This window comes from Bradyrhizobium sp. 157 (assembly GCF_023073815.1).
GTDB lineage: Bacteria > Pseudomonadota > Alphaproteobacteria > Rhizobiales > Xanthobacteraceae > Bradyrhizobium.
In genome coordinates this window covers 385987-487938 of sequence record NZ_JADPKF010000073.1, presented here as the reverse complement: position 1 = coordinate 487938, position 101952 = coordinate 385987, and the positions used below count along the sequence as shown (strand labels likewise).

The window sequence follows — 101952 nt, the reverse complement described above, 5'->3', positions numbered from 1 at the left end:
TCCGGCATAGTAGTACATGGTCGTCCCTCGATGATGCTTGGAGCGGGCTTGCCCGACTCCGGTTTTTGACACCATCAGTTTGAGGGACGACCGCCTCCCAGCAAAGCCGCACGCGAGCGCGCTCTCAAATCGCGCCGTAGCGAGCGTGCGGCTCGATCGGCCGGCCCGTTACCCCATCTACGGAACCGTCTCCTGATATTGCCGAAGCCCGTCATCGAGGCGCACCCATGCCATTTTCTCCGAGACCCAGATGTGCTCGGTCGGCACAAAGGCGTTGCGGTCGTCGAAGCCAGCCAATGCAACCCCGACTACGGTACCGTTGACGCGCCGGGAAAACAGCCTCGTCCCGCAAACCTTGCAGAATACCCGGTCGAGCGCCTCCGACGACGGATAGTGCGCCGTTTCGCCCTCGACCGAAAGTGCCCGCTGGTCAAACAGCGCGCGGGCAAAGAATGGCGAGCCCATCGCCTTCTGGCAGTTGCGGCAGTGGCATATGCGGACGTTGAGCGGCTCGCCCTCGGTCTTGAACCGGACTGCGCCGCACAGACAACCGCCTTCTCTGGTCATGACCGCTCCTAGTAAGTCGCCCGGCCGCCGGAAACGTCGAACACTGCGCCGGTCGAGAACGCGCAATCTTCCGACGCCAGCCACGCCACCATCGCCGCGAGTTCTTCCACCAGCACAAAGCGCCCCTTCGGAATCTTCGACAGCATGAAATCGATGTGCTGCTGCGTCAGTTGGTCGAAAATCGCGGTTTTCGCCGCCGCCGGCGTCACCGCGTTGACGAGGATGTCGTGCTGCGCGAGTTCCTTGCCGAGCGACTTGGTCAGCGCGATCAGGCCGGCCTTCGAGGCCGAATAATGCGCGGCGTTGGGATTGCCTTCCTTGCCGGCGATCGAAGCGATGTTGACGATGCGGCCGTATTTTTGCTGCAGCATCGCAGGCACCACCGCCTTGCAGCAGATGAAGGGGCCGTCGAGATTGATGCGCAGCACCTTGCGCCATTCCTCAAGGTCGGTCTCCCAGACTGTCTTGTTGACGCCGGCGATGCCGGCATTGTTGACGAGGATGTCGATCTTGCCGAGCGCCTTCAGTGTCTCGTCACGCGTCCTCTCGACCGCGGCGAGATCGGATACGTCGACCTTGAACGCCGAGACGGCAGAACCGATTTCCTTCGCGGTTCTTTCCGCGAGCGGCAGGTCAAAATCCCAGATCGCGACCTTCGCACCCGATGCGACAAAGCGTTCGGTAATCGCGCGCCCAAAACCCTGCGCCCCGCCGGTGACGACGGCGCAACGGCCGTCCAGGTCGATCTTGTTCATGAGCACATCCTTTCAATTCGGTCTTCGGCGCCGCATCGGCGGTTCACTCCCTCGCCCCGCCCTTCGCGGGGAGAGGGTTGGGGTGAGGGGCTGCTTCCGCAAATTCGGTACACAATGTTCGCGCGAAGATATCGTGCCTTGCCCCTCACCCGGAAGCTTCGCTTCCGACCTCTCCCCGCCAAGCGCGGGGAGAGGTTAGAACTACAGCGTCCAGCCGCCGTCGATGACGTGGGCGACGCCGGTGGTGAACGCGCTTTCGTCGCTGGCGAGATAGACGGCGAGGTACGCGATCTCCTCGGCGGTGCCGAGCCGCCCCATCGGCTGCCGGGCGATGAACATCTCGCGCCCGTTGGGGCCTGCCGCCGCCGCGCGCTCCAGCATCGAAGGCGTCTCGATCGTGCCAGGGCAGATGCAATTGCACCGGATACCTTTGGCGATGAAGTCAGTGGCGACCGAGCGCGTCAGCGCCGCAACGGCAGCCTTGGTCGCACCATAGACGTAGCGGTTCGGTGCCGCCTTGAACACGCCGGCGGCGGAAGAGATGTTGACGATCGCGCCGCGGCCGTTGTCCAGCATGCCCGGCAGGAAGGCGCGGATCGTGCGGTGCATCGACTTGACGTTAAGGTCGAACGAAAAATCGAAGTCTTCGTCGGAACAATCCAGCACAGTGCCGTGATGCACGAAGCCAGCGGCGTTGAGCAGGATGTCGGTCTTGCCGGCGCGCTTGGCCATGGCGGCGACGGCTGCGCTGTCGCGGACGTCGAGCCTTGCCACTTCGGCGATGCCCTCGCTCTTCAGCGCGGCGAGCTTGGCCTCGTCGATATCGGTGGCGAACACCGTTGCCCCTTCACGCGCAAAGGCCATGGCGCAGGCGCGGCCGATTCCGACGGCGGCGGCGGTAACGAATGCGCGCTTGCCCTTCAGGCGGTCTGACATGCTTATCTTCCCTTGAACGATCGAGGATTATTTCTCGGTGTCATACGCGGGCTTGACCCGCGTATCCATCTTCTTTCGAAGCGTGATGGATTGCCGGGTCAAGCCCGGCAATGACGGTCTTGCTACCTAATGATTATCCCGCGCCACGCCAACCGTGCCGGCGATATTCTGATAACGCGTGGCGAGCTCCATGCAGGCGCCGGTGGCCTGCTGTCCGACGGTCGAGCGGTAGAGCTCCTGCCACGGCGTCTGGTGGGCCGGATAGGGGAAGCCGCCCTTGTCCTTCAACTCGGCGCGGCGCTTCTTCAATTCATCGCTCGAGATCAGGATATTGGCGTCGCCCGTGTTGAGGTCGATGCGAACCTTGTCGCCGGTCCGCAAGATCGCCAGCCCGCCGTCGGCGGCGGCCTCGGGCGAGGCGTTGAGGATCGAGGGCGAACCCGAGGTGCCGGACTGCCTTCCGTCGCCGATGCAGGGCAGGGAAAGAATGCCGCGTTTGATCAGCGCCGCCGGCGGCTGCATGTTGACGACCTCGGCGCCGCCGGGATAGCCGATCGGCCCGGCGCCGCGAATGAACAGGACGCAGTGCTCGTCGATATTGAGCGAGGGGTCATCGATCCGGTCGTGATAATCCTCAGGCCCCTCGAACACGATGGCCCGGCCCTCGAATGCGTTCGGGTCCTTGGGGTTGTTGAGATAGCGTTCGCGGAACTCCTTCGAGATCACGCTGGTCTTCATGATCGCGGAATCGAACAGGTTGCCGCGCAGCACCAGGAAGCCGGCGTCCTTTACCAGCGGCTTGTCGTAGCTCCAGATCACGTCGCCATCGGGCTTTGGTGCCTCGCGGCAGTTCTCGCCGATGCTGCGGCCGTTGACCGTGACGGCGTCTTCATGGATGCGCTTGTGCGCCATCAATTCGCGCACCACCGCCGGCACGCCGCCGGCACGGTGATATTCCTCGCCGAGATAGAAGCCGGCCGGCTGCATGTTCACCAACAGCGGGATGTCCTGGCCATGCTTCTGCCAGTCGTCGATCGAGAGCTCGACGCCGATATGCCGCGCCAGCGCGTTGATGTGGATCGGTGCGTTGGTCGAGCCGCCGATTGCCGAATTCACCACAATGCAGTTTTCGAATGCCTTGCGGGTCAGGATGTCCGAGGGCTTAAGGTCCTCCCACACCATTTCAACGATCCGTTTTCCCGTCTCGTAGGCGATCTGACCGCGCTCGCGATGCGGCGCCGGGATCGCCGCGCAGCCCGGCAGCGACATGCCGAGTGCTTCCGCTAGCGAGTTCATGGTCGAGGCGGTGCCCATGGTGTTGCAATGGCCGACCGAGGGGGTCGAGGAAGCCACGAGCTCGATGAACCCGTTGTAGTCGATCTCGCCGGCGGCAAGCATCTCGCGCGCTTTCCAGACGATGGTGCCCGAACCGGTGCGCTCGCCGTTGTGCCAGCCGTTCAGCATCGGGCCGCCCGAGAGCACGATCGCGGGCAGATTGACGGTCGCCGCCGCCATCAGGCAGGCCGGCGTGGTCTTGTCGCAGCCGGTGGTCAGCACCACGCCGTCAAGCGGATAGCCGAACAGGATTTCGACCAGGCCGAGATAGGCGAGGTTGCGATCGAGCGCCGCGGTCGGCCGCTTGCCGGTTTCCTGGATCGGATGCGTTGGGAATTCCATAGCGATGCCGCCGGCGGCCCGAATGCCCTCGCGTACGCGATGTGCCAGTTCGAGATGGTGGCGATTGCATGGGGAGAGGTCATTGCCGGTCTGGGCGATGCCGATGATCGGCTTGCCGGATTGCAATTCCTCCCGCGTCAGGCCGTAATTGAGATAGCGCTCAAGATAGAGCGCGGTCATTCCCGGATTATGCGGGTTGTCGAACCACTCGAGGGAACGTAGCCTTCGGCCCTTGCCATTGGTGGCAGTCTTGTTGTCGTTCTTTTTCATTGGTTCCTCCCGCACTGCAAACTCGTGACCGGCTAAATCACGGCAACGATGACGATGCCGAAAATTCATCCACTGCAACGCGCTTGCCCGTCTCTATTTGAGCAGAACGATCTTAGTTCGGCCGAAAAGATAGCGCTACCATTTTCTCTCAGGCGCACATCGATGCTGCGTGTCGAGATCAAACGCTTTGCGGCGTGGAACTCTCACGGACCATCAACTGAAAACCGAGGTCGAGAACCGGCTTCTGCGGGCGACGCCCTTCGATCGCGTCGATCACCATCGTGACGGCGTGCCGGCCCATTTCATAGCGATTGGTTCGCACGCTGGTGAGCGAGGGAACTGCGGCGGCGGTGAATTCCAGGTCGTTGAAGCCGACAATGGCCAAGTCGCGGGGAATCGATATCTGCCGACGCTGGCATTCGAAGAGAACGCCGAGCGCGAGGTCGTCATTGACGCAGAAGACCGCGTCGATATCGGGCGTCTGGGCAAGGAGGTCGGCGAAAAGCGTTCCGCCAAGCGTGACGGTCGTGGGTACGGAAGTGGTAACGATGAGGTTCGGGTCGAACAGCGAGGCCGCTTTCATGGCATCACGATACCCTTCGAACCGCCGTTGCACGCGGGGGTCCATTCGCGCACCGAGAAATCCGATGCGGCGGCGTCCCTGATCGAGGATGTGCGAAATCGCCGCAGAAGCTGCGTCATAGTGCGAAAAGCCGACCATCATGTCGACAGGACTGTCGCCGATCTCCATGATCTGCGTGACCGGGCAATTCATGGATTCCAGGATGGCGCGCGATTCCGCGGTCTGGTTGATGCCGGTGACGATCAATCCCGCAGGCTTCTGCGCCCGAAACAGGCGCAGAAGCTTTTCCTCCTGCAGGATGCTGTAGCGCGTATTGGCAAGTTGAATGGTGTAGCGGCTACCTTCGGAAGAATCGTAGATGCCGCGCAACACGTCGGCGAACACGTTGTTGGTGAGAGAAGGAATGACGACGCCGATGACTTCGGTGCGGTGCGAGGCGAGGGCGCGCGCGGCCAGATTGGGTACATAACCCAGTTCCTTGACAGCGCTATCGACGCGTTCCCGCTTGCTAAGCGACAGCGCTTCGGGGTTCCTGAAAAAACGCGATGCCGTAATTGGACTGACGCCAGCGAGCTTGGCGACCTCGGTGAGGCGGATTTTGCCAGACTTTGTCTGTTTTCGTCCCATCTTGCGCTCATATCATAACAAATTAGACGTTTGAACAATTATTGACAGCGCTACCATCGGATTGCTAAAAGCCGCCAAACTGCGGATGATAATGACCGTTGAATTCGACTTCCGGCATTAGAGTCGAAAAGACAGCATGGCGTCGTCGCCCGTCTGTGGCGCCACAAAGCAGAAATTGAGGGGAGAGAGTTCGATGTCGTCGGTACAGATTCGCGACGTGCGCAAGTCGTTCGGAAACTTTGAAGTTTTGCACGGCGTGTCGATTCCGATCGAGGATGGCGAGTTCGTCGTGCTCGTCGGCCCCTCCGGCTGCGGCAAGTCGACGTTGCTGCGGATGCTCGCAGGCCTCGAAAACATCACCTCCGGTACGATTTCGATCGGCGATCGCGTGGTCAACAATGTCCAGCCCAAAGAGCGCGACATTGCCATGGTGTTCCAGAACTATGCGCTTTATCCCCACATGACGGTGGCCGACAATATGGGCTTCTCGCTCAAGCTGCGCGGCGCCAAGCCCGAGGAAATCTCGAGCGGGGTGAAGCGCGCCGCGGAAATCCTCGCGCTGACCCCGCTGCTCGATCGTTATCCCCGGCAGTTATCGGGCGGCCAGCGCCAGCGCGTCGCCATGGGCCGCGCCATCGTGCGCGATCCCCAGGTGTTCTTGTTCGACGAGCCCCTGTCCAACCTCGACGCCAAGCTGCGCGTTGCGATGCGAACCGAGATCAAGGAACTGCACCAGCGGCTCAAGACCACGACGGTCTACGTTACCCACGACCAGATCGAGGCCATGACCATGGCCGACAAAATTGTCGTCATGCATGACGGCATCGTCGAGCAGATGGGCACGCCGCTCGAGCTCTACGATACCCCGGCCAACCAGTTCGTCGCAGGCTTCATCGGTTCGCCGGCGATGAATTTCCTCAAAGGCAAGGTTAAGTCGAACGGCAGCGCCGGTTTCGAAGGCCCGAACGGCGTCAAGCTGCCGCTGAAGACGGCGCCCGCCAATTCGGAAGGCCAGCCGGCGGTTTACGGCGTGCGCCCCGAGCATTTCACCATCGCCGATGACGGCGCCGAAGCCGAGATCGTCGTGGTCGAGCCGACCGGTTCGGAAACCCAGGTCTTCGCCAAGCTCGGCGGAGAGCAGGTGGTTGCCGTGTTCCGCGAGCGGCATCAATTCAGTCCAGGCGACAAGGTCCGGCTCAAGCCGGATCCGTCGCTCGTGCATCTGTTCGACGAAACGACTGGCAAGCGACTGAATGGCTGAGCAATAACCAAATGGGCTGAGCAATAACCAAAAATATTAAAGGGAGGATGGACTATGCATGACTTTACTCGCCGCTCTCTGCTGCAGGGTGGCACCGCGCTGGCGGCGGCCGGCGCGCTGACCGGACCGGCACTGCTCGATTTCGCCAAGGCCTGGGCGCAAGCTTCGCCCTGGAAGGCGGAGCAGGGCGCCAAGCTCACCGTGATGCGCTGGAAGCGCTTCGTGCCCGCGGAGGACGATGCGTTCAATGCGATGGTCGCCGCGTTCAAGGCCGCGACCGGCACCGAAATGAACGTGTTCTCGGAGTCGTTCGAGGACGTGCAGCCGAAGGCGTCCGTTGCCGCCAACACCGGCTCGGGTCTCGACCTCGCCTGGGGCCTGCATACGCTGCCGCAACTGTTCCCGGCGCAGGTGTTGCAGATGAACGATGTCGCCGACTATCTCGGCAAGAAATATGGTGGCTGGACCGAGGCCGCGGCGGTGACCTGCAAGCAGGGCAACAACTGGCTCGGCATCCCGGTTGCGACCGTCGGCGGCTACATGACCTACCGCAAGTCGTCGCTGGACAAGGCCGGCTACAAGGAATTCCCGAAGGATTTTCCGGGCTTCCTCGAAATGTGCAAGAAGCTCAAGGCCAACAACACCCCGGCCGGCTTCCCGCTCGGCCACGCCTCGGGCGACGCCAACGCCTGGCTGCACTGGATTCTCTGGGGTCACGGCGCCTACACCGTGGACAAGGACAACAAGGTCATCATCAATTCGCCAGAGACGGTGAAGGCGCTCGAATACTGCAAGGCGCTGTCGGAGACCTTCATTCCCGGCGTGGCGTCCTGGAACGACTCCTCGAACAACAAGGCGTTCCTCGCCGGCGAACTGCATTGCACCGCCAACGGCATCTCGATCTATGTCGCGGCAAAGGACGATCCGACCAAGAAAGAGCTCGCGGAAGATACCTATCACGCGCTCTGGCCGGTCGGGCCGGTCGGCAAGCCGACCGAACTGCAGCTCGTCGTTCCGATCCTGGCGTTCAAGTTCACCAAATATCCGAACGCTGCGAAGGCCTTCATCGCCTTCATGCTGGAGAAGGAAAACTACGACAAGTGGCTGTCGGGTGCGCGCGGCTATCTCACCCACACGCTCAATGCCTATGATAACTCGCCGGTCTGGACGGCCGACCCGAAGAACCAGGTGTTCAGTCAGGCCAGCAAGCGCGCGCTTCCCGCTTCCGGCATCGGCACGCCGGGCGAGAAGGCGGCGACTGCGATCGCCGACTTCCTGGTGGTCGACATGTTTGCCAATTACGCGACCGGCGCCAAGGATGCAAAGACCGCGATCGCGGAAGCCGAGCGGCAATTGAAGCGCATCTATCGCTGACGAAACCGGAGCGGACGGCGGATGCCGCCGTCCGCTCCGTCAATACAGGCGTGATCCGGAAAAGCGGGGGGACGACTTTCCGGCAAGTCACGCGCAGCAAGAAGCAGTAATCGGGACATCAGGCATGGCTGACATCGCAATCGCGCCAAGACGCGCCAAGACGGAGATCCGCGAGGCCAGCGCATGGGACCAGCTCAAGCACAACCGTAACTGGCTGGGCTTCTGGTTCATGGTGCCCGCGCTGGCGTTCCTGATCTTCTTCCTGGCCTATCCGCTCGGCCTTGGTATCTGGCTCTCATTCACGGATACCCGTATCGGCCGGGTAGGGCAGTACGTCGGAACCGAGAACTACGAATGGCTGTGGGATGACGCGATCTTCTGGCTCTCGGTGTTCAACACGCTGCTGTACACGTTCGTCGCCAGCGCGATCAAATTCGGCATAGGGCTGTATCTCGCGCTGCTGTTGAACGAGAACATGCCGTTCAAGGCGATGCTGCGCGCGCTGGTGCTGATCCCCTTCATCGTGCCGACGGTGCTGTCGGCGCTGGCATTCTGGTGGATCTTCGATTCGCAATTCTCGATCATCTCGTGGTCGTTGAAGCAGATGGGCCTGATCACCCAGAACATCAATTTCCTCGGCGACACGACCTGGGCCCGGATTTGCGTCATCTTCGCCAATATCTGGCGCGGCGTGCCGTTCGTCGCGATCACGCTGCTCGCCGGCCTGCAGACCGTGCAGCCGTCGCTCTATGAGGCCGCGACGCTCGATGGCGCGTCGCGCTGGCAGATGTTCCGCTTCATCACCTATCCGCTGTTGACGCCGATCATCGCCGTCGTGATGACGTTCTCGGTTTTGTTCACCTTCACCGACTTCCAGTTGATCTGGGCGATGACGCGGGGCGGTCCGGTCAACGCCACCCATCTGATGGCGACCCTGTCGTACCAGCGCGCGATCATCGCGGGTCAGCTGGGCGAGGGAGCGGCGATCTCGAGCGCGATGATCCCGTTCCTGCTCGCCGCCATCATGGTGTCCTGGTTCGGCCTGCAGCGCCGCAAGTGGCAGCAAGGGGAAAACAATGACTGATCTCCCCACCTCACGGATCGATCTCAAGGCCGTACTGCATGGCTCGGCGCCAACGATCGCGAAGGACGATCACAGCGAAGGCATGAGCTATCTGCAGTCGGTGCCGCGCCGGCTGGTGACGCTCTATCTGCCGTTGTCGATCATCGTCATCGTGCTGCTGTTCCCGTTCTACTGGATGGGCCTGACGGCGATCAAACCGGACGAGCAGTTGCTCGATCTCGACAAGTACAACCCGTTCTGGACCTGGAATCCGACCTTCAAGCACTTTTACAAGCTCCTGTTCGAAAGCCACTATCCGATGTGGCTCTGGAACACGATGTATGTCGCGGTCTGCGCCACCATCCTGTCGATCATCGCGAGCGTGCTCGCGGCCTATGCGATCGTCCGGTTACGCTACAAAGGCGCCAATATGGTCGGCGGCCTGATCTTCCTGGCGTATCTGGTGCCGCCGTCGATCCTGTTCATTCCGCTGGCGACCGTTGTGTTCCAGTACGGCCTGTTCGACTCGCCGATGGCGTTGATCCTGACCTATCCGACCATCCTGATCCCGTTCTCGACCTGGCTGCTGATGGGCTACTTCAAGACCATCCCGTTCGAGTTGGAGGAATGCGCGCTGATCGATGGCGCCAGCCGTTGGCAGATCCTGATCAAGATCGTGCTGCCGCTGGCGATTCCCGGACTGATCTCCGCATTCATCTTCTGTTTCACGCTGTGCTGGAACGAGTTCATCTATGCGCTGACGTTCCTGCAATCGACCTCCAACAAGACGGTGCCGGTCGCAATCGTCAACGAATTCGTCGACGGTGATATTTATCGCTGGGGCTCGCTGATGGCGGGCGCGCTGGCGGGCTCGCTGCCGCTGGTCATCCTTTACGCCTTCTTCGTCGAGCATTATGTGTCGGCCATGACGGGAGCCGTGAAAGAGTGATCGCTTTAAGGCCCGGGTCGGATAACAGGGTTCAAAAAGGAGACGGGTCTTGCACATTCTGATTCTCGGCGCCGCCGGCATGGTGGGCCGCAAGCTGACGGAACGGCTGTTGCGCGACGGTCGCCTCGGCAAGCACGACATCACCCGAATGACCTTGCAGGACGTGGTGGCGCCCACCAAGCCCAACGCGTCGATCCCGATCAGCGTCGTGGCCTCCGACTTTGCCGATCCCGGCGCGGCGGAACCGCTTATCGCGCACCGACCGGACGTGATCTTTCATCTCGCCGCGATCGTTTCCGGCGAGGCCGAGGCCGAATTCGACAAGGGCTACCGGATCAATCTCGACGGCACGCGATACCTGATCGATGCCATACGCCACGCTGGCGGCGGCTACAAGCCGCGGCTGGTGTTCACGTCCTCGATCGCCGTGTTCGGCGCGCCTTTCCCGGAAAAGATCGGCGACGAATTCTTTCATACCCCGCTGACGAGCTATGGCACGCAGAAGTCGATCTGCGAACTCCTGATCAACGATTATACCCGCAAGGGCCTGCTCGACGGCATCTCGATCCGCCTGCCGACGATCTGCGTGCGCCCGGGCAAGCCGAACAAGGCGGCCTCCGGCTTCTTCTCCAACATCATTCGCGAGCCGCTCGCCGGTGAGGAGGCCGTCTTGCCGGTCTCCGAAGACGTGCGGCACTGGCACGCCTCGCCGAGATCGGCGGTGGGCTTTCTGCTCCACGCCGGCACCATGGACCTCGACGCGATGGGGCCACGGCGCAATCTCAGCATGCCCGGCATGTCGGTGACGGTCGGCGAACAGATCGCGGCGCTCGACCGCGTTGCCGGCAAGAACGTCACCGGGCGCATCAAGCGCGTGCCCGATCCGACTATCATCGGTATTGTCAGCGGCTGGCCGCGCGACTTCGTCACCGACCGTGCGCTGAAGCTCGGCTTCACCACGGCGGAAAAGACGTTCGACGACATCATCCGGATCCATATCGAGGATGAGCTCGGCGGCAAGTTCGCGGCCTGAGTTGATTTCACGCCAGTTCACGCGGATGCGGTCATGAGCAAAGTAGCCTGCATCGGCGAATGCATGATCGAGCTGAAGCAGGCCCAAGGGACTCAGCAAGAAACTGAGGCTGGCCTGTATTCGCGCGGCTATGGCGGCGATACGCTCAATACCGCCGTCTATCTCGCGCGCCTCGGCGTCGACGCCGACTACATCACCGCGCTTGGCGACGATACGCTGAGCGACGAGATGATCGCCGGCTGGGCCGCGGAGGGAGTCGGGACGGCGCGCGTGGCGCGGCTGCCCGGCAAACTGCCGGGTCTCTACATGATCGAGACCGACGACAAAGGCGAACGCCGGTTTTTTCATTGGCGCGACAGCGCCGCCGCCCGAAGCCTGATGGATTTGCCACAGACGCCGGAGATCCTTGATGCGCTCGCAGGCTATGACGTGATCTATCTCTCGGCGATCACGCTGTCGCTATATGGTGCGGAGGGGCGGACGCGGCTGTTTGCGGCTCTCAACCGCGCGCGCGACAATGGGGCGCGTTTCGCTTTCGATACCAATTTCCGCGCCCGCGGCTGGCCCGATCTCGACGTCGCCCGCGCCGTTTTTCAAGAGGCCTTCACGGCTGCCGATATCGTGCTGGCTTCCACGGAGGATTTGCTGCCGCTCTATCCGGGCGTGACCAACGAAGCCTTGCTGGCTCGGATTCCCGGCGCCGAGGTGGTGTTGAAGCTCTCGGAGCCGGCAAGCATCGTGCGTCTGGAAGGTGTTCCTTATCCGATCAAGGCCAAGCCGGTGGAGGCGCCCGTCGTCGATACCACAGCAGCCGGCGACAGCTTCGCTGCGGCCTATGTGGCCGCGCGCCTCGTGGGCGCGGATCCGCTTGAAGCTGCGCGGGCCGGGCATCGTCTGGCCGGCGTTGTGGTATGTCATCCCGGCGCGATCATTCCGCGTGCGGAGATGCCGTCCGGCCTCATCCCGAACCACGTTCATTCTCGCAAGGCATCGCCATGACTGCAGCCGCACGGCAGGAACAACTCGCCGCCATCTTCAAGTCCGCGATCGTGATCCCCGTGCTCACCATCGAGCGATTGGAGGATGCGGTGCCGCTGGCGCGCGCGCTGGTTGCGGGCGGGGTGCGCGTGCTGGAAGTCACCCTGCGAACACCGGTGGCCGTCGAGGCCGCCAGGGCCATGATCGCCGAGGTGCCGGAAGCCGTCGTCGGCATCGGTACGATTCTGAACGCCGACGACTTGGCGCGAGCGCGCGCGTTCGGGGCCAAATTCGGCATCAGCCCGGGCGCGACGCCGGAGCTGTTGAAAGCCGCCGCCGCAAGCGACCTGCCATTTGCCCCAGGTATCGCGACGGCTTCCGAGCTGATGCAGGCACTGGCGGCAGGCTTCGACATCGTTAAATTCTTCCCAGCGGAACAGTCCGGCGGTATCAAGGCACTTCGGGCGCTGGCCGGGCCGTTTCCGAATATCAGGGTCTGCCCGACCGGCGGCATCGGAGAGGTCAATGCCGCAACCTGGCTGGCGGAGCCGAACGTGGTGGCGGTGGGCGGTTCCTGGCTTTGTCCGGCGGCGGACATCCGGTCCGGGAACTGGGCCGACATAACCGCCATGTGCGCGCGGACCATGAAATCGCTGAAACCGGAGTGAAGTCTTTTTCCCGATAGGGTACAAAGGCTTCAGAACCGGAACAGGGAGAACGACCATGACAGCCAGCATCGTCGGATGGGCGCACACGCCATTCGGCAAGTTCGACGCGGAAACCGTCGAGAGCCTCGTGGTCAAGGTTGCAACCGATGCGCTTGCCGACGCCGGCATTACCGCTGAAGACGTCGACGAGATCGTGCTCGGGCATTTCAATGCCGGCTTCTCGCCGCAGGATTTTACCGCCTCGCTGGTGCTGCAGGCCGACCCGAAACTGCGCTTCAAGCCGGCCACGCGTGTCGAAAATGCCTGTGCCACCGGCTCGGCGGCGGTGCACCAGGGTATCCGGGCGATCGCCTCGGGCGCCGCCAGGATCGTGCTGGTGGTCGGCGTCGAGCAAATGACGCGGACACCGTCGGCCGATATCGGGCGGTACCTCCTGAAGGCGTCCTATCTGCCTGAGGATGGCGATATCGTCGGCGGTTTTGCCGGCGTGTTCGGCAAGATCGCGCAAAGCTATTTCCAGAAATACGGCGACCAGTCGGACGCGCTGGCGATGATCGCAGCCAAGAACCACAAGAACGGTGTCGCCAACCCTTATGCGCAGATGCGCAAGGATTTTGGCTTCGAGTTCTGCCGCGCCGAGAGCGAGAAGAACCCGTTCGTCGCCGGCCCCCTGAAGCGCACCGATTGCTCGCTGGTGTCGGACGGCGCGGCGGCGCTGGTGCTGACGGATTCGGAAACCGCCAAGACGATGGGCAAGGCGGTGAATTTCCGTGCCACCGCGCATGCGCAGGATTTCCTGCCGATGTCCAAGCGCGACATCCTGCAGTTCGAAGGTTGCACCGTGGCCTGGCAGCGCGCGCTGGCGCAGGCCGGTGTGCAGCTCTCCGATCTCTCCTTTGTCGAGACTCATGACTGCTTCACCGTCGCCGAACTGATCGAATATGAAGCGATGGGCCTGACGCCGCGCGGCCAGGGCGCCCGTGCCATCAAGGAAGGCTGGACCCAAAAGGACGGCAAGCTGCCGGTCAATCCGTCCGGCGGCCTGAAGGCAAAGGGCCACCCGATCGGCGCCACCGGTGTGTCCATGCATGTGATGAGCGCAATGCAGCTCGTGGGACAGGCGCCCGAGGGCATGCAACTCAACAACGCAAAACTCGCCGGCATCTTCAACATGGGCGGCGCGGCGGTAGCGAACTACGTCTCCGTGCTGGAGCCCGCGAAGTAGGCGTTGCATCATGCCGGACACGGATTGGGCATCGGCAGCATTCTGTAGGGTGGGCAAAAGCGCGCTTGCGCGTTGCCCATCATGACTAGCGCGATATGAGACTGGTGGGCACGCTTCGCTTTGCCCACCCCACAAAGTCGTCTGGAGCGTGCATCATGAGCAACGAAAGTTCGATGTCAGAGGCGGAACTGAACAACCGGATCAGGATCGTGGAAGACAACATCCGCCAGTTGATCGAACAGGCTGCCGCGGCCTCCGGCGAACGGAACGAAGCGCGCATCGCCGACCGGCTCAGTCAGCAGAATGAAGAGCTGGAACGGCTGACCCGGGAACGCGACGCCAGATCGAAGAAAGAACCATCGAAGAAATAGCCGCCATCGCGCATACGCCCATACGCTGGGCGCGCCTTGATCTTCGTAAGCGCCTGCCGTTACTTGGTTCCGAGACAATAATGCGGACCGGAGGTGGCCCGCTATCGGGAGCAGGGCCGATTCATGGGACCATTGGCGGGCATTAAGGTTATCGATATGACGACCGTGCTGATGGGGCCCTATGCAACCCAAATGCTCGGCGATTACGGCGCCGGCGTCATCAAGGTGGAATCGCTCGATGGCGACGTGACGCGGCAGATCGGGCCGACCCGCCATCCCGGCATGGGGCCGGTGTTCCTCAATACCAACCGCAGCAAGCGCTCCATCTGCCTCGATTTGAAGAAGCCCGCCGGGCGTGACGCGGTGCTGCGGCTGATCAGATCCGCCGACGTGCTCGTCTACAATGTGCGGCCGCAGGCGATGGCGCGGCTGAATCTCGGTTACGACGTGGTCGCGAAAATCAATCCGCGCCTGATCTATGCCGGCGTGTTCGGCTTCGGCCAGGACGGCCCCTACGCGGCAAAGCCCGCCTACGACGATCTGATCCAGGGCGCGACTGCACTGCCGGCGCTGATGGCGCAGACCGCAGACGGTGTGCCGCGCTACGTGCCCAATGCGCTGGTTGACCGTATCGTCGGGCTCACCGCGGTGGGCGCGATCTGCGCCAGTCTCGTCGATCGTAATTCGACCGGGCGCGGCCAGCGCGTCGATATTCCGATGTTCGAGACCATGGCCGGTTTCGTGATGGGCGACCACATGGGCGGGCTCACCTATGAGCCGCCGCTCGACAAGGGCGGCTATGCCCGTCACCTGTCGCCGGACCGGCGGCCTTACAAGACCTCCGACGGCTATATCTGCGTCATCGTCTACAACGACAAGCAGTGGCAGAATTTTTTCGATGCCACCGGGCGCGACGACCTTCGCGTCCATCCGAAATTTTCGACCTTCGCCGGCCGCGCCGCCAACATCGATGCCGTCTATGCCGAGCTGGCGCGCATCCTCGAGACCAAAACCACCGCCGAATGGTCGGCTATCCTGGAGAAGGCCGACGTGCCGGTCATGCCGATGCATGATCTCGAGAGCCTGCTCGGCGATCCCCACATCGTCGCGACCGATTTCTTTCCGGTCGTCGATCATCCGACCGAGGGCCGCATTCGCAACATGAGGCCATCGGCGAAATTTTCTGAAACGCCGGTTGAAACCAAGCGGCTGGCGCCGCGCCTTAGCGAGCACAGCGCTGAAATCCTCAGCGAAGCGGGGTTCTCGGCGGAAGAAATTGCCGCTTTGGTGCGCGATGGTGTCACCAAGGCCGTGCCAAACACATAGGACGGACACATGGATTTCGCGCTATCCGCCAACCAGGAATCGATCCGCGACGCAGTCGGGAAGATTTGTTCGCGCTTTGATGATGCCTACTGGCTGAAGAAGGACAAGGAGGGCGGCTACCCCGCCGACTTCCACCGTGCGCTGGCGGACGCCGGCTGGCTCGGCATCTGCATTCCCGAGGAATATGGCGGGTCCGGGCTCGGCATTACTGACGCCGCGATCATGATGCGGACGATTTCGGAATCGGGCGCCGGCATGTCGGGTGCGTCCGCCGTGCACATGAACGTGTTCGGGCTCAATCCCGTGGTCGTATTCGGCACCAAGGAGCAATGCACGCGCATGCTGCCGCCGATCATCGACGGCCGCGACAAGTCCTGCTTCGCGGTGACAGAGCCCAACACCGGACTGAACACCACGCAGTTGAAAACCCGGGCGGTGCGCAAGGGCGACAAATATGTCGTCAACGGGCAAAAAGTCTGGATTTCCACCGCGCAGGTCGCCAACAAGATCTTGCTGTTGGCGCGCACCACGCCGCTGGAAGAGGTGAAGAACCCGACCCACGGCCTCAGCCTGTTCTACACGGATTTCGACAAGCAGCGCGTCACCGTGCACGAGATCGAGAAGATGGGCCGCAAGCCCGTCGATTCCAACGAGCTGTTCTTCGAGAATTTCGAGATCCCAGTGGAAGATCGCTTGGGCGAGGAAGGCCGCGGCTTCGAATATATCCTGCACGGCATGAATCCGGAGCGCATCTTGATCGCAGCGGAGGCGGTGGGCCTCGGCCAAGTCGCGCTGTCGCGGGCTGCGGCCTATGCGAAGAACCGTATCGTGTTCAACCGTCCGATCGGCATGAACCAGGGCATCCAGCACCCCCTGGCGAAGAACTGGATGGAGCTGGAGGCCGCGTGGCTGATGGTGCTCTCGGCCGGCTGGCAGTATGACCAGGGCATGCAGTGCGGGCCGGCCGCCAATGCCGCGAAATATCTTGCCGCTGAGGCCGGCTTCCATGCCTGCGAGCAGGCGGTGATGACGCACGGCGGTTTCGGTTACGCCAAGGAATACCACGTCGAGCGCTATTTGCGGGAATCCCTGATCCCGCGCATCGCGCCGATCAGTCCGCAGCTCGTTCTCAGTTTTATCGCCGAGAAGGTGCTGGGGCTGCCGAAGTCGTATTGATCATGGATTGGCATACACAGATCGTCATTGCGAGCGAAGCGAAGCAATCCACCTCTCCGTGCGGGGCTAGATGGATTGCTTCGTCACTGACGCTCCTCGCAATGACGGCATGCCAAGCGCTTTGCGTTCGAGTGGGGCGATAGGATGAGCTTCATCACCGGCGTCGGGCTGACATCCTATGGCAAGCACGAAGGCTCGTCGTCGCTCGATCTCATGAGCAAGGCGGCCGAGCTTGCCATCACCGACGCCGGGCTGAAGCGATCCGAGATCGACGGCATTCTGTGCGGCTATTCGACAGTCTCGCCGCACATCATGCTCGCAACCGTGTTCGCTGAGCATTTTGGAATTCAGCCATCCTACGCACATGCCGTGCAAGTCGGCGGCGCCACCGGCCTTGCCATGGCCATGCTGGCGCATCATCTGGTCGATGCGGGCGTCGCAAAGCATGTGCTTGTGGTCGGTGGCGAGAACCGTCTCACCGGTCAGAGCCGCGACGCCTCGATCCAGGCTTTGGCGCAGGTCGGGCACCCCGATTACGAGGTGCCGCTGGGGCCGACGATCCCGGCCTATTACGGCCTCGTCACCTCGCGCTACATGCATGAATATGGCGTTACCCAGGAAGATCTCGCCGAATTCGCGGTTCTGATGCGTGCCCACGCCCTGACTCATCCCGGCGCGCAGTTCCACGAACCGATCACGGTCGATGACGTGATGGCCTCAAAGCCGGTCGCGATGCCGCTGAAGCTGCTGGATTGCTGCCCGGTGTCCGACGGCGGCGCAGCCTTCGTGGTCAGCCGCGAACCGACCGGCTCGACCGGCATTCGCGTGCGCGGCTGCGCGCAGGCGCATACCCATCAGCACGTCACGGCAGCTCCCGCTTTAAGCGAACTCGGCGCCGAGATCGCGATCGCCAAGGCCAAGGCGGCGTCCGGCGTTGCGATATCCGATGTACGCTATGCCGCGGTCTATGACAGCTTCACCATCACGTTGGCGATGCTGCTGGAAGATCTCGGCCTTGCCGGGCGCGGCGAAGCGGCCGCGCGGGTGCGGGCAGGGCATTTCGGCCGCGACGGCGCCGTGCCGCTCAACACCCATGGCGGTCTCTTGAGCTATGGCCATTGCGGCGTCGGCGGTGCGATGGCGCATCTCGTCGAGACGCATCTGCAGATGACGGAACGCGCCGGCCCCCGGCAGGTTCGCGATGCCTCGATCGCGCTGTTGCATGGCGATGGCGGCGTGCTGTCGTCACACGTCAGCATGTTCCTGGAGCGGGTAAGATGACCGACAAGCTCGCCGACTGGACCAAGGGTGCCGAGGCCATCGTCTATCAATCCTGCGGTGCCTGCGGGAAGGCGCAGTATTTCCAGCGCAGCTTCTGCGCCGCCTGCGGTGCACCGGATCCGGTAGAGAAGCGGGCCAGCGGGGCAGGGACGGTCTATGCGACCTCACTCGTCTGCCGCGCTGCAACGCCAGAAACCCGCGCGCACGTTCCTTACAATATCGTGCTGGTCGATGCGGCCGAGGGCTTTCGCATGATGGCCCACGGCGCCGACGATCTCGCCATTGGTGATAAGGTCACCGCAAGCTACAGGCCGTTTGCGGGAAGGTTGGTCCCTTATTTCGAGAAGATAAGGTGAGGGGTGCAGGGCATCAAATGCTCACGCAGCGAAGCAATCCAGATTACGCGGAACGGTGAAAAATCCGAATTGCTTCGACGCGTCAACATTCAGTGCCAGTAGAACACAACGCTGGCGATGACGAGCATCGCTGTTACCGCCAGCATCTGCGCAAGCGCTTCCGAGGCCGCCTTCCTGGTGGCTTCCTTCATGCCTAACTCCCTAGACTTGGGCATGAGTCATCCTTGCCCGTGAAGGCCTGATGAGCTCAGTTTGGTTTTACTCGGAACACCCCGCGACGAGTATTCGCTCCTTTGAGTCCCCACTCAGCGAATATCGACAGTCCTGAGAATCGACCAGCATTGGGGCGGCAATTTGGCTCGCTCGCAGCCGGTTTGTGCACGAGACGGGGAGTTTTTTGGCGCGGGTCGAATGGCTTGGCACCGGCTAGAAGGCGCGGCCGCGTCGTCTCGACAGTTGATCGGCTCCCTGCTGCAGTGCATGATCTCTCTGTCAGCAAATCAGAAAATCCAAAGCCCAAGGTGACGAATGGCCCGCATCGAATACAGCGATCCTGCCAAGCACAATGATCGCACCCGCGAACTGCTCGGCAAAAACCGCAATGCGAACATCTTCCGGATGATGGCGCACTCGCCGAGCTACCTCGAACAATACTGCCGGCTCGGCGGGGCGATCAGGCACAAGGGCGAACTGGACCCGATTGTGCGCGAGCTCGCCATCACCCGCACCGGCATCCTGTGCGAGGCGCCCTACGAGATCGTCGCCCATAAGCGAATTGGGAAGAACGTCGGCGTGACCGACGAGCAGAATGAGGCGCTGGAGAATTGGGAGGCGGCGACCTGCTTCAACGATGTGCAGCGCGCCGCGCTCGCCTTCACCGATGAAATCATCAGGCGTCACAAACCCACGGACGCGACCTTCAACGCCATTGCCGCCAAGCTGACCCCGGCCGCATTGGTCGAACTGCAGCTTTCGGTCGGCTTCTACATCATGACATCGAAGTTTCTGGAAACCTTTGCCATCGATATGCAGCCGGTGACGGAAGTGGTTGGCTGAGCGGCGGCTGATCGATCAGCCGCTGATCTCATTCGCAGGGCCGTATCGCCGCACCGCCTCCAGCGTCAGTCCCTTGCCGACGGCGCCGAAGATGTCGCCTTCGACAATGCGGGCTGAGGGCACGGCTTGGGTGATTGCCTTGTGGACGTGGGCGAGTTTTACCGACCCGCCGGTCAGGAACACGGAGTCGATATTTTCAGCGGCCAGTCCCGCCTGAACGAGGCAGTTCCTGATGCGCGCCGCGATGCGATCGGCAAACTGCCTGGTATGGCTGACGAGGTCAGGACGGCCGATGTCCGCGCTGAGACCGGGGGCAACCCACTCCAGCGGAATGTCCGCCCGGCGCTTCTCGGACAGGGCGATCTTGGCGTCTTCGACTTCCATGGCCAGCGTATGGCCGCGCTGCTCGTGGATCACGCGAATGAGCCGGTCGAGAAGTTCCGGCTCGGCCGCCTGCTGCCGGACCTGACGGATATCCGCCATCACGCGCGGCTCATACATGCGGTTGATGTTCGACCAGGTGGCGAGGTCGTGGAAATAGCTCGACGGCACGTCAAGCCCGGCGCGCTTCATGGCGCTGCGGAATCCGAACAGCGGCATGACCACGCCGAGGCTGAGCTGACGGTCGAAATCGGTGCCACCGATGCGGACGCCGTCGTTGGCGAGAATATCGGCTGTGCGATCGGCCTTGCCGTGGCGTTCGGGACCCAGCCGCACGATCGAAAAGTCGGATGTGCCGCCGCCGATGTCGGCGATCAATGCCAGTTCCTCGGAAGTGATTTGCCGTTCATACTCCAGTGCTGCGGCAATCGGTTCGAACTGAAACGTGACCTCGTCGAAACCGATCCCATGCGCAATCGATCGCAGGGTTTCCTCCGCCTTGCGGTCCGCGTCCGGCGCATTGTCTACGAAATGCACGGGACGGCCATGGACAACACTCCGCAGTTGGCGGCCCGTGGCCTGTTCCGCGCGACGTTTGATCGCGCCGAGATAATAGGCAATCACATCGCGAAAGCTGATCCGCGCACGTCCGAGCCGGGTGGTTTCCTCGATCAGCGAGGTGCCGAGCACCGATTTCAGGCTGCGCATCAGGCGGCCGGCGGTGCCTTCGACGTAGGCTTCCATGGCCCTGCGGCCGATCAGAACGCCGCCATCCGCCTCGTAGAAGATCGCACTGGGAATCGTGGTATGCGCTGCCTCTAGCGCCACCAGAACCGGCGCCCGGCCGTCGATGGTGCCGAGCGTCGTGTTCGACGTTCCGAAATCAAGGCCGCAGATCGACATGGGAGGCTCCGGGAGGGAGCGCCCGTTTACACATTACAGCGCCATCAATCCACCCTTATCTCGGCGTGCTTTCCGTGCGAATCGCGCGCGGCCGTTGTTGACCGACAGGGCCGATCCACAGATCAATTTCTTTCGTGCGGCGGGTTGAAAAATCGCTCCGAGATGGTCCATAAGCGGCGTCCCCGCGGCCGGTCCTCCCGCCGCAAACGGCTTTGGAAAGAGGTCGCGTGGCAAATATCAATCGACAGATTGCGCAAGAGCTTGGCGTTCGCGAGGAGCAGATCCGGGCAACCGTCGAGCTGCTGGACGGCGGCGCCACGGTGCCGTTCGTGGCACGCTACCGCAAGGAAATCACTGGCGGGCTCGATGACGCGCAATTGCGCACGCTGGAAGAGCGCCTGACTTATTTGCGCGAGCTCGAAGCGCGCCGGGTCGCGATCCTTGATTCGATCCGCGAGCAGGGCAAGCTCGACGCTGCGCTGGAAGCACAGATTATGGCGGCCGATACCAAGGGCCGCCTGGAAGACATCTACCTTCCGTTCAAGCCGAAGCGCCGCACCAAGGCGGAGATTGCCAAGGAAGCCGGGCTCGAGCCGCTGTCCGAGCTGTTGCTGACGCAACCGCAGAACGATCCGCAGGTCGTCGCCGCCGGCTTTGTCGATGCCGAGAAGCAGGTGGCGGACGTCGCCGCCGCGCTTGAGGGCGCACGGGCGATTCTGGTGGAGCGATTCGCTGAGGACGCCGACCTGATCGGACGACTGCGCGAGGAGATGTGGACCCGCGCGCTGATGATCTCCACGGTGCGCAAGGGCAAGAAGCTCGAGGGCGAGAAGTTCAAGGACTATTTCGATTTCAACCAATCGCTGCACAAGCTGCCTTCACACCGCATTCTCGCGTTGTTCCGTGGCGAGAAGGAAGAAATTCTGGAGTTGCAGATCCAGCCTGAGGCGAATGTGCCCGAGGCCGGCGTCCCCAGCGCCTATGAACTGAAGATCATGCAGCGCTTTGGCATCACCGATCAGAAGCGCGCGGGCGACCGTTGGCTGGTGGAGACCGCGCGCTGGGCGTGGCGCACCAAGATCCAGGTGCATCTCAACATCGACCTGCGCATGCGGATATGGACGGCGGCCGAGACCGAGGGCGTGCGGGTGTTCGCCTCGAATTTGCGCGACCTGCTGCTGGCAGCGCCCGCCGGCGCCCGCGTCACCATGGGGCTCGATCCTGGCTACCGCTCCGGCGTCAAGACCGCGATCGTCGATGCGACGGGGAAGGTGGTAGCGACCACGACGATCTATCCGCATGAGCCGCAGCGGCAATGGAATGAAGCGTTGGCGGCGCTCGGTAAGCTCGCGGTCGCGCATCGCGTCGAGCTGATCGCGATTGGCAATGGCACCGCCTCGCGCGAGACCGACAAACTGGCGACCGAGCTGGTCAAGCTGCTGCCGGATCTGAAGATGTCGAAGATCGTGGTGTCGGAGGCCGGCGCATCGGTCTACTCCGCCTCGGCCTTTGCGTCGGAAGAGCTGCCGGAGCTCGACGTCACCTTACGCGGCGCGGTGTCGATCGCGCGGCGTCTGCAGGACCCGCTTGCCGAACTCGTCAAGATCGATCCGAAGGCCATCGGTGTCGGCCAGTACCAGCACGATCTCGGCGAGGCCAAGCTGGCGCGTTCGCTCGATGCCGTGGTCGAAGATTGCGTTAATGCCGTCGGCGTCGATGCCAATACCGCTTCCGCGCCGCTGCTGGCGCGGGTGTCGGGAATCGGGGCAGGGCTCGCGCAAAGCATCGTGCAGCATCGCGATGCCAACGGGCCGTTCAAGTCTCGGAAGGAGCTGAAGCATGTGCCGCGGCTCGGACCCAAAGCGTTCGAGCAATGCGCCGGCTTCCTGCGGATCAACAATGGCGAAGACCCGCTGGATTCCTCCGGCGTGCATCCCGAAGCCTATCCGGTCGTTCGCCGGATTCTCGCCGCGACCAAGAGCGACATCAAGGCGCTGATCGGCAATGCCGATGTCGTGCGCCAGTTGAAGCCACAGGCCTTTGTCGACGAAACCTTTGGTCTCCCCACGGTGACCGACATCCTGCGCGAGCTGGAAAAGCCCGGCCGCGACCCGCGCCCGGCCTTCAAGGCCGCGGTGTTCAAGGAGGGCGTCGAGGAGATCAAGGATCTCAAGCGCGGCATGATCCTGGAAGGCACCGTCACCAACGTCGCGGCGTTCGGCGCCTTCGTCGACATCGGCGTGCATCAGGATGGGCTGGTGCACATCTCGGCGATGTCGAAGAACTTCATCAAGGATCCGCGCGAGGTGGTGAAGCCGGGCGACATCGTCAAGGTCAAGGTGCTGGAAGTCGAGGTCGCCCGCAAGCGCATTGCGCTGACGCTGCGGCTCGACGACGAAATCGGCGACAAGGGCCCCAAGCTGTCGGACAGCAAGATGCGTGAATACTCCAAGGCATCGATGACGTCATCGTCGCCGCGCAAGCCGCAGGAGCAGGGCGGCGGCGCGCTGGCCGAGGCCCTGCGACGGGCGGCCGAGAAGAACGGGCGGGGCAAGGCGGGGTAGGGGCAGGCGACGCGTTCCCCCGATGCTGCGCAGCGCCATAAGCGCGTTCACGCGCGTCTTCGACACGCTATGGCGGTGCGCAGCTGATCCGGGGTTCAATGTGCGAAGGTGGGTCCCGGCTCTGCCGTGCAGCGTTTCACGCTGCACCGCGTCCGGGACACGGAAAGACTAACCCGACGTCAGCAGGTCCAGTTTGGCATTGGCGAGGATCAGTCGATCGGCCAGCAATTGCGCGAGATTGCGCATGATGCGCTCGCCGGCGCGCGGGTGCTGTTGCCGGAAACGTTCGAAATCGCGCAGCGGAATCTCGTAAGCAGTCGCGGCCACGTCGGCCAGCACGTCGGCCGAACGGTGCGGCTCCAGCAGCGCCATTTCACCGAAGGGCATTCCTGCCGTCAATGTCGCCAGCCTGACGCCGTCGGGCAGGGTAACGTGGACTGCACCGCTCCGCAGAAAGAACAGCGATGCGGCGGGATCGCCGGCGGAGACGATCTTCTCGCCGGTTTGATAGGTCCGGATTGACGCAGACGACGTGAGATCGGCCAGTTCGTCTTCCGTCAGCCCCGCCAGCAGCGATTGCTCGGAAAGCTCGGTCGCCTCGAAGAAGTCGATGGCGCCGCCGTAGCGATAGACAAGTTGGTCTTCCGCCCATTCGATTGCGGCGTCGAGCAGGTAGTAGTTGCGGATATTGTTCAGTCCTTCCGTCCATTCCGCGATCATTTTCCAGTCCGGCGACGAGCGCCGGATGCCGGACAGAATCACCGTGACATGGTGCGCGGCGAGTTCGCGGAATTCTTCGGCGAGCAGGCGGGCGCCGGCGCGGGTCATGGCGGTGACGCGGCGCAGGTCGAAAATGACCAGTTGCGGGCGCGGCCTGGCCGCAAGCTGGCGCGAGACGTAATCGACGTTTGAAAACGACAGCGTTCCGACCAGCTCGATCACGCGGACCTCCTGGTGGTGGGCGGCGAGGATGCTCTGTTCCTGCGCGCGCCGCACGCGCCGCGACGGGCTGTTGCCGATGTCGTAGTCGGCGATGATGCTGGTGCGTGCATCGTCGCTGCGGTTGAGCATATGCAGGTCGTAATGCGACGATAGCGCCTGGCAGACCTTGATGCCGCGCACGCTGTTGCCGTGCTTGTCGAGTTTTGGCGAATAGCTGCCGAGCCCGAGCCGCGCCGGGAGCGCTGCGAGGATCCCACCGCCGACGCCGCTCTTGGCGGGTATGCCGATCCGGTAGATCCACTCTCCCGCATAATCATACATGCCGGAGCTCGTCATCACGGAAAGCGTGCGCGAGATGGCATAGGCGCTCATCACCTGTTCGCCGGTCACGGGATTGATGCCGCGGTTGGCGAGGGTCGCCGCCATCACCGCAATATCACGCGCCGTCACCAGGATGGCGCATTGCCGGAAATAGACATCCAGTACGGAAGCCACGTTCTCCTTGATCACCGCATTGGTGCGCAGGAGATAGCCGATCGCGCGATTGCGGTCGCCGGTCGCACTTTCGGAAGCATAGACGGCATCATCGACCTCGAGCTCGCGCCCGGCAAACCGGCCCAGCGCCTGCCTGATGTATTCGAATGCCGCCTCGCCCTTGGCCTCGTGAATCAGGCCGGAGCAGGAGATCGCGCCGGCATTGACCATTGGGTTGAAGGGATGGTTCTCGGCGTTGAGGCGGATCGAGTTGAAGGGATCGCCCGACGGCTCGACGCCGATGACGCTTTCCACCTGGGCCGCTCCGAGCGTGTCGAGCGCCAGCGCGAACACGAAGGGCTTTGACATCGACTGAATGGTGAAGGGGATCTGCGTGTCGCCGACCTCATAGACATGGCCGTCGAGGGTGGCGAGGCTGATGCCAAAATGGGCAGGGTCGGCCTTGCCCAGCTCGGGGATGTAATCGGCGACCGCGCCACTGGTTTCGTCAGCGAATTCGGCGTGGCACGCATTTAGGAACCGCAGCAAGGGCGGTTTCGAACTGGTCCAGGCAGCGGGGTTGGCTGTGAGCGGAGGAGGCGATTGTTTCATCGCCTCCTCTTGTGCAACGCAATCAGGGTGCGCGCAACTGGTCCGACACCGCGGTCTGGCGCCGTATCAGCACGAGCGCGATCAGAACGGTGGGGATCAGGATCGCCAATCCGAGAGAGGTGATCTGCCATTGTGAGAGCGGCATGATCCCGCCGCCCGGCGTCGCCACCACGAAGCCGCCAATCACGAGCAGCACCCGGAGCGGCCATTCCAACGCGCCGGCGGCTCTGAGATCGCCGACAAAGACCTGATAGCCCTGAATGCCGCCGCAGATGAACAGGGTGCCGAACGCGGCCAGCCCCATCAGCCCCAAGCCTTCGAGATACGGGCTCGGTCCTTGCAGGACCAGTGCCGGGTTCAGCACGAAGAAGAACGGAATGAAGTAGATGATGCAGCCGACCCACATCGATTCCCACCCGGTCTTCATCGCCGGCGAGCCGGCGATTCCGGCCGCGGCAAAGGAAGCGATGGCGACCGGCGGAGTGATCGAGGACAGCATGCCCCAGTAGAAGATGAACATGTGCACGGCCATGCGGTTGAGGCCGAGCTTTTCCAGCGCCGGCGCCACCAGGATGGCCAGGAAGATGTAGCAGGCTGTCGTCGTCAGTCCGAGCCCGAGTATGAGGCTGGTGACGGCGCACATGCCAAGCAAGAGAAACGCGTTGTCGCCGGCGATCCGCAACAGATCGTTGGCGAGGCTCGAGACCACGCCGGTCATCGAGAACGCGCCGATCAAGAGCCCGCAACCGGCCAGGATACCGACCAACTCGACGAAGGTGCGGCCGTTGACCTCAAGGAATTTGCTGATGGTCGTCGGCGTCCAGCGCGTATCCTTGGAGAAAAGCTGATTCAGCACCAGCAGCAGCGCGGTGGCGTAGAACGGCGCGTGGCTCTCGCGCTTGAAGTACAGCAGCATCACGATCAGGAGCGCGATGACGAAGATGTAGTACCATCCTTCCTTAACGGTGTTCCAGACCTTCGGCAGCTCGGAGCGCGGAATGCCCTTCAGGTTGTGACGCGCGGCATATGAATCGACCTGCATGAACAGGCCGATGTAATAGAGCGTGGCCGGAATGATCGCGGCGATGGCAACGTCGGCGTAGCTGACATTGAGGAATTGCGCGATCACGAACGCGGTCGCACCCATCACCGGTGGTGCCAGCACCGCGCCGGTCGACGCGCAGGCCTCGATCGCGGCGGAATACGAGGCGCGGAAACCGCTCTTCTTCATGACGGGAATAGTCATGGTACCGGCGGTCAGTACGTTGGAGATGATCGAGCCCGACATCATGCCGAGCAGGCCGGACGCGAAGATACAGACCTTCGCAGCGCCGCCGCGGAAAGTACCGCACAGGGCGAATGCCAGGTTGATAAAGAATTTTCCGGCGCCCGTCATCATCAGCGCGGTGCCGAACACCAGAAAGCCGATCACGGTGTCGGCAAAGGCTTGGATCGGAATGCCGAGCAGGCTTTCGCCCGACAGCACGTGGTAGGATGTCGCTTGTTCCAGCGTCGATTGGGTGCCGCGAAACGGTCCCAGCCATTTCGCATCGGCGAACAGGGGATAGACCGTAAACGGTAGCACGCTCAGCAGCAGGCTCCAGCCCCCCGTGCGCCGCAAAGCTTCCATCAGCACCACCCACATGATGACGCCGGCAACGATGACGTCGGTCGGCGCGCCGCCGAATTCCCAGCCGGCTTCAGCCGCCTTGCGGACGCTGCGCATCAGGAGGATTGCGCAGGCGAAAGTGGCGACAAAAAGCAGGATGTCATACCAGGGAATTCGATCGAGCGGCGCGCTTCCGGTCCCCGGAAAGATCAGGAACGTGAACGGCAGCATCAGTGCGATCAGGAGATAGAAATACTCGGTGTTGAGCTGGGTATAGCCGAGGAAGAAGCGCAGGGAGAATTGCTGGTTGATGCACAGCAGGATGGTTACTGCGGTTGCAACCACCAGCGCCCAGCGCCACGCGCCGCGCAATGTCCGCACCCGCGTGACTTCGGCTTCCTGCATGTTGGCATGCGGATCGTCGAACTCAATCCGTTGTGCAGGCGCGGCTACGCTATCACTCGCAGCAGGTGACATCATTCCCCCTAGACGATATTCGCCTTAGACCTAGGCGATTGAGGCAGCGCTATTCAAAGCCGTTGGGCATATTCGCCTTTGCCAGCGCCACGGCGCGCGCCTTCATCCAGCCTTCGAGAAACGCCTTGTCATCCGATGGCGGGCTGGACTTGCCGTAGTCCGTCCATGCCGCTGTCAGAACCTGCTGGCGCTTGAACAGCGCATTGTTGTGAGCGTCCTGCTCGGGGCTCCATTGTCCGGCTTCCTTCAGCGCCCTCACGGCGCCCGGATGTACAGGGACCACCCAGTTCTTGGTCTGGCGGTCGGCCGCAAGGCCGCTCGCGCCCGGCGCGGAATCCTTATAGGCGTCGTAGCCCGTGATCATCGCCTTGGTGATGGCATAGACCTCGTCGGTGGGCAGCGAACCATAAACCATGAAAATGGGATAGGGATAGTTGCCGAGCTCGATCGGCTTGTCCTTGGAGATGCCGGCGCCGCAGGTCGCGACGTGCGGGAAGAAGAACGAGCCTACCTTTTTCACGCGCTCCCAGCCCGCCTTGTCGCTGTGGGGCAAGGGCGGCCAGATGATGCCGCGCGGCGATGTCTCGAGTTCCTTCGCCGGGCCGGTGATGGTGGTGGCGAAGGCGGCATCGACGTCGTTGTTGATCATGCCCTTCCACATCGCGCCATAGCTCGAGAACTCGACGACCTTGACGTCGCTTTGCTTGAGGTCACCGAACGCCAGGATCGCGAGCGCGTTCTGGTTCAGCGCCGGCGAACCGACCACAAAGCCGACGCGCTTGCCTTTAAGCTGCTTGATCTCGGTCACGCCGGTGTCTTTGGCGACGCCGAGCGTCGCGGCGTTGCAGTCGACCGATGACAGCACGAGCTGCAGGGGCTGGGGACCCCATTCCTTGGTGCCGAACTCGAACACGCCCTCCTGGGCGAAATAGGTGCCGGAGCCCATCGCGGACATGGCCGCGCGCTTGGCGCGCAGCGGCGCCAGTCGCGCCACGTCGTTGCCGGCCGGCAGCACGCGGACGTCGGTACCGTATTTGTCCTTCATCATCTTGCCGACGCCGACGGCGATGTTGAAACCCGCGGTGCCGGTGTCATAGGCAGTGACGACCATGGTCGGCGGCAGCTTGACGTCGTCAGCGTATGCCGCTGGCAAGGTCAGCCATGAGATGCCTGCAAGGGCGATTGGCGCGAGCGCCTTCAACCGGTGAATCATAATTTTTCCCCTCAGATTGTTTCGCTGTGCGAAAATTCTCTTGTTAGCGTCGATCATGTCATCGGCTGCGTGCGATGGCAACGTTAGGTGCGACGCGCCAACACCAAAGCTGGACAGATTGTCGCGGAACGCGTCGGAAGAAGGCTTATGCCGTGATCCGGTTAAGCTTCGATGATCGCGACGACCTGTCCTTCCGCGATGACGTCGTCGAGTTTGACCAGGATGGCCTTGATCGTGCCTGCCGTCGTCGACGTGACCGGAATTTCCATCTTCATGGCTTCGACGAAAGCGATCTCGTCACCGTCGCCGACATTGCCACCGGTTGCTACGGGAAGCGCGCACACGCGTCCGGCGACTTCGGTGACAATTTTGATCTCTGGCATTTCCGTTCTCCCGGGGACCGTCTGACGGACTGACTGTCCTCGTGAACGGCTTTTCGTTGTGGCCGCAGATTGCCTGAGGTAGTTTGTTCTGCAAGTGGAATTTTATTCCGCAGGGCGGAATGGAGCCATAACACATGGGAAGACGCTCGGAACGGCTTAGCAAACAGGGAATGCTCGCCAGCGATCTGGCAGGCGAGGGCGATGTGATTCAGGTGGTATCGCGGGCGTTCGACGTCTTGCGCTGCTTCGAGGGTCATGAAGCGCGACTAGGCAATCTGGAAATTTCCAGTCGCTGTGGTCTGCCGCGGTCGACGGTATCGCGGCTCACCCACACGCTGACGCGGATGGGCCAGCTCGTTTATCTGCCGCGCGACCAGAAATACCGCATCGGTCCAAGCGCGGTGGCGATGAGCACCTCGATGATGAAGGGGCTGCAGCTTCGCAATCTGATCAGGCTGCGACTGCAGGACGTCGCCGATCAATTGCCGGGCACCGTCGGCTTCGTGATTCCCGATCGCTATCACCTCGTCTATCTAGAATTCGCGCGCGCGGCGAACGCGCTCGGCCTGCACGAAGGCACCGGCAGCCGCATCTCGATGACGAGCACCGCGGCCGGCTTTGCCTACACCGCGGCGCTCGACACCGACGTCGGCGACGCCCTGATCGCCGAAATGGAACGCGAGATCCCGGAAAATGCGGGACTGTTGAAGTCGCGCATAGAAGAGAATCGCCGCCACCTGCGCGAACACGGCTATGTCGTGGGCTGCGGCACCTGGAGCCCGCATATCAACGGGTGCGCGGTGCCGGTGTGGTCGCCGCAATATCAAACCTTCGTCGTCGTGACGATCGGCCTTCTCGCTGCGATGTTTGACGAGAAGCGGTTGCACCAGGAAGTGGCGCCGCAGATGCTCGAACTCGGTGTTGCGATCGGCGGCCTGCTCGAAGGCGCCGAGGGCGACATCTTCGCCAACCGGATCGAAAGAAAGCCGCTTCCGGTGCCGGCCCATAACAACAACAAGATCATCAAGACGGAGGATGCGAATGAATTGGAAGCCGGAGCTCGACGAGCTCGCTCGGCGCGAAGCGTTCGCGCGCGAGATGGGAGGCGTTGACAAGGTCAAGCGCCAGCATGACCAGGGCCGGCTCACAGTTCGTGAGCGCATCGACAAACTGATCGACAAGAATTCCTTTCACGAGATCGGCGCGATTTCCGGCATCGCCGAATACGACGAAAACAGCGAGCTGAAGCACCTGACGCCGGCCAACTGCGTATTCGGCCGCGCCAGGATCGACGGCCGCACTGTGGTTGTCGTCGGCGACGATTTCACCGTGCGCGGCGGATCGGCCGATGCCTCTATCTCGGCCAAGCCGCTGATGGCCGAGGAAATGGCGCATGATTTCCGCCTGCCGATCATTCGCGTGATCGAAGGGTCGGGCGGCGGCGGCTCGGTGAAGACGATCGAGACGCGCGGCGCTGCGAATCTGCCCGGCGGCGTCGGCGGCACGCGCTGGTATTGGTTCACGACCGCGAACATGGCGCGCGTGCCCGTGGTCGCGCTCGGGCTCGGTTCGGTTGCAGGCCTCGGCGCTGCGCGACTCGCCGCCAGCCATTATTCCATCATGACCCGCAATTCCGCGATGTTCGTCGCGGGCCCGCCGGTCGTAAAACGGCTCGGCCAGGACCTGACGAAGCAGGAACTCGGCGGCGCCGAAATCCAGACCCGCGCCGGCGGCGTCGATGATGCCGTCGACACGGAGGAGGAGGCGTTCGAACGCGCCAGGCGTTTTCTGTCTTATCTGCCGTCCTCGGTGTACGACCTGCCGCCGACAACGCCCTGCACCGATAATCCGGAGCGCGCGGAAGAATCGCTGTTGAAGGCGGTGCCGCGCAACCGCCGCCAGGTCTACAAGATGCGCCCGATCATCGACGCCGTCGTCGACAAGGGTTCTTTCTTCGAGGTCAACGCCAATTTCGGCCGCCCCATCATCACCGGGCTTGCGCGCCTCGAAGGCCGCGCGGTGCTGCTGCTCGCCAGCGATCCCTTCCACTATGGCGGGTCGTGGACGGCGGAGGCGTGCCAGAAAGTGGTGCGCTGGGTCGACTTCGCGGAAACCTTCCATCTGCCGGTCGTCTATCTGATGGATTGCCCCGGCTTCATGATCGGGCTCGAGGCCGAGAAGTCGGCGACAATCCGCCACGGCGTGCGGGCGATGGCGGCCGTCAACCAGTCGACGGTGCCCTGGTGCACTATCATCGTGCGCAACGCGTTCGGCGTCGCCGGCGTCGTGCACCAGCCGGCCAACCGCTATTCGATGCGCTACGCCTGGCCGTCGGCCTATTGGGGTTCGCTGCCGCTCGAAGGCGGCATCGAGGCCGCCTATCGCGCCGACATCGATGCAGCCGGGGATCCGACGGCGAAGCTGAAAGAGATCGAAGACCGTCTCAACAAGCTGCGCTCGCCGTTCCGCTCCGCCGAGAAGTTTTGGGTCGAGGAAGTGATCGACCCGCGCAAGACGCGATCGCTGTTGTGCGAGTTCGCGCGGCTCGCCGAATCGATCCGCACCGTCGGCCCGCCAAGCAACATGTCGACGCGGCCGTAGGGGATGTCATTTCCGGGATGGTGCGCTAGCACCAGACCCGGAATTTCGAGATTCTCAGGTGCGCAATTGCGCACCGTAGTTCGATGCTTCGCATCGCCCGGGAATGACAGATCGCGTTATGCCGCCACCGCCTTAGGCCGCGAGATCGCCAGCACAATCAGCGCCGCCACTACACAGAGCGCTCCAGCGACGAAGAAAGCCGGCAGGTAACTCTGCAGCACCGTCCGCGATAGGCCAGCGCCGAACGCCGCGACACCCGCACCCAACTGATGGCCGGCAAAGATCCAGCCGAACACCAAGTTGGCGCGTTCGGGGCCGAACCGCTGCGCCGTGAGCCGCACCGTCGGCGGCACGGTCGCGATCCAGTCGAGTCCGTAGAACATCGCAAACAGCGACAGGCCGTAGAGGGTGAAATCGGAGAAGGGCAGAAACAACAGCGACAGGCCGCGCAGCCCGTAATACCAGAACAGCAGCCAGCGATTATCGTAGCGGTCGGACAGCCAGCCAGAAGCGATGGTGCCGACGAAATCGAATATGCCCATCGCAGCCAGCAGGCTCGCCGCTTGGACCTGCGGAATGCCGAAATCGAGGCACATCGGAATCAGGTGGACCTGGACCAGCCCGTTGGTAGAGGCGCCGCAGATGAAGAAGGTGGCGAACAGGATCCAGAACACGCCCGACTTCGAGGCGTCGCGCAGCGTGCCGAGCGCGGCCGCCATGATCGGCGTGTTGTTCGGCGGCGGCGCGGGCAGCGGCTCGGTGCCTTCATCGCCGAACGGCCGCAGGCCCACGTCGCTCGGCCGGTCACGCATGACCATCAGCACGGCGAAGGCCGCAATGCCCATCATGACGCACACCAGCGTTAGCGCGATCCGCCACCCGTAAGACTCGGTCAAGCTCGCCAATAACGGCAGGAAGGCGAGCTGTCCGGTGGCGACGCTCGCGGTCAGGATACCGACGACGAGGCCCCGCCGCGCCACGAACCAGCGTGCAGCAATCGTTGCGCCCAGCACCAGCGCCGTCATGCCGGTGCCGAGCCCGATCACCACGCCCCATAGCAGCATCAAGTGCCAGACCTGCGTCATCGCCAGCGACGCGATGAGCCCGGATACGACGATGAGCTGCGCCGCCAGTGTCACGTTCCGCAGGCCATAGCGGTTCAGCAGCGCGGCGGCGAACGGCGCCATCAACCCGAACAGGATAAAGCGGATCGACAGCGCCGAGGAAATCTCCGCCGTGGTCCAGCCGAATTCCTTCTGCAAAGGTACGATGAAAACGCCGGGTGCGCCGACCGTACCGGCGGCAATCAGGGCGGTGAGGAAGGTTACAGCGACCATCATCCAGCCGTAATGGATGTTGCGGCGGGTGAGGGCGGCTGAAAGCCAGTTCGAGATCATTCGGCCTCGGAAGATTGCAGTGGGAAGATTTGCTTTCAGTATTCTGAAGTGATGATCGTTTGACTTAAATGTCGTACTTCCCTCATTTCAGGACACCACGCGGGGCGCCAGGATCGATCCGTGTGAACATCAATTCGATCATTGAATTATGTGTATAATATTATAGGTGACGAAAATCGCAACGGACTATCCCATGAAAAATCTCGCCGGTCGCATGAGAGAAATTGATCCATCGGCACCTTGAGACGGGGATTGCCGCGAACCTTCACTATTCCAGGCCACCGAGGGCGGTCTCGATCGCCTTCCTGAAAGCCGCGATGTCGCCGAGTTCGTGGCCGAGCACGAGCGCCAGCCGGGTCAGGAACAGCGCTTCGCGTTCGGGGCCGGCCGTATCGATCGCCATCGCCAGCGTCTCATAGGCGGTCTCGAAGTCCTCGAAGGGCATTGCGCTCATGGCGTCTCGCTTCCCAGGCAAATCTTTGCGGTTTTCAGGATCTCGTCGGGAATGGCGGCCATCCATCTCCCGGCAATGTGCAGGTCGGGCCGGAGGAGATAGAGCGTGCCGGGCGCGGCGGCGAACAGGCGGGCGATTTCGCCGTCCTGATCCGCAACGGCCGTCGTTTCAGAGGCCGAGCCGCGCAACGTAACCAGCACGGCAACGAAGCGCCGGTCGATCCGGCCGAGCTCGGCAAGCATCGCCGCCTGTTCGGCGGTGGGGTGCCCCTCGCAGAACAGGATCGCCGTCATGCCGTTGCCGGCGCGATCCAAAAGGTAGCTTCCGTCGGCCAGTCTCGCGTTCGGCGCAGCGCTGCCGCAACGAGGACCGCCGGCAAACGCGGCATCGCGTCCGGCATAGGGCGTCAGCGGGCTTTCCGAATAGGTGTAGGGCTGCATCTGGCGCGGATTGGCGAGCCCGCGGGGAAACTCGTGCTTCAAGCTGAGAGACAAGGCCGCCTCGCGCGTCAGCCGCCAGCCGCGCGTCGGCGGCGTCATGAAGCGGGTGCTCTTGGTGGCGTTGGCGAACACGTCGAGCGTGGCGCCGCGCCGCTCCGGCGAATAGCTGTCGAGCAGTCGCTCGTCGGCCTCGCCATGAAGAACGAGCGCCAGCTTCCAGCCGATGTTTTCGGCATCCGCCAGGCCATTGTTCAGCCCGCGCACGCCGAAGATCGGCACGATATGCGCGGCATCGCCGATGAAGAAGACGCGGCCGTGCCGGTAATCGTCAAGGCACAAGGTGTTGGCGGAATAAACGCTCCACCATTCCAGATCCCATGGTTTGGTGTGGCCGATATCCGCAAGGATCGCGCCGACGCGGGCGCGGAGGTTTTCTTCCTTTAAAGCCTCTTCCTCGTTCTCGCCTTCACGAAGCTGGTAATCCACGCGCCAGATATCGTCCGGCTGCTTGTGGATCAGCGCCGTGCCGCCGGGATTGCCGCTTGGTTCGAAAAACGCGCGGCGCTCGGTCGGAAAATCGTGGTCCATGCGGATATCCGCGATCACATAGCGGCCTTCGTAATTATCGCCCTTCAGCCCCAAGCCAAGCATCGACCTGACAGGCGAGCGCGCCCCGTCGGCGGCCAGCACATAGTCGGCATCGAGCCGATAATCGCCTTCGGGCGATGCAATCCGGACCGAGACGCCATCATTGTTAGATTCGATGGCCGACAATTCGCTCTGCCAGCGCATGTCGACGAGGTCACAGGCTGTAACCGCATCGTGCAGGAATTTCTCGATATACTGCTGCTGCAGATTGTACATCGGCAGATATTTTTCGCCCGGCGGCTGCGGCATCTCCAGCCGGAAAATCTGTTCGCCGCGGTAGTAGCTGCGGCCGAAGCGCCAGCCGAGCGCCTTTTCCACGAACGGCGCGACCGCGCCGGCCCGCTCCAGGATATGCATGCTCGGCCGGGCAATGCAGATGGCGCGGCTGCCGTCATTAAACGTGTCTTTGCGATCGATCAGCACGCTCCTGATGCCGTAGCGCGCCAGCACCAGCGCCGCCGTCATACCGATCGGGCCGGCGCCAACGATCAGCACCGGATGACGTGTCGCAACTCCATCAATCTCGGGGACGCGCCGTGCCGCGAAGCGGGGATAGTCGAAATAGAGTGACTCCAGCGGTCCCTTGCCGGCAGGCCTCATGCGTCCCTCCGTCTATTTCTTGCGGCCGAGAAATCCCTGCATCATCCGCTGCGGCTCGCCGGTCAGGAACGATTGTCCGAACACGCCGACACTTAAGTTGACGGATTCGGTCAGCGGCAGCTCCTCCCATTGCCGTAGCAGCTCCTTCTGCGAACGCAGCGCCTCAGGGCCACATTCGAGCAGCGCCTTCACGGTGTGCTCGACCGCGGCATCGAGCCCGTCTTCCTTGGCGACCACATCGACCAGGCCCCAGGCGAGCGCGGTGGGCGCGTCGATGTTCTCCGCCGTCATGACAAGCCAGCGGGCGCGGCCCCAGCCGATCAGCCGCGGCAGCAGGGCAGCATGGATCACAGAGGGGATGCCGACGCGCACCTCCGGCATGCCGAATTTGGCATCATGGGCCGCAATCCTGAAGTCGCAGGCGGCGGCGACTTCCAATCCGCCGCCGAGGCACCAGCCGGGAAGCCGCGCGATCACCGGCGCCGGAAAGTGGCGCACGGCCTCGCAGAGGTCACGTAAGCGCGTGATGAAGGCTTCCGCGGATTTCTGGTCGAGCTTGGCCATCTCCTTGATGTCGGCGCCGCCGATCATGCTCTTCTCGCTCTGGCCGGCGAGGATGACCGCGCGAATGCTTTTGTCGCCGGCGAGCCTCTCGAACCCTTCGCGCACGCCGTCGGTGACGGGGGAGGAGAGGATGTTGAGAGGGCCCGCACTGCAGATCGCGAGGCGAACGACGCCTCTGTCGTCGCGGTCGATGCCGCAATGGCGATTGAGCATTTCCATTCTGTTTTTCCGGGCTTGTTCTGGTCGGTGACGTCACTTCCGGGACATTGCGGCGGCTTGTCAAGGGCAGGCGAGGGGCATTGCGCGACCGCGCGCACCGATATAGAATTATGATCGTCATCTAAAGGAGCCGCCATGACTATGACCGAGACTGTCGATCTGTTTTCGTTCGATACGCGCAGGCATCGGGTGGTGGATTGGCAGGCGCCGGGACCTGTCGCGAAGGCCGCTGCCGGGATGTCCGGACTGGAGATCATGTGCGCCATTCGCGACGGCATCCTGCCACCGCCGCCGATGGCGCGGCTGATCGGTTTCGAGATGCGCCTCGCCGAGCCCGGCCGGATCGTGATGGAACTGGATCCGGATGAAAGCCTCGAAAATACCATGGGCTTGCTCCATGGCGCGACCGCCGCAGCGCTGTTGGATACTGCCATGGGTTGTGCCATCACCACCATGCAGCCGGTGGGACAGACTTCGGTCACGCTGGACCTCAAGCTGACCTATCTGCGGCCGTTGTCGGTGCGGTCGGGCGCGATTTCGGCGGAAGGCAAAGTGATAAAGCTCGGCCGCCAGACCAGCTACGCCGAAGGCTTCGTCCGTGACCGTGCGGGCAATCTTGCAGTGCACGCGACCGGAACGTTCACGATGATCGGCGTTGAAAAGGCGAATTAGATGCAGCTTTTCCTGCGCACAACTGCTATTATATGACTAAGGACATTTAATGGGATGCGTTGATGCGTTATTCGAAAGAGCACAAGCAGGAGACCCACGCGCGGATCGTGAAGAAGGCTTCGGTGCGGCTTCGCGAAAAGGGCGCGCATGGCATCGGCGTCGCCGACCTGATGAAGGAGGCGGGGCTGACCCATGGCGGCTTCTACGCGCATTTCGATTCCCGTGAGGCGCTCGTCATCGAGGCCTTTGCCTATGCGATGGACCGCTCGGTCGAGCACTGGCGAAAAATCGCCGATGAAACTCCGCCGGAAAAGCGGCTGCCCGCGATCGTCGATTCCTACATCTCCACGGTGCATCGCGACGATCCTGGCCGCGGTTGCGCGGTGCCCACGCTCGGCGCCGAGATTGCCCGGGAAAGCGCCAAGACCCGCAAGGCCTTTGCCGCCAAGCTGGAGCAGTTGATCGACGTGATGGCCGATCAGATTCTGGACGTGCCGCGCAAGACGGCCCGCAGGCAAGCCATGGGTACGCTGGCGACGATGATGGGCACCCTGGTGATGTCGCGCGTGGCCGGCAGCGGTGAACTCTCCGACGAAATTCTTCTCGCCGGCCGCGAGGCGGCGCTGACCCGCGCCGAGGCGAAGCCGGCCGTGAAGAAAGCACGGGCAAAGGTGAATTGAGCGCGCGATTGCCATTGCCGTCGTCCCGGCCTTGAGCCGGGACCCATACGCCGCGGCTGAGGGAAGCGGCACAAGGTGAGACGACTTTCGCTGCCAATCTGCAATGGTGGTTATGGGTCCCTGCGTTCGCATGCGTTCGCAGGGACGACGATGGTTTCACCGCCCGCCAAACAGCGCCCGCTCGCTCTCCACCGTCTCGCTGATGTAATCGGCCACCGCCCTGATCCGCGCCAGATCCTTGCTGTCGGCGTGCATCAGCATCCAGAACGTGCGCGAGATCCTGACCTCGTCGGGCAGCACCGCGCGCAGTTCGGGATGCGCCGTCGCCATGAAATGCGGCAGCACCGCAATACCAAAGCCGGCAATGGTGGCGTTGAGCTGCGCGATCAGATTGGCGCTGCGGAATTTGGCCGAGATTTTTGGCGAGACCTGCGGCAGGTAATCCAGCTCCGGCGTGAACAGCAGTTCCTCGATATAGCCGACGAAGCGATGTCCCGGCAGGTCGCCGCGCGATATGATTTTCGGCACGCGGTCGAGATAGGCCGGCGCGGCATAGAGCCCGAGGCTGTAGTCGAGCAGCTTGCGCCCGACGATCCGGCCCTCCTTGGGCATGGAGAGGCTGATCGCAATGTCGGCCTCGCGCTTCGACAGGCTGAACAGCCGTGCGGTGGCGATGAGCTGCAGGTCGAGATCGGGATACCGCTCGGTGAATTTCAGAAGCCTCGCGGCCAGGAAATGGCTGCCGAACCCGTCGGGGGCGCCGATCCGGACCGTTCCGGTGAGTTGGGCGCGCGAGCCGCCGACCGCCTCCTGGTTGGCGACGATGGTGGATTCCATCGCCTCCGCGCTGTCGGCCACGCGCTGGCCGGCTTCGGTCAGGAGGTAGCCGGTCTTGCGGCGGTTGAACAGTTTTGCGGAGAGATGCCGTTCCAGCCGGTCGACACGGCGGATCACGGTAGCATGATCGACCGATAGCTGCTTGGCGGCAGCGGAAACCGATCCGCCGCGCACGATCGCCAGCACGAAACGGAAGTCATCCCAGTCGATCGTCTTGGTGCCTTGATCCAGCATTTCCGCACATCTATGGTGCAATATATCGGACTTGTATCCCAAGAAATGCAGGTCAAAAAGGGGCTCGAAAGCGATCCCAGACGGGACCTTAGGGAGATCATTCATGCGCTCAATCGGACACTTTATCGGCGGCAAAGAGGTCAAGGGAACGTCCGGCCGGACGGCCGACGTGTTCGAGCCGATGACCGGCGACGTCCAGGCCAAGGTGGCCCTGGCCTCAAGAGCGGAAGTCCGCGCGGCCGTCGAAAACGCCGCGCTCGCCCAGCCCGAATGGGCCAACACCAATCCGCAGCGCCGCGCGCGGGTGATGATGAAGTTCCTCGAACTGGTGCAGCGCGACTATGACAAGCTCGCTGAATTGCTGGCACGCGAGCACGGCAAGACCGTTCCCGACGCCAAGGGCGACATCCAGCGCGGCCTCGAAGTCGTGGAATTCGCCTGCGGTATTCCGCATCTGCTGAAGGGCGAATACACCGAGGGCGCCGGTCCCGGCATCGACATTTACTCGCTGCGGCAGCCGCTTGGAGTCGTCGCCGGCATCACGCCGTTCAATTTCCCGGCGATGATCCCGATGTGGAAATTCGCGCCGGCGATCGCGTGCGGCAACGCCTTTATCCTGAAGCCTTCGGAGCGCGATCCCGGTGTGCCGATGCGGCTGGCCGAGCTGATGATGGAAGCAGGGCTGCCGCCCGGCATCCTCAACGTCGTCAACGGCGACAAGGAAGCCGTCGACGCCATCCTCGACGATCCCGATATCAAGGCGATCGGCTTCGTCGGCTCGACGCCGATTGCGCAATACATCTATGAGCGCGCAGCCCAGACCGGCAAGCGCTGCCAGTGTTTTGGCGGCGCCAAGAACCACGCCATCGTGATGCCTGACGCCGATATGGACCAGACCGTCGATGCCTTGATCGGCGCCGGCTACGGCTCGGGCGGCGAGCGCTGCATGGCGGTGTCGGTCGCGGTCCCCGTCGGCAAAACCACCGCCGACCGGCTGATGGAAAAGCTGATCCCGCGCGTGGAGTCGCTCAAGATCGGCACCTCGGTCGATCCGTCCGCCGATTACGGCCCGCTGGTGACCCGCGAAGCGGTCGAGAAGGTGAAGAACTACATCGATATCGGCATCAAGGAAGGCGCCACGCTAGCTGTCGACGGCCGCGGCTTCAAGATGCAGGGCTACGAGAAGGGTTTTTATCTCGGCGGCTCGCTGTTCGACAACGTCACCAAGGACATGCGGATCTACAAGGAAGAGATCTTTGGCCCGGTGCTCTCGGTGGTGCGCGCCCACGATTACAAGGAAGCCCTGGCGCTGCCGTCGGAGCATGACTACGGCAATGGTGTCGCAATCTTCACCCGCGACGGCGACGCCGCGCGCGACTTTGCCGCCAAGGTCAATGTCGGCATGGTCGGCATCAACGTGCCGATCCCGGTGCCGATCGCGTACTACACCTTCGGCGGTTGGAAGAAGTCGGGCTTCGGCGATCTCAACCAGCACGGTCCGGACTCGGTCCGCTTCTATACCAAGACCAAGACGGTGACCTCGCGCTGGCCGTCCGGTGTCAAGGAAGGCGCGGAGTTCTCGATCCCGCTGATGAAGTAACGCGTCACAGTCGAGGCGCGGGATGCAGTTCGCTCTCAACGAGGATCAGGTGGCGGTTCGCGACATGGCGCGCGAATTCGCCGCCGAGAAGATCGCGCCGCATGCGCTCCGCTGGGACGAGGAGAAGCATTTTCCAGTCGATGTGATGCGCGAGGCCGCGAGCCTCGGCATCGGCGGCATTTACATCAAGGACGACGTCGGCGGCTCTGCCATGACTCGCTTCGACGCCGCCCTGATCTTCGAGGCGCTGGCGACCGGCTGTCCGACGGTGTCGGCCTTCATCTCGATCCATAACATGGCGTCCTGGATGATCGATGCCTATGGCAATGATACCCAGCGGCAAAAATGGTTGCCAAAGCTCTGCACCATGGAGCAGCTGGCGAGCTATTGCCTGACGGAACCGGGCTCCGGCTCGGACGCCGCAGCGCTGCGCACCCGCGCGGTGCGCGAGGGCGATCATTATGTGCTCAACGGTCAGAAGCAGTTCATCTCCGGCGCCGGCGGCGGCGACCTCTATGTCGTGATGGTGCGGACCGGGGGCGATGGGCCCGGCGGCATCTCGACGCTGGTGATCCCGGCCGATACGCCGGGCGTTTCCTTCGGCGCCAACGAGCGTAAGATGGGCTGGAACGCGCAGCCAACCCGCGCGGTAATTTTCGAGAACGCGCGTGTGCCGGTCGAGAACCGGCTGGGCGAGGAGGGCATCGGCTTCAAGATCGCGATGGCCGGGCTCGACGGTGGCCGCCTCAATATCGCGGCGTGCTCGCTCGGCGGCGCGCAGAGCGCGCTCGACAAATCGCTGGCCTACATGAAGGAGCGAAAAGCCTTCGGCAAGCGCCTCGATGAATTCCAGGCGCTGCAGTTTCGCCTGGCCGACATGGCGACCGAACTGGAGGCGGCGCGGACGTTCGTGTGGCGCGCGGCGGCGGCGCTCGACCGCAAGGATGCGGATGCCACCATGCTGTGCGCGATGGCCAAACGGTTCGGGACCGATGTCGGCTTCGAGGTCGCCAACCAGGCACTGCAACTGCATGGCGGCTACGGTTACCTCAGCGAGTACGGCATCGAAAAAATCGTCCGCGACCTGCGCGTGCACCAGATATTGGAAGGCACCAACGAAATCATGCGGCTGATCGTGTCGCGCAAGCTGATCGAGGGCGCGCGATGACGGATGCGGCCATTGCAGACGGCGACCTGATCGCGCGCAAGGAAGGTTCGGCCGGCATCCTCCGTCTAAACCGGCCGAAGGCAATCAATGCCGTGACGCTGGAGATGTTTCACGACGTCGACAAGGCGCTTGATGTCTTTGAGGCCGATCCCGATGTTGCCGTGATCGTACTTGAAGGCGCCGGCGAGCGCGGGCTGTGCGCCGGCGGCGATATCCGCGCGCTCTGGGAAAGCTCCAAGGTCAAGGGCGATCTCGGCAAGATCCTGTGGCGCGACGAATACGTCCTCAACGCCCGCATCAAGAAATTTCCGAAACCGTACGTCGCCTTCATGGACGGCATCGTGATGGGCGGCGGCGTCGGGCTGTCGGCGCACTCCAGCCACCGCGTCGTCACCGAGAGGACGAAACTCGCGATGCCTGAAGTCGGCCTTGGCTTCTTTCCCGACGTCGGGGGCACCTGGCTGTTGTCGCATTCGCCGGGCGAGATCGGCACCTATTTTGGCTTGACCGGGCAGACCATGAACGGGCCGGACGCGATCCACGCAAAATTTGCCGATGCGGTGGTGCCGTCATCAAAACTGCCGGCCCTGCGCGAGGCGTTGACGAAGGTGGCGCCGGGCACGACATCGGCTGACGTCAGGAAACTGATCGAGGGCTTTTCGACCGGAGAGACGGCCGGGCCGGTCGCCGCGCAGCAGGCGAAGATCGACACGTTATTCTCCCACGATCGCATGGAAGACATCATCGCGGCGCTGCAGCGCGATGGTTCTGATTTCGCGCAGGCGGCGCTGAAGACGCTGAACGAGAAGTCGCCGCGAGGCATGGTGGTGACGCTGAAGCTGCTACGGCTGGCGCGTAGCGCGCGTTCGCTGGAGGAATGCCTGGTGCGGGAATATCGCGCCGCACTGGAAGTGTTTGCCAGCGACGATTTCCATGAGGGCGTGCGCGCCGCCGTGATCGACAAGGACCGTAGCCCAAAATGGTCGCCGCCGCGCATCGAAGACGTGACACCGGAAATGGTCGCGCCTTACTTCGCCGAGATTGGCGCCAATGAGCTGAAATTTCCCTGATCAGAACAGAAAGTCTTAGCGGAGGATTCGAGATGGCAAATATCGCATTTATTGGCCTCGGCAATATGGGCGGGCCGATGGCGGCTAATCTGGTCAAAGCCGGCCACAAGGTCACCGCGTTCGATCTGGTTGCCGCATCGCGCGATCAGGCCAAGGCCGACGGCGCAGCCATCGCCGACAGTTCGGCGGCTGCCGTGAAGGGCGCCGATGTCGTCATCACCATGCTGCCGGCGGGTAAGCATGTGCTGTCGGTCTGGAACGAAGTCGTCCCTGCCATGACCAGGGGCACGCTGATCATCGATTGCTCGACCATCGACGTCGAAAGCGCCAAGCAGGCGCATGCGTTGGCCGCCAAGCACGGCATGCTCTCGGTCGACGCACCGGTGTCGGGCGGCACCGGCGGTGCCAAGGGCGCGACGCTGACGTTTATGTGTGGCGGCGAGGAAAAGGCTTTTGCGGCGGCGAAACCCGTGCTGGAGAACATGGGCAAGAAGATCGTGCATTGCGGTGCCGCCGGTGCAGGGCAGGCCGCCAAGATCTGCAACAACATGATACTCGCGGTATCCATGATTGCAGTGGGTGAGGCCTTTGCGCTAGCGGAGAAGCTGGGCCTCTCGCATCAGGCACTGTTCGACGTCGCCTCGACCTCATCGGGGCAGTGCTGGGCGCTGACGTCCTATTGCCCCGTTCCGGGTCCGGTGCCGACCTCGCCGGCGAACAACGGTTACAAGCCCGGCTTTGCATCGGCCTTGATGGTAAAGGACCTCACGCTGGCACAGGACGCGGCCAATGCCACCGGCGCCGCTACGCCGCTCGGCAAGCACGCGCAGGAGATCTACAAGGCTTTTGATGCCGCCGGCCATGGCGGGGTGGATTTTTCCGGAATTATCCAGCACGTTAGGAGCCTTGCTGCGAAATGATTTATTGCGTCATCCTGAGGTGCGAGCGACAGCGAGCCTCGAAGGATGATAAAGGCGGTGTGCGTGGCCCATCCTTCGAGACGCCGCGCAGGCGCGGCTCCTCAGGATGACGGTCGTGAGTGTGGTGGCATCAGAGAGAAGAGCATGACGACCTTCCAGGAAGCGCGCGCCTTTCTGCTCAAGCACCGCACCGATTACGATGCGGCCGTGAAGGGGTTTCGCTGGCCCGATCCGGTTCCATTCAACTGGGCGCTGGACTGGTTCGACACGGAGCTCGCGCGCAATCCTGACAGCCGGGATCGCCCGGCGCTCTGGATCGTCGATCCCGGCGACAAGGAGACAAAACTCTCCTTCGCCACGCTATCGCGCCGCTCCAATCAGGTCGCAAACTTCCTGCGCGCGAAGGGGCTGAAGCGCGGCGATCATCTGTTGCTGCTGCTCGGCAATGTCGTGCCGCTGTGGGAGACCATGCTGGCGGCGATGAAGCTTGGCATCGTCGTCATCCCCGCTACCACGCTGCTCACCCCCGATGAATTGCGCGATCGGCTCGAGCGGGGCAGGGCGCGGGCGGTGGTCGCCTCGCAGGACCAGGTCGCAAAGTTTGCTGGCCTCGGCGGCGATGGGCTGGTGCGCATCGTGGTTGGTGCGACGTCAAAGCACGATGGCTGGCTGCCGTTCGAGCAGGCTGCCAGCGCCTCGGACGATTTTACGCCTGATGGCCCAACCAACGCCGACGATCCGATGTTGCTCTATTTCACCTCGGGCACCACGGCGAAACCAAAGCTGGTGCGGCACAGTCAGCGCAGCTATCCGGTCGGCCACCTCTCGACGATGTTCTGGCTCGGCCTGCAGCCGGGCGATATCCATCTGAACATCTCTTCGCCGGGCTGGGCCAAGCACGCCTGGAGCTGCTTCTTCGCGCCGTGGAATGCGGGGGCCACCGTGTTCGTGGTCAACCAGCCGCGTTTTGACGCAAAAGCGCTGCTCGCGACGATCGGCCGCTGCGGCGTCACCACGCTGTGCGCGCCGCCGACGGTGTGGCGGCTGTTCATTCAGGAGAAGCTCGCGGACTTCAAGGTCAGCCTGCGCGAGGTCTGCGGCGCGGGCGAGCCGCTCAATCCCGAAGTGATCGACCAGGTGAAGGCGGCATGGGGGCTCACCATCCGCGACGGCTATGGCCAGACCGAGACCGCCGCACTGGCCGGCAATTCGCCGGGCCAGAAGGTCAAGGTCGGCTCGATGGGCCGGCCGTTGCCGGGCTACCGGGTGCGGATCACCGACAATGACGGCCACGTCACCAAGGAGGGCGAGGTGACACTCGTGCTCGGCGCCGACCGCCCCGCAGGCCTGATGCAGGGCTATCAGGGCGAGGATGGCAAATTGAGCGGCGCTGACGGCGATCTCTACCGGAGCGGCGACGTGGTGTTTGCCGACGACGAGGGCTATCTCACTTTTGTCGGTCGCTCCGACGACGTCTTCAAATCGTCGGATTACCGCATCAGCCCGTTCGAGTTGGAAAGCGTTTTGCTCGAACATGAATCGGTAGCTGAAGCTGCCGTCGTGCCAAGTCCCGATCCGATCCGGCTCGCGATCCCCAAGGCCTATGTGCTGCTGGTCTCAGGCGTGGAGCGCTCGCCGGAGACGGCGCTGTCGATCTTCAAACACCTGCACACGCGGCTGGCGCCGTTCAAGCGTATCAGGAAGATCGAACTGGTGACGGAGCTGCCGAAGACGATTTCGGGAAAAATCCGGCGCGTGCAGTTGCGCCGGCTTGAGCATGATAATAACCGCAGTGACGCGTTGCGCGGCGCCGAGTTCCGCGAAGAAGAATTCCCGGAGTTGCAGAAGGTGCGGACCGCCGGGTTGGAGACTTAGTCAATGAATGAAGTCTGGAAGAAGCCGCCGGTCTCGTTTGAGGCCTATCAGGCGATGGTCGGCAAGGAAATCGGGGTGTCGTCATGGCACCTGATCGACCAGAACCGGATCAACCTCTACGCCGACGTGATCGAGGACCATCAGTTCATCCACGTCGATCCTGAAAGGGCGAAAAAGGAAACCGAGTTCGGCAATACCATCGCGCATGGTTTTCTGACGATGTCGCTCATGAGCATCATGTCCTATGAGGTGATGCCGGTCATCGAGGGCACGTCGATGGGCGTCAATTACGGCTTCGACAAGCTGCGCTTCCTGTCGCCGGTCCGCGCCGGTTCACGGGTCCGCGGCCGCTTCACGCTCATGGAAGCCAAGCTGCGCAAGCCGAAAGAGCTGCAGTCGCGCACCAACGTCACCATCGAGATCGAGGGCGAGGACAAGCCGGCGTTGGTCGCCGACTGGATCGGGCTGATTTATTTCAATTGACCCCTCATTCGTCGTTGCCGGGCTTGACCCGGCAACCCATCCTTGATCAAAAACGTCTCGTTTTTTGATGGATGCCCGGGTCAAGCCCGGGCATGACGAGAATCCAGGAATTCCGATCATGGCAATCAGGTTTGACGGACGCGTCGCAATCGTCACGGGCGCGGGCAATGGTCTGGGACGGGCGCATGCGCTGGGGCTGGCGAGCCGCGGCGCCAAGGTGGTGGTCAACGACTTCGGTGGCGCGCGGGACGGCACCGGCGGCTCGCTGACACCGGCCGAATCCGTGGTCGAGGAAATCCGTAAAGCTGGCGGCACCGCGATGGCCGACGGCGCCGACGTCTCCAAGTTCGGACAAGTCACGGCGATGGTCGAGCGGGCCACCAAGGAGTGGGGCAGTGTCGATCTGCTCTGCGCCAATGCCGGCATTTTGCGCGACAAGTCATTTGCCAAAATGGATGTCGCCGACTTTGCCAAGGTGCTCGATGTCCATCTCGTCGGCACATTTTACTGCTGCAAGGCGGTGTGGACCGGCATGCGGGAGCGCAATTACGGCCGCATCGTGCTGACCACCTCGTCGTCGGGCCTGTTCGGCAATTTCGGCCAGGCCAATTACGGCGCGGCCAAAGCCGGCATGGTCGGCCTGATGAACGTGCTGGCCGAGGAAGGCCGCAAGAACAACATCCGCGTCAACACGATCTCACCAACTGCAGCGACCCGCATGACGGAGGAACTGCTGCCACCGCAGGCACTGGCGCTGATGAAGCCCGAGGCGATCACGCCGGCGGTGGAATTCTTGCTGAGCGAAGACGCCCCGACCCGCACCATCATGGGCGCGGGCGCGGGCTCCTTCGCGGTGATCAAGATCATCGAAACCGAAGGCGTTAACCTGCCGCAGTCCGACTGGACGCCGGATGCGATCGCGGCACATTTCGCCGAGATCGACGATGTCTCGAAAGCCAAGGCGCTGCAGGGCGCCTTCGAGCAGACGCAGAAGTATGTCGCCCAGGCCGCGGCACGGGCGGGCATCAAGCTGTAGCTTTAAGGCACGCGTAGGGTGGGCAAAGGCGCCCTTAGCGCCGTGCCCACCATGCATCCTCGTCGTCGGTGAATAATGGTGGGCATGCTTCGCTTTGCCCACCCTACGCACCGCCACTTCGGCCTACGTTCCCGTCATGCCATTGCCGTCACAACACATCGCCGTCATCGGCGCCGGTCCCGCCGGGCTGATGACGGCCGAAGTGCTCGCACAAGGCGGCGTCAGCGTCACCGTCTATGACGCGATGCCATCCGCCGGCCGCAAATTTCTCATGGCGGGGCGCGGAGGGCTCAACCTCACGCACAGCGAGCCGTTGCCGCAGTTCCTTGCCCGCTACCGCGAGGCGATGCCGCACCTGAAAACCGCCATCGAAGCATTTCCGCCGCAGGCGTTGCGCGACTGGAGCGACGCGCTTGGGCAGGAGACCTTTGTCGGCTCCAGCGGACGGGTGTTTCCAAAAGCGTTCAAGGCGTCGCCTTTGCTGCGGGCCTGGCTGCGGCGGCTGGATGCGATGGGCATAAGACTGGCGCTGCGCCACCGCTGGACCGGCTGGAATGAGCAGGGCCGCCTGCGCTTTGAAACGCCTGGTGGACCGCTCGTCGTCGAGCCTCGCGCAACCGTGCTGGCGCTCGGGGGCGCGAGTTGGCCGCGGCTTGGTTCAGACGGCACGTGGACGGAAATGCTCGCCGCGAAAGGCGTGAAGATATCGCCGCTGCGGCCGGCCAATTCCGGCTTCACCGTCGCCTGGTCGGAAATTTTCCGCGACCGCTTTGAAGGTCAACCGCTCAAGAGCGTGGCGCTGATCTTTGGAGCGCATACCGTGCGAGGCGAAGCCATCGTCACTCGCACCGGCATCGAGGGCGGCGCGATCTATGCGCTGTCTGCCGAGTTGCGTGAGGCCATCCTGCGCGATGGGCACGCAACACTGAATATCGCCTTACGTCCCGACGCGGAGACCGGTGAACTGATAGCGAAATTGTCCGCAGCCAAGGGCAAGCAGTCCTTCTCGAATTTTCTCCGCAAGACGGCAAATCTTTCGCCCACCGCGATCGGGCTGTTGCAGGAGTCAGCCAAGACATACGGGAAGTCACTAGCCGCGCTTTCTCCGGCCGATCTCGCCAGCTTGATTCAGGCAGTGTCCGTTCAGCTCAACGGCATCGCGCCGATCGCGCGCGCGATTTCGACGGCGGGCGGCATCGCCCTCGACGAACTTGACGACGCCTTTATGATCCGGCGCCTGCCGGGCGTGTTCGCCGCCGGCGAGATGCTTGATTGGGAAGCGCCGACCGGCGGCTATCTGCTGCAAGCGTCGTTTGCGACCGGGATGGCGGCGGGCGGGGGTGCGCTGAATTGGCTCGATCGCAAAATCTAACCTCCGTCATTGCGAGCGGAGCGAAGCAATCCATGTCGCCACAAGCGGAGGAATGGATTGCTTCGTCGCTTCGCTTCTCGCAATGACGAGATGCGGGTGCGCGCGGTTACCGCAGCTTTCCCCGCGCCGCAACCGGCAGCGTGCCGATGATCTCGTCGCCGCGCACCATCACCACTTCGTCCATCATATTGACGACGACGCAGACATGGTTCGGCACGATCCGCACGACGTCGCCGACATTCGGTCGCGTGTTGCTGCGGGCCAGATCGAGAAAGCCGTGCTCTTCCGCAAAGCGCGCGATCCTGGCCTCCGGATGCTCCAGGATCAATCCGTAACCGTCGAGGCCGCCGCCGGGGTCCGCTGTCAGTGTCTTCGAGCCGGCGTCCAGAATGCCGCGGTCCGGGGCGGCGCGGCTCACGACTGTGGAATAGATGTTCAGCGCGCAATCGTCCCATTCGGCGACGCCGGCCGCGACCTGCATGCGGTCGTTGTAGATATAAGTGCCCGGCCGGTGTTCGGTCGCGCCCTTGAGCTTGCCGAGATTCTTCAGATTGGGCGAGCCGCCGGTCGAAACCATCGTCGCATCGAGCCCGTGCGCGCGGACACCCGCCAGCGCCTCGTCGAAAAACTTCTGTGCCTCAGCCCAGCCGGTCTCGGTCGGGTACAGCATGAAGCCCGCAAATTGCAGCCCCTTCGAGCCCGCAATCTCGCGTGCCAGCGCAATCGCTTCGGCCGGCGTTTCGACGCCGGCGCGCTTGCGCCCCGTATCGCATTCGACCACGACCGACAGCGGTCGGCCCGAAGCTGCAGCGGCCTGCGGCAGGCCGGCGATCACGGTCGAATTGTCGGCGGCCACCGTCATGTTGGCCTTGGCCTGCAGCGCCGCGAGCCGGGCCATCTTTTCCTCGCCGATCAGATTATAGCTGATCAGGATGTCGTCGATGCCGGCTTCCGCCATCACCTCGGCCTCGCCGAGTTTTTGGCAGGTGATGCCCCTGGCGCCGGCCGCAACCTGCATCTGCGCCAGCAGCGGACTCTTGTGGGTCTTGATATGCGGCCGGTTGGCGACACCGGCGCTATCGCAGGCGACCTGAACCCGCGCGATGTTGCGCTCGACGCGGTCCATGTCGATGACCGCGCAGGGCGTGCCGTATTCGCGGGCGATTTTTGCGGCGAGGGGCGTTGTCATGCTCTTCTCTCTGTTCGAAATCGTGAACCCGTAGGATGGGTGCAGCGCAGCGATACCCATCAATCTTGTCGAGGCATCATGATGGGTATCGCTTCGCTCCACCCATCCTACGCCTGCTCGATCTCTTCGCGCAAAACCTCAAGCTCCAGCCACCGGTCCTCGGCGGCCGCGAGTTCTTCCTGCGCCTTGGCGATCGCAGCAGATGCCGCGTCGAACTTCTTGCGATCCTTGGCGTAGAGATCGGGATCGTCAAGCAGCTTCTGCTGCTTTGCGATCTCGGCCTGCAGTTTTGCGATTTTCTTCGGCAGCGTTTCCAGCGCGTGCTTTTCGTTGAAGTTCAGCCGGCGCTTTGGGGCGGCGGAAGGGGCCGTAGCTCTGGTCTCTCTCTTTTCCTCAACTGGCGCCGGTTCCTTGACAGATTCCCGCGACAAATCCTCGCCGCGCTGGGCCAGCATGTCGGTGTAGCCGCCGGCATACTCGATCCAGCGGCCATTGCCTTCAGGCACGATCACCGACGTCACCACGCGATCGAGGAAGTCGCGGTCGTGGCTGATCAGGATCACCGTGCCCTCGTAATCGCCAAGCATCTCCTCGAGCACGTCGAGCGTTTCGAGATCGAGGTCGTTGGTTGGCTCGTCCAGTACCAGGAGGTTCGACGGCTTGGCCAGCGCGCGCGCCAGCATCAGCCGGCCGCGCTCGCCGCCGGAAAGCACCTCCAGCGGCGTGCGCATCTGTTCTTGCGCGAAGAGAAAGTCCTTCATGTAGCTGACCACGTGTTTCGGCTTGCCGCCGACCATGACATGGTCGCCGCGGCCGCCGGTCAGCGCGTCCGCCAGCGTCGATTTCGGATCGAGGCTTTCGCGATGCTGGTCGAGGGTCGCCATCTCGATATTGGCGCCGAGCCGGACCGTGCCGATATCGGGCGGATCGTTGCCGATCAAAAGATGAACCAGTGTCGTCTTGCCGGCGCCGTTCGGTCCGACTATGCCGATGCGGTCACCGCGCTGGATTCGGGTCGAAAAGTTCTCCACGATCTTGCGCTCGCCATAGGCCTTGGCGATGTTCTTCGCCTCGATGACCAGCCGGCCAGATTTTTCAGCTTCGGCGGCCGCGAGGTTGGCATTGCCATCAGCACCGCGATAATTTCGCCGCTGGTCGCGCAGCGCGTGCAGATTGCCGAGCCGCTTGACGTTGCGCTTGCGGCGGCCGGAAACGCCATAGCGCAGCCAGTGTTCCTCGTTGACGATCTTGCGGTCGAGCTTGTGCTGCTCGCGCTCTTCTTCCGCCAGCACTTCGTCGCGCCAGGCCTCGAAGGCGGAGAAACCGCGATCGATCTGCCGGATCTGGCCGCGGTCGAGCCAGGCGGTGGAACGCGACAGGTTCGAGAGGAAATGGCGGTCGTGGCTGATGAGGACGAGCGCGCATTTGCGGCTCGCCAGTTCACCTTCCAGCCATTCAATGGTTGGGAGGTCGAGATGGTTGGTTGGCTCGTCCAGCAGCAGAATGTCGGGCGAGGGCGCCAGCACCCGCGCCAGCGCGGCGCGGCGGGCCTCGCCACCGGAGACATGCGCGGGGTCTTCATCGCCGGAGAGCCCAAGCTGTTCGACAAGGTAGCGCGCCTGGTAGTGATCGTCGCCGGGGCCGAGGCCTGCCTCGACATAGGCCAGCGTGGTCTTGTGGTCGCCGAAATCGGGCTCCTGCGGCAGATAGCGGATGGTGGCGCCGGGCTGCACGAAGCGGCTGCCGCTGTCGGGCTCGACCAGACCGGCGGCGATCTTGAGCAGCGTCGATTTGCCGGAGCCGTTGCGGCCGATCAGGCAGACGCGCTCGCCCGACGACACCGACAATTCCACGCCCGATAACAGCGGCGTGCCGCCAAACGTCAGCCTTATATCTTTCAACTGGATCAGCGGCGGCGCCATCGTTTAACCCTGGTTTGGCGCAGACTGCTGCTGCGCGCGCTGGCGCTGGATGCGGCGGATGGTCTGATCGAGCGCTGACAGAAACGCCGAGCGGTCGCGCGGGGAGTAGGATTTCGGTCCGCCAGTGAGTTCGCCGGACGAGCGCAAATCCGTCATCAGATTGCGCACCGCGAGCGTCATGCCTATCGATGCTTCCGTGAACTGCTTGCTGTTCGGCGCGATCACCTCCGCGCCGGCCTTCACGCAGCGGCTGGCGAGCGGAATATCCGATGTGATGACGATGTCGCCGCGGCCGGCACGCTCAGCGATCCAGTTGTCGGCGGCGTCCATGCCGGAACCGGCAGCGATGCGCTCGATCAGCGGATCCTGCGGCACGCGGATGAAATTTCCCGCAACGACGCTGACCGGCAGGCCGTGGCGGGTCGCGACGCGATAGATTTCATCCTTCGCCGGGCAGGCATCGGCATCAACATAGATGCGGGTCGGGTTCACGTCAGGCATTTCTCGTCAGGCATATCGGTTCGATCGCGGCTCTTTGGAACGCGCGTGGTAACCTATTCGATGCCGGAATGCGAGGAAAACAGGGAGGTGGGAACACGCTTGCCTCGGCACATTCTTCGCGTACCATAACCGGCGGAAAAAAACCAAAAATAACAGGAAACCGGCATGCCCATCGAGCCGTATCGCGTCCAGGCCTACAACACCGCCAAACAATCCGAAAACAAGATGCATGACGATACCGTGGCAAAGCGGTTCGGATTTTCGGGTGGACTGGTCCCCGGCGTCAACGTGATGGCCTACATGATGCATCAGCCGGTCGCCAAATGGGGCCGTGCCTTCCTCGAACGCGGACTGATCGAGGCGCGTTTCGTCAAGCCGGTCTATGACGGCGAACTCGCCGAGCTGACAGCGGAAGAAGACAACGGCGTGCTGTCGATCGAGGTGCAGAGCCGCGGCCAGCTTTGCGCCACCGGCACCGCGTCCTTGCCGGTCTCCGCACCGGCTGTTTCGATCGCAGATTACCAGGAAGTCGCGGCGGTCGCGGAGCGCAAGCCGGTGAACGCGTCTTCCTATGAAGTTGGCAAATGGCTCGGCACCACCCCGCGCGACTGGGCGGGTGAAGCGGCCACGGGATATCTCGCCGACATCAGGGAAACCGATACGATCTACGCGAGGGAAGGTCTCGGTCATCCCGGCCTGCTGCAGCGGATGATGAACCGGGTGCTGGTCGACAATGCCATCCTGGGCCCATGGATTCACGTCGGCAGCCGCATGCAACTGTTTTCAGCGGCAAAGGCCGGCGACGTCATCACGGCGCGTGCGAAGGTGATCGGCAATTACGACAAGAAGGGCCACCATTTCGTCGAACTCGACGCGCTGGTCGTCGGCAACGGCAAAACGCCGCTGGCGCATTGCCACCACATCGCGATCTACCAGCCGCGCGAGCAAGTCGCGGCGTAGTGGAGCTGGCTTGCTCTATTCGTCATTGCCGGGCTTGACCCGGCAATCCATCACGCTTCCAAAGACTCTTTTGAAGGTTGATGGATACGCGGGTCAAGCCCGCGCATGACGAGTGTTGTTTGAGGCGACTGCGGGCAACATTATCAACTCGTCATTCCCGCGAAGGCGGGGAATCCAGTACGCCGCGGCCTCACGGCTCGATCACTAACGTCTCTGGAATACTGGGTCACCCGCCTTCGCGGGTGACGACAGTTTCCTATGTGGCCAGTAGCGGCGCGCTACGCCGCCTGCTTCGCCTTGGCATCCTGAATCGCCCGCCACACCCGTTCCGGCGTCAGCGGCATGTCGATATGTGTGATGCCGTAATCCGACAGCGCGTCGATCACCGCGTTGACGATGCAGACGAGGCTGCCGGCGCAGCCGGCTTCGCCGCAGCCCTTGGTGCCCAGCGGATTGGATTTGGCCGGCGAGGGGTGGTCGCCGATTTCCATTGGCGGAATGTCTTCGGCCCGCGGCAGCGCGTAATCCATGAATGAGCCGGTGATCGGCTGGCCGCTGGCATCGTAGCTGACCTGCTCCATCAGCGCCTGGCCGATGCCCTGCGCGACGCCGCCGTGCAACTGGCCGGCGACGATCATCGGATTGATCACGGTGCCGAAATCATTGACGGCGAAATAGCGCACGATTTGCACAACACCGGTCTCGGGATCGATTTCCACTTCCGCGACATGGCAGCCATTGGGAAAGGTGGACGGCGTGTCCTTGGTGGCATGGTCGACGTCGAGCGACAGCGGCACGCCTTCGGGCATCTTGCCCTCGCGCAGGCGCTTTGCCAGATCCATGATGCCGATCGAGCGGTCGGTGCCGGCGATGGTGAAGCGGCCATTGGCGAACTCGATGTCGCCTTCGGATGCTTCCAGTAGGTGCGCGGCCGCCTGCTTGCCTTTTGCGATCACAAGCGAGGAGGCTTCCACGATCGCCTGACCCGTTGCCGTGATCGAGCGCGAGCCGCCGGTGCCGTTGCCGAAGCGGACGAGATCGCTGTCGTTCTGCTCGATGGTGATCTTCTCGAAGGGAACGCCGAGCTGCGCCGACAGCACTTGCGCGAACGGCGTAGCGTGGCCCTGGCCGTAGTCGAGCGTGCCGGTAGTCAGCTTCACTGAGCCGTCCGGCTCAAAGGTGATCTTGCCGAGTTCGCCGCTCGGCGGCGCGGTGACTTCGAGGTACGAGCCGACAGCGATGCCGCGCAGCTTGCCGTTCTTCTTGCTCTCCTTCTTGCGCTTGGCAAAATTGGCGTGATCGGAAATCTCCAGCGCCTTGTTGAAGACGCCTGCGAAATCGCCGCTGTCATAGGTGACGCCGCTCGCCGCCGCGAACGGCAGTTGCGACGGCTTGATGAAGTTGCGCTTGCGCAACGTCAGCCGGTTGATGCCCATCTCGTCGGCGGCGCGGTCGATCAGCCGCTCCATGTAGTAGTTGGCCTCCGGCCGGCCGGCGCCGCGATAGGCGCCCATCAAGGTTGTGTTGGTCAAAACCGTCTTGATGTCGACGCCAAGCAGCGGAGTACGGTAGACGCTGGCGAGGTTCTTGCCGGTGTTGAGCGACAGCGGCCCCGGCGCGACACCGGTGATGTAGGCGCCGAGATTGCCGTAGCCCGAGAGCCGCACCGCGAGAAACTTGCCTTCGGCGTCGAGCGCCAGTTCGGCGTGGATGAGCTGCGCGCGACCGTGGCTGTCGGAGAGGAAGCTGGTCGAGCGTTCGTCGGTCCATTTTACCGGACGGCCCAGCACCTTCGCGGCGTGCAGGATGCAGGTGTATTCGGGATAGCTGACGTTCTTCATGCCGAAGGAGCCGCCGACATTGGGGGTCAGGATACGCACCTTGTCGTTCGGCACATTGAGGATTTTCGCCAGCGTCACCTTGTTGCCGGAGACGCCCTGCGTCGGCACATGAAGCGTGAAGCGCTCGGCGGCCTTGTCGTAGGCGGCCAGCCCCACGCGCGGCTCCATCGATACCACGGCGACGCGGGTGTTGACGATATCGAGTTTTGTGACATGCGCGGCAGCGGCGAACGCGGCGGCGATCTTGGCCGTATCGCCATAGTGGTAGTCGAGCGCGACGTTGTTCGGGATGTGATCGTAAAGCTGCGGCGCGCCGGGCTTTGCGGCTTCCGCCGCATCGGTCACGGCAGGCAGCGGCTCGATGTCAAGCTCGACGGCCTCCGCCGCATCGCGCGCCTGCCCTAGCGTTTCCGCGACCACGAAGGCCACGGGGTCGCCGACGAAGCGCACCTTGTCGGTCGCCAGCGCCGGACGGTTGGTCTGCAACAGCGGCGATCCATCCCGGCTCTTCAGCGGCAGGCCGCAGGTGAAGGGGCCGTAGCCGGCGGCCTCGAGGTCCTTGCCGGTCCAGACGCCGAGCACGCCCGGCATAGCCTTGGCGGCGGCCGTGTCGATCCCCCTGATGATTCCGTGGGCATGGCTGGAGCGCACCACCCAGCAATAGGCCTGGCCGGGCAGGGTGAAATCGTCGGTGTATTTGCCCCTGCCGCGCACCAGCGTGTCGTCTTCCTTGCGGCGCACTGGCTGCCCCACACCGTATTTTTGCAGTGCGATAGCGTTGTCCAGAGAGGGGGCCGGCGTGTGATCTTGCATCGAAAGCACCTGAAATGCTGGGGATTCTCTTGGATTTCTTGCTGGATTCTGGGTTCCGCGAGTTCCCGGTCAGATAACGCACCGCGTCATGCACGACAACGCCTGATTGGGCATAGTCCTATGTGATGGGTTGTTGCGTAGCCCCTTGGCGCTGCTAAAGTTTCCGTGAACGGTAATTTCTTCGGCGGCCCGGAAGCGGCCTGCGGAAAGACAGTTTTGATGAACCACGATACGCGGCTGCGCGAAGCCCTTGAGGCCCGCGCCAGCCCGTCAGGGTCGGTTGCGGCCGCCACGGCAAACGGTGTCTATGCCGCGCTGGACCTTGGCACCAACAATTGCCGGCTTTTGATCGCCAGCCCGGCCGGCGACGGTTTTCGCGTCGTGGATTCGTTTTCACGGATCATCCGGCTTGGCGAGGGCATTTCCGCAACCGGTTCCATCAGCGAGGCGGCGATCGAGCGCGCCATCGCGGCGCTCAGCATCTGCAGCGACAAGATCCGCTACCGCAAGGCCAAGCGCCTGCGGCTGATTGCAACCGAAGCCTGCCGCGCCGCCGACAATGCCGACAGCTTTCGTGCCCGTGTCGCGAGCGAGACCGGCATCCGGCTCGAGGTGATCGATCGCGAGACCGAGGCAACACTCGCTGTCATCGGCTGCTCGCCGCTGCTCGACGCAAAAGGGCGGGGCGCGATCCTGTTCGACATCGGCGGCGGCTCGACCGAGCTGGTGCGGATCGAGCGCGATCCGAAACAGCAGAATGCGCCGCCTCGGATCAGGGCCTGGATGTCCGTCCCGCTCGGCGTCGTCACGCTGGCCGAGCATTTCGGCGGACGTGACGTCACGGCGGAATCCTATGCCCGGATGGTGCGCGAAGTCGCGCAATATGTGACGCCGTTTGCGGCCGAGCACGGCGCTGATTTGCGTGACATGCATATGCTGGGCACCTCGGGCACCGTGACGACGCTTGCCGGCATCCATCTCAATCTGGCGCGCTACGACCGCCGGCGCATTGACGGCGTCTGGATGAACAGCCCCGACGTCACCGCGGTGATTCAGCGGCTGCTCGGCATGAGCTATCAGGAGCGGGCCAACAATAATTGCATCAGCGTCGAGCGCGCCGATCTGGTGCTGGCCGGCTGCGCCATTCTCGACGCGATCCGCGAAGCCTTCCCATTGCCTCGGCTCCGCGTCGCCGACCGCGGCCTGCGCGAGGGCATGCTGGTCGAGATGATGCGCGAGGACGGAGCGCTGCGGCCGTGCTGATGCGCAGGCTCGCGGTTATGCCCGAAAACCGGAAGAGCGGCTGAAAGCCAGCCGCTCTTCCCTGAAAGCTGAGCGGGAGGGCCGCACTAGGCGGCACGCCGCACCTCTTCCATATTTTGCTTAATCTGCTTTCCGGCATCGTCGGCCAGTTTGAGCGACATATCGGCTATCCGACGGCTGCTCTCCAGAACAGATCCCACGGTCTCACGTACCAGGTCCGTCTGAACGGCAGCAACCTCCTGAGGCGTTCGGCAGGCCCACAATTCATTCATGCGGTCCATGCTCGTCTCGACCTGATGCCGAACCAACTGCAGGTATTCCTGCGAGATGCCACCCATCACCTTGGCAGCAGTTGTGCCGGTATAAAGGATGGTTTGCGCGTTGCGGGCCGATCGTTCGGTTGCCTGTTGCACTCCTTCTCCTGACAGGCCGAGCGTACGACCAAGTTGCTCGGTGGACCGCCCCATGACGGTCGTCGCCATATCCAGGCCGAAGCGCCAGGTGTTCTGTAACGTCTCGGCGTTTTGCTGGAATAGAGTAGCGCTTGCCCGGGCCACTTCCTCGCCGGCTTCGGCCGCCACTTGTCCGACGCGCGTGGTCTGCTCGGCTGCAGCTTGTCCAAACCGGCTGGTCTGCTCAGCAGTCTTCTCGCCGGCGCGGCGTGCTGCGTCTTCCATACCTTGGGTAGACTTCTCCTCTTGGCGTGGGTTTGCCATCTTATCTCTCCGCTGATTGCAGGTGGATGACTTCCCCAGCTCCGTCCCGAGCAACGCAATCGCTGTAGGACCGTTCCAAGCCTTCCGAACTTTTCCGCGCTTCTCGTTTAGTTCGCAACGCCTACTTAGGAACGTCGGCAACATGTCGCTGTTGTGCCGCAGACTGGCTCTTCACCCGCCGCAATTCGGCTGGCTACGCACATCACGAGGCTCAGCGAATGTCCACTGCCGAAGCCATCCTTGTCGTCGTTATCGGTGTCCTCCTTGTTCTGGTGATCGGGAATATAGTGTTCTCGTTCCTGGCCGAACGAAAGAACCCACCGATCGGCCGTTTCATCGAGTGCGATGGTGTGCGGCTGCATTACCTCGAACGGGGCGACCCGGCAGCTCGGTGCGTCGTGCTGTTCCATGGCAACGGCACGATGATCCAGGATTTCATCATCAGCGGACTCGTGGATCGTCTAGCCAGCCGCAGCCGGGTCATATGCTTTGATCGGCCGGGCTTCGGATACAGTCAGCGGCCGCGTGCGCGGATCTGGACTGCAACGTCCCAGGCGGCGCTGTTTGTAAAGGCGCTTAAACAGCTCGGCGTGCGCGATCCCGTTGTGCTCGGCCACTCCTGGGGCACGCTGGTTGCTGCTGCGATCGGATTTCAAAACGACTACCCGATCCGCGGTCTTGTGCTTGCCTCGGGATACTACTTCCCCACGCCGCGGTGGGACTTCTGGATGCTATCAGGTCCGGCGATACCGGTCTTAGGGGACCTGGTCCGCTACACGGTTGCGCCGATGATCTCATGGGCCATTTTGCCGGCCCTTATTCGCAAGCTCTTTGCGCCCCGCGCTGTCCCGGAAAACTTCAAGCATGGCTTTCCAGCGTCCCTGACGCTCAGGCCAAAACAGCTAAGGGCGGCCGCTGAGGAAAGCGCGTTCCTTATTCCCCAAGCCGCACAGTTCCAATTTCGTTATTCGAGCATTCGGTGCCCGGTCCACATCTTCCATGGAACGGGAGACCAGATCATCGAACCCGAACAGGCCATGCGTCTACACAGGGTGCTTGGTCGTTCCGACCTGCATCTCATGCCGGACGCCGGACACATGGTGACCTATGCCGACAGCACCGCTATTGCACAGGCCGTCGAGTCCCTGGAAATCGCCATGATCAAATAGGGGGCTGGCGCTTCAACGCGCATCCACTTCCGTGCTACTGATTCCAGGCTCCGGGTCCGGGCTGGCATTTCAAGACAAGTATCGATATGGCGAAAGACACTACCGGACGGCTGCACGTCACGGTCAAGAGCGCGGGCAAGCGCAAGCTGTCATCAAAGCTCTGGCTGGAGCGGCAGCTCAACGATCCCTACGTGGCGAAGGCCAAGCGGGAGGGCTATCGCTCGCGCGCGGCCTACAAGCTGATCGAAATCGACGACAAGTATCGGTTTCTCAAGCCCGGCAACGCCGTGGTCGATCTCGGCGCCGCCCCCGGCGGCTGGAGCCAGATCGCGGCCAAGCGCGTCGGCGCGATCAATGGCAAGGGCAAAGTGGTCGCGATCGATCTGCTGGAAATGCCGGAAATTCCCGGCGTCGATTTCGCGCAGCTCGACTTTCTGGCCGAGGACGCACCCGAAAAGCTGATCGCAATGATGGGCGGGCGCGCCGATGTTGTGATGTCCGACATGGCGGCCAACACCACCGGCCACCGCAAGACCGATCAGCTCCGCATCATCGGCCTCGTCGAGGCGGCCGCGGCGTTTGCCTCCGAGGTGCTCAATCCCGGTGGGACGTTCTTAGCAAAAGTCTTTCAAAGCGGCGCCGATGCTGAACTTGTCGCGCAATTGAAGCGCGACTTTTCCAGCGTGCGCCACGTCAAGCCGGCATCGAGCCGGCAGGATTCCTCGGAGCGCTACGTGCTGGCGATGGGATTTCGAGGGCACCGCAGTCAGCTCTGAGCGCAACCTTTGCGGTGCGTGACTTGATAGCGTCTCCAGCAGTTGTAGTAGAGGGCGCAAGCGGGCGCTAGGTCTTGGCGATTCCTCTGGAACTTTCCTCTCATACGGCGTATTTCATTACTCGGGCGTGGTCTGTTTACCGCTTGCAGCGCTGACGCCACCGGGAATTTCTGCAGCGAGCCGCGCCTCCGTCTGGGAAGGAGTATTCCCGTGATGGAGCAGAGGACCAGAGTTGGCAATCGATTGTTAGCTGCGTTGCCGCCGGCAGACCTCGATTTGCTTGTGCGTCATTTCCGATTGGTTAGCCTTGAACGTGACGCCGTGCTGGTGCGGTCGGGCGATCCAATAGAACGGATTTATTTCCCGCTTAGCGGCCTGATCGCTTTCGTGATGGATATGCCGAGCGGACAAACCGTCGCGACCGCCGTCGTTGGCAATGAAGGAGCCGTGGGTGTCCTGACGAGTCTGGGGCCTTCCCGCTCTCCGATGACGGCGGTGGTGCGGGTGGCGGGGACTGCGCTGCAGATTTCGCCAGCACAGTTTCAGGCGTCGCTTGAACGCAGCGGCGCCTTGAGGGGAACGGTTCAAACCCACACCAGGGCGCTAATGGCCCAATTCCAACACGTCGCAGCCTGCAATGCGCTGCACTCGGTGACGGCCCGGCTGGCAAGATGGTTGCTGCAGCTCCGCGATCGTGCCGACGGCGACATCCTGCCGCTGACGCAAGACACGCTTTCGGAATTGCTCGGTGTGCGCCGCCCGACGGTGACGCATGTCATATGCAAGCTGCGCGAGTCGGGCGGAATCCGATCCAATCGGCGCGGCTCGATCGAGATTGACAGGCCGCGGCTCGAGGCGGCGACATGTGAGTGCTACCAACTCATGCGCCGTCGAATCGATCGCATCGTCCTGACGGACGAAATGAAATCGGCGCCTATGGCCGAAGCTTCCCTGTTTGCCAATGCGGACGAAGAGCGGCAGCGCACTCCCGCGCGGGGTGCGACCGGCCAACGGCCAAAGGGGTCATTGAGAGGTCATTGACCGGGCTGCAGGCCTCAACGGCTCGACGTCGATTGCAGGGCGAAAGCGGTCCCGAGCAAGCGCCATTTCTCTTCCGGGCTCGTGAACCCAGGCCTCCCGGGCAAACCATTCGTGATTGGACTGGCAGATCAGAGGTGCGTGCGAAAAACACCGGGCGTGAAGGGCCCCGAATTACCCCAGCCGCTGATCCCGCGCGTCCTCGGTGCCTTCGCTGGCGGCCTTCTTGGTCGCTGCTTTTTCTGCAGCCTTGCGGCTGGAGATCTCGACGACCTTTCGTCCCGAAATCTCGTGGCCGGCGTCGTCTGGCATCTGCCAGAAGAAGTATGCCGACGCCGCTGAGATGATCGCGACCACGAGGAACGCGGGCGGGAATACGCCGGCACCCAACTCGGTGACATGCTGGTACAGCATGGTCGATTCCACCGAGAACGCGCCGACGGCGACGCCCGCGGAAATCGCCAGTTGCTGATTGACGCTGACGAGCGTGGTCGCTCTGCTCATCTGCGCCGGTTCGACCTCAGCATAGGCGACGGTGTTAATCGCGGTGAACTGCAGCGAGCGGAAGAAGCCGCCGACCACCAGGATGATGAAGATCAGCAACAGCGGCGTCGTCACCGTGAACAATGCACAGGCCGCGAGGAAGACCGCGCTGATCACGGCGTTGACCGTCATCATGTAGCGGAAGCCGAAGGCGCGGATGATCCGCGCCGCCAGCGTCTTCATCCCCATGGCGCCGACGGCCGAGGCAAACGTCACCATGCCGGACTGAAACGGCGTCAGCCCAATACCTTCCTGCATCAATAGCGGCAGCAGGAACGGCAGCGCGCCGATGCCGAGCCGGAACAGGAAGCCGCCGATAATGCTGGCGCGCATGGTGGACAGTCGCAGCAGCGAGAAATCCAGCACCGGCGAGCCGGTTCGTTTCGCGTGCATGACATAGAGCGTCATCGAGATGGTGCCGACTGCGACGAGGCCGGCGACAACAGGCCAGGGCAACAAGTTGAGGCCCGCGACCGAAAGGCCAAAGGCGATGCCGGCTAGCCCAATCCCGGCCAGCACCAGCCCGTAGAGATCGAAGCGCTCGGGATCCTCGCTCTTGATCGGGTCGATGTACTTCATCGCCATGAAGATGCCGAGCAGCCCGATCGGGATGTTGATCAGAAAGATCCAGTGCCAGGAGAAATAGGTGGTGATGAAGCCGCCGAGCGGCGGGCCGATCACCGGCCCGACCAGAGCCGGCACTGTTACCCATGTCATCGCATTGACCAGCGCGCTCTTGTCGATCGAGCGCAACAGCACCAGCCGCCCGACCGGCGTCATCATCGCCCCGCCCATGCCCTGCAGGATGCGGGCGATGACGAAATGGGTGACGTTCTGCGACAGCGCGCACCCGATCGACCCGATCATGAACACCCCAATGGCGATCGAGAACACCATGCGCGCGCCGAAACGGTCCGCGGTCCAGCCGCTGGCCGGAATGAACACGGCGAGCGAGAGCAAATAGGACGTGATCGCCAATTTCAGTGTCAGCGGGCTGGTGCCGATGTCAGCCGCGATCGCCGGCAGCGAGGTCGCAATCACCGTCGAGTCCATGTTCTCCATGAACAGGGCGGTGGCGACGATCAGCGGGATCAGGCGTTGCTTATCCATCGGGATCGGGGGCCGGAGAGAGAAACAGGCAGGCGAGGGGCCTGTATCATCCCGCCGTCACACAAGCCATTGCGGAACCGGGCAAACCACCTAAATCCTGCGTGACGCTGGTATGCACCGCGCCAGGCCCGGAGGTCCGCATGATCTACGTTCTCGCTGCTCTGTTGCCGCCGCTCGGGCTGCTCCTGAACGGGCAGCCGTTTTCGGCGATCTTCAACCTGGTCCTGATCGTGTTTTGCCTGGTGTTCGGGCTGATCTTCCACGTCCTGCTCTTGGTGCCGTCGGCGCATGCGCTGATCGCGGTTCACATGAAGCGGGAGGACCGCCGCCACCGCGAGGTGGTAGAGGCGATCCGCCAGCACGGGCCACCGCCGGGCTATCGGCCGTAAGGCCTTCCCGTAAGCTCTCCCGCTAAACCCTTGGGATTGCGGCGTTTCCCGAAAAGTCTGTGCATAGCAGTCAAACGCTTTGATTCGGCCTGCTGCCATGCTATCGACCACCGTCAACCCCATCGATGGGCTTCGATTCGACGGAGATGCGGTAGCATCGCCGAAGGCGGCGTTCATCCATAGAACTGATCGCGGCGGCGAGCCGCCGAAAGGAGTTGGCAATGGCGCAGGGACTTCAGGGTATCCGTGAAGCCTTCACGTTCGACGATGTGCTTCTGAAGCCCGGTCTCTCGGATATCTTGCCCTCGGAGGCTGATATCCGCTCCCATGTGACCCGCGCGATTCCGCTGAACATTCCGATTATCGCGTCGGCGATGGACACGGTCACCGAAGCGCGCATGGCGATCGCAATGGCGCAGGCGGGCGGCATCGGCGTCATCCACCGCAATTTCGAGCCGGACGGGCAAGCCGCCCAGGTGCGGCAAGTCAAGAAGTATGAATCGGGAATGGTGGTCAATCCGCTGACCATCGGTCCCGATGCGATGCTGTCGGACGCGCTGGCGCTGATGAAGGATCACGGCTTTTCCGGCATTCCCGTCGTCACCGGCGCCAGCAGGAACACGCCCGGCAAGCTGATCGGCATTCTCACCAACCGCGACGTCCGCTTTGCGACCAATCCCAAGCAAAAAGTCTCGGAGCTGATGACGCACGAGAACCTCGTCACGGTTCGCGAGAACGTCAGCCAGGACGAAGCGAAGCGGATGCTGCACACGCACCGTATCGAGAAGTTGCTCGTTGTCGACGACCAGTACCGCTGCGTCGGGCTGATCACCGTCAAGGACATGGAAAAGGCGGTTGCGCACCCGCTCGCCTGCAAGGACGAGCATGGCCGCCTGCGTGTGGCTGCCGCGACCACGGTCGGCGAGGGTGGCTTTGAGCGCACCGAGCGGCTGATCGATGCTGGCGTCGACCTGATCGTGGTCGATACCGCGCACGGCCATTCCTCGCGGGTGCTCGAGGCGGTCAACCGCATCAAGCAACTTTCCAACGCAGTGCAGGTGATTGCCGGCAACATCGCAACGAAAGAGGGCGCGCAGGCGCTGATCGACGCGGGCGCGGACGCGATCAAGGTCGGCATTGGTCCGGGCTCGATCTGCACCACGCGCATCGTCGCCGGCGTTGGCGTGCCGCAGCTCACCGCGATCATGGATGCGGTGGAAGCGGCGAAGAAGGCCGACGTTTCAGTGATTGCCGATGGCGGCATCAAATATTCCGGCGATCTGGCCAAAGCGCTCGCCGCCGGTGCCGACATCGCCATGGTCGGCTCGCTGCTCGCCGGCACCGACGAGACGCCCGGCGAAGTGTTTCTGTGGCAGGGCCGCTCCTACAAGGCCTATCGCGGCATGGGTTCGGTCGGCGCGATGGCGCGCGGCTCGGCCGACCGCTACTTCCAGCAGGACATCAAGGATACGCTGAAACTGGTGCCCGAGGGCATCGAGGGCCAGGTGCCGTACAAGGGGCCAGTCGCCAACGTCATGCACCAGCTCGCCGGCGGCCTGCGTGCCGCGATGGGCTATGTCGGCGCCCGCAATCTCGCCGAATTCCACGCCAAGGCTCAGTTCGTCCGAATCACCGGCGCGGGCCTGCGCGAAAGCCACGTCCACGACGTGACGATCACGCGGGAAAGCCCGAATTATCCGGGCGGGGCGTAGTTCCCCCGCACGCGCCGTCATTCCGGGGCGATGCGAAGCATCGAACTATGGTGCGCAATTGCGCACCTGAGAATCTCGAGATTCCGGGTCTGGTGCTCGCGCACGATCCCGGAATGACGGCGTTTTAAGAAGGGATGCGGTACTCGCCACCGTCATTGCGAGGAGCGCTAGCGACGAAGCAATCCACTCTTTTTCGTTGACGAGAATGGATTGCTTCGCTTCGCTCGCAATGACGAAAAACAACAAACCGGAGGAACAACCATGTCCCAGGGCAAACGCATCGTCCTCGCCTCGCGCCCCGTCGGCGAGCCCAAACCTTCCGACTTCCGCCTCGAGGATTGCCCCATCCCCACGCCCGGCGCCGGCGAGGTGCTCCTTCGCACCATCTGGCTGTCGCTCGATCCCTACATGCGCGGACGCATGAGCGACGGGCCGTCCTACGCGCAGCCGGTGCCGATCGGCGGCGTGATGGAAGCCGGCACGGTCAGCGATGTGATCGCCTCAAACAATCCGGCATTCGCCAAGGGCGACATCGTGCTGTCGCGCAATGGTTGGCAAACGCATGCGATCTCCGACGGCAAGGGTCTTACAAAGGTCGATCCCACGATCGCGCCGATCTCGACCGCGGTCGGCGTGCTCGGCATGCCCGGCATGACCGCGTATACGGGCCTGCTCGACATCGGCAAGCCGCAAGCGGGTGAGACCGTCGTCGTGGCGGCCGCATCCGGCGCGGTCGGCTCGGCCGTCGGCCAGATCGCGAAGATCAAGGGCGCACGCGCGGTCGGCATCGCCGGCGGCAAGGACAAATGCGCTTACGTCAAGAATGAACTCGGCTTCGACGATTGCCTCGATCACCGCGATCACGATCTCGCGGCCAAGTTGAAGGATGCCTGCCCAAAGGGCATCGACGTCTATTTTGAAAACGTCGGCGGTGCCGTGTTCGAAGCGGTGTTCCCGCTGCTCAATGCCTTTGCGCGCGTTCCCGTGTGCGGCCTGATCGCGCATTACAACGACACGCAGGCGGTGGCGCCGAAATGGGCACCGTCCCTGATGCGCGCGGTATTGACCAAGCGCCTGACCATCCGCGGCTTCATCGTCAGCGATTTCGCCGCGCGTCACGGCGACTTCCTGCGCGACATGTCGGGGTGGGTGCGCGAGGGTAACGTCAAGCACAAGGAGTTCGTCACCGAAGGCCTCGAGAGCGCGCCGGCCGCGTTCATGGGCCTTCTGAAGGGCGCCAATTTCGGCAAGCAACTCGTACGCGTCGGGCCGGACAAAACTTGAAGCCGGCGCGCCCCGAGTTCTAGGAACCATCAACGAAGAAGCTCACGGCTACTTGAGGCGCGCGGCGGAACGTCCCCTCGAAACTGTCGTTTGGTTTTGACATCCAAAGGAGAAGCCAAATGATGAACTGCAAGAAACTATCGCTCGGCTTGGTTGCCGCTACGATGCTGGCCACTCCTGCAATGGCTCAAGTGGTCTATCAGGAGCCCGGCGTTATAGGCTATAGCTATCCGAACTCAGCTTACGTCACAGGAGGCTACGGCGTCAGGACCACGCCCCCGGGCTACTATTATGGTAGCCGGTTTCACCCGGCTCCACGCGTGGGCGCATTTGCGTCACAGCCTTGGGACGATGGCTCCTACTATTCCTATGGCCTCGTTGAGCGCCAGTGGTGATGCTCTCTGAGAACTAGGAATTCCTGCCAATCAGTGAATCCAGATCAACATCGGATTGTCCCGGCGCTCTGACGTGCCGGACCTCAAAGGCGTCGGGCTGGAACCGATACTCCACCAGCCCGACTTCCTTTGTGCCGATGACCGGCTGAATTCTGTCTGGAAGGATGAAACCTGTCGACGGCGCCCAGACATGGCGCGTGTGGCGATAGGTGAAGTCGCGACGCTGGTGGACGTGGCCTGAGGCGACCAGCCGCAGATCCACCGCGGAGAACAGCTCGACCAGATCTTTGCGCCTCGGCTGCGGAACGTAGCGGATCGCGGTTTCGGCCGTCTCGGGATCATCAGGCGCGTTCAGAAACAGCGGCTTGTGCAGGAACAGCGCGGCCGGCTTGCCGTTCACGCGCGCAAGTTCTAAGGCGAGCCAATCGAACTGCTCAGCCTCGCTCTCGATCCCCGTGTTCATGATCAGCGAATTCAGCCCGATAAAGCACCAGCCCGCCGCATCGAAACGCCAGCGGTCCTCGCCGATCACGGAAAGATATTTCTGCCGCTCGTGTTCGGTTGCCGGCGGCTTCGGCGGGGCGCCGACGGCCGTTGGGTTATCGCCGACGTCGTGATTGCCTGGCAGATGTCGGCACGGTACCGGCAGCGCGTCGTGCAGCTCTTTTGCAAAATTGAGATCATCAGGGCTGGTCGGCGCATCGAAGGCGAGATCGCCAGTATTGATGACAAGATCGGGACGCGTTGCGTCGATATGCTCGCTGACGCGGTGAAAATTCTCGGTGAGTTTTTGCAGACGGCGGGCGAGGTGGGTGTCGGAAATTTGGGTCAGGCGAAATTCGTGCATGCAATAGTCCTTTTGGACGGATTATCGCCGCGTCCCGAGTCAGAACGATGACGGATCCGAACTCTTGCCCAACCTCAATCGTCGCACCCCGCGAAGGCGGGGTACCCAGTACGCCGCAGCCTATCGCTCTAATCATTACTGTCTCTGGAATACTGGATCACCCGCATGCGCGGGTGATGACGACTATTTATGTGGCAGATCTCAGGTGTTACCCCAACGTCCGTCGCCAGAACGCCAGCATATCCGCCTTGAACAGCTCGGCGTCGCCGTCGCGGCTTCCAATCTTCGCGCCCTTGCGGCCGTAGCCGGCCTTCAGCGCATAGATCATCAGGTCGCGGTCGGTGAGCTTGCTCTCCGCGACGCCGTGAAGCGGATGGATGAAGGCGCCGTCATTGGCGATGTAGGCCGTCGGCGCGGCGGGGGAGACGGACGCGTCGGGGACGTTCTCGATTCCCGTGCCGCGGTCAAAGCTGTGCTGCGCGCCGCCGATCAGCCGCATCGTCGCCTTGCCGCCGGACAGGCGGATGGCCTGGCAATGGCCCTGCACCTGCATCGGCGAGCACCATTCATCGGCATCGCCCATGATGACGCGGATTTCGGTTTCATCGACGGACGGATCGAGGAACTGATGGCCGCTCCAGGGATAGGCGGCGAGCACGCTCCTGAATCCGGCGCCGTCGCCGACCACCGCATCGGCAAAGCGGCGCGTCGCAGCCGTCAGCACGGCCGAGCCGCCGCGGCTGTGGCCTTGCGCGCCGATCCGGGAAGCGTCGATCTCCGGATGGACTGCCAGCACCTGCCAGGCCGCCAGCACGTCATAGGCGCTGGCGGCAAATGAGAACTGCGTCTGGTTGGCAACCGTCGAGGTCACGCCGCGCGCGCCGAAACTGTCGAGGACAAACGCCGCAAAGCCGTCACGGACCACCGTTTCGGCATGCGCCAGATGCGAAGGCGCAACGCCGAGGCTGCCCGGCACCACCATCACCAGCGGCAGCTTTCCGTTGCGTTTGCGATTGTTCGAGGCCGGCAGGAACAGCTTGCCGTCGATCACAAGCCTGGGCAGCTCGGCGGCATTGCTGATGACATGAAAATAGTTGACCGGATTGGCGGTGAGAATGTCGATATTCTGTCCCTTGGCGCCGCCAGCGAAAACAATGTCCTGATCGCGAAATCGCAAAGTTGCAATCCTCCCGCGGCTGCTCTCTTTCGGCGACCGTCAGGGATACAGTAGAGCGCTGGTTATTCCCGTCAAAGCAAATGTGCCCGACGGTCTTGCCATCTTGTATCTCAATGCGCCTCAGAGCACGCGATAGCGGATCGCGAAGGCGTCGTGAGTCTCTGTCGTCACCGTGCCGCCATTGGCGGCGACGATGCCGTCGGCCAGATGCCACGGCCCGAACTGGTCGGAGCGCGATGGGCTTGCCGGCAGCCGCAGCCGGAACGTGCTCTGGGCCCGGCCGGGCAGGTTCAGCACCATCATCCGCTCGGTGGTGCGATAATCGAGCGTCACCGTCCCCCGCAAGATGCTGCGGCCGTCGGCGGTCGAGGCCAGCGCCTCCTGGACTTTCGCCAGTTTCTGGTTCCGGTCCGTCAGCAACTCGATCTGGATGTCCGCCGCGGTCGTCAACGTCGCCTTCGGCAGGCGGATTTCAAATTCCACCGCGGGCTTTGCCGGATTGAGGCCGAGATAGGCCTGCGCCGCGTGCCTGGTGTCCGAGATCGCGAAGGCGAGCAGGACCAGCACCGCGGAGGCGGCAAGCCCATGCTTGACCAGATCGTGGCGGCTGCGGCGGCCGCTGTGGAAATAGACCGAGAGCATGATCGCGACCGCCAGCGCCGCGGCGATGCCGGCCAATGCCGACATGGCGATGCCAAGGCCGCCGTCGGGGCTGTCGCTGAACCCGACGGCCCGGAGCAGGGAGCTCACGGAATCGCCGGGCAGCTCGGCGGCGCGGCCGGCGCCGGTCAGGATCGGGGAGGTGATGTTCATCGCCTGCTCGCGGATTGGTTCAAGATCGGTTCGAGACCAGAACCTTCGGAATTCTCGGTAGTTGGTCGTCCGGGCTCTCCCTGTGGTTCAAGCGAGCCATGTTAAGTGCATTTTTCAGGTGAGCGGCATCTCGTTATTGCTTTAAGGTCACGCAGGCTTCGGGGGAGATTCTCATGTCGGTTCAGATGGTTTTGCTGCCAGTCTTCGTTTTGATCGGGCTCACCTTCTTCCTGATGTTCTGGATGGTGACGGCCCGCACCAAGGCGGTGAAGGCCCGCGAAACCAGCCTGAGGGACATCGCGCTCGGACAGCCGAAATATCCGCCCCGCGTCGCCCAGATCGGCAATTGCTTCTCAAATCAGTTCGAAGTACCCCTCCTGTTCTACCTCCTGATCGCGCTGGCGCTGCCGCTGCGCCGGGCCGATCTCTTCATCGTGCTGATGTCCTGGGTGTTCGTGGTGACACGATTTGCCCATGCCGGCATTTTCGTCACCACCAACAACATCCAGCAGCGCAGCCTGGCGTGGTTTGCCGGCGCGCTGGTGCTGCTTGCGATGTGGATCTACGTCGCGCTGAAGCTTCTGCTTCTGATCTAGTCTTTGTTTGACGCGTTTTCTTCACGCGAACCGGTACCCACTTCGCTCGAAAACGCTATCGGAAAGCTCTGAATGACCCCCGCTGCCCGCCTTTCCGCCGCCATCGAACTGATCGGCACCATCGACGCCCAGCGCGTTCCCGCGGCAAAGGCGCTGAAGGAGTGGGGCACCGCGCATCGCTATGCCGGCTCGGGCGATCGCGCGGCGATTTCGGGCCTGATCTGGGACGTGCTGCGGCGTCGCGCATCGAGCGCCTGGCTGATGGACGCGGACACGCCACGGGCGCGCGTGCTCGGCATGATGAAGCTCGAGCGCAAGCTCGATGTGGAGGCGATCTCGGCGCTCTGCGACGGCGGGCGTTTTGCGCCGGAACCGCTGACCGAGGCCGAACGATCAGCGCTCACCTCGCGGACTCTCGATGACGCGCCGCCGCACATCGCCGGCGACTATCCGGAATGGCTCGATCCGCATCTGGCCGCCGTGTTCGGCGACGATCGCGTGGCGGAGGCAGCCGCGATGGCAAGCCGCGCCCCGCTCGATCTGCGCGTCAACACGCTCAAAGCCAAGCGCGAAAAAGTGCTCGCATCGCTTTCACATCTCGGAGCTATGCCGACGCCATGGTCGCCGATCGGCTTGCGCATCGAACTCGGCGCCGACGCCCGCAATCCCGGCATTCATGCCGAAGAGGATTTCATCAAGGGCGCGATCGAGGTGCAGGACGAGGGCTCGCAACTCGCGGCGATGTTCACCGCAGCAAAGCCCGGCGAGCAGGTGATCGATCTCTGCGCCGGCGCCGGCGGCAAGACGCTGGCGCTCGCCGCGATGATGCAAGGCAAGGGCCGCCTGATCGCGACCGACCGCGACAAGCGCCAGCTCGCGCCGATCTACGAGCGGCTGTCGCGCGCCGGCGTCCACAACGCCGAAATCCGCGCGCCGAAGGGCGACGCTGATCCATTGGCCGACATCAAGTCGTCGGCCGACCTCGTCCTGATCGACGCGCCCTGCACCGGCACCGGCACCTGGCGCCGCAACCCAGACGCCAAATGGCGGATGCGCCCCGGCGCGCTGGAGGTCCGCTTGAAGGACCAGGCCGAAGTCCTTGATCGCGCAAGCCGCCTGGTCAAGCCCGGCGGCCGCATCGCCTATGTCACCTGCTCGGTGCTGCCAAGCGAAAACGGCGAACAAGTCCGCGCCTTCGTGGCACGTCATCCCGAGTTCTCGATTCAGCCACTGAACGAGACGGCAAGCGTGCTGTGGGACAAGGCGGAGGATTTTGAGAAGGCTGCGCTGCGATCGCCGGAAGGCTGGCTGATGACGCCGCGCCGCACGGGCACGGATGGGTTTTTCGTCTCGCTGCTGAAGAAGGCGTGATGCTGTTTCCCCGTCATTGCGAGCGAAGCGAAGCAATCCATCGCGCAACAAGCGGAGGAATGGATTGCCTCGTCGCTATCGCTCCTCGCAATGACGGGGGTGAGATCATCAATCCACAATGAACAACTTCGCCCCGGTCTTTGTCGACGAGCGATGCGCGGCGTCGCCGAAATCCGACACCTGATAGCTCATCCCTGCACGAAGCTTGAACGTGCGTCCGTCGCGCAATTCGGTATCGAGCTCGCCTTCCAGCACATAGAGCACATGGCCACGGTCGCACCAGTGGTCGGCAAGATAGCCCGGTGAGTACTCCACAATCCGCACGCGGAGATCACCGATGTTGAGCGTGCGCCACAGCGCTTCGCCTGAAACGCCCGGATGCGTGGTCGCAGCGACTTGGCCCCAGTCGGTGACGGTGAAGGGCAGTGCGGGAATTTTCATGGGTAATCCGGTGGTGAGAGAAGTGGAGGCCTACCCTCGTCATTGCGAGCCAACGGGTCAGGCGAATGCGCGCCCGATGACAGGCTCCGCGAAGCAATCCATATCGCAGCACAACGGATAGATGGATTGCTTCGTCGCTTCGCTTCTCGCAATGACGAGGATAAGCTGTCTGGCCATTTTGGAACGCGTCGTGCGGGGCACCACTCAATGCGCCAGATGGTTGGCCGAACCCTGCCTGATCTTTCCATTCGCATCGAGCCGCAGATATTCGCAGATCTGCGCGCCGCGCTCGTTCTGGTAAAACACCACCACGCTGTCGGGGCTCACATACGTGTCGATCAGGTCGAAATGCAGGTTGGGCAGCAACTGGAACGCTTTGCTCCAGTACATCCGAAGCTTGTCCTTGCCGCGCAGCGTGCCACTGGCCGCAAGCCCGAGCGCCTGGATGCGGTCGGAAGTCATCTCGGCATCCTCGGCATAGAGCGCGAGGATGCGCTCGAGGTCGTGCGAGTTCCAGGCCGCGATCCACTCCCGGCCGAGCGCCGCCAGATCGGACGCCGCGTAATGCTGGCGTTGCATGTTTCCTCCTTTCGCTCAGATTTGCTCCCGGCAATCGACGCAAGTTAGGTCAATAATACTTACCTAATATCAATCTGTCCATGCCCCAGAAAGAATGTGGGTCAGCCCTTTGCCGCGGTTGCGAGGCCGCGCCTCGTCGCGTAATTCCTGTCCATGACAGCAGCACAGAAAGCCCGCGAGTCGACGCCCTCGGTGGCCTCGGCGCATGACAAGATTCTGATTGTCGACTTCGGCAGTCAGGTGACGCAACTGATCGCCCGCCGGGTGCGCGAGGAGGGCGTCTATTCCGAAATCGTGCCGTTCCAGAAGGCCGAAGCCGCCTTCAAGGAGATGAAGCCGAAGGCGGTGATCCTCTCCGGCGGGCCGGAGTCGGTGCACGAAGAAGGCTCGCCGCGCGCGCCGCAACTGATCTTCGATTCCGGCGTCCCCGTGCTCGGCATCTGCTACGGCCAGATGACGCTTGCCGCCCAGCTCGGCGGCGAGGTCGAGGGCGGCCACCACCGCGAATTCGGCCGCGCCGATGTCGAGGTGAAGACGGCGAGCAAATTGTTCGACGACACCTGGTCGATGGGCGAGCGCCATCCGGTGTGGATGAGCCATGGCGACCGCATCACCAAAATGCCGCCGGGCTTTACCGTCGCCGCCGTCTCGCCGAACGCGCCGTTCGCCGTGATCCAGGACGAGAAGCGCAAATATTACGGCCTGATGTTCCACCCCGAAGTGGTGCATACGCCCGACGGCGCCAAGCTGCTGCGCAATTTCGTCCGCAAGGTCGCAGGCTTCACCGGCGACTGGACCATGCGCGCCTTCCGTGAGGAGGCGATCGAAAAAATCCGCACCCAGGTCGGCAAGGGCAGGGTGATCTGCGGCCTTTCCGGCGGCGTCGATTCCGCCGTGGCAGCGGTGCTGCTCCACGAGGCGATCGGCGACCAGCTCACCTGCGTGTTCGTCGACCACGGCTTGCTGCGGCTGAACGAAGCCGAAACGGTGGTCGACCTGTTCCGGCATCACTACAATATCCCGTTGGTCCATGTTGATGCGTCAAAGCTTTTCCTCGGCGAGCTCAAAGGCGTCAGCGATCCCGAAGCGAAGCGCAAAACCATCGGCCGCCTGTTCATCGACGTCTTCGATCAGGAGGCGAAGAAGATCGGCGGCGCCGAATTTTTGGCGCAGGGCACGCTTTACCCTGATGTGATCGAGAGCGTCTCCTTCACCGGCGGCCCGTCGGTGACCATCAAGTCGCACCACAATGTCGGTGGCTTGCCGGCGCGCATGAACATGAAGCTGGTCGAACCCTTGCGCGAACTGTTCAAGGACGAAGTCCGCGTGCTCGGCCGCGAGCTCGGCCTGCCCGAAATCTTCGTCGGCCGCCACCCGTTCCCGGGCCCGGGTCTCGCGATCCGCTGCCCCGGCGATATCACCAAGGAAAAACTCGACATCCTCCGCAACGCCGACGCCGTCTACATCGACCAGATCCGCAAAGCGGGGTTGTACGACAAGATCTGGCAGGCCTTTGCCGTGCTGCTGCCGGTGAAGACGGTCGGCGTGATGGGCGATGGCCGCACCTACGAATACGTCGTGGGCCTCCGCGCCGTGACCTCCACCGACGGCATGACCGCCGACTTCTATCCCTTCGACATGAGCTTCCTCGGCGCGACGGCGACGCGGATCATCAACGAGGTGAAGGGGGTGAATAGGGTGGTGTACGACGTAACGAGCAAGCCGCCGGGGACGATCGAGTGGGAGTGATCTAAGATCGTCTCACGCTGCTTCATCCGCTATCAAAATCCAGGAAAACGGATCGCGACAACGACTTGCGTGTTTTCCCTGCTGACGCGCAGACCACTCGGGTTCTAGTTCTAGTGGCCGCCTATCATGCGCCACCCAAAGCAGGCACTTCCAATGCCAGATTTTTCCGATCACTGGTGGTCATCTGTGGAGGCAGCCGCGGTCGTGGGTCAACGACTCGGCGCCTCAGCCGGGGAATTCAACGCGGCTTGCGAGCACATCGTCCAGCTACTCATCGACGCGTCGATGTTGCTCGAGGGTAACTCTCACGCGACGGCGGCGTTCCTCTCGATCACCGCTATCGAGGAGACGGCCAAGGTACATATCGGATCGTTCCGGCGGTCAACCACACCGGTCGCGCGCCGCAAGGATCCCCTCTACGGGCACGCCGAGAAGCACAAGTTGGCGTTGGGTCCGACCGTCGCAATGGGAAACCGCCTGCAGGCCGCCATCGGGGAGGACCGCATGCGCGAGCTCATGGAGCAGGGCCAAGCCGGCGACCTGGTGAAGATCCGCGAGGCCGCGCTCTATGTCGAGCAGGGTGCCGGCGGGCTGGTCACGCCGAGTAGCGCTGTGTCGCCCCAGACCTCACGGGAGCTTCTGCTGCTGGCGATCGAGGCCTTCGACGACGCGCTGGTCGGCTTCACGAGCCGGTCTCTTGAGCTCGGCCAGGCTACGGACGCGCTGTTCTCGAGATGGGCGGACGCCTAGCTCAGCACCTGCACCAGCTCTCGCGTCCCCGCCGATGGCTGTCCGAAGCTCACCAGCCGCACAGCGCCGCAACGCTGGGGGAGGTGAAGTTTGCGGGTCCCGAACAGTGGCAACCGGTGGTGGATTCGTCGACGGTGGGTATGGTGTTGATGGTGTCTTCCCGGATACGGTGCCAAGCAATTGGAGAAACCTGGTGATGGCGGACGTGCAAAAAGGTAGGCAGGACCTGACGGTCAAGGGTGAATCCGTCGAGCGAGTCTACGGCAACTACCAAGCGTGGCGCTACATCGTTAATCGCCGGTACCAGCGAAAGCTTGTCTGGACGCTTGACGAAAAACGCCGGTTCATCGACTCGATCATCAGCGGCTACCCAGTGCCCATCGTGCTGCTCGCTGAGCGCAAAGTCCCGACTGGATCGAGCCAGTTCGAGATCATCGACGGCATGCAGCGGCTGAACGCCGTATTCGGCTTCATCGAGAATGAGTATGACGTGAACGGGCAATTCTTCGACCTGAATACGATGGCCGAGACGAAGGCGCTCCTCGATGCTGGCGAGTTGCAACAGCGCGAGCCACTGCTGGCGCGAGAGGCCTGCGTGCAGGTCGCCTCGTACACGGTGCCACTTTCGATCTACGAGTTCACTGGCGACGGTGAAGTCGATGAGGTGTTTCGCCGAATCAACTCGGGTGGGCGAAAGCTGTCGCGGCAGGAGCTCCGGATTGCAGGCTCGACGGGTCACTTCGCCCAAGCCGTCCGCAACATCGCGGCCAAAGTGCGCGGTGACGTCTCCGCGTCCGACGAACTTCCCCTCAACGAGATGAAGAAAATCTCGATCACCAACCGCGAGCTGCCGTACGGCATCGACGTCGACGAGGTATTCTGGATCAAGCAGGGGGTGCTGACCAAGGAACAGGTGCGTGAATCACGCGATGAAGAAATCATCGCCGACATCCTCGCGTTTATGTTGCTGGAGCCCAAGCCTCCATCACGCAGCGAAGTGTTGGACGACTTCTTCGGCTTCAGCGATGGCGAAGCCCAGCAACAAAGGCATCAGCAGATCGAACTAGCCACGCAGAAGAGGCGCAGGCGCAGCAAGAGCCGTCGAATTACGGCGGCGCGTTTTTTGTTCGACACGGCAACAAGCTCGTCGAGGTTCCTTCAACGCACTTTAGCGAGTTGTTCAAGCGGTTCATGGCCGGCATATAGCACGGTGCGGGATTACGGTGACAGTGCACAAAATTGCAACGGTGGCTCAAGGCCGCGTTACAAACTGGCATGAGGGGCAAATCACTTCTGATTTTCCGAAATCGTGTCAAGCCCTGGAATCAAAAATATTCCGCTTTCGTTCTCACCCAAATCAGTCGCATAACTCCGCCCGTCTCACGGCGGATGAGGGGCGCTTCGCGATCGTCACGAACGCGCGGTGAGATGCGGTGGACGCTGAATGCGCGCTCGACGTACGCGCAGGAAGCGTACGGCGAAGTCGTGTGGTTCGGGCGCCGCGGTGCTGGCGTTAAGTCCGAGAGGGGCAAGCTTCTCACGGGCGACGGAGGCAAAAGAGCCGTTCTCCGGGAAGAGCGCGAAGTAAGCCGTAAAGCCATTGCGCAGGGAAGGCCGGAATGCTCCCGCTGCCCTGTATGCTCGTGTGCAGTTTTGTTTGCGCAAATCGCACGCGAGACCGCGGGTGCAGCAAGCACCCGGTCTTCCCTGCGCCCTCTGAACAAGAAGAGGGCAAAAGAAGATGCAAAGCTCGGGCGCTTCTCGCCGCGAGAATGCGGACTCACACCCTCATGTTGTTTGAAATGTAGATCAGTCATAGAGCGGAATAGCGCAGCGTATTTCGCCAAATCAGCCACGATCGGCGCGGCGCGCATCGTCATTGAACGCTACGATCTATCCACCGCGAAACGGATTGGCGATGCGTAAACCCTCGTCGAGCTTCATGCCGTGTTGCATATCCTCCGACCAGAGCGTGTCGCAACCGGCGTCAAGTGCCGAGGCGGCAATCATCGAGTCATAGATTGATAGGCCGTATCGCTCCGCCAGTCGAAGTCCCGTTTCGTGGGTCTCGACGGTGAGGGGATGAACCGTCAGCAGGCCGCGCAACGTGTCGAGGAATGCATGCGTCTCGTCCCAGGACATCTGCATTTTCCGGCGCGCGACGTTGGCAAGTTCGTTCAGAACTTGCACGCTGATTGAACCGCCGCCGGCGATGGCCGCCTCCGCCCGATCGGCCTTCGCGGCATCGCCGGATGCGAGGTAGACGAGGATGTTGGTATCGAAAAAACTAACGGGCATTCGCCTCGTCCCTGTCGAACCTGAAATCGGCAGGGAGACGGCCGCGGAACGCGCGAAGGCGTTTCAATAGCTCGTCGCGCCCGGGCTTGCGTGCGACGCCAAACTGTCGCCCGTCAGCGACGTGGATTTCGATCTCGTCGCCCTCCTTGAGGCCGAGCGCCTCGACCACGATGGCGGGAAGCCGAACCGCAAGGCTGTTCCCCCATTTTGCGACCTGCATGCCAGTTCCTCCGTTCATCATGATATACATGCTTTTGAATGTATATCTAATGATGCTGAAGGTCAAGGAAGCGGAGTAGGCCCATGAGCTTCCATGAGAACCGCCAGCATGTTCAAGCTTCCATCAGCCTGGAGGACAGGTATTCGATTAAGCGCTGGGTCTTGGCTGGAATAAGGCGAGTTTCGGTGACGGCGTGAATGCTCACCGACGACCCCTGCCATTCGGGCAGGACACGCCTGAGCCGGCCAGAGGCGACATCGTCGGCGACGATCTTCTCGGCAAGCACGGCGATGCCCTGGTGGTTGACCGCCAGGGCGCGGATCATCCCGACGCTGTTGAGCGTGAAGCGGCCGTGAACGCCGACATCGACCTTGTTCATCCCCTGGTGCAAAGTCCAGGTTGGGATCCGCGGCATGCAGATGCATTCATGCTCCGCCAGGTCCGCCGGTGTCGCGGGCTCGCCTGACGCTTCAATATAGCCAGGAGACGCATAGAGGTGACGCGAATGCCGCCCGATCAGGCGCGCGATCAGACTGGAATCTTCCAGTTTGCCGATGCGGATCGCCACATCGAACGGCTCGGCCACCAAATCGACACGGCGTGGGGTCAGGTCGAATTCGAACGTGATGCCGGGATAGCGCCGCGCGAAGTCAGCGATGATCGGCGTGAGGTAATGCGTGGCGAAGTCGACCGGGAGCGAAACCCGCAGGACCCCGCTCGGCTGCTCCAACATCGCGCCGAGCTGCTCGTGCGCGAGCCGTGCCTCGTCGACGATTCGCTTGCTTCGCTCATAATAGAGCTGACCGGCCTCAGTGAGCTCGATCTTGCGCGTCGTGCGATGCAGCAGTCTCAGGCCGATCGCCTTCTCCAGCTCGCTGATACGTCGCGATAGAGTGGAGTTTGGCATGCCGACAGCCTCCGCGGCCTTCCGAAAGCTCCTGGCTCTGGCCACCTCCACGAACAGCGCCATGTCGTTCAAATGACTCATTTGATTGCTCCACAGATGGAACGCTGATTTCAATTCTGCCGGATTTATCCCGAGATCGGAATAGTGGACAAGGACCTCCAACGAATGGAGAACCCAATGAATCCACTGTTCACCCCGGCCCGCATTGGCCGCTACATGCTTCCCAACCGGCTGGTCATGGCGCCCATGACCCGCAGCCGCGCCGCCTTCGACGGTACGCCGGGAGAGCTCGCTGCCGAATATTATGCCCAGCGCGCTGGTGTTGGCCTGATCGTCACCGAAGGCACCCAGCCCTCGGATGACGGGCAGGGCTATCTCACCACCCCGGGCATCTACACGCCCGCCCATGTCGCCGGCTGGCGGAAGATCATTTCCGCCGTGCACGACAAAGGCGGCCACATCTTCATCCAGCTCATGCACGCCGGACGTATGTCGCATCCCGACAACACGCCGCATCATCGCCAGGGGGTCGCGCCGTCCGCGATCGCGCCTGGGACGGGCATGTTCACGGCGACGGGTATGCAGGACATTCCCACGCCGCGCGCGCTGACGACCGAAGAAGTGCGCCAGACCGTCGCCGATTTCCGCCACGCGGCCCGCTCAGCGATCGAGGCCGGCGCCGACGGCGTCGAGATTCACGGCGCGAACGCCTACCTCGTCCAGCAGTTCTTCGCGCCGAGCGCCAACGCGCGCACGGACGAATATGGCGGCTCCATCGAGAACCGCGCCCGCTTCGCCATCGAGGTCGCCACCGCGATCGCCGAGGAGATCGGCGCGGACCGCACCGCGATCCGCCTGTCCCCCGGCACGACGATATGGGGGATCGACGAAGGCGCCGAAGGGCCGGATCTGTACCGCCATCTGGTCGCCGAACTCAACAAGCTCGGGCTGGCCTATGTGCACATCATGCACCAAGGCAACGAGCCATTGCTGGCCGACATTCGCAAGCTCTGGCACCAATCGCTGATCCTCAACCGGCCGAGTCGTCCGCGCGACCAGATCGGCGCCGACGTGGCTTCGGGGTTGGCCGATCTCGAAGCGTATGGGCAGATGGTCCTTGCCAATCCGGACTTCGTCGTGCGGCTGAAAGCCAATGCAGCGATGAACGAGGCAGACCACAACACCTTCTTCGGTGGCACCGCGCGAGGCTACATCGATTACCCCGCCCTGAGCGCCTAGGGTTCGCGGCCATTTCAGTCACCCAGTTCCAGCGGGTGGACTCGCACTGAATGGCCGCCGTTCTCACAAGGCTGTCTCATGTCGGCAGCTTTCATGGTCTCAGTTCTCGAAAGCTGTCAGTCCGCTACCGGCCCAACCCGGCCATTTAACTAACTCACCGCGCGAAGGGGAGCGACGATATGGGGTGCGTGAAATCGATCTGGCAGGATCAGAGTGATGGTACTTTTTTGGCAGTTGCCAGCCAGACCGGCAATGGCCGACAACGGGCTCACAGAGCCGGGGACGATTGAATGGGAGTAGGGGGCGTGACCAGAGCGGGATGGTTTTTCTTCGAATAGTCATCCCGCTCTGTCTTTTCCGGATCATGCCCTAAGCCGGGAAGAACTGATAATCGATGATGATCCGGCCTTCGTCGTCGATGATCAGAAACTCCAATCCCCTGACTAGGACTGTGTCACCATTGGCGGATAGCATCTCCCAATGGAACGTGATGACGTCGTGCAGACGGCGGGCTCCGGGCGCCGCGCGAAATATGTTGCCGTTATCCCTGACATTTCTTTCATGGGATCCCCGGACCCGCTTTTCCAGCTCGTCATATCCCCGGGCCTGCCGGCCTTCGACGAAGTGCTGGCCATTTGGCACCCAAAGCGCTGATATGGCGTCGCGCCTTCGCTGCTCGTCGGCTTCATTCCATACGGCAACGTATCGATCGGCTAGCGTCTGTGGGTCGAGCATCGCTTTTTCTCCAATTGGCGATCTGGCGTTCTGAGCGAGAGCAGGGATCGCAAGCACTGCGCTCATCAGAAATGCGAGCAGGTAGTAATCAATCCTGGGCATGTTCCACCTCGAAGTTTCGCGGTTTGAGTTCGAACCAAAGCCCCGCGCCAGCATTCGCGTGAGCGTCGGCCGAAATCGATGACCCCACAGGTCAAAAAACAGCAGTTCTGCGCAGCCAACTTGACCTCTGAGGTCATTGAGAACAGCCGGCTCGGGCGCTAGGCTCGCGCGATGAGTGCCTATCAGCTCCCTTTCGGTATCCTTCTCCGGCGTTGGCGCGAGCGGCGCCGCATGACGCAGGCCGACCTCGCGCACGCAGCGGAGAGCTCGACCAGGCATCTGTCCTGTCTTGAGACTGGCAGGTCGCAGCCCAGTCGTGAAATGATCCTGCGACTTGCCGAACATTTGGATCTGCCGCTTCGCGATCAGAACAAGCTGCTTCTCGCCGCGGGCTTTGCCCCCGCCTTCGAGGAGCGCGCGCTCACGGAATTGGAGCCGGCAAAGAGCGCCATTGATCGTGTGCTGATGGCTCATCGGCCGTACCCGGCCTTCGCGGTCGATCGGCACTGGAACGTGATACTGTCGAATGCGGCGCTTCCACAGCTTTACGAAGGCTGTTCGGCGGAGCTCTTGCGCACCCCGGTCAACGCCATGCGTCTCCTCCTGCATCCGTCCGGAATGGGTCCGCGCATCCTGAATTTCGTGGAATGGCGCGCGCACTCTCTGAGCGTCCTTCGCCAACAGATCGACACGCGGGCCGATCCGGTTATTCAGAGATTGCATGTAGAAATAGCGGCCTACCCTGTTCCGCCCAATTCCGAGCCCTCGGGAGGCTTGGAGGCTTCGCAGCGTCTCGCAACACCACTTCGTATCGCTACACGCCTGGGCACGGTGTCATTCCTGAATACCGTGACCGTTTTCGGCACACCCAATGATGTGACGCTGGCTGAGCTCGCTTTGGAAATGCTCTTCCCAGCCGATGCTAGGACTATTGAGGTTACTAAAAGCATGGTGCAGGAGCAGCCCCCGCCAAACATCACGCCCAGCGGTATTCGCGAGTTGGTAGCCTGACACGGCTCGCAGGGCATTGCAGAACAGAATTGCGGTGACAGTGCACAAACTCAGCCGGTAGGGCGGAATAGCGCAGCGTATTCCGCCAATCGGGTGTCGGGCGGCGCAAGGCGCTGCGCTGTCGGCCAACGAGCTAACCCCCGAAACGGATTGCCGATGCGCAGGCCTTCGCTACATCTTCTCATTGAGCTGTGTTCGTGATGGCGGGTTACGCGTTCGCTAACCCGCCCGACGCACTCGATAAACCTCGCAAAGGCGCAGCAATCAGGTGACGCGGTAAATGCGGTACTCGATCTGGTTTTTGCCGGTGAGACGGCCCTCGGCCACAAACAGATGCTGGTTGAGCCACGCGTACTTCGATGCGCCGGCATCGAAGCGCATCGCCATCCGCATGTAGTGATCTTCAAAGCGCGTGGTGTTGGCCGCCTCGGCGGCCTTGGTGAATGCGTCATTCATCTGCACGAGGCCGGTGTAGTGCAGCAGAATAACCGCGTCGTCATCTGTGATGAATTGGACGCGAACATCGGGCCGGCCAAAGCCATCCGCGCCCGGCCGGTACCAATCACCGCCCGGCATCGCGATACGCGCCTTGATGCGCGGGCCTTCCAGTGTGCCCTCGCTCATCTCCCAGTAGATGTGCTCGCCGACGGACGAGCCTTGCGTCGCCGGCATCGGACCGCGCACGCGCAGACGATAGGTCATCTCGAATTCAAGACCAGCCATTGGATCGGCCTTCGTCTTCGGCAATATCGGTCAACCGTGGCGCAGGCGTGCCGTTCCCGGCGAAGGTCTGCCTGGCTGGTCGGGATCACTGAGGATTTCGGTTCCAGACATGCCAGGGATCAAGACGCGTTTCATGCACGTCCTCGCGTTACGTCCAATCGGCGGGTATCCATCTTTCGATATCCGCTTTTCAGCCCTATCTGCTCCTCGCCGAGGAGGGGAGCGATAGCCGATTACGCTGGCGATCACGACCACAACTGAAAAGGAGCAACGGATGAGCGCGACAGCACTGGCCGTCCAAGGGCACCGGCTGATTCAGATCGGCGTAGCCTTGTTCCTCTTCACGAGCTTCCAGGGATTTGCGGTGCCGTATTTCGCCGCACCAAATCTCGGCCGTTCGGTTCACACGCTCAGCGGATTCACCGGAGTATTGCTTGTGGCCTTGGGCCTGGTCTGGCCGAAGCTGAAGCTGACATCGACGCCGTCACGGCTGGCATTCTGGCTTCTCATCTATTCCGCGGTTGCAACGATCGCCGGTTTCGTGATCGCGGCCCTCTTGGGGGCCGGTGGTTCGATCATTCCGATCGCGGCGGCCGGCGCTCGTGGGAGCGACGCTCAGGAGATGCTGATCCAACTCGTCATGTACCCAGCCGCCCCGACGGGAATCATATCCTTTTCGCTGATCCTCTGGGGGCTTCGCGGCAGCGGGGTTCATGAGAACGCTGTAGAGGGCTGACCGGAACACAGCGCGTTGGGTGGATTAGCCGGAGGCGCAATCCACCGCACGATCTCGACTTCTATCCCTTCGACACGAGCTTCCTCGGCGCGACGGCGACGCGGATCATCAATGAGGTGAAGAATTACGGTGACAGTGCACCAATCTTATTGCGATGACCGGCGTCCGCACTTCGCTTCTGCCAAGTGCCCGCTTCAGGCGTAGCCAACCCAGCCGCGCCAGGTAAACGCGGCGAAGAACAACTCGACATCCCTGAAGCCGGCCTCACGCAGAATTTGCGCGTCGTGTTCCGGGCTGAGCAGGCTCAGGTGGGCCTCGACGGCAGCACGCGCATTGTTGGCCTGGTTTGGATCGGCGCCGGAAGCTATCGCATAGGCGGCATAGCGGGATAGCCATCGCGCGCGCTCGCCGTCAGCTTGCGGAAAACTGGAATGGGCGGCTACAAAAGGCGCGCCGGGTCGAAGGCGGCGGTGGATTTCCCGTGCGGTCCGCCGCCGTTCGTCGACGTCGAGGAAATGCAGCGTGAGCAGGCATGTGGCGGCATCGAACGGCCCATCGGGCGCATCATCGACATAGCCCTGCTGTAACTGCACCCGCGCATTGAACTGCCCCAGCGTCTGCTCGGCCAGCTTCAGCATCTCGGCGGCGGGATCGATGCCAACGAAACGCCAGCGATGCTCCGCCTCTGCCAATGCCTTCAATTCTAGACCGCCACCGGCGCCGAGCACCAACACAAGCGCGTCTTGCGCAGCCTGCTCCGCCAACAAGATGCGGGTCATGCGGTGAAGGTCCGCAAAGCCGGGAACGAAGCGTGGTGGCCCTTCCGCGTAGCGCGTCACCGCCGCGGGATCGGAGAAGTGGGCCAGCAATGCTGGGGCTGCCTCATCATGATGCATGAACAATATCCAGACGATGACGGTTGCGCCGGTCACCCAGACGCTTTTGAAAGTCGGCGCTCACCATCGCGAGCGTCACATCTGCCAGACGCGCCAGCAGCAACGCCTCCGCATCGTCGAATGCCTGGTCGAGCGCGGCGTTCACGGCCTGCTCAACAAGACAGCCGGGCGATTCTGTTCTGTTTCCTACGGCGAACAGCGACGGTTGGCCGAGCGCCTCATAGACGTCCCGCAGCGAAATCGTCGCGAGGTCGCGGGCGAGGGTCCATCCACCGCCATGCCCTTTCTCCGATCGCACATGGCCATGATCTCGCAGCCCGGACATGACCCGCCGTATCACCACCGCATTGGTATCCATGGCCTTCGCCAGCGCTTCCGACGTCACCGGCTCTTTCTGCTCGGCCATGTGGAGCAGTACGTGCAACACGCCTGACAATCGACTGTCTCTTCTCATGTAACTAATGATATTACATGATTAGCGGCCGGTCAAGCTGCGGCAAATGATTGGATGACGTCCCGTTGAAGCGATGGGAGGAATGGCACGTTTTCTATCAGCGGCGTTATGGACTGCTTCGCGGAGCCTGTCATCGGGCGCGCATTCGCGCGGCCCGTTGGCTCACGAGGACGAAGTTTGCACATCGAGTGCGACAAATCGGCATGATAGGCAAATCACTTCTGATTTTCCGAAATCGTGTCAAGCCCGGGAATCAAGAATATTCCGCTTTCGTTCTCACCCAAATCAGTCCCATAACTCCGCCCGTCTCACGGCAGATGAGGGGCGTTGGACATCGTCACGAACGTGCGGTGAGATGCGGTGGACGCTGAATGCGCGCTAGACGCACGCGCCGGAAGCGTACGGCGAAGTCGTGTGGTTCGGGCGCCGCGGTGCTGGCGTTAAGTCCTAGAGAAGCGAAGCTTCTCGGGGATGAGGCAAAAGAGCCGTTCTCCGGGAAGAGCACGAAGTAAGCCGTAAAGCCATTGCGCAGGGAAGGCCGGAGTGTTTCCGCTGTACCTGTATGCTCGTGTGCGTTTCCTGTTGCGCACTTTGCACACGAGACGCGGGTGCGGCAAGCACCCGGTCTTCCCTGCGCCATCTACTCATGCAGAGGGTCTTTCGATGACACAAAGCTCGGGCGCTTCTCGCCGCGAGAATGCGGACTCATACCCTTGCTGTTTGAAACGTAGATCTCACAGGCGGAATCGGCTCCCGCAAGGCCGGATGTACCCGTCGCAATGCCCTGCGCTATGGCTGCCGCGCTAGCTGCTCAAGCCCCTCATCCTGAGGAGCCCGCAGAGCGGGCGTCTCGAAGGATGTAGGCCACAGACGGGCCTTCATGGTTCGAGACGCGGTTCGCGCTCCTCACCATGAGGGACTTGTGATTTAGCAAGGCTGTCGCGTCCTACGCCCCCTCAAACCTTACTGCCGAGGCGTATTAAATTGCGGACACCGATGCACGTAATCCCAGGGGATATCGTACACGCACGTGAAGCGGATATCGTCGGATGTTTTGAGGGGCGGAGTCTCCACGACGACCGGTCGCTCGACCTCATCCGACAGACCATAGACGACGCCGCCGGTCGGCCAGAAACCGCTTACTCCCCGGTGATGATGGTGATGATGCCCCGATTTGGGGAATGCCGGGAAAGCCGGACGCGACGGCGCAACGCCTGCGCCGCGCGCCACGGTCGGATCGGCAAATGCCTGGCCCGCGGCAAGGACAAGCGCGACTGCACTGAGAGACGCAATGAACGTCGTTCTATAGGTCATGGCACTCACCCATCGTAGGTTACTGAGCAGCATTCCCAAAACGCTAAGCTGAGCCTTTCGTGCCCGCAAAGACATAATTAATTATTGGTTAAGGCGTAATCTTAATGGGGAGGCTCTCTTCGCCGGTGGCAATGGCGTAAGGTCAAAGCCGCTCGGGATAATTGATCGGGAGCAGGGGGCATAAGGCGGAATGGGCGATATCTATGACCCGCAGTTCGTGAAGGCCGTGTTCGATCGCTGCTCGGATCGCTACATTACCTTCAGCCTGATCTGCTCGTTCGGCTTCACCGAGCGCTGGCGCAAGCAATGCGCGGCGGCGATGCCGGTGGTTCAAGGGGGCGGCACTCGCGGTTACGATCTGATGGCAGGAACCGGCGAGGTCTGGCCTCATCTGTTGAAGCGCTTTGACGATATCGGCGCGATCACCGCCGTCGATATCTCCTCCGGTATGCACCGTCGCGCCCTGGCGCGACTTCACGCCCACCGTGCCCACCGAATCGAATTCATCGAGGATGACGTGCTGGCAAGCGACCTGCCGTCGGAGAGCGCGGACTTCGTCATCTCCACGTTCGGCTTGAAGACGTTCAACCCCGAGCAGCATGCGCGACTGGCCGCCTTGATCGCGCGCGTGCTGAAACCCGGAGGCGTCTTCTCCATGATCGAGGCGTCGGACCCGAAAGGGTGGTGGCTTCGGCCGCTCTACGTGTTTCATCTCAGGGTGATCTTGCCGCTCATCGAGCGTATCTTTCTCCGCGGCGCGCAGGATTTTGCGATGATCGGTACTTACAGCATCAACTTCGGCAGTGCCGCCGAGATCGCAGCCATGCTGCGCGCCCACGGCCTAGAGGTGAAGTTCTCAAAATATTTCTTTGGCTGCGCGACGGGCGTCGCCGGCCGCAAGGTCACGCCGACACATTGACGGCATGAAAGCGCGACCGGATGATTTCGGTCTCGAAGTCTGTCGCTATGAAAGCGCTTGGCGCAGGTAGAGCGCAGGCAGCCGCGCCGTCAGGGATTCCAGCCGCCGCTACCATACTCGCGGGTAATAATTTCAATAAGGTGTCCGTTCTTCTCCTTGAAGTAGATGCCACGCCCGCCGTCGTGGTGGTTGATCTTGCCCGGTTGCGTCTGTCCAGGGTCGGCCCAGTAGGTAAGCTGCCTTTCCCGGATGCGGCCGAAGATCTCGTCAAACTCGCTTTCGCTGGTCAGAAATGCATAGTGCTGCGGAGTAATGTCGCCGTCGACATCCATGTAGTCGAGATTGGCGCCGTTTTCGGTGGTGACCATATAAAATGGCCCCCACCGCCGCGGCGCCGGCAGACCGAGCATCTCGGCCAGGAATGTTGCCGATGCCTTGCTATCGCGGGTCGAGAGGATCGTATGATTGAAGTGGATGGCCATGGCGATCTTCCAGGCTGGAACAGCTTCATCGTTTTCCGACGTGGAGCTGGTTAACTGGCGCGCAGGTTGTATCGTTCCATTGATGAAACGACAGCCCGTAGGTGCAATAGCGCAGGGTATTCCCGCCATTCGGCGACCTGCATGCCGGCTCTCCGTCTCTTGGATTATTGAAGGTCAAGGAGCAGGGTGGCAGCCCTTCCAATTACCGCCCATAAAGCCGTTCGTCCCACCACACCGGCTCGGGCAGGGGGTGCGTGATGTTCCTGGCATCGGGATGGGCCGGGTTGATCAGAAAATTGCGCTCCAGCCGCGCCGGGATCGAGGGGACGATCAGGAGCGCCGAACGCTTCCCCTCGCACCATTTCTGGCCGAAGCTCTTGCAGATGGTTTCGTTGCGTGAATCCCAGCCGGGATGCGCTGCGGTCTGGAAGATCTCGTATGAGACGCCGTTCGGTATCGTGATCTCGATAAAGTGCTGGTTGGCGGGCATCACCAGATTGGCATGCACCAGCTTCTCGAGCATGGCAGTGGAATAGTGCTCGGACGCGTAGATCATCGGGCTGGTGTGCGTATTCCACCGGCCCGGATAGAGGCGCGATCCCTCGGCATCGTACACGGGGTAGGCGCCGGCCGGGTCCCCGATGCGATAGCATGTCAGGACACGATCGCTCTTCGGCACGCCTAGACGCCGCCGCTATAGGCTGTACGCCCTAGCAGGTTGACGACAGCGTCCGCCCCGGGGCCGGTTGCCAAGGCCAGTTCAAGCGGGGTCTTGCCTTCAAGCATCGGATGCCGCCGGTTGAGAAAATCGCGCACCTTGGCCTCGTCGCGAAACACTTCGAGGCCGAAGGCAAATACTTTTGCGACACGCGCCAGCCGGTCGCTCTCTTCGGTCGTCAGATGCTGCTTTTCCTTGCGGCGCCGTTCCAGCGTCGGCTTCGGCACCACACGATAGGTGAAGTCACGAACGTTCTGCGGGGATACGCGGCCGGCGAATTTGTCCAACGCCGATACCGGCAGACCCTTCTCTACGGAACGGGCGAGGGTAAGCGTCGTCTCTGTGTTCTTCGGCTTGACGCCGAGCAGACCGGCCAGGATCGCGGCTTGATGGCTCACGGAAATCTCCAAATCAGATGAGACAAAAGTATGCCTCAGATGAGACTTAGTCAAGTCGCGTACAGGCGAGGCGCGCCAAGAGTGCAGCGTGTTCCGCCAAGGGGCTGGTCGGCGCAATGCGCTCAGCTATTGCGCCCTCGGCCTATTTCTTTCGACCACCTGAAGCAGGGCGATATCGCACGTGGTCGATCAGTGCGCGCAGCTTTGGCGGCAGATTTCTTCGGTCCGCGAAATAGAGAAAAAAGCCCTGAAAGGGCGGGCAATACTGCTCCAGCAGCGGCACCAGTTCGCCGCGCTCGATGTAGGGCCTGAACGTCTCCTCCATGCCGAACGTCAGGCCGCCGCCGGCGCAAGCGGTCCGCACCATGACCCACATATCATTGGTCGTGATCCTGGGATTGACGGCGACGTCGAACTCGCGGCCGTCTTCCTCGAACTCCCAGCGATAGGGCGCCACGGCAGGCGCCGGACGCCAGCCGATGCAACAGTGCTGCGCAAGCTCGGTCGGGTGCGTGGGCGCGCCAAAGCGCGTCAGATACGACGGTGCAGCGACGACCATCTGGCGCTGGTCGCCCGAAACCGGCACGGCGATCATGTCCCTTTCGATCACTTCGCCAAGGCGAACGCCGGCATCGTAGCCCTCGGCGACGATATCGAACTCTTCGTCGGTGACGGTGATGTCGATCTGCACGGCTGGATAAGCGTGCGTAAAACCCGCAAGCAGCGGCCCGCAGATGAAGCGCTCGGCGATCGAGGAAACCGCGAGCCGTAGCTGTCCTGTCGGCTTGGCGTCGCGATCCTGCGCGGTGTCGAGCGCGAGCTCGATTTCCGCAATGGCTGGCGCGACGCGCTGGTGCAGTCGCACGCCGGCCTCGGTGAGGCTGACGCTGCGCGTTGTCCGCTGCAGCAGCGCCACGCCCATCCGGTCTTCCATTCGCCGGATTGCCTGGCTCACCGCCGAGCGGGTCACGCCCAGCCGCTCGGCCGCGCCGCGAAAGCTTTTCGCATCGGCGACCGCCAGGAACACCGAAACGAGGTTCAGGTCTGCCGTCATTGGTTAGCTAAATTTACCAAGCTGGTCACGATTGAGCAAATTGTTTCACCTATAGCGGCGTCGTATGTGCGTCCCGACAGAAGTTGGAGGCACCGACAATGACATCCCTGGATCATTACCGTCTGCTGGGACGGTCCGGACTGCGGGTATCCCCGATCGCGCTCGGCACGATGACCTTTGGTCCGGATTGGGGCTGGGGCGCCGATGCGGGCGAGGCACGTCGGATTTTCGATCTTTACGTCGATCGCGGTGGCAACTTCGTCGATACCGCCGTGAACTACACCGACGGCGCCTCCGAGCGTATCGTCGGCGAGTTCATCAAGGACAAGCGCGACCATATCGTGCTCGCGACCAAATTCACCATGGCGCGCGAACCGGGCAACCCCAACTCGGGAGGCAACCACCGGCTCAATATGCTGCGATCGGTGGAGCAGAGCCTGCGGCAACTCAACACCGACCGCATCGACTTGCTCTACCTGCACGGCTGGGACATGACCACGCAGTGCGATGAGGTGATGCGGGGGCTCGACGATCTGGTGCGATCGGGCAAGATCCACTACGTCGGCATCTGCAATACGCCGGCCTGGCGTATTTCCCAGATGCAGACAATCGCCGATCTCCGCGGCTGGTCAGCTTTCGTGGCGCTGCAGATCGAATACAGCCTGGTCGAGCGCACGGTCGAGCACGAGCTCATTCCGATGGCGGAAGCGCTCGGCATGGGCGTGCTGCCCTGGTCGCCGCTCGGCGGCGGCGTATTGACCGGCAAGTACGCGCGGTCGGATATCGCGGACTCGCGCGAGGCAAGCATCTCACCGACGCGCAAGGGTAAAGGAGAAATTATGAGAGCCCTGGCAACTCGCGCACTCGCATGGTGCCTGTGCGCCGCAATGTTCACCGCTTCCAGCCTGACCACGGCTGCCCCCCTGTGGTCAGACGAGTACGGCGGAAGATGACAACAAGCGCGTGGTCACCGAAGCCTTTCATCGCTGGGCGGCGGGCGGAACGTCCTTCTTCGACGACGTGCTCGCCGAGAATGTCGTCTGGAGGATCAAAGGATCGAGTCCAGGGGCCGGGGAGTTCGAGGGGCGTGAGGCCTTTCTGGAGCGAGCCGTCCGTCCATTCGCGGCGAGATTATCCACGCCTGTCCGCCCTACAGCCGTGCGGGTCTTTGCCGATGGCGATCATGTGATCGCTCACTGGGAGGGGAGCGGGATTGCCCGCGACGGCAGGGGCTATAGCAACAGCTATGCCTGGATCTTCCGCATGCACGACGGAAAAGCAACGGATGTGACGGCCTATCTCGACCTCGCGCCGTACGAAGATGTTCTGCGGCGCATTCCCGCGCCTCAGCAGTAAACGTCGGCCGATCATTTGGAGGAAAACGAGATGACCTGTCGTCCGGCCATCGCAGGTGCGCTGATCCTGGGATTCGTTTTTGTCCTCGGACCATCGGCGGCTGTCGCTTCCGGCGAGGCCGCACCAGCCAGTAAACCCGAACAGCAATCCATGGAGAAAGCAATGACGCGGCATCCCTATGTTGGCATGTGGGCGACCGATGGCGGCCACATTCGCCACGAGCTTCTTCCGAACGGCCGCTACGACGAAGCCCGCGGCACGCGCAAGAGTGCCTACCAGGGGCGCTACGAGATCAAGGGCGATCACATCGACTACTGGGACGACACCGGCTTTACCGCCGACGGCAGGTTCGTCGACAAGGATACGCTCCATCATGGTGGGATGATCTTTCGCCGCCAGTAGTATCGCTTGCCTCCAATGGAGTCGCCGCAGCCCTAAATCTTTCTCGGCAGCAATTGATCGAGCGCGGGACCAAATCGCGCGCCCGTGCGTTAGCCGGTGGACCCGGATATCGCCATGACCGCCATGTTCGCCAAAGGCTTTGCTGATCTCGACCGCGAGGTTGCGGTCGAGAGCCTTCCCGTCGTCGGCAGCGTACCGAGATGGCTATCTGGCGCGCTGCTCCGCACAGCGCCGGCCAAATTCGACCTCGGCAGGCAAACCGTGAACCACTGGTTCGACGGCCTCGCTATGCTGCACCGGTTTGCCTTCGTCGACGGCAAGGTCTCGTATGCGAACCGGTTCATCCGTTCGGCGAACTATCGGGAACAGCGACGATCCGGCCGCTTGAGCCGCGGCGAGTTCGCAAGCGACCCCTGTCGGACGCTGTTCGGCAGAGTGCTCTCCAGATTTTTCGATAAGCCGACCGACAATTGCAATGTCAGCGTCAACGCTCTTGGTGGATCGTTAGTGGCGCTCACAGAAACGACCCTGCCGGTGCGTTTCGATTCCGAAACTCTCGAAACGCTGGGGCATTATGAATACAGCAAGCAGCTCGGAGGCCAGATCTCGATTGCTCATCCGCACCATGACGCAACTCGTCGCTGCCAGTTCAGTTATGTGGTGGAATTCGGCCGGCGAAGTCGGTACCGGCTGTTTCGCGTGGCGGATGAGGACGGCGCTGAAACCATGATCGCCGAATTGCCGGTGGATCGGCCCGCCTACATGCACAGCTTCGCGATGACGGAGCGCTATCTCATCCTGGCGGAGTTTCCGCTGGTGGTCAGCCCGCTGCGGTTGCTCCTGAGCGGCGAGCCGTTCATCAGAAACTATCGGTGGCAACCGGAGCGCGGGCTGCGCTTCCAGGTCGTCGAGAAGGACAGTGGCCGACGGATCGCAACAGCGGAAGCCGAAGCGGCCTTCGCCTTTCATCATGTCAATGCCTATGAGCGAGGCGGCGAACTCGTGCTCGACCTCGTTACTTACCCCGACCCGGGTATCATCGATCAACTCTACCTCTCGCGTCTGCGCGCTGGCAAGCCGGTCGACGCGGTGGGGTCTCTCTCTCGCTATGTTGTTCCGCTCGGCACCGCAGATCGCGCGGCGCGGAAACATCAGATCACCACCACCGCCATCGAACTGCCGCGGATCGACTATGGCAGGGTCGCGGGAGAGTCCTACCGTGTGGTCTGGGGCACGGGAAATCGACAGCCGGGGAATTTTCTCGACAGCCTTGTCCGGATCGACATTGAGACGGGTGAGTGCACTGTGTGGGCAGAGCCCGGATGCTATCCGGGAGAGCCGGTGTTCGTCGCTGCCCCGGACGCTGCCAACGAAGCTGAGGGTGTGTTGCTTTCGGTTGTTCTGGACGGGCGGAACGACAGGTCATTTCTCCTCGTTCTCGATGCAACTCGCATGACCGAGATCGCTCGAGCGGAGTGCCCCCACCAAATTCCTTTTGGCTTCCACGGCAATTTCTTCCCAACCAGCAATGGTGGATTGTCGTTGCGAAATGCTCACCGCTGAAAAGCTTAGGGGCTCGGGGTGCACGCGGCGGCCTGGCACGTAGTCCGACCGCCCAGTTCCTACCTATCGGCGGCTGCAACGGGTGCGAGGGCCTGCGTCAGCATAGCAATGAGGCTGCCAAATGCGGCGGTCTCATCAGGTGCGTGATCTGGATTCAACTCGGCTATAGTGAGTCCGCGCCAGTTCGGTGCAGCCAGGAGGACATCAAGTATTTTGCCAAGCTCCTCCAACTCGAGACCGGTACCGCGCGCTCCGTAGCGGACGTTCTCGGCAATCGGAAACGACGTGAACGCAAGCACATCAATGTCGATATGAACGAGCAGGCGATCAAACCGGCGTCCCCAAGCCCTTGCCTGTTCGGCTGCAGCCACCGGGTCTGCTTTGATCTCCGCCAGGACAATGTGTCTAATGTCATTGATGGCGATCGTTCTTGACTCGGGCGCTGTGACCTCATGAGCGCCGAATAGCAACACCTCGGACGGACGAAGCATTGGCCGTCTCGACGCAAGACCGCTCAGGTCAGGAAGCGCGCCGGGCAGGTCAAGCATGTGGGCGATGCCAGTCCAGTCAAGTGAACCTTCGGCGGTTTCTGGCACGTTGAGATCTGCGTCACCATCGATATAGATCAATCCAACTGAAGCATCGTCGGTCAGCGTGCCGGCAACGACTCCTAGCTCGATGGTGCAGTCACCGCCAAGGACGAGCGCCGCCTCTCCATCCACCATAGCGCGCGCGACGTGCCGGGAGACGGCTCCCGCGGCTTCACGCACGGCTCCCAGGTTCATTGAATTCGGATTGCCGGGGTCCGGACGCCAACGAAAATAGGAAATGTCGCCCATATCACGAACTTGCCATCCGACCCGCTCCAAGGCGGGAATCAATCCATGGCGTCGAAATGCTTCGGGTGCTTTCTCCTGGCCAGGGGCATATGCCCCGGCGCTCGTCGGCGCTCCGATAACGGTTAGGCGGTTGCTCGTAGCTCGCACGGTGCCTTCTCCGGACGTTTTGAGCTTGGACGTAGCTCCGTCACAGATAAATGGAGAGCCTATCCTTGTCGCAAGAAATCACCCGTTGAACTGACAAACGTCCATCATGTTCCGCAGGGCGCTCGCGGGTAAGCGATAACATAGGAAGCCCAGATGCACCCCGCGGAACGATCTGCCTCGCTCGCAAAAAAGTGAGCCGGGGCGGCCCGCGTCCTGTCGGCTGAGACCCGTCCCGTTCGTCTTCCAGCCGAAGAGGCTGTCAGGAGATCAGAAATGACCAATTCTCACTATCGCTGGGTGATTGTCGCGGCCGGAGGCTTGCTTGGCTGTGTCGCAATCGGGGGCATGTTTTCGCTGCCGGTGTTTTTGCAGCCGATCGCGCGGGATACCGGCTGGTCGGTGACCGGCGTATCCAGTGCGATGACGATCGGTTTCCTCGCGATGGCCTTCACCAGCATGGTCTGGGGCACCTTGTCCGACCGGCTGGGGCCGCTGCCGGTGGTGCTGACCGGCTCGGTCGTACTCGCGGCAAGCCTGGGGCTGGCAAGCCTTGCGACCTCGCTCGTCGTATTTCAGTTCATCTTCGGGCTAATGGTCGGCGGTGCCACGGCTGCGATCTTCGCGCCGATGATGGCTTGCGTGACCGGCTGGTTCGATACCCATCGCAGCCTTGCGGTTTCGCTGGTTTCGGCCGGCATGGGCATGGCGCCGATGACGATGTCACCGCTCGCCGCCTGGCTGGTCTCGAATCATGACTGGCGCACCTCGATGCAGATCGTGGCGCTCGTCGTTGCCGCAATCATGATTCCGGTTTCGCTGCTGGTACGCCGCGCGCCGGCGCTCGAGAGCGCGGCGTCCGCGCCATCAAGCGCGCCGGCAGAACCGGAGATGACGCTGGCGCAGGCGCTGCGCTCGCCGCAATTCGTCATTCTATTGCTGACGAACTTCTTCTGCTGCGCCACGCATTCGGGCCCGATCATCCATACCGTGAGCTACGCCATCAGTTGTGGCATCCCGATGATTGCCGCCGTCACCATCTACAGCATCGAGGGACTCGCGGGGATGGGCGGCCGCATCGCCTTCGGCCTGCTCGGCGATCGCTTCGGCGCCAAGCGCGTGCTCGTCTTTGGCTTGCTGGCGCAGGCATTCGGCGCACTCGGTTACGTCTTCGTGCGCGATCTCGCCGCGTTCTATGCGGTAGCCGCACTATTCGGCTTTCTCTACGCCGGCACCATGCCGCTCTATGCTGTTCTCGTGCGCGAAAACTTTCCGCTGCGCATGATGGGCACCGTGATCGGTGGCACCGCGATGGCCGGCAGCCTCGGCATGGCGACGGGACCCTTGGCCGGCGGTTTGATCTACGACACGTTTGCCAGCTACGCCTGGCTCTATATCGGCTCGTGGATCATGGGGCTCGGCGCATTCCTGATCATGATGACGTTCCGGCCGATGCCGGCGGCGCGGGCTGCGCCCGCGCCGGTGCCGGCGTGAGCTCAATGCGCAGCTTTGTCGGCGTGCTGGTGCACGAACGTTGCAATCGGCTCGCCTTGCTCGACGAGATAGGTCGACAACATTCGCCCCGTCTCCGGGCCGAGGTCGCGAGCATTGTGCGGTGTCCGCGGCGGTATGAGGAATCCGTCGCCGGCCTGCAGGATGACGGTGGGGCGGCCCTGGACCTGCATCTCGACCTTGCCGGCGATGATGTAGCCGACCTCTTCGCCAGGGTGCACGTGCCAACCGGATTCGACGCCGGGCGGAATCTCCGTCTCCACCTGCACGATCTCGCGACTGGGAATCGAGGATGGCGCGCGCTGGATCACGCGGCGCACAAGTTTGCCGGCGAGGTCATCCCGCGGACGCTCAGATGCAGCGGTGGTTCGATCGGTCGCTGCGCCGTGCGTGGTCTGCGACGATGCCGGCCCGGCCGAAAGCGTAATGGCTAGCGCGAGCGCGGGGAGCGAAATGGATGAAAGGCTGTTGGATAGCGCACGCATGGTGAATCTCCTTGGTTGGCTGTGCCGGTCATCGGCGGCGGACTCAATTGGGCGAGCCGCCGCCGATGACAGCTTCGCTTGCTCATGCCGCCTGCTGTTGGCCGGCCTGCTCGCGGACGATGTATTCGGCGTACCAGTCCGGCCAGTTCTCATCGCGCTGGCCGCCATTGCGCTTCTCGTACTCTCCATGGGCGGCAGCCGCACGGCGCAGTGCGCTCGCGAGATCAGCCGACGAATTGAAAGCCGTCGCGTTGGCGTCGACGCGCCCCGGCAATCGCGCGGTGACTTCCTGCAGCAGCCAGCCATTGCCGTCGGGATCGCTGAACGAGGCATAGGAGCGATAGCTGCCGCGTTCCGGATCCGGGCCGCTCAGCCGGACCCGCCCGAACAGATAGGGCTCATCCGAACCGACATGCACGTCGCCGCCGGCATGAAACGCCTCACTGATCGCAACACCGCGGCCGAGCAACTCGTTGCGGGCGGCCTCGATGTCCGAGACGATCAGATAAAGACCCTGTGCTGAGCCCGGCGCGGCAGAGGTGACGTTCTTGCCGAAGATAACCGAAGCGTTGGAGCCGGGCGGCGTGAACTGGATCACGCGGTAATCGTCGGGGCCGGCGAAATCGGCGTCGAGCCGCCAGCCGAGTTTTGCGTAAAACTGCTTGGCGCGTTCAACGTCGGAAACAGGGATGACGATGACTTCGAGCTTCAGGTCGACAGCAGGCGCGGCCTTGCTTTCAGCAGAGGTGGTACTGATGCGTTCCTTGAGATCTGACATAGTTCTCTCCTTGATGTTGGGGTGGCGAGAAATGTTCCCGCATTTGTATCGTGTACGATATGATCGTGTGCGCTACATAAGGTGTGCTTAGCCCGAGTGTCAAGCCTTCCGATTTAATCGGACACGATATATATGGATGCGAGACTTCACATGTTTGTGTCGAAAAGGACGACTTCCATGAAACTGAGCGATGGGCTCCGGACCGGTTCCAGGGACAATTCGAGAGACAATTCAAAGGCCAGTCAGAAGCCGAAGCCGGCCGCAGGCGAGCGGCGGCTTGGCGATTTCCTGTGTTTTGCGATCTATTCGGCCAACCTTGCCTTTGGGCGGGCGTACAAAAAAGGCCTCGATGAACTCGGCCTGACCTACCCGCAATGGATCGCGATCGTGGCGTTGTGGGAGCAGGATGGCCAGACCGTGAGTGAGCTTGGCGAGAAGATGTTCCTGGAATCCAACACGCTGACGCCGATCCTGAAAAAGCTGGAGCAGATGGGCTATCTGCGCCGCCAGCGCGATCCCGCGGACGAGCGGCAGGTGCGCATCAGCCTGACCGAGGCTGGCCGCCGGCTGCGCGAGAAGGGCATGCACATGAATCTCGTGGCCTCTACCGGACTGAAGCCCGACGAGTTCGCGCGGCTTCAGGAAAACGTCGTCACGCTCCGCGACAATCTGATCAAGGCGACGGCAGAGAAAACGGAATGATGTGCGCAGGCGCTTCGATGCGATCGGATAGCAGCGGCGCGTGAAGGTGAGGGGAGGATGAGCGTGGTCTCACATGAAGTCGCGCTTGCCGGACGTATCGCCGTGGTGGCGGGCGCGACGCGCGGCGCCGGCCGCGGCATTGCCGCCGCGCTGGGAGAGGCGGGAGCGACGGTAATCTGCACGGGACGCAGCAGCGCTCGCGCCGATGCTCCAACGCGATCCGATTATGACCGGCCGGAGAGCATCGAGGAGACGGCCGAACTCGTGACCAGCCTCGGCGGCAAAGGCGTCGCCATCGCCGTTGATCATCTCGAACCTTTGCAGGTCGCGGCGCTGGCCGAGGGTATCCGCGCCGAGCATGGCCACATCGACGTGCTGGTGAACGACATCTGGGGCGCCGAACGGCTGAAGGGCGGGCCCGGCGAATGGAATACGCCGATCTGGAAGCTCGATCTGCAAAAGGGATTGCGGATTCTGCGGCTCGGCATCGAGACGCATCTGGTGACCTCGCATTATCTGTTGCCGCTGCTGATCGCGAAAGGAGGCGGCCTGCTTGTCGAAGTCACCGACGGCACCGCCGACTACAACGCGCAGCATTACCGGATCTCGGTGTTCTACGATCTCGTCAAGCAGGGCGTGAACCGTCTCGCCTACTCGCAAGGTCACGAACTCGCACCGCACGGGGCCACCGCGGTTGCGATCACGCCGGGATGGCTGCGCTCCGAGATGATGCTGGAGAATTTCGGCGTCACCGAAGCGAACTGGCGCGAGGCGCTGGCAGAGCGGGGAGGTGGCAGGCACCGGGCGCCGCCCGATTTCGCGCTGTCGGAATCGCCGCGCTACGTCGGCCGCGCCGTGGCTGCGCTCGCCGCCGATCCGGCTCGCAACAAATGGAACCAGAAATCAGTCAGCTCCGGCGAGCTCGCCCGCCACTACGGCTTTACGGATATAGATGGCTCGCAGCCCGACATTTGGCGCTACACTGCTGAAGTCAGGGAAGGTGGCAAGATCGCAGACCTCGGCGATTACCGGTAGCGCATGCAGTTGAGTGAATGAAGGCAGCCCGATGTCCGTTCGACCTGACCACCCCCTCGATTATCCGATCTGGACGGCGCTCACGACCACACAGCGGGCGTTGGCTGAAGGCGATGACCGCGCGCGGCGCTATCCGACTGAGATCACGCCCTTCGCAGCGATAGCGGACACGTCGGCTGAAAGCTTTGCTGCGCTCGCTGGGCTGATGTCGCCGCAGGACATCGCCGTGCTGTTCACGCCGGATCCCGTGAACCCGCCTCCCGAATTCAAAATCGCGCTGGCGGACACCGGCGAGCAGATGATTGTTGGAACGCAGGTTGAAACACCAGCGCACGGCGTCGATATCGTCACCCTCGGTGTCAACGACGTGCCCGACATGATCGAACTGACCGCGCTCACCAAGCCGGGACCGTTCAACGCGCGGACGCATGAGCTCGGCACCTTTCTCGGCATCCGCATCGACGGCCAGCTTGCCGCCATGATCGGCGAGCGGATGAAGCCAGTCGGCTACACCGAGATCACGGCGGTGTGCGTGCATCCATCCCACCGCGGCCGCGGTTACGGGCAAATGCTGCTATCCGCCATCTCCCGCCAGATCGTATCGCGCGGCGAAATTCCGTTCCTGCACGTCTTCACTGACAATCACTCAGCCATCGCGCTCTACCGGCGGCAGGGGATGGAAATCCGGCGCCGTCTTCACGTGACGGTGTTGAAAAAGCAGGACTGATCGTCCAGCGATGCACGGCTTGACCGACACCATCCTTACGCGTTGCGTGTGCCACTCGGTCCTCGGTCCGGTCCGGGGTCCTGGCCGGCGGCTACCTTGGTTAGTCTATCGAGATAGTGCGCCCAGCCCTTGGAATGGCTGTCGCGGGTTGCTTCGGTGGGCAGGCCGCTATGGGTCATGCGCAGCAGCGTGCCGCCGTCCCGTTCGATCAGATCGATCTCGATCAGGCCCGATCCCGGCGGCACTTCCTCGTTGCCTTCCCAGCCAAAGCTATAGGCGAGGCGGTGAACCGGTACGACTTCGCGGAATGCGCCGCGCGCCGTGGCGCTGCCGACGCCTTTCAGGAGGTACATGCCACCCGGATGCATCTCCGTCACTGCCTCGCTGCCCATCCATTGCACGATCTTCTCAGGGTCCGTCAGGAAGGCGAACACGCTGGCGCGGGGTGCGGCGATGTGGGTCTCGCGCTGGAGCACAAACGATTCAGTCATCGAAAGCCTCGTGGGTCATTGGCAGGGCGCGCTGATGCAACCAGCGAGTGCCTAAGGTAAGTGCCGTGGGTGACAATGCAACGTCGCTGCCGCATGATCGATCCATGCAACTGAGTCCGACGCTGACATGGCTGGTAGACGCAGCCAGCGCTTCGCCGGGCGCCGACCGGTTCCTCGCCGAACTCGGCACGCGCCTGATCGAAGACGGCGTGCCGCTCGCCGGCGGCGCGCTGACGCTCGCCGTGCCGCATCCGATCGTCGCCCGCCGGACCTGGCTATGGCGGGCGGAAAATGGGGCAGTGATCGAGGCCGTGGGATTTGCTCCGGCGGGATTCGGAGGGGCGGGGGATTTGTCCGGCGACGCCGGCCGGAGCTGGTTGGCCGGGCTCGCCGGCGGAGCGGTGCATGAAGATAAAGTGAGCCCGGGATCGGACGGGCCGATGCTCGGCTGGATCGGACCGCAGCCGTTCACGCAACCGGAGTCTGATCGCCTGCGCGACGCCGCCCGCTTCGCTGCAGCGCCGCTCGCCGCGCTTTCGGCGCGCGCGACTGTGACCGCTGCGCTCGAAGCTTATCTCGGCAAGCGGAGCGCCGCGCGCGTGCTGACGGGCCCGCTGCGGCGCGAGGTCGGCGAGACGATCCGGGCCGCGCTGCTGTTTGCCGATCTACGCGGCTTCACGGCACTGTCCGAGGCCGAGCCCCCCGCGGCGGTGATTGCCGCGCTCGGCGCCTGGTTCGATTGCATTGCCGGCGCTGTCCATGCCTTCGGCGGCGAGGTGTTGAAATTCATCGGCGACGGCGTGCTGGCGATCTTTCCGGTCACCGGCCCATCTCCCCGCGATGCCTGCGACGCTGCGCTCCGGGCCATCGCTTCCGCGCAGGCTGGAATGGCGCATCTCGGCGACGCACGGAGAGAGCAGGGGCTGCCGCCGCTGTCGTTCGGCGTGGCATTGCATCTCGGTGAAATTCTGTGGGGCAATGTCGGTGCGGCCGACCGGCTGGATTTCACGGCGATCGGTCCCGCGGTCAATCTGGTGAGCCGACTGGAAGGGCTTTGTCGGCCGCTTGGCCGAACGGTGCTGATATCGAGCGCACTCGCCGCCGAAACCACCACAAAACTGATCCCGCTGGGAACGCATACGCTGCGTGGCATTGCGTCTCCCTGCGCCGTGTACACCGTACCGGACGGCTAGTTTTACGGCGTTATAGCAGCATAGCAGCTCAAATCCTCATTCTCTCATCACGAAAACGTTAAACCGATTGGTTGACAATTAGCGCCGCGCGACTATGTTAAACCACATGGTTGAACGTAATGCCCATCTCGACGCCGTTTTTCACGCCCTCGCGGATCCAACGCGGCGGGCGATGCTTGGTCGTCTGGCGGAACGGGAACTGACAATCGGAGAATTGGCGACGCCGTTTCGCATGAGCTTCGCCGGCGCCTCGAAACACGTGCGGGTGCTGGAGAACGCTGGTCTCGTCAAACGCACGATCCGCGGTCGCTCCCATCTCTGCCGCCTCGAGGCGGCGCGGCTCGCGGAAGCCGATGCATGGCTGAAGCGTTACGAGCGTTTCTGGACCGCAAAGCTCGACAGGCTGGAAGCTCTGCTGCGCGAAGAGGACAGGGCGAAAGCAAAACCCAAATCAAAATCGGTGACGGAGTAGAGCAATGAATTCAACGACAAAGCCCGACGCGTACGGCAGCCTGCCCGAGCCCACGACGCTGAAAATCCAGCGGCTGCTGCCCGGCCCGATCGAGCGCATCTGGGCCTATCTCACCGACAGCGAGTTGCGCCGCAAATGGCTGGCGGCAGGCGACATGGACACGAAGCTCGGCGCGCCCTTCGAGCTCGTCTGGCGCAACGACGAATTGACGGATCCGCCCGGCAAGGCCCCGGCCGGCTTCGGCGGCGAGCATCGCATGCAGAGCCGGATTACCGAATTCGATCCACCCCGAAAATTGTCGATCACCTGGAACAGTACCGGTGACGTCACGTTCGAACTGGAGCCCAAAGGCAAGGGCGTGCTGCTCACGATCATCCATCGGCGCTTCCCCGACCGCGCCACGCTGCTCAAGCACATGGCCGGTTGGCACATGCATCTCGATGTTCTGGTCGCCCGTGCGAGCGGCGAGGAGCCGGCGCCGTTCTGGGATGGCTGGAGCGGCCTCATGAAGGAATACGATGCGCGTCTGCCGGCCTGACGCTGCAAGTCATTCAAGCAACAAGTATCGCGACAAACAGGAGGTTAGCCATGCAGATTAACACCGTTTCGGCACAGGAATGGGAAGCAGCCCGCCAGCAATTGCTCGTGAAGGAAAAGGCCTTGACCCGCGCCCGTGACGCGCTCGCGGCCGAGCGTCGTCGGATGCCGTGGCTGCCCGTGGAGAAGGAGTACAGGTTCGAGGGGCCCAACGGCCAGGCGAGCTTGCTCGACTTGTTTGAAGGCCGTCATCAGTTGATCCTCTACCGCGCCTTCTTCGAGCCCGGCGTGTTCGGCTGGCCCGACCATGCCTGCCGCGGCTGCTCAATGGTGGCCGACCAGGTCGCTCATCCCGCCCATCTCAACGCGCGCGATACTACACTCGTGTTCGCCTCGCGCGCGCCGCAGGCGGATATCGCGCGCCTGAAGAAGCGAATGGGATGGGAGCTGATCCCCTGGTACACCATCACGGACAGCTTCGATGCCGATTTCGACGTCGGCGAATGGCACGGCACTAACGTGTTCTTCCGCGACGGCAACAAGATCTACCGCACCTACTTCATCAACAACCGCGGCGACGAGCAGATGGGAGGCACCTGGAATTACCTCGACATCACGCCGCTCGGCCGCCAGGAGGTCTGGGAGGACTCGCCCGAGGGATATCCTCAGACGCCGACCTACAAGTGGTGGAATTGGCACGATAGCTACGTCGAAGGCGCCGCGCCCGACAAGAGGTGGGTCGAGGTGTCGGACGCCGGAGAGGCCGCGTTCCGGAAGCAGAGCGCAAGTGGGAAGTCATGACCAAGGCCCGTCACAGCAACGCGCCCGACGCGGCGAGCTGTGATGACGAGGGCACCGCGGCCGCGGCCGCGGCCGGCATAGTCAGATGGCTATCGCTTGCGGCCGCGCCGACCTTCGCAATCATGGCGCTGCTTACCGCTGTGGTTGGCGGTGGCCCGCTGGATTCGCTTTGCTCGGCTGCAAACGCATCTCCGGTGGGCGGCATGGTGCCGATGTACTTGCTGATGAGCGCCTTCCATTCGGCGCCCTGGCTGAAGCTGATCTCGGACCAGCGAGCAGGGCGGCGCGACCGGATCAGGCGTTCGACCCCATGAGGCAGTTCGCTGATTAGTCAGGCTGATTAGTCAGCTCGGCAGGATGGCTTTTGGTCAGCGATTTATCGCAACGCCTTCGTCAGACTGGCGTCACGCGTTCGAAAAGGTGCTGATAGCGAAGCACCAGACCCCGATTATCCACCTCGAGCTCCGCCTCAAAGCCTGCCGAGACCCCGAGATCCACGTAACGCACCCGATCGGGACCGAGACGGTCGTATCGTTGACGGGAGCGCTGTATCGTCATGGCCGCACCGTCCACGAAGCAGGTATCGAGTGTGCGACTCTGTCGGACTCCGGCAGGTATCCGGCGGATAGGGAAGGTGTTGCAGAAGGGGGTGACCGAAAGGTCGGGCTCTTCCGCACCGTCGAGATCGGGACGTTGTTGGCCGTTAACGCGCCACCCGCCATCCATCCGCTCAAGAGTGAGGTGAATGTGGCCGGCCGGGCCCCACCGGTCTACGTCCAGAGATTGAGCTCGCCAGTCAGGCGTC

Annotated in this window: 101 protein-coding genes (1 of these 101 only partly in view); 58 read left to right on the top strand and 43 right to left on the bottom strand. The window is 62.6% G+C overall.

Annotated elements, in window-relative coordinates:
• Positions 1–177 precede the first annotated feature (177 nt).
• From IVA95_RS18280 to IVA95_RS18260, 5 genes are all read right to left on the bottom strand, one after another.
• Positions 178–567 carry a GFA family protein gene (locus IVA95_RS18280; RefSeq protein WP_247511720.1) on the bottom strand — a complete coding sequence of 130 codons (390 nt, stop codon included), beginning with the start codon at positions 565–567 and terminating at the stop codon, positions 178–180.
• Between the two features lie 8 nt (positions 568–575).
• Entirely contained in the window at positions 576–1322 is a 747-nt protein-coding gene (locus tag IVA95_RS18275) for an SDR family NAD(P)-dependent oxidoreductase (protein WP_247511719.1), read from the bottom strand.
• A gap of 201 nt (positions 1323–1523) precedes the next feature.
• Entirely contained in the window at positions 1524–2258 is a 735-nt protein-coding gene (locus IVA95_RS18270; RefSeq protein ID WP_247511718.1) for an SDR family oxidoreductase, read from the bottom strand.
• Between the two features lie 126 nt (positions 2259–2384).
• Positions 2385–4205 (bottom strand): IlvD/Edd family dehydratase, encoded by a 1821-nt coding sequence (locus IVA95_RS18265; RefSeq protein ID WP_247511717.1) that lies wholly within the window; start codon positions 4203–4205, stop codon positions 2385–2387.
• A gap of 178 nt (positions 4206–4383) precedes the next feature.
• Positions 4384–5415, bottom strand: coding sequence for a LacI family DNA-binding transcriptional regulator (locus IVA95_RS18260; protein ID WP_247511716.1), 1032 nt, complete (start codon positions 5413–5415; stop codon positions 4384–4386).
• 193 nt (positions 5416–5608) lie between these two features.
• Here IVA95_RS18260 and ugpC point away from each other — a divergent pair, with 193 nt between their 5' ends.
• The 14 genes from ugpC to IVA95_RS18190 all read left to right on the top strand — a co-directional run bounded on the left by ugpC (position 5609) and on the right by IVA95_RS18190 (position 19532).
• Positions 5609–6676: a sn-glycerol-3-phosphate ABC transporter ATP-binding protein UgpC gene (ugpC, locus tag IVA95_RS18255; protein ID WP_213249778.1), complete on the top strand. Its 1068-nt coding sequence runs from the start codon at positions 5609–5611 to the stop codon at positions 6674–6676.
• Between the two features lie 54 nt (positions 6677–6730).
• The gene (locus IVA95_RS18250; RefSeq protein ID WP_247511715.1) at positions 6731–8050 is read left to right on the top strand and encodes an ABC transporter substrate-binding protein; all 1320 of its coding nucleotides are present in this window, start codon (positions 6731–6733) and stop codon (positions 8048–8050) included.
• A 124-nt stretch (positions 8051–8174) separates the two neighbouring features.
• On the top strand, positions 8175–9134 hold the full coding sequence (locus IVA95_RS18245) for a sugar ABC transporter permease (RefSeq protein ID WP_247511714.1): 960 nt from the start codon (positions 8175–8177) through the stop codon (positions 9132–9134).
• Positions 9127–10062, top strand: coding sequence for a carbohydrate ABC transporter permease (locus IVA95_RS18240; RefSeq protein ID WP_213249784.1), 936 nt, complete (start codon positions 9127–9129; stop codon positions 10060–10062). The genes IVA95_RS18245 and IVA95_RS18240 overlap by 8 nt, the downstream gene beginning before the upstream one ends.
• A gap of 49 nt (positions 10063–10111) precedes the next feature.
• Positions 10112–11095 carry a D-erythronate dehydrogenase gene (denD, locus tag IVA95_RS18235; protein WP_247511713.1) on the top strand — a complete coding sequence of 328 codons (984 nt, stop codon included), beginning with the start codon at positions 10112–10114 and terminating at the stop codon, positions 11093–11095.
• Positions 11096–11128: 33 nt separating this feature from the next.
• Positions 11129–12094, top strand: a complete 966-nt coding sequence (locus tag IVA95_RS18230) for a sugar kinase (protein ID WP_247511712.1) — start codon at positions 11129–11131, stop codon at positions 12092–12094.
• Positions 12091–12741, top strand: a complete 651-nt coding sequence (gene eda / locus IVA95_RS18225; protein WP_247511711.1) for a bifunctional 4-hydroxy-2-oxoglutarate aldolase/2-dehydro-3-deoxy-phosphogluconate aldolase — start codon at positions 12091–12093, stop codon at positions 12739–12741. Before IVA95_RS18230 ends, eda begins: the two co-directional genes overlap by 4 nt.
• Positions 12742–12796: 55 nt before the next feature.
• Positions 12797–13966 carry an acetyl-CoA acetyltransferase gene (locus tag IVA95_RS18220; RefSeq protein ID WP_213249792.1) on the top strand — a complete coding sequence of 390 codons (1170 nt, stop codon included), beginning with the start codon at positions 12797–12799 and terminating at the stop codon, positions 13964–13966.
• 155 nt (positions 13967–14121) lie between these two features.
• Positions 14122–14337 carry a hypothetical protein gene (locus IVA95_RS18215; RefSeq protein WP_213249794.1) on the top strand — a complete coding sequence of 72 codons (216 nt, stop codon included), beginning with the start codon at positions 14122–14124 and terminating at the stop codon, positions 14335–14337.
• Positions 14338–14460: 123 nt separating this feature from the next.
• Positions 14461–15663, top strand: a complete 1203-nt coding sequence (locus IVA95_RS18210; RefSeq protein ID WP_247511710.1) for a CoA transferase — start codon at positions 14461–14463, stop codon at positions 15661–15663.
• Between the two features lie 9 nt (positions 15664–15672).
• Positions 15673–16839, top strand: coding sequence for an acyl-CoA dehydrogenase family protein (locus tag IVA95_RS18205; RefSeq protein WP_247511709.1), 1167 nt, complete (start codon positions 15673–15675; stop codon positions 16837–16839).
• Between the two features lie 144 nt (positions 16840–16983).
• Complete coding sequence (locus IVA95_RS18200) at positions 16984–18120, top strand: thiolase family protein (RefSeq protein WP_247511708.1); 1137 nt, start codon at positions 16984–16986, stop codon at positions 18118–18120.
• The gene (locus tag IVA95_RS18195) at positions 18117–18476 is read left to right on the top strand and encodes an OB-fold domain-containing protein (protein WP_247511707.1); all 360 of its coding nucleotides are present in this window, start codon (positions 18117–18119) and stop codon (positions 18474–18476) included. The genes IVA95_RS18200 and IVA95_RS18195 overlap by 4 nt, the downstream gene beginning before the upstream one ends.
• Before the next feature lie 528 nt (positions 18477–19004).
• Positions 19005–19532 carry a carboxymuconolactone decarboxylase family protein gene (locus IVA95_RS18190; RefSeq protein WP_247511706.1) on the top strand — a complete coding sequence of 176 codons (528 nt, stop codon included), beginning with the start codon at positions 19005–19007 and terminating at the stop codon, positions 19530–19532.
• Positions 19533–19547: 15 nt separating this feature from the next.
• On the opposite strand, the gene IVA95_RS18185 is transcribed toward IVA95_RS18190, so the two are convergent.
• Positions 19548–20816, bottom strand: coding sequence for an Hsp70 family protein (locus IVA95_RS18185; RefSeq protein ID WP_247511705.1), 1269 nt, complete (start codon positions 20814–20816; stop codon positions 19548–19550).
• A gap of 227 nt (positions 20817–21043) precedes the next feature.
• On the opposite strand from IVA95_RS18185, the gene IVA95_RS18180 reads away from it, so the two are divergent.
• Positions 21044–23380: a Tex family protein gene (locus IVA95_RS18180; RefSeq protein ID WP_247511704.1), complete on the top strand. Its 2337-nt coding sequence runs from the start codon at positions 21044–21046 to the stop codon at positions 23378–23380.
• Between the two features lie 168 nt (positions 23381–23548).
• Here the strand turns inward: IVA95_RS18180 and glsA are convergent, their stop codons facing one another.
• The 4 genes from glsA to IVA95_RS18160 all read right to left on the bottom strand — a co-directional run bounded on the left by glsA (position 23549) and on the right by IVA95_RS18160 (position 29090).
• Complete coding sequence (gene glsA, locus IVA95_RS18175) at positions 23549–25408, bottom strand: glutaminase A (protein WP_247511703.1); 1860 nt, start codon at positions 25406–25408, stop codon at positions 23549–23551.
• Positions 25409–25430: 22 nt separating this feature from the next.
• A complete protein-coding gene (locus IVA95_RS18170; RefSeq protein ID WP_247511702.1) occupies positions 25431–27494 on the bottom strand; it encodes a TRAP transporter permease in 2064 nt (687 codons plus the stop codon).
• 49 nt (positions 27495–27543) lie between these two features.
• Positions 27544–28707 (bottom strand): TAXI family TRAP transporter solute-binding subunit, encoded by a 1164-nt coding sequence (locus IVA95_RS18165; RefSeq protein WP_247511701.1) that lies wholly within the window; start codon positions 28705–28707, stop codon positions 27544–27546.
• Between the two features lie 161 nt (positions 28708–28868).
• Positions 28869–29090 carry an acetyl-CoA carboxylase biotin carboxyl carrier protein subunit gene (locus tag IVA95_RS18160; RefSeq protein WP_213285966.1) on the bottom strand — a complete coding sequence of 74 codons (222 nt, stop codon included), beginning with the start codon at positions 29088–29090 and terminating at the stop codon, positions 28869–28871.
• 134 nt (positions 29091–29224) lie between these two features.
• On the opposite strand from IVA95_RS18160, the gene IVA95_RS18155 reads away from it, so the two are divergent.
• A complete protein-coding gene (locus IVA95_RS18155) occupies positions 29225–30202 on the top strand; it encodes an IclR family transcriptional regulator (RefSeq protein ID WP_247511700.1) in 978 nt (325 codons plus the stop codon).
• Positions 30132–31691 (top strand): carboxyl transferase domain-containing protein, encoded by a 1560-nt coding sequence (locus tag IVA95_RS18150; RefSeq protein WP_247511699.1) that lies wholly within the window; start codon positions 30132–30134, stop codon positions 31689–31691. The genes IVA95_RS18155 and IVA95_RS18150 overlap by 71 nt, the downstream gene beginning before the upstream one ends.
• Positions 31692–31807: 116 nt before the next feature.
• Here IVA95_RS18150 and IVA95_RS18145 read toward each other — a convergent pair whose 3' ends face one another.
• The 4 genes from IVA95_RS18145 to IVA95_RS18130 form a co-directional block, all read right to left on the bottom strand.
• Positions 31808–33088 (bottom strand): MFS transporter, encoded by a 1281-nt coding sequence (locus IVA95_RS18145; RefSeq protein WP_247511698.1) that lies wholly within the window; start codon positions 33086–33088, stop codon positions 31808–31810.
• Positions 33089–33356: 268 nt separating this feature from the next.
• Entirely contained in the window at positions 33357–33542 is a 186-nt protein-coding gene (locus tag IVA95_RS18140; RefSeq protein ID WP_247511697.1) for a hypothetical protein, read from the bottom strand.
• Positions 33539–35230: an FAD-dependent monooxygenase gene (locus tag IVA95_RS18135; protein ID WP_247511696.1), complete on the bottom strand. Its 1692-nt coding sequence runs from the start codon at positions 35228–35230 to the stop codon at positions 33539–33541. Before IVA95_RS18135 ends, IVA95_RS18140 begins: the two co-directional genes overlap by 4 nt.
• Before the next feature lie 12 nt (positions 35231–35242).
• Entirely contained in the window at positions 35243–36013 is a 771-nt protein-coding gene (locus IVA95_RS18130) for an enoyl-CoA hydratase (RefSeq protein ID WP_247511695.1), read from the bottom strand.
• A 135-nt stretch (positions 36014–36148) separates the two neighbouring features.
• On the opposite strand from IVA95_RS18130, the gene IVA95_RS18125 reads away from it, so the two are divergent.
• Together IVA95_RS18125 and IVA95_RS18120 are read left to right on the top strand one after the other, a co-directional pair.
• Positions 36149–36685, top strand: coding sequence for a PaaI family thioesterase (locus IVA95_RS18125; protein WP_247511694.1), 537 nt, complete (start codon positions 36149–36151; stop codon positions 36683–36685).
• 62 nt (positions 36686–36747) lie between these two features.
• On the top strand, positions 36748–37365 hold the full coding sequence (locus IVA95_RS18120) for a TetR/AcrR family transcriptional regulator (RefSeq protein ID WP_247511693.1): 618 nt from the start codon (positions 36748–36750) through the stop codon (positions 37363–37365).
• Positions 37366–37521: 156 nt separating this feature from the next.
• On the opposite strand, the gene IVA95_RS18115 is transcribed toward IVA95_RS18120, so the two are convergent.
• Entirely contained in the window at positions 37522–38436 is a 915-nt protein-coding gene (locus tag IVA95_RS18115) for a LysR family transcriptional regulator (protein WP_247511692.1), read from the bottom strand.
• A 103-nt stretch (positions 38437–38539) separates the two neighbouring features.
• On the opposite strand from IVA95_RS18115, the gene IVA95_RS18110 reads away from it, so the two are divergent.
• From IVA95_RS18110 to IVA95_RS18075, 8 genes are all read left to right on the top strand, one after another.
• Complete coding sequence (locus tag IVA95_RS18110; protein ID WP_213249830.1) at positions 38540–40036, top strand: CoA-acylating methylmalonate-semialdehyde dehydrogenase; 1497 nt, start codon at positions 38540–38542, stop codon at positions 40034–40036.
• A gap of 22 nt (positions 40037–40058) precedes the next feature.
• The gene (locus IVA95_RS18105; RefSeq protein ID WP_247511691.1) at positions 40059–41204 is read left to right on the top strand and encodes an isobutyryl-CoA dehydrogenase; all 1146 of its coding nucleotides are present in this window, start codon (positions 40059–40061) and stop codon (positions 41202–41204) included.
• Positions 41201–42274, top strand: a complete 1074-nt coding sequence (locus tag IVA95_RS18100) for an enoyl-CoA hydratase/isomerase family protein (RefSeq protein ID WP_247511690.1) — start codon at positions 41201–41203, stop codon at positions 42272–42274. Before IVA95_RS18105 ends, IVA95_RS18100 begins: the two co-directional genes overlap by 4 nt.
• Before the next feature lie 32 nt (positions 42275–42306).
• Positions 42307–43194, top strand: a complete 888-nt coding sequence (gene mmsB, locus IVA95_RS18095) for a 3-hydroxyisobutyrate dehydrogenase (RefSeq protein WP_247511689.1) — start codon at positions 42307–42309, stop codon at positions 43192–43194.
• Between the two features lie 144 nt (positions 43195–43338).
• Entirely contained in the window at positions 43339–45069 is a 1731-nt protein-coding gene (locus IVA95_RS18090) for an AMP-binding protein (RefSeq protein ID WP_247511688.1), read from the top strand.
• 3 nt (positions 45070–45072) lie between these two features.
• Positions 45073–45552, top strand: a complete 480-nt coding sequence (locus IVA95_RS18085) for a MaoC family dehydratase (protein ID WP_247511687.1) — start codon at positions 45073–45075, stop codon at positions 45550–45552.
• 118 nt (positions 45553–45670) lie between these two features.
• Complete coding sequence (locus IVA95_RS18080) at positions 45671–46588, top strand: SDR family NAD(P)-dependent oxidoreductase (RefSeq protein WP_247511686.1); 918 nt, start codon at positions 45671–45673, stop codon at positions 46586–46588.
• 136 nt (positions 46589–46724) lie between these two features.
• Positions 46725–47960: a TIGR03862 family flavoprotein gene (locus IVA95_RS18075; protein WP_247511742.1), complete on the top strand. Its 1236-nt coding sequence runs from the start codon at positions 46725–46727 to the stop codon at positions 47958–47960.
• Between the two features lie 106 nt (positions 47961–48066).
• Here IVA95_RS18075 and IVA95_RS18070 read toward each other — a convergent pair whose 3' ends face one another.
• From IVA95_RS18070 to IVA95_RS18060, 3 genes are all read right to left on the bottom strand, one after another.
• Positions 48067–49149, bottom strand: a complete 1083-nt coding sequence (locus IVA95_RS18070; RefSeq protein WP_247511685.1) for a D-TA family PLP-dependent enzyme — start codon at positions 49147–49149, stop codon at positions 48067–48069.
• A 107-nt stretch (positions 49150–49256) separates the two neighbouring features.
• On the bottom strand, positions 49257–51071 hold the full coding sequence (locus IVA95_RS18065; RefSeq protein WP_247511684.1) for an ABC-F family ATP-binding cassette domain-containing protein: 1815 nt from the start codon (positions 51069–51071) through the stop codon (positions 49257–49259).
• Between the two features lie 3 nt (positions 51072–51074).
• Positions 51075–51563 (bottom strand): YaiI/YqxD family protein, encoded by a 489-nt coding sequence (locus IVA95_RS18060; RefSeq protein ID WP_247511683.1) that lies wholly within the window; start codon positions 51561–51563, stop codon positions 51075–51077.
• 174 nt (positions 51564–51737) lie between these two features.
• Between IVA95_RS18060 and IVA95_RS18055 the strand changes: the two genes are divergently transcribed.
• Complete coding sequence (locus IVA95_RS18055; RefSeq protein ID WP_247511682.1) at positions 51738–52532, top strand: hypothetical protein; 795 nt, start codon at positions 51738–51740, stop codon at positions 52530–52532.
• 278 nt (positions 52533–52810) lie between these two features.
• Here IVA95_RS18055 and IVA95_RS18050 read toward each other — a convergent pair whose 3' ends face one another.
• The gene (locus tag IVA95_RS18050; protein ID WP_247511681.1) at positions 52811–55186 is read right to left on the bottom strand and encodes a xanthine dehydrogenase family protein molybdopterin-binding subunit; all 2376 of its coding nucleotides are present in this window, start codon (positions 55184–55186) and stop codon (positions 52811–52813) included.
• Positions 55187–55405: 219 nt separating this feature from the next.
• Here IVA95_RS18050 and IVA95_RS18045 point away from each other — a divergent pair, with 219 nt between their 5' ends.
• Positions 55406–56449 (top strand): Ppx/GppA phosphatase family protein, encoded by a 1044-nt coding sequence (locus IVA95_RS18045; protein WP_247511680.1) that lies wholly within the window; start codon positions 55406–55408, stop codon positions 56447–56449.
• 86 nt (positions 56450–56535) lie between these two features.
• Here the strand turns inward: IVA95_RS18045 and IVA95_RS18040 are convergent, their stop codons facing one another.
• Positions 56536–57165: a phasin family protein gene (locus IVA95_RS18040; RefSeq protein WP_213249851.1), complete on the bottom strand. Its 630-nt coding sequence runs from the start codon at positions 57163–57165 to the stop codon at positions 56536–56538.
• A 218-nt stretch (positions 57166–57383) separates the two neighbouring features.
• On the opposite strand from IVA95_RS18040, the gene IVA95_RS18035 reads away from it, so the two are divergent.
• From IVA95_RS18035 to IVA95_RS18025, 3 genes are all read left to right on the top strand, one after another.
• Positions 57384–58334 carry an alpha/beta hydrolase gene (locus IVA95_RS18035; RefSeq protein ID WP_247511679.1) on the top strand — a complete coding sequence of 317 codons (951 nt, stop codon included), beginning with the start codon at positions 57384–57386 and terminating at the stop codon, positions 58332–58334.
• An 86-nt stretch (positions 58335–58420) separates the two neighbouring features.
• Entirely contained in the window at positions 58421–59110 is a 690-nt protein-coding gene (locus IVA95_RS18030; RefSeq protein ID WP_247511678.1) for an RlmE family RNA methyltransferase, read from the top strand.
• Positions 59111–59323: 213 nt separating this feature from the next.
• Positions 59324–60151, top strand: a complete 828-nt coding sequence (locus IVA95_RS18025; protein WP_247511741.1) for a Crp/Fnr family transcriptional regulator — start codon at positions 59324–59326, stop codon at positions 60149–60151.
• Positions 60152–60322: 171 nt separating this feature from the next.
• Here IVA95_RS18025 and IVA95_RS18020 read toward each other — a convergent pair whose 3' ends face one another.
• Positions 60323–61801 (bottom strand): DHA2 family efflux MFS transporter permease subunit, encoded by a 1479-nt coding sequence (locus tag IVA95_RS18020; protein ID WP_247511677.1) that lies wholly within the window; start codon positions 61799–61801, stop codon positions 60323–60325.
• 140 nt (positions 61802–61941) lie between these two features.
• Between IVA95_RS18020 and IVA95_RS18015 the strand changes: the two genes are divergently transcribed.
• The 4 genes from IVA95_RS18015 to IVA95_RS18000 all read left to right on the top strand — a co-directional run bounded on the left by IVA95_RS18015 (position 61942) and on the right by IVA95_RS18000 (position 65581).
• A complete protein-coding gene (locus tag IVA95_RS18015) occupies positions 61942–62190 on the top strand; it encodes a hypothetical protein (RefSeq protein WP_028346604.1) in 249 nt (82 codons plus the stop codon).
• 221 nt (positions 62191–62411) lie between these two features.
• On the top strand, positions 62412–63902 hold the full coding sequence (guaB, locus tag IVA95_RS18010) for an IMP dehydrogenase (protein WP_247511676.1): 1491 nt from the start codon (positions 62412–62414) through the stop codon (positions 63900–63902).
• A gap of 261 nt (positions 63903–64163) precedes the next feature.
• Positions 64164–65186, top strand: coding sequence for an NADP-dependent oxidoreductase (locus tag IVA95_RS18005; protein ID WP_247511675.1), 1023 nt, complete (start codon positions 64164–64166; stop codon positions 65184–65186).
• 119 nt (positions 65187–65305) lie between these two features.
• Complete coding sequence (locus tag IVA95_RS18000) at positions 65306–65581, top strand: hypothetical protein (protein ID WP_213249863.1); 276 nt, start codon at positions 65306–65308, stop codon at positions 65579–65581.
• 13 nt (positions 65582–65594) lie between these two features.
• Here IVA95_RS18000 and IVA95_RS17995 read toward each other — a convergent pair whose 3' ends face one another.
• The 3 genes from IVA95_RS17995 to IVA95_RS17985 all read right to left on the bottom strand — a co-directional run bounded on the left by IVA95_RS17995 (position 65595) and on the right by IVA95_RS17985 (position 68418).
• Entirely contained in the window at positions 65595–66428 is an 834-nt protein-coding gene (locus IVA95_RS17995) for a metallophosphoesterase (protein WP_247511674.1), read from the bottom strand.
• Between the two features lie 208 nt (positions 66429–66636).
• Positions 66637–67605: a dienelactone hydrolase family protein gene (locus IVA95_RS17990; RefSeq protein ID WP_247511673.1), complete on the bottom strand. Its 969-nt coding sequence runs from the start codon at positions 67603–67605 to the stop codon at positions 66637–66639.
• A gap of 120 nt (positions 67606–67725) precedes the next feature.
• A complete protein-coding gene (locus IVA95_RS17985; RefSeq protein WP_247511672.1) occupies positions 67726–68418 on the bottom strand; it encodes an acriflavin resistance protein in 693 nt (230 codons plus the stop codon).
• Positions 68419–68591: 173 nt separating this feature from the next.
• On the opposite strand from IVA95_RS17985, the gene IVA95_RS17980 reads away from it, so the two are divergent.
• The gene (locus tag IVA95_RS17980; RefSeq protein WP_247511671.1) at positions 68592–69014 is read left to right on the top strand and encodes an MAPEG family protein; all 423 of its coding nucleotides are present in this window, start codon (positions 68592–68594) and stop codon (positions 69012–69014) included.
• A gap of 72 nt (positions 69015–69086) precedes the next feature.
• On the top strand, positions 69087–70385 hold the full coding sequence (locus IVA95_RS17975) for an RsmB/NOP family class I SAM-dependent RNA methyltransferase (RefSeq protein ID WP_247511670.1): 1299 nt from the start codon (positions 69087–69089) through the stop codon (positions 70383–70385).
• Positions 70386–70493: 108 nt separating this feature from the next.
• Here the strand turns inward: IVA95_RS17975 and IVA95_RS17970 are convergent, their stop codons facing one another.
• Positions 70494–70826 (bottom strand): DHCW motif cupin fold protein, encoded by a 333-nt coding sequence (locus IVA95_RS17970; RefSeq protein ID WP_247511669.1) that lies wholly within the window; start codon positions 70824–70826, stop codon positions 70494–70496.
• A gap of 204 nt (positions 70827–71030) precedes the next feature.
• Positions 71031–71405 (bottom strand): nuclear transport factor 2 family protein, encoded by a 375-nt coding sequence (locus IVA95_RS17965; protein WP_247511668.1) that lies wholly within the window; start codon positions 71403–71405, stop codon positions 71031–71033.
• 153 nt (positions 71406–71558) lie between these two features.
• Between IVA95_RS17965 and guaA the strand changes: the two genes are divergently transcribed.
• The 3 genes from guaA (at position 71559) to IVA95_RS17950 (ending at position 75183) form a co-directional block, all read left to right on the top strand.
• Positions 71559–73154, top strand: a complete 1596-nt coding sequence (guaA, locus tag IVA95_RS17960) for a glutamine-hydrolyzing GMP synthase (protein ID WP_247511667.1) — start codon at positions 71559–71561, stop codon at positions 73152–73154.
• Between the two features lie 153 nt (positions 73155–73307).
• Complete coding sequence (locus tag IVA95_RS17955; RefSeq protein ID WP_247511666.1) at positions 73308–73904, top strand: AbiV family abortive infection protein; 597 nt, start codon at positions 73308–73310, stop codon at positions 73902–73904.
• 196 nt (positions 73905–74100) lie between these two features.
• Positions 74101–75183: a DUF262 domain-containing protein gene (locus IVA95_RS17950; protein ID WP_247511665.1), complete on the top strand. Its 1083-nt coding sequence runs from the start codon at positions 74101–74103 to the stop codon at positions 75181–75183.
• A 614-nt stretch (positions 75184–75797) separates the two neighbouring features.
• On the opposite strand, the gene IVA95_RS17945 is transcribed toward IVA95_RS17950, so the two are convergent.
• The 3 genes from IVA95_RS17945 to IVA95_RS17935 form a co-directional block, all read right to left on the bottom strand.
• The gene (locus IVA95_RS17945; protein WP_247511664.1) at positions 75798–76202 is read right to left on the bottom strand and encodes a PIN domain-containing protein; all 405 of its coding nucleotides are present in this window, start codon (positions 76200–76202) and stop codon (positions 75798–75800) included.
• Positions 76192–76422, bottom strand: a complete 231-nt coding sequence (locus IVA95_RS17940) for an AbrB/MazE/SpoVT family DNA-binding domain-containing protein (protein ID WP_247511663.1) — start codon at positions 76420–76422, stop codon at positions 76192–76194. Before IVA95_RS17940 ends, IVA95_RS17945 begins: the two co-directional genes overlap by 11 nt.
• Before the next feature lie 112 nt (positions 76423–76534).
• Positions 76535–77410, bottom strand: coding sequence for a LysR family transcriptional regulator (locus IVA95_RS17935; protein ID WP_247511662.1), 876 nt, complete (start codon positions 77408–77410; stop codon positions 76535–76537).
• 84 nt (positions 77411–77494) lie between these two features.
• On the opposite strand from IVA95_RS17935, the gene IVA95_RS17930 reads away from it, so the two are divergent.
• Entirely contained in the window at positions 77495–78568 is a 1074-nt protein-coding gene (locus tag IVA95_RS17930; protein WP_247511740.1) for an alkene reductase, read from the top strand.
• Between the two features lie 369 nt (positions 78569–78937).
• Here IVA95_RS17930 and IVA95_RS17925 read toward each other — a convergent pair whose 3' ends face one another.
• Positions 78938–79750 (bottom strand): hypothetical protein, encoded by an 813-nt coding sequence (locus IVA95_RS17925; RefSeq protein ID WP_247511745.1) that lies wholly within the window; start codon positions 79748–79750, stop codon positions 78938–78940.
• Between IVA95_RS17925 and IVA95_RS17920 the strand changes: the two genes are divergently transcribed.
• A complete protein-coding gene (locus IVA95_RS17920; RefSeq protein WP_247511661.1) occupies positions 79637–80416 on the top strand; it encodes a helix-turn-helix transcriptional regulator in 780 nt (259 codons plus the stop codon). The two genes, IVA95_RS17925 and IVA95_RS17920, sit on opposite strands and share 114 nt — an antisense overlap.
• A 264-nt stretch (positions 80417–80680) precedes the next feature.
• On the opposite strand, the gene IVA95_RS17915 is transcribed toward IVA95_RS17920, so the two are convergent.
• Positions 80681–81139: a DUF3237 domain-containing protein gene (locus IVA95_RS17915; RefSeq protein ID WP_247511660.1), complete on the bottom strand. Its 459-nt coding sequence runs from the start codon at positions 81137–81139 to the stop codon at positions 80681–80683.
• Between the two features lie 274 nt (positions 81140–81413).
• Here IVA95_RS17915 and IVA95_RS17910 point away from each other — a divergent pair, with 274 nt between their 5' ends.
• Positions 81414–81875, top strand: coding sequence for a hypothetical protein (locus IVA95_RS17910; RefSeq protein WP_247511659.1), 462 nt, complete (start codon positions 81414–81416; stop codon positions 81873–81875).
• Between the two features lie 194 nt (positions 81876–82069).
• Here the strand turns inward: IVA95_RS17910 and IVA95_RS17905 are convergent, their stop codons facing one another.
• From IVA95_RS17905 to IVA95_RS17895, 3 genes are all read right to left on the bottom strand, one after another.
• Positions 82070–82771 carry a class I SAM-dependent methyltransferase gene (locus IVA95_RS17905; protein WP_247511658.1) on the bottom strand — a complete coding sequence of 234 codons (702 nt, stop codon included), beginning with the start codon at positions 82769–82771 and terminating at the stop codon, positions 82070–82072.
• On the bottom strand, positions 82761–83225 hold the full coding sequence (locus IVA95_RS17900) for an Rrf2 family transcriptional regulator (RefSeq protein WP_247511657.1): 465 nt from the start codon (positions 83223–83225) through the stop codon (positions 82761–82763). Before IVA95_RS17900 ends, IVA95_RS17905 begins: the two co-directional genes overlap by 11 nt.
• 963 nt (positions 83226–84188) lie before the next feature.
• A complete protein-coding gene (locus IVA95_RS17895; RefSeq protein WP_247511656.1) occupies positions 84189–84539 on the bottom strand; it encodes a hypothetical protein in 351 nt (116 codons plus the stop codon).
• Between the two features lie 190 nt (positions 84540–84729).
• On the opposite strand from IVA95_RS17895, the gene IVA95_RS17890 reads away from it, so the two are divergent.
• Entirely contained in the window at positions 84730–85458 is a 729-nt protein-coding gene (locus IVA95_RS17890; protein WP_247511655.1) for a class I SAM-dependent methyltransferase, read from the top strand.
• An 89-nt stretch (positions 85459–85547) separates the two neighbouring features.
• Here the strand turns inward: IVA95_RS17890 and IVA95_RS17885 are convergent, their stop codons facing one another.
• The 4 genes from IVA95_RS17885 to IVA95_RS17870 all read right to left on the bottom strand — a co-directional run bounded on the left by IVA95_RS17885 (position 85548) and on the right by IVA95_RS17870 (position 88110).
• A complete protein-coding gene (locus IVA95_RS17885; protein WP_247511654.1) occupies positions 85548–85940 on the bottom strand; it encodes a VOC family protein in 393 nt (130 codons plus the stop codon).
• A 202-nt stretch (positions 85941–86142) separates the two neighbouring features.
• Positions 86143–86619, bottom strand: coding sequence for an RES domain-containing protein (locus IVA95_RS17880; protein ID WP_247511653.1), 477 nt, complete (start codon positions 86617–86619; stop codon positions 86143–86145).
• A gap of 2 nt (positions 86620–86621) precedes the next feature.
• The gene (locus IVA95_RS17875) at positions 86622–87056 is read right to left on the bottom strand and encodes an antitoxin Xre/MbcA/ParS toxin-binding domain-containing protein (protein WP_247511652.1); all 435 of its coding nucleotides are present in this window, start codon (positions 87054–87056) and stop codon (positions 86622–86624) included.
• Positions 87057–87198: 142 nt separating this feature from the next.
• A complete protein-coding gene (locus tag IVA95_RS17870) occupies positions 87199–88110 on the bottom strand; it encodes a LysR family transcriptional regulator (RefSeq protein ID WP_247511650.1) in 912 nt (303 codons plus the stop codon).
• 98 nt (positions 88111–88208) lie between these two features.
• Here IVA95_RS17870 and IVA95_RS17865 point away from each other — a divergent pair, with 98 nt between their 5' ends.
• From IVA95_RS17865 to IVA95_RS17850, 4 genes are all read left to right on the top strand, one after another.
• Entirely contained in the window at positions 88209–89063 is an 855-nt protein-coding gene (locus IVA95_RS17865) for an aldo/keto reductase (RefSeq protein WP_247511649.1), read from the top strand.
• 10 nt (positions 89064–89073) lie between these two features.
• Positions 89074–89466, top strand: coding sequence for a nuclear transport factor 2 family protein (locus IVA95_RS17860; protein ID WP_247511648.1), 393 nt, complete (start codon positions 89074–89076; stop codon positions 89464–89466).
• 30 nt (positions 89467–89496) lie between these two features.
• Positions 89497–89868 (top strand): Atu4866 domain-containing protein, encoded by a 372-nt coding sequence (locus tag IVA95_RS17855; protein ID WP_247511647.1) that lies wholly within the window; start codon positions 89497–89499, stop codon positions 89866–89868.
• Between the two features lie 114 nt (positions 89869–89982).
• Positions 89983–91431 (top strand): carotenoid oxygenase family protein, encoded by a 1449-nt coding sequence (locus IVA95_RS17850; RefSeq protein WP_247511646.1) that lies wholly within the window; start codon positions 89983–89985, stop codon positions 91429–91431.
• Between the two features lie 59 nt (positions 91432–91490).
• Here the strand turns inward: IVA95_RS17850 and IVA95_RS17845 are convergent, their stop codons facing one another.
• Positions 91491–92417 carry an arginase family protein gene (locus tag IVA95_RS17845; protein WP_247511645.1) on the bottom strand — a complete coding sequence of 309 codons (927 nt, stop codon included), beginning with the start codon at positions 92415–92417 and terminating at the stop codon, positions 91491–91493.
• A gap of 273 nt (positions 92418–92690) precedes the next feature.
• On the opposite strand from IVA95_RS17845, the gene IVA95_RS17840 reads away from it, so the two are divergent.
• Entirely contained in the window at positions 92691–93908 is a 1218-nt protein-coding gene (locus IVA95_RS17840; protein WP_247511644.1) for an MFS transporter, read from the top strand.
• A gap of 2 nt (positions 93909–93910) precedes the next feature.
• Here the strand turns inward: IVA95_RS17840 and IVA95_RS17835 are convergent, their stop codons facing one another.
• Positions 93911–94411: a cupin domain-containing protein gene (locus IVA95_RS17835; protein ID WP_247511643.1), complete on the bottom strand. Its 501-nt coding sequence runs from the start codon at positions 94409–94411 to the stop codon at positions 93911–93913.
• A gap of 82 nt (positions 94412–94493) precedes the next feature.
• Complete coding sequence (locus IVA95_RS17830; protein WP_247511642.1) at positions 94494–95189, bottom strand: VOC family protein; 696 nt, start codon at positions 95187–95189, stop codon at positions 94494–94496.
• 177 nt (positions 95190–95366) lie between these two features.
• Here IVA95_RS17830 and IVA95_RS17825 point away from each other — a divergent pair, with 177 nt between their 5' ends.
• Genes IVA95_RS17825 through IVA95_RS17815 form a run of 3 tightly spaced genes read left to right on the top strand, consistent with a single transcriptional unit; the run spans position 95367 to position 97653 of the window.
• A complete protein-coding gene (locus tag IVA95_RS17825) occupies positions 95367–95891 on the top strand; it encodes a MarR family transcriptional regulator (RefSeq protein ID WP_247511641.1) in 525 nt (174 codons plus the stop codon).
• 57 nt (positions 95892–95948) lie between these two features.
• Positions 95949–96926, top strand: a complete 978-nt coding sequence (locus IVA95_RS17820) for an SDR family oxidoreductase (protein ID WP_247511640.1) — start codon at positions 95949–95951, stop codon at positions 96924–96926.
• Between the two features lie 31 nt (positions 96927–96957).
• Positions 96958–97653, top strand: a complete 696-nt coding sequence (locus IVA95_RS17815) for a GNAT family N-acetyltransferase (protein ID WP_247511639.1) — start codon at positions 96958–96960, stop codon at positions 97651–97653.
• A 35-nt stretch (positions 97654–97688) separates the two neighbouring features.
• Here IVA95_RS17815 and IVA95_RS17810 read toward each other — a convergent pair whose 3' ends face one another.
• Positions 97689–98144, bottom strand: a complete 456-nt coding sequence (locus IVA95_RS17810) for an SRPBCC family protein (protein ID WP_247511638.1) — start codon at positions 98142–98144, stop codon at positions 97689–97691.
• A 104-nt stretch (positions 98145–98248) separates the two neighbouring features.
• On the opposite strand from IVA95_RS17810, the gene IVA95_RS17805 reads away from it, so the two are divergent.
• From IVA95_RS17805 to IVA95_RS17785, 5 genes are all read left to right on the top strand, one after another.
• On the top strand, positions 98249–99337 hold the full coding sequence (locus IVA95_RS17805) for an adenylate/guanylate cyclase domain-containing protein (protein WP_247511637.1): 1089 nt from the start codon (positions 98249–98251) through the stop codon (positions 99335–99337).
• A gap of 106 nt (positions 99338–99443) precedes the next feature.
• Positions 99444–99809: a metalloregulator ArsR/SmtB family transcription factor gene (locus tag IVA95_RS17800; protein ID WP_247511636.1), complete on the top strand. Its 366-nt coding sequence runs from the start codon at positions 99444–99446 to the stop codon at positions 99807–99809.
• Positions 99810–99813: 4 nt separating this feature from the next.
• On the top strand, positions 99814–100347 hold the full coding sequence (locus IVA95_RS17795) for an SRPBCC family protein (RefSeq protein WP_213249923.1): 534 nt from the start codon (positions 99814–99816) through the stop codon (positions 100345–100347).
• A 50-nt stretch (positions 100348–100397) separates the two neighbouring features.
• Entirely contained in the window at positions 100398–101147 is a 750-nt protein-coding gene (locus IVA95_RS17790) for a DUF899 domain-containing protein (RefSeq protein ID WP_247511635.1), read from the top strand.
• The gene (locus IVA95_RS17785; protein ID WP_247511634.1) at positions 101144–101461 is read left to right on the top strand and encodes a hypothetical protein; all 318 of its coding nucleotides are present in this window, start codon (positions 101144–101146) and stop codon (positions 101459–101461) included. Before IVA95_RS17790 ends, IVA95_RS17785 begins: the two co-directional genes overlap by 4 nt.
• 79 nt (positions 101462–101540) lie before the next feature.
• On the opposite strand, the gene IVA95_RS17780 is transcribed toward IVA95_RS17785, so the two are convergent.
• Positions 101541–101952, bottom strand: partial view of a putative glycolipid-binding domain-containing protein gene (locus tag IVA95_RS17780; RefSeq protein WP_346658021.1) — the 3' portion only. 215 nt of this gene lie beyond the right edge of the window; 412 of the gene's 627 nt are visible here — the last part of the coding sequence; its start codon lies beyond the right edge, outside the window; the stop codon is at positions 101541–101543.

Bases quoted from the DNA above. Each gene is read 5' to 3' on its own strand.
- IVA95_RS18105 (WP_247511691.1), top strand. From the start codon at position 40,059: ATGCAGTTCGCTCTCAACGAGGATCAGGTGGCGGTTCGCGACATGGCG.
- IVA95_RS17800 (WP_247511636.1), top strand. From the start codon at position 99,444: ATGGTTGAACGTAATGCCCATCTCGACGCCGTTTTTCACGCCCTCGCG.
- IVA95_RS17930 (WP_247511740.1), top strand. From the start codon at position 77,495: ATGGAGAACCCAATGAATCCACTGTTCACCCCGGCCCGCATTGGCCGC.
- IVA95_RS17840 (WP_247511644.1), top strand. From the start codon at position 92,691: ATGACCAATTCTCACTATCGCTGGGTGATTGTCGCGGCCGGAGGCTTG.
- IVA95_RS18275 (WP_247511719.1), bottom strand. From the start codon at position 1,322: ATGAACAAGATCGACCTGGACGGCCGTTGCGCCGTCGTCACCGGCGGG.
- IVA95_RS18280 (WP_247511720.1), bottom strand. From the start codon at position 567: ATGACCAGAGAAGGCGGTTGTCTGTGCGGCGCAGTCCGGTTCAAGACC.
- IVA95_RS17995 (WP_247511674.1), bottom strand. From the start codon at position 66,428: ATGCACGAATTTCGCCTGACCCAAATTTCCGACACCCACCTCGCCCGC.
- IVA95_RS17980 (WP_247511671.1), top strand. From the start codon at position 68,592: ATGTCGGTTCAGATGGTTTTGCTGCCAGTCTTCGTTTTGATCGGGCTC.
- IVA95_RS18215 (WP_213249794.1), top strand. From the start codon at position 14,122: ATGAGCAACGAAAGTTCGATGTCAGAGGCGGAACTGAACAACCGGATC.
- IVA95_RS18140 (WP_247511697.1), bottom strand. From the start codon at position 33,542: ATGAGCGCAATGCCCTTCGAGGACTTCGAGACCGCCTATGAGACGCTG.
- IVA95_RS17900 (WP_247511657.1), bottom strand. From the start codon at position 83,225: ATGAGAAGAGACAGTCGATTGTCAGGCGTGTTGCACGTACTGCTCCAC.
- IVA95_RS17905 (WP_247511658.1), bottom strand. From the start codon at position 82,771: ATGCATCATGATGAGGCAGCCCCAGCATTGCTGGCCCACTTCTCCGAT.
- IVA95_RS18030 (WP_247511678.1), top strand. From the start codon at position 58,421: ATGGCGAAAGACACTACCGGACGGCTGCACGTCACGGTCAAGAGCGCG.
- IVA95_RS18045 (WP_247511680.1), top strand. From the start codon at position 55,406: ATGAACCACGATACGCGGCTGCGCGAAGCCCTTGAGGCCCGCGCCAGC.
- IVA95_RS17945 (WP_247511664.1), bottom strand. From the start codon at position 76,202: ATGCCCGTTAGTTTTTTCGATACCAACATCCTCGTCTACCTCGCATCC.
- IVA95_RS18080 (WP_247511686.1), top strand. From the start codon at position 45,671: ATGGCAATCAGGTTTGACGGACGCGTCGCAATCGTCACGGGCGCGGGC.
- IVA95_RS18210 (WP_247511710.1), top strand. From the start codon at position 14,461: ATGGGACCATTGGCGGGCATTAAGGTTATCGATATGACGACCGTGCTG.
- IVA95_RS18170 (WP_247511702.1), bottom strand. From the start codon at position 27,494: ATGTCACCTGCTGCGAGTGATAGCGTAGCCGCGCCTGCACAACGGATT.
- IVA95_RS18250 (WP_247511715.1), top strand. From the start codon at position 6,731: ATGCATGACTTTACTCGCCGCTCTCTGCTGCAGGGTGGCACCGCGCTG.
- IVA95_RS18160 (WP_213285966.1), bottom strand. From the start codon at position 29,090: ATGCCAGAGATCAAAATTGTCACCGAAGTCGCCGGACGCGTGTGCGCG.
- mmsB (WP_247511689.1), top strand. From the start codon at position 42,307: ATGGCAAATATCGCATTTATTGGCCTCGGCAATATGGGCGGGCCGATG.
- IVA95_RS18145 (WP_247511698.1), bottom strand. From the start codon at position 33,088: ATGATCTCGAACTGGCTTTCAGCCGCCCTCACCCGCCGCAACATCCAT.
- IVA95_RS17950 (WP_247511665.1), top strand. From the start codon at position 74,101: ATGGCGGACGTGCAAAAAGGTAGGCAGGACCTGACGGTCAAGGGTGAA.
- IVA95_RS18130 (WP_247511695.1), bottom strand. From the start codon at position 36,013: ATGGAAATGCTCAATCGCCATTGCGGCATCGACCGCGACGACAGAGGC.
- IVA95_RS18135 (WP_247511696.1), bottom strand. From the start codon at position 35,230: ATGAGGCCTGCCGGCAAGGGACCGCTGGAGTCACTCTATTTCGACTAT.
- IVA95_RS18020 (WP_247511677.1), bottom strand. From the start codon at position 61,801: ATGGATAAGCAACGCCTGATCCCGCTGATCGTCGCCACCGCCCTGTTC.
- IVA95_RS17865 (WP_247511649.1), top strand. From the start codon at position 88,209: ATGACATCCCTGGATCATTACCGTCTGCTGGGACGGTCCGGACTGCGG.
- IVA95_RS17830 (WP_247511642.1), bottom strand. From the start codon at position 95,189: ATGTCAGATCTCAAGGAACGCATCAGTACCACCTCTGCTGAAAGCAAG.
- IVA95_RS18190 (WP_247511706.1), top strand. From the start codon at position 19,005: ATGGCCCGCATCGAATACAGCGATCCTGCCAAGCACAATGATCGCACC.
- IVA95_RS18240 (WP_213249784.1), top strand. From the start codon at position 9,127: ATGACTGATCTCCCCACCTCACGGATCGATCTCAAGGCCGTACTGCAT.
- IVA95_RS17850 (WP_247511646.1), top strand. From the start codon at position 89,983: ATGACCGCCATGTTCGCCAAAGGCTTTGCTGATCTCGACCGCGAGGTT.
- IVA95_RS17920 (WP_247511661.1), top strand. From the start codon at position 79,637: ATGACGCAGGCCGACCTCGCGCACGCAGCGGAGAGCTCGACCAGGCAT.
- guaA (WP_247511667.1), top strand. From the start codon at position 71,559: ATGACAGCAGCACAGAAAGCCCGCGAGTCGACGCCCTCGGTGGCCTCG.
- glsA (WP_247511703.1), bottom strand. From the start codon at position 25,408: ATGAAACAATCGCCTCCTCCGCTCACAGCCAACCCCGCTGCCTGGACC.
- IVA95_RS17940 (WP_247511663.1), bottom strand. From the start codon at position 76,422: ATGCAGGTCGCAAAATGGGGGAACAGCCTTGCGGTTCGGCTTCCCGCC.
- IVA95_RS18125 (WP_247511694.1), top strand. From the start codon at position 36,149: ATGACTATGACCGAGACTGTCGATCTGTTTTCGTTCGATACGCGCAGG.
- IVA95_RS17955 (WP_247511666.1), top strand. From the start codon at position 73,308: ATGCCAGATTTTTCCGATCACTGGTGGTCATCTGTGGAGGCAGCCGCG.
- IVA95_RS18065 (WP_247511684.1), bottom strand. From the start codon at position 51,071: ATGGCGCCGCCGCTGATCCAGTTGAAAGATATAAGGCTGACGTTTGGC.
- IVA95_RS18245 (WP_247511714.1), top strand. From the start codon at position 8,175: ATGGCTGACATCGCAATCGCGCCAAGACGCGCCAAGACGGAGATCCGC.
- IVA95_RS17785 (WP_247511634.1), top strand. From the start codon at position 101,144: ATGACCAAGGCCCGTCACAGCAACGCGCCCGACGCGGCGAGCTGTGAT.
- IVA95_RS18205 (WP_247511709.1), top strand. From the start codon at position 15,673: ATGGATTTCGCGCTATCCGCCAACCAGGAATCGATCCGCGACGCAGTC.
- IVA95_RS18005 (WP_247511675.1), top strand. From the start codon at position 64,164: ATGTCCCAGGGCAAACGCATCGTCCTCGCCTCGCGCCCCGTCGGCGAG.
- IVA95_RS18000 (WP_213249863.1), top strand. From the start codon at position 65,306: ATGATGAACTGCAAGAAACTATCGCTCGGCTTGGTTGCCGCTACGATG.
- IVA95_RS18265 (WP_247511717.1), bottom strand. From the start codon at position 4,205: ATGAAAAAGAACGACAACAAGACTGCCACCAATGGCAAGGGCCGAAGG.
- IVA95_RS18165 (WP_247511701.1), bottom strand. From the start codon at position 28,707: ATGATTCACCGGTTGAAGGCGCTCGCGCCAATCGCCCTTGCAGGCATC.
- IVA95_RS17795 (WP_213249923.1), top strand. From the start codon at position 99,814: ATGAATTCAACGACAAAGCCCGACGCGTACGGCAGCCTGCCCGAGCCC.
- guaB (WP_247511676.1), top strand. From the start codon at position 62,412: ATGGCGCAGGGACTTCAGGGTATCCGTGAAGCCTTCACGTTCGACGAT.
- IVA95_RS17885 (WP_247511654.1), bottom strand. From the start codon at position 85,940: ATGGCCATCCACTTCAATCATACGATCCTCTCGACCCGCGATAGCAAG.
- IVA95_RS17870 (WP_247511650.1), bottom strand. From the start codon at position 88,110: ATGACGGCAGACCTGAACCTCGTTTCGGTGTTCCTGGCGGTCGCCGAT.
- IVA95_RS17810 (WP_247511638.1), bottom strand. From the start codon at position 98,144: ATGACTGAATCGTTTGTGCTCCAGCGCGAGACCCACATCGCCGCACCC.
- IVA95_RS18150 (WP_247511699.1), top strand. From the start codon at position 30,132: ATGAATTGGAAGCCGGAGCTCGACGAGCTCGCTCGGCGCGAAGCGTTC.
- ugpC (WP_213249778.1), top strand. From the start codon at position 5,609: ATGTCGTCGGTACAGATTCGCGACGTGCGCAAGTCGTTCGGAAACTTT.
- IVA95_RS18120 (WP_247511693.1), top strand. From the start codon at position 36,748: ATGCGTTATTCGAAAGAGCACAAGCAGGAGACCCACGCGCGGATCGTG.
- eda (WP_247511711.1), top strand. From the start codon at position 12,091: ATGACTGCAGCCGCACGGCAGGAACAACTCGCCGCCATCTTCAAGTCC.
- IVA95_RS17915 (WP_247511660.1), bottom strand. From the start codon at position 81,139: ATGGCTGGTCTTGAATTCGAGATGACCTATCGTCTGCGCGTGCGCGGT.
- IVA95_RS18050 (WP_247511681.1), bottom strand. From the start codon at position 55,186: ATGCAAGATCACACGCCGGCCCCCTCTCTGGACAACGCTATCGCACTG.
- IVA95_RS18260 (WP_247511716.1), bottom strand. From the start codon at position 5,415: ATGGGACGAAAACAGACAAAGTCTGGCAAAATCCGCCTCACCGAGGTC.
- IVA95_RS18040 (WP_213249851.1), bottom strand. From the start codon at position 57,165: ATGGCAAACCCACGCCAAGAGGAGAAGTCTACCCAAGGTATGGAAGAC.
- IVA95_RS17815 (WP_247511639.1), top strand. From the start codon at position 96,958: ATGTCCGTTCGACCTGACCACCCCCTCGATTATCCGATCTGGACGGCG.
- IVA95_RS18090 (WP_247511688.1), top strand. From the start codon at position 43,339: ATGACGACCTTCCAGGAAGCGCGCGCCTTTCTGCTCAAGCACCGCACC.
- IVA95_RS17925 (WP_247511745.1), bottom strand. From the start codon at position 79,750: ATGTTCGGCAAGTCGCAGGATCATTTCACGACTGGGCTGCGACCTGCC.
- IVA95_RS18270 (WP_247511718.1), bottom strand. From the start codon at position 2,258: ATGTCAGACCGCCTGAAGGGCAAGCGCGCATTCGTTACCGCCGCCGCC.
- IVA95_RS18015 (WP_028346604.1), top strand. From the start codon at position 61,942: ATGATCTACGTTCTCGCTGCTCTGTTGCCGCCGCTCGGGCTGCTCCTG.
- IVA95_RS18110 (WP_213249830.1), top strand. From the start codon at position 38,540: ATGCGCTCAATCGGACACTTTATCGGCGGCAAAGAGGTCAAGGGAACG.
- IVA95_RS18085 (WP_247511687.1), top strand. From the start codon at position 45,073: ATGAATGAAGTCTGGAAGAAGCCGCCGGTCTCGTTTGAGGCCTATCAG.
- IVA95_RS18025 (WP_247511741.1), top strand. From the start codon at position 59,324: ATGGAGCAGAGGACCAGAGTTGGCAATCGATTGTTAGCTGCGTTGCCG.
- IVA95_RS17910 (WP_247511659.1), top strand. From the start codon at position 81,414: ATGAGCGCGACAGCACTGGCCGTCCAAGGGCACCGGCTGATTCAGATC.
- IVA95_RS17975 (WP_247511670.1), top strand. From the start codon at position 69,087: ATGACCCCCGCTGCCCGCCTTTCCGCCGCCATCGAACTGATCGGCACC.
- IVA95_RS17825 (WP_247511641.1), top strand. From the start codon at position 95,367: ATGAAACTGAGCGATGGGCTCCGGACCGGTTCCAGGGACAATTCGAGA.
- IVA95_RS17790 (WP_247511635.1), top strand. From the start codon at position 100,398: ATGCAGATTAACACCGTTTCGGCACAGGAATGGGAAGCAGCCCGCCAG.
- IVA95_RS18230 (WP_247511712.1), top strand. From the start codon at position 11,129: ATGAGCAAAGTAGCCTGCATCGGCGAATGCATGATCGAGCTGAAGCAG.
- IVA95_RS18200 (WP_247511708.1), top strand. From the start codon at position 16,984: ATGAGCTTCATCACCGGCGTCGGGCTGACATCCTATGGCAAGCACGAA.
- IVA95_RS18115 (WP_247511692.1), bottom strand. From the start codon at position 38,436: ATGCTGGATCAAGGCACCAAGACGATCGACTGGGATGACTTCCGTTTC.
- IVA95_RS18195 (WP_247511707.1), top strand. From the start codon at position 18,117: ATGACCGACAAGCTCGCCGACTGGACCAAGGGTGCCGAGGCCATCGTC.
- IVA95_RS17985 (WP_247511672.1), bottom strand. From the start codon at position 68,418: ATGAACATCACCTCCCCGATCCTGACCGGCGCCGGCCGCGCCGCCGAG.
- IVA95_RS17835 (WP_247511643.1), bottom strand. From the start codon at position 94,411: ATGCGTGCGCTATCCAACAGCCTTTCATCCATTTCGCTCCCCGCGCTC.
- IVA95_RS18055 (WP_247511682.1), top strand. From the start codon at position 51,738: ATGCCCATCGAGCCGTATCGCGTCCAGGCCTACAACACCGCCAAACAA.
- IVA95_RS17935 (WP_247511662.1), bottom strand. From the start codon at position 77,410: ATGAGTCATTTGAACGACATGGCGCTGTTCGTGGAGGTGGCCAGAGCC.
- IVA95_RS17895 (WP_247511656.1), bottom strand. From the start codon at position 84,539: ATGACCTATAGAACGACGTTCATTGCGTCTCTCAGTGCAGTCGCGCTT.
- IVA95_RS18155 (WP_247511700.1), top strand. From the start codon at position 29,225: ATGGGAAGACGCTCGGAACGGCTTAGCAAACAGGGAATGCTCGCCAGC.
- IVA95_RS18220 (WP_213249792.1), top strand. From the start codon at position 12,797: ATGACAGCCAGCATCGTCGGATGGGCGCACACGCCATTCGGCAAGTTC.
- IVA95_RS18075 (WP_247511742.1), top strand. From the start codon at position 46,725: ATGCCATTGCCGTCACAACACATCGCCGTCATCGGCGCCGGTCCCGCC.
- IVA95_RS17805 (WP_247511637.1), top strand. From the start codon at position 98,249: ATGCAACTGAGTCCGACGCTGACATGGCTGGTAGACGCAGCCAGCGCT.
- IVA95_RS18035 (WP_247511679.1), top strand. From the start codon at position 57,384: ATGTCCACTGCCGAAGCCATCCTTGTCGTCGTTATCGGTGTCCTCCTT.
- IVA95_RS18100 (WP_247511690.1), top strand. From the start codon at position 41,201: ATGACGGATGCGGCCATTGCAGACGGCGACCTGATCGCGCGCAAGGAA.
- IVA95_RS17890 (WP_247511655.1), top strand. From the start codon at position 84,730: ATGGGCGATATCTATGACCCGCAGTTCGTGAAGGCCGTGTTCGATCGC.
- IVA95_RS17965 (WP_247511668.1), bottom strand. From the start codon at position 71,405: ATGCAACGCCAGCATTACGCGGCGTCCGATCTGGCGGCGCTCGGCCGG.
- IVA95_RS17820 (WP_247511640.1), top strand. From the start codon at position 95,949: ATGAGCGTGGTCTCACATGAAGTCGCGCTTGCCGGACGTATCGCCGTG.
- IVA95_RS17970 (WP_247511669.1), bottom strand. From the start codon at position 70,826: ATGAAAATTCCCGCACTGCCCTTCACCGTCACCGACTGGGGCCAAGTC.
- IVA95_RS18185 (WP_247511705.1), bottom strand. From the start codon at position 20,816: ATGTCGATCTGCGGCCTTGATTTCGGAACGTCGAACACGACGCTCGGC.
- IVA95_RS17855 (WP_247511647.1), top strand. From the start codon at position 89,497: ATGACCTGTCGTCCGGCCATCGCAGGTGCGCTGATCCTGGGATTCGTT.
- IVA95_RS18070 (WP_247511685.1), bottom strand. From the start codon at position 49,149: ATGACAACGCCCCTCGCCGCAAAAATCGCCCGCGAATACGGCACGCCC.